The sequence below is a fragment of the Listeria grandensis FSL F6-0971 genome (assembly GCF_000525835.1).
Lineage (GTDB): Bacteria > Bacillota > Bacilli > Lactobacillales > Listeriaceae > Listeria_A > Listeria_A grandensis.
In genome coordinates, this window is sequence record NZ_AODD01000002.1 from 346,030 (window position 1) to 461,372 (window position 115,343).

100 protein-coding genes and 9 pseudogenes (1 of these 109 running past the window's edge) are annotated in these 115,343 nt (G+C 41.6%); 102 read left to right on the forward strand and 7 right to left on the reverse strand.

All coding sequences use genetic code 11. From position 1 onward, the window contains the following. Window positions 1–114: 114 nt before the first annotated feature. The 56 genes and pseudogenes from PGRAN_RS02330 (at window position 115) to PGRAN_RS02605 (ending at window position 48,160) form a co-directional block, all read left to right on the forward strand. Window positions 115–651: a hypothetical protein gene (locus tag PGRAN_RS02330; protein WP_036064753.1), complete on the forward strand. Its 537-nt coding sequence runs from the start codon at window positions 115–117 to the stop codon at window positions 649–651. A gap of 106 nt (window positions 652–757) precedes the next feature. Continuing rightward, window positions 758–1,588 (forward strand): hypothetical protein, encoded by an 831-nt coding sequence (locus PGRAN_RS02335; RefSeq protein ID WP_051998390.1) that lies wholly within the window; start codon window positions 758–760, stop codon window positions 1,586–1,588. A gap of 63 nt (window positions 1,589–1,651) precedes the next feature. Next, window positions 1,652–3,115, forward strand: a complete 1,464-nt coding sequence (locus PGRAN_RS02340; protein ID WP_036064754.1) for a polysaccharide deacetylase family protein — start codon at window positions 1,652–1,654, stop codon at window positions 3,113–3,115. A gap of 169 nt (window positions 3,116–3,284) precedes the next feature. Beyond that, the gene (locus tag PGRAN_RS02345; RefSeq protein ID WP_036065242.1) at window positions 3,285–3,548 is read left to right on the forward strand and encodes a DUF6275 family protein; all 264 of its coding nucleotides are present in this window, start codon (window positions 3,285–3,287) and stop codon (window positions 3,546–3,548) included. Window positions 3,549–4,063: 515 nt separating this feature from the next. After that, window positions 4,064–4,348: a hypothetical protein gene (locus tag PGRAN_RS02360; RefSeq protein WP_036064760.1), complete on the forward strand. Its 285-nt coding sequence runs from the start codon at window positions 4,064–4,066 to the stop codon at window positions 4,346–4,348. Between the two features lie 42 nt (window positions 4,349–4,390). Further along, window positions 4,391–5,182, forward strand: a complete 792-nt coding sequence (terS, locus tag PGRAN_RS02365) for a phage terminase small subunit (RefSeq protein WP_036064761.1) — start codon at window positions 4,391–4,393, stop codon at window positions 5,180–5,182. Then, window positions 5,157–6,626, forward strand: a complete 1,470-nt coding sequence (terL, locus tag PGRAN_RS02370; protein WP_420911961.1) for a phage terminase large subunit — start codon at window positions 5,157–5,159, stop codon at window positions 6,624–6,626. The genes terS and terL overlap by 26 nt, the downstream gene beginning before the upstream one ends. Before the next feature lie 19 nt (window positions 6,627–6,645). Further along, on the forward strand, window positions 6,646–8,823 hold the full coding sequence (locus tag PGRAN_RS16130) for an anti-CBASS protein Acb1 family protein (RefSeq protein ID WP_077914557.1): 2,178 nt from the start codon (window positions 6,646–6,648) through the stop codon (window positions 8,821–8,823). A gap of 61 nt (window positions 8,824–8,884) precedes the next feature. After that, window positions 8,885–9,997 carry a DUF2213 domain-containing protein gene (locus tag PGRAN_RS02385; RefSeq protein WP_036064763.1) on the forward strand — a complete coding sequence of 371 codons (1,113 nt, stop codon included), beginning with the start codon at window positions 8,885–8,887 and terminating at the stop codon, window positions 9,995–9,997. A 1-nt stretch (window position 9,998) separates the two neighbouring features. Next, window positions 9,999–10,448: a structural cement protein Gp24 gene (locus PGRAN_RS02390; RefSeq protein ID WP_036064764.1), complete on the forward strand. Its 450-nt coding sequence runs from the start codon at window positions 9,999–10,001 to the stop codon at window positions 10,446–10,448. A gap of 27 nt (window positions 10,449–10,475) precedes the next feature. After that, window positions 10,476–11,381, forward strand: coding sequence for a DUF2184 domain-containing protein (locus PGRAN_RS02395; protein ID WP_036064765.1), 906 nt, complete (start codon window positions 10,476–10,478; stop codon window positions 11,379–11,381). Window positions 11,382–11,409: 28 nt separating this feature from the next. After that, complete coding sequence (locus tag PGRAN_RS02400; RefSeq protein WP_036064766.1) at window positions 11,410–11,787, forward strand: hypothetical protein; 378 nt, start codon at window positions 11,410–11,412, stop codon at window positions 11,785–11,787. Window positions 11,788–11,800: 13 nt separating this feature from the next. Further along, entirely contained in the window at window positions 11,801–12,145 is a 345-nt protein-coding gene (locus PGRAN_RS02405) for a DUF4054 domain-containing protein (protein ID WP_036064767.1), read from the forward strand. Continuing rightward, window positions 12,145–12,738 carry a hypothetical protein gene (locus tag PGRAN_RS02410; RefSeq protein WP_036064768.1) on the forward strand — a complete coding sequence of 198 codons (594 nt, stop codon included), beginning with the start codon at window positions 12,145–12,147 and terminating at the stop codon, window positions 12,736–12,738. Before PGRAN_RS02405 ends, PGRAN_RS02410 begins: the two co-directional genes overlap by 1 nt. After that, a complete protein-coding gene (locus PGRAN_RS02415; protein ID WP_036064770.1) occupies window positions 12,739–13,119 on the forward strand; it encodes a hypothetical protein in 381 nt (126 codons plus the stop codon). It begins immediately after the preceding gene. Continuing rightward, the gene (locus tag PGRAN_RS02420) at window positions 13,109–13,591 is read left to right on the forward strand and encodes a phage neck terminator protein (protein ID WP_036064772.1); all 483 of its coding nucleotides are present in this window, start codon (window positions 13,109–13,111) and stop codon (window positions 13,589–13,591) included. Before PGRAN_RS02415 ends, PGRAN_RS02420 begins: the two co-directional genes overlap by 11 nt. 2 nt (window positions 13,592–13,593) lie before the next feature. Next, entirely contained in the window at window positions 13,594–14,592 is a 999-nt protein-coding gene (locus PGRAN_RS02425) for a DUF3383 family protein (protein WP_036064773.1), read from the forward strand. A gap of 14 nt (window positions 14,593–14,606) precedes the next feature. After that, window positions 14,607–15,008, forward strand: a complete 402-nt coding sequence (locus tag PGRAN_RS02430; protein ID WP_036064775.1) for a phage structural protein — start codon at window positions 14,607–14,609, stop codon at window positions 15,006–15,008. Between the two features lie 48 nt (window positions 15,009–15,056). Next, window positions 15,057–15,422, forward strand: coding sequence for a hypothetical protein (locus PGRAN_RS02435; protein ID WP_036064776.1), 366 nt, complete (start codon window positions 15,057–15,059; stop codon window positions 15,420–15,422). Then, complete coding sequence (locus PGRAN_RS16510; protein WP_036064779.1) at window positions 15,403–15,594, forward strand: hypothetical protein; 192 nt, start codon at window positions 15,403–15,405, stop codon at window positions 15,592–15,594. The genes PGRAN_RS02435 and PGRAN_RS16510 overlap by 20 nt, the downstream gene beginning before the upstream one ends. A gap of 1 nt (window position 15,595) precedes the next feature. Further along, a complete protein-coding gene (locus tag PGRAN_RS02445; protein ID WP_036064780.1) occupies window positions 15,596–20,185 on the forward strand; it encodes a tape measure protein in 4,590 nt (1,529 codons plus the stop codon). A 1-nt stretch (window position 20,186) separates the two neighbouring features. Then, window positions 20,187–20,756, forward strand: coding sequence for a phage baseplate protein (locus PGRAN_RS02450; protein WP_036064781.1), 570 nt, complete (start codon window positions 20,187–20,189; stop codon window positions 20,754–20,756). Further along, a complete protein-coding gene (locus tag PGRAN_RS02455; RefSeq protein WP_036064782.1) occupies window positions 20,757–21,122 on the forward strand; it encodes a phage baseplate plug family protein in 366 nt (121 codons plus the stop codon). After that, window positions 21,115–21,546, forward strand: coding sequence for a hypothetical protein (locus PGRAN_RS16515; protein ID WP_149023953.1), 432 nt, complete (start codon window positions 21,115–21,117; stop codon window positions 21,544–21,546). The genes PGRAN_RS02455 and PGRAN_RS16515 overlap by 8 nt, the downstream gene beginning before the upstream one ends. Continuing rightward, entirely contained in the window at window positions 21,506–22,081 is a 576-nt protein-coding gene (locus PGRAN_RS16520; RefSeq protein WP_149023954.1) for a hypothetical protein, read from the forward strand. Before PGRAN_RS16515 ends, PGRAN_RS16520 begins: the two co-directional genes overlap by 41 nt. Beyond that, entirely contained in the window at window positions 22,082–22,426 is a 345-nt protein-coding gene (locus PGRAN_RS02465) for a hypothetical protein (RefSeq protein WP_036064783.1), read from the forward strand. Next, the gene (locus PGRAN_RS02470; RefSeq protein ID WP_036064785.1) at window positions 22,426–22,776 is read left to right on the forward strand and encodes a DUF2634 domain-containing protein; all 351 of its coding nucleotides are present in this window, start codon (window positions 22,426–22,428) and stop codon (window positions 22,774–22,776) included. The genes PGRAN_RS02465 and PGRAN_RS02470 overlap by 1 nt, the downstream gene beginning before the upstream one ends. After that, window positions 22,769–23,950, forward strand: a complete 1,182-nt coding sequence (locus tag PGRAN_RS02475; RefSeq protein WP_036064786.1) for a baseplate J/gp47 family protein — start codon at window positions 22,769–22,771, stop codon at window positions 23,948–23,950. Before PGRAN_RS02470 ends, PGRAN_RS02475 begins: the two co-directional genes overlap by 8 nt. Then, complete coding sequence (locus PGRAN_RS02480; RefSeq protein ID WP_051998392.1) at window positions 23,940–24,572, forward strand: hypothetical protein; 633 nt, start codon at window positions 23,940–23,942, stop codon at window positions 24,570–24,572. Before PGRAN_RS02475 ends, PGRAN_RS02480 begins: the two co-directional genes overlap by 11 nt. 17 nt (window positions 24,573–24,589) lie before the next feature. After that, window positions 24,590–26,572 carry a hypothetical protein gene (locus tag PGRAN_RS02485; RefSeq protein WP_036064788.1) on the forward strand — a complete coding sequence of 661 codons (1,983 nt, stop codon included), beginning with the start codon at window positions 24,590–24,592 and terminating at the stop codon, window positions 26,570–26,572. A 14-nt stretch (window positions 26,573–26,586) separates the two neighbouring features. Then, entirely contained in the window at window positions 26,587–27,030 is a 444-nt protein-coding gene (locus PGRAN_RS02490) for a hypothetical protein (RefSeq protein ID WP_036064790.1), read from the forward strand. Beyond that, complete coding sequence (locus tag PGRAN_RS02495) at window positions 27,009–27,398, forward strand: hypothetical protein (protein WP_036064792.1); 390 nt, start codon at window positions 27,009–27,011, stop codon at window positions 27,396–27,398. The genes PGRAN_RS02490 and PGRAN_RS02495 overlap by 22 nt, the downstream gene beginning before the upstream one ends. Before the next feature lie 14 nt (window positions 27,399–27,412). Beyond that, window positions 27,413–27,688, forward strand: a complete 276-nt coding sequence (locus PGRAN_RS02500; RefSeq protein WP_036064794.1) for a phage holin — start codon at window positions 27,413–27,415, stop codon at window positions 27,686–27,688. Then, window positions 27,685–28,635, forward strand: a complete 951-nt coding sequence (locus tag PGRAN_RS17450; RefSeq protein ID WP_051998393.1) for a peptidoglycan recognition protein family protein — start codon at window positions 27,685–27,687, stop codon at window positions 28,633–28,635. The genes PGRAN_RS02500 and PGRAN_RS17450 overlap by 4 nt, the downstream gene beginning before the upstream one ends. Before the next feature lie 22 nt (window positions 28,636–28,657). Then, on the forward strand, window positions 28,658–28,852 hold the full coding sequence (locus PGRAN_RS02510) for a LysM peptidoglycan-binding domain-containing protein (RefSeq protein WP_036064796.1): 195 nt from the start codon (window positions 28,658–28,660) through the stop codon (window positions 28,850–28,852). Between the two features lie 26 nt (window positions 28,853–28,878). Then, window positions 28,879–29,391 carry an SH3 domain-containing protein gene (locus PGRAN_RS02515; protein WP_036064798.1) on the forward strand — a complete coding sequence of 171 codons (513 nt, stop codon included), beginning with the start codon at window positions 28,879–28,881 and terminating at the stop codon, window positions 29,389–29,391. A 125-nt stretch (window positions 29,392–29,516) separates the two neighbouring features. Beyond that, window positions 29,517–29,954 carry a cyclic nucleotide-binding domain-containing protein gene (locus PGRAN_RS02520; RefSeq protein ID WP_036064800.1) on the forward strand — a complete coding sequence of 146 codons (438 nt, stop codon included), beginning with the start codon at window positions 29,517–29,519 and terminating at the stop codon, window positions 29,952–29,954. 764 nt (window positions 29,955–30,718) lie between these two features. Continuing rightward, the gene (locus tag PGRAN_RS02525) at window positions 30,719–31,669 is read left to right on the forward strand and encodes a hypothetical protein (protein ID WP_036064802.1); all 951 of its coding nucleotides are present in this window, start codon (window positions 30,719–30,721) and stop codon (window positions 31,667–31,669) included. Between the two features lie 118 nt (window positions 31,670–31,787). Beyond that, complete coding sequence (tig, locus tag PGRAN_RS02530; protein WP_036064804.1) at window positions 31,788–33,089, forward strand: trigger factor; 1,302 nt, start codon at window positions 31,788–31,790, stop codon at window positions 33,087–33,089. 250 nt (window positions 33,090–33,339) lie between these two features. After that, on the forward strand, window positions 33,340–34,599 hold the full coding sequence (gene clpX / locus PGRAN_RS02535; protein ID WP_036064807.1) for an ATP-dependent protease ATP-binding subunit ClpX: 1,260 nt from the start codon (window positions 33,340–33,342) through the stop codon (window positions 34,597–34,599). 204 nt (window positions 34,600–34,803) lie between these two features. Further along, entirely contained in the window at window positions 34,804–35,403 is a 600-nt protein-coding gene (gene lepB, locus PGRAN_RS02540; RefSeq protein WP_051998394.1) for a signal peptidase I, read from the forward strand. A gap of 147 nt (window positions 35,404–35,550) precedes the next feature. After that, window positions 35,551–36,090, forward strand: coding sequence for a type I signal peptidase SipZ (gene sipZ / locus PGRAN_RS02545; protein ID WP_036064808.1), 540 nt, complete (start codon window positions 35,551–35,553; stop codon window positions 36,088–36,090). A 12-nt stretch (window positions 36,091–36,102) separates the two neighbouring features. Continuing rightward, window positions 36,103–36,996, forward strand: a complete 894-nt coding sequence (gene ylqF / locus PGRAN_RS02550; RefSeq protein ID WP_036064809.1) for a ribosome biogenesis GTPase YlqF — start codon at window positions 36,103–36,105, stop codon at window positions 36,994–36,996. Then, window positions 36,971–37,750, forward strand: coding sequence for a ribonuclease HII (locus tag PGRAN_RS02555; protein WP_036064810.1), 780 nt, complete (start codon window positions 36,971–36,973; stop codon window positions 37,748–37,750). The genes ylqF and PGRAN_RS02555 overlap by 26 nt, the downstream gene beginning before the upstream one ends. 148 nt (window positions 37,751–37,898) lie before the next feature. Continuing rightward, complete coding sequence (dprA, locus tag PGRAN_RS02560; RefSeq protein ID WP_036064811.1) at window positions 37,899–38,759, forward strand: DNA-processing protein DprA; 861 nt, start codon at window positions 37,899–37,901, stop codon at window positions 38,757–38,759. A 279-nt stretch (window positions 38,760–39,038) separates the two neighbouring features. Next, window positions 39,039–40,346 (forward strand): annotated as a pseudogene (gene topA / locus PGRAN_RS17455) (type I DNA topoisomerase); the annotation flags it as partial. Beyond that, window positions 40,294–40,620 (forward strand): annotated as a pseudogene (locus PGRAN_RS17460) (DNA topoisomerase); the annotation flags it as partial. The pseudogenes topA and PGRAN_RS17460, both read left to right, overlap by 53 nt. A gap of 3 nt (window positions 40,621–40,623) precedes the next feature. Beyond that, window positions 40,624–41,118, forward strand: a complete 495-nt coding sequence (locus tag PGRAN_RS17465; protein WP_277619701.1) for a DNA topoisomerase family protein — start codon at window positions 40,624–40,626, stop codon at window positions 41,116–41,118. Between the two features lie 88 nt (window positions 41,119–41,206). Continuing rightward, complete coding sequence (gene trmFO / locus PGRAN_RS02570) at window positions 41,207–42,511, forward strand: FADH(2)-oxidizing methylenetetrahydrofolate--tRNA-(uracil(54)-C(5))-methyltransferase TrmFO (RefSeq protein ID WP_036064813.1); 1,305 nt, start codon at window positions 41,207–41,209, stop codon at window positions 42,509–42,511. Window positions 42,512–42,765: 254 nt separating this feature from the next. After that, complete coding sequence (xerC, locus tag PGRAN_RS02575) at window positions 42,766–43,671, forward strand: tyrosine recombinase XerC (RefSeq protein WP_077914558.1); 906 nt, start codon at window positions 42,766–42,768, stop codon at window positions 43,669–43,671. A 27-nt stretch (window positions 43,672–43,698) separates the two neighbouring features. Next, the gene (hslV, locus tag PGRAN_RS02580) at window positions 43,699–44,226 is read left to right on the forward strand and encodes an HslVU peptidase proteolytic subunit (RefSeq protein ID WP_149023955.1); all 528 of its coding nucleotides are present in this window, start codon (window positions 43,699–43,701) and stop codon (window positions 44,224–44,226) included. Further along, window positions 44,220–45,643 (forward strand): annotated as a pseudogene (gene hslU / locus PGRAN_RS02585) (ATP-dependent protease ATPase subunit HslU). The gene hslV and the pseudogene hslU overlap by 7 nt, the downstream one beginning before the upstream one ends. A gap of 20 nt (window positions 45,644–45,663) precedes the next feature. Beyond that, window positions 45,664–46,455: a GTP-sensing pleiotropic transcriptional regulator CodY gene (codY, locus tag PGRAN_RS02590; RefSeq protein WP_036064817.1), complete on the forward strand. Its 792-nt coding sequence runs from the start codon at window positions 45,664–45,666 to the stop codon at window positions 46,453–46,455. Window positions 46,456–46,537: 82 nt separating this feature from the next. Beyond that, window positions 46,538–46,960 (forward strand): acyl-CoA thioesterase, encoded by a 423-nt coding sequence (locus PGRAN_RS02595; RefSeq protein ID WP_036064819.1) that lies wholly within the window; start codon window positions 46,538–46,540, stop codon window positions 46,958–46,960. Window positions 46,961–46,979: 19 nt separating this feature from the next. After that, window positions 46,980–47,300, forward strand: coding sequence for a hypothetical protein (locus tag PGRAN_RS02600; RefSeq protein WP_036064820.1), 321 nt, complete (start codon window positions 46,980–46,982; stop codon window positions 47,298–47,300). Further along, on the forward strand, window positions 47,294–48,160 hold the full coding sequence (locus tag PGRAN_RS02605; RefSeq protein WP_036064822.1) for an aldose 1-epimerase family protein: 867 nt from the start codon (window positions 47,294–47,296) through the stop codon (window positions 48,158–48,160). The genes PGRAN_RS02600 and PGRAN_RS02605 overlap by 7 nt, the downstream gene beginning before the upstream one ends. 58 nt (window positions 48,161–48,218) lie before the next feature. Here the strand turns inward: PGRAN_RS02605 and plsY are convergent, their stop codons facing one another. Then, window positions 48,219–48,812, reverse strand: coding sequence for a glycerol-3-phosphate 1-O-acyltransferase PlsY (gene plsY / locus PGRAN_RS02610; RefSeq protein ID WP_036064824.1), 594 nt, complete (start codon window positions 48,810–48,812; stop codon window positions 48,219–48,221). 193 nt (window positions 48,813–49,005) lie between these two features. Between plsY and PGRAN_RS02615 the strand changes: the two genes are divergently transcribed. The 7 genes from PGRAN_RS02615 (at window position 49,006) to PGRAN_RS17470 (ending at window position 56,469) form a co-directional block, all read left to right on the forward strand. After that, complete coding sequence (locus tag PGRAN_RS02615; RefSeq protein ID WP_036064826.1) at window positions 49,006–50,298, forward strand: purine/pyrimidine permease; 1,293 nt, start codon at window positions 49,006–49,008, stop codon at window positions 50,296–50,298. Window positions 50,299–50,366: 68 nt separating this feature from the next. Beyond that, entirely contained in the window at window positions 50,367–50,786 is a 420-nt protein-coding gene (locus tag PGRAN_RS02620) for a CoA-binding protein (protein ID WP_036064827.1), read from the forward strand. A 253-nt stretch (window positions 50,787–51,039) separates the two neighbouring features. After that, window positions 51,040–53,007, forward strand: coding sequence for a DNA topoisomerase IV subunit B (gene parE / locus PGRAN_RS02625; protein WP_036064829.1), 1,968 nt, complete (start codon window positions 51,040–51,042; stop codon window positions 53,005–53,007). After that, window positions 53,004–55,454 (forward strand): DNA topoisomerase IV subunit A, encoded by a 2,451-nt coding sequence (parC, locus tag PGRAN_RS02630; RefSeq protein ID WP_036064831.1) that lies wholly within the window; start codon window positions 53,004–53,006, stop codon window positions 55,452–55,454. Before parE ends, parC begins: the two co-directional genes overlap by 4 nt. 71 nt (window positions 55,455–55,525) lie before the next feature. Next, window positions 55,526–55,993, forward strand: coding sequence for an S-ribosylhomocysteine lyase (locus tag PGRAN_RS02635; RefSeq protein ID WP_036064833.1), 468 nt, complete (start codon window positions 55,526–55,528; stop codon window positions 55,991–55,993). Between the two features lie 147 nt (window positions 55,994–56,140). Next, window positions 56,141–56,326 carry a hypothetical protein gene (locus PGRAN_RS02640; protein WP_149023957.1) on the forward strand — a complete coding sequence of 62 codons (186 nt, stop codon included), beginning with the start codon at window positions 56,141–56,143 and terminating at the stop codon, window positions 56,324–56,326. 20 nt (window positions 56,327–56,346) lie between these two features. Next, window positions 56,347–56,469, forward strand: coding sequence for a hypothetical protein (locus PGRAN_RS17470; RefSeq protein WP_277619696.1), 123 nt, complete (start codon window positions 56,347–56,349; stop codon window positions 56,467–56,469). Window positions 56,470–56,521: 52 nt separating this feature from the next. Here the strand turns inward: PGRAN_RS17470 and PGRAN_RS02645 are convergent, their stop codons facing one another. Beyond that, entirely contained in the window at window positions 56,522–58,375 is a 1,854-nt protein-coding gene (locus PGRAN_RS02645; RefSeq protein ID WP_036064837.1) for an acyltransferase family protein, read from the reverse strand. 286 nt (window positions 58,376–58,661) lie between these two features. On the opposite strand from PGRAN_RS02645, the gene PGRAN_RS02650 reads away from it, so the two are divergent. From PGRAN_RS02650 to glnA, 8 genes are all read left to right on the forward strand, one after another. Further along, the gene (locus PGRAN_RS02650) at window positions 58,662–59,390 is read left to right on the forward strand and encodes a glycerophosphodiester phosphodiesterase (protein WP_036064839.1); all 729 of its coding nucleotides are present in this window, start codon (window positions 58,662–58,664) and stop codon (window positions 59,388–59,390) included. A gap of 203 nt (window positions 59,391–59,593) precedes the next feature. Next, complete coding sequence (locus tag PGRAN_RS02655; protein ID WP_036064841.1) at window positions 59,594–61,264, forward strand: glycerol-3-phosphate dehydrogenase/oxidase; 1,671 nt, start codon at window positions 59,594–59,596, stop codon at window positions 61,262–61,264. Between the two features lie 85 nt (window positions 61,265–61,349). Next, window positions 61,350–62,267 (forward strand): tRNA (adenosine(37)-N6)-dimethylallyltransferase MiaA, encoded by a 918-nt coding sequence (gene miaA, locus PGRAN_RS02660; RefSeq protein WP_036065259.1) that lies wholly within the window; start codon window positions 61,350–61,352, stop codon window positions 62,265–62,267. Between the two features lie 142 nt (window positions 62,268–62,409). After that, a complete protein-coding gene (hfq, locus tag PGRAN_RS02665; protein WP_036064844.1) occupies window positions 62,410–62,643 on the forward strand; it encodes an RNA chaperone Hfq in 234 nt (77 codons plus the stop codon). A 152-nt stretch (window positions 62,644–62,795) separates the two neighbouring features. After that, the gene (gene hflX / locus PGRAN_RS02670) at window positions 62,796–64,007 is read left to right on the forward strand and encodes a GTPase HflX (RefSeq protein ID WP_036064846.1); all 1,212 of its coding nucleotides are present in this window, start codon (window positions 62,796–62,798) and stop codon (window positions 64,005–64,007) included. 1 nt (window position 64,008) lies between these two features. Then, a complete protein-coding gene (locus PGRAN_RS02675) occupies window positions 64,009–65,295 on the forward strand; it encodes a methionine gamma-lyase family protein (protein ID WP_036064848.1) in 1,287 nt (428 codons plus the stop codon). A gap of 195 nt (window positions 65,296–65,490) precedes the next feature. Beyond that, window positions 65,491–65,859 (forward strand): MerR family transcriptional regulator, encoded by a 369-nt coding sequence (locus tag PGRAN_RS02680; protein WP_036064849.1) that lies wholly within the window; start codon window positions 65,491–65,493, stop codon window positions 65,857–65,859. A gap of 58 nt (window positions 65,860–65,917) precedes the next feature. Then, on the forward strand, window positions 65,918–67,255 hold the full coding sequence (glnA, locus tag PGRAN_RS02685) for a type I glutamate--ammonia ligase (RefSeq protein ID WP_036064850.1): 1,338 nt from the start codon (window positions 65,918–65,920) through the stop codon (window positions 67,253–67,255). Window positions 67,256–67,313: 58 nt separating this feature from the next. Here glnA and lexA read toward each other — a convergent pair whose 3' ends face one another. Continuing rightward, the gene (lexA, locus tag PGRAN_RS02690; RefSeq protein ID WP_036065261.1) at window positions 67,314–67,928 is read right to left on the reverse strand and encodes a transcriptional repressor LexA; all 615 of its coding nucleotides are present in this window, start codon (window positions 67,926–67,928) and stop codon (window positions 67,314–67,316) included. Window positions 67,929–68,090: 162 nt separating this feature from the next. Between lexA and yneA the strand changes: the two genes are divergently transcribed. The 15 genes and pseudogenes from yneA to PGRAN_RS02750 all read left to right on the forward strand — a co-directional run bounded on the left by yneA (window position 68,091) and on the right by PGRAN_RS02750 (window position 81,821). Further along, window positions 68,091–68,420 (forward strand): cell division suppressor protein YneA, encoded by a 330-nt coding sequence (gene yneA, locus PGRAN_RS02695; RefSeq protein ID WP_036064851.1) that lies wholly within the window; start codon window positions 68,091–68,093, stop codon window positions 68,418–68,420. Between the two features lie 76 nt (window positions 68,421–68,496). Beyond that, window positions 68,497–68,952, forward strand: a complete 456-nt coding sequence (mscL, locus tag PGRAN_RS02700; RefSeq protein ID WP_036064854.1) for a large conductance mechanosensitive channel protein MscL — start codon at window positions 68,497–68,499, stop codon at window positions 68,950–68,952. Between the two features lie 30 nt (window positions 68,953–68,982). After that, window positions 68,983–69,216 carry a DUF896 domain-containing protein gene (locus tag PGRAN_RS02705; RefSeq protein WP_036064856.1) on the forward strand — a complete coding sequence of 78 codons (234 nt, stop codon included), beginning with the start codon at window positions 68,983–68,985 and terminating at the stop codon, window positions 69,214–69,216. A gap of 163 nt (window positions 69,217–69,379) precedes the next feature. Beyond that, window positions 69,380–71,374 (forward strand): transketolase, encoded by a 1,995-nt coding sequence (tkt, locus tag PGRAN_RS02710; RefSeq protein WP_036064858.1) that lies wholly within the window; start codon window positions 69,380–69,382, stop codon window positions 71,372–71,374. Between the two features lie 238 nt (window positions 71,375–71,612). Beyond that, a pseudogene (locus PGRAN_RS16135) lies at window positions 71,613–71,846 on the forward strand (YneF family protein); the annotation flags it as partial. 396 nt (window positions 71,847–72,242) lie between these two features. Beyond that, entirely contained in the window at window positions 72,243–72,650 is a 408-nt protein-coding gene (locus tag PGRAN_RS16525) for a site-specific integrase (protein ID WP_149023958.1), read from the forward strand. Window positions 72,651–72,704: 54 nt separating this feature from the next. After that, window positions 72,705–72,935, forward strand: a complete 231-nt coding sequence (locus tag PGRAN_RS17680; protein ID WP_420911963.1) for a tyrosine-type recombinase/integrase — start codon at window positions 72,705–72,707, stop codon at window positions 72,933–72,935. A 579-nt stretch (window positions 72,936–73,514) separates the two neighbouring features. After that, a pseudogene (locus PGRAN_RS16530) lies at window positions 73,515–73,730 on the forward strand (N-acetylmuramoyl-L-alanine amidase); the annotation flags it as partial. A gap of 178 nt (window positions 73,731–73,908) precedes the next feature. Beyond that, complete coding sequence (locus tag PGRAN_RS02725; RefSeq protein ID WP_036064860.1) at window positions 73,909–74,631, forward strand: hypothetical protein; 723 nt, start codon at window positions 73,909–73,911, stop codon at window positions 74,629–74,631. Window positions 74,632–75,163: 532 nt separating this feature from the next. Next, window positions 75,164–75,256: pseudogene (locus PGRAN_RS16535) on the forward strand (YneF family protein); the annotation flags it as partial. A gap of 316 nt (window positions 75,257–75,572) precedes the next feature. Beyond that, window positions 75,573–76,754, forward strand: a complete 1,182-nt coding sequence (locus PGRAN_RS02730) for an amidohydrolase (protein WP_036064861.1) — start codon at window positions 75,573–75,575, stop codon at window positions 76,752–76,754. 339 nt (window positions 76,755–77,093) lie between these two features. Continuing rightward, window positions 77,094–78,860 carry an ABC transporter ATP-binding protein gene (locus tag PGRAN_RS02735; RefSeq protein WP_036064864.1) on the forward strand — a complete coding sequence of 589 codons (1,767 nt, stop codon included), beginning with the start codon at window positions 77,094–77,096 and terminating at the stop codon, window positions 78,858–78,860. Further along, entirely contained in the window at window positions 78,847–80,646 is a 1,800-nt protein-coding gene (locus tag PGRAN_RS02740; protein WP_036064866.1) for an ABC transporter ATP-binding protein, read from the forward strand. The genes PGRAN_RS02735 and PGRAN_RS02740 overlap by 14 nt, the downstream gene beginning before the upstream one ends. Before the next feature lie 77 nt (window positions 80,647–80,723). Beyond that, window positions 80,724–81,199: pseudogene (locus PGRAN_RS02745) on the forward strand (CcdC family protein). Window positions 81,200–81,317: 118 nt separating this feature from the next. Next, complete coding sequence (locus PGRAN_RS02750) at window positions 81,318–81,821, forward strand: hypothetical protein (protein ID WP_036064870.1); 504 nt, start codon at window positions 81,318–81,320, stop codon at window positions 81,819–81,821. A 110-nt stretch (window positions 81,822–81,931) separates the two neighbouring features. Here the strand turns inward: PGRAN_RS02750 and PGRAN_RS02755 are convergent, their stop codons facing one another. Then, window positions 81,932–82,540: a lysophospholipid acyltransferase family protein gene (locus PGRAN_RS02755; RefSeq protein WP_036064871.1), complete on the reverse strand. Its 609-nt coding sequence runs from the start codon at window positions 82,538–82,540 to the stop codon at window positions 81,932–81,934. Window positions 82,541–82,698: 158 nt separating this feature from the next. Here PGRAN_RS02755 and PGRAN_RS02760 point away from each other — a divergent pair, with 158 nt between their 5' ends. The 9 genes and pseudogenes from PGRAN_RS02760 to PGRAN_RS02800 all read left to right on the forward strand — a co-directional run bounded on the left by PGRAN_RS02760 (window position 82,699) and on the right by PGRAN_RS02800 (window position 96,382). Further along, window positions 82,699–83,826: an exonuclease SbcCD subunit D gene (locus PGRAN_RS02760; RefSeq protein WP_036064872.1), complete on the forward strand. Its 1,128-nt coding sequence runs from the start codon at window positions 82,699–82,701 to the stop codon at window positions 83,824–83,826. Further along, window positions 83,823–86,894 carry an AAA family ATPase gene (locus PGRAN_RS02765; RefSeq protein WP_036064874.1) on the forward strand — a complete coding sequence of 1,024 codons (3,072 nt, stop codon included), beginning with the start codon at window positions 83,823–83,825 and terminating at the stop codon, window positions 86,892–86,894. Before PGRAN_RS02760 ends, PGRAN_RS02765 begins: the two co-directional genes overlap by 4 nt. A 134-nt stretch (window positions 86,895–87,028) precedes the next feature. Then, a complete protein-coding gene (locus tag PGRAN_RS02770; protein ID WP_036064876.1) occupies window positions 87,029–87,598 on the forward strand; it encodes a GNAT family N-acetyltransferase in 570 nt (189 codons plus the stop codon). Window positions 87,599–87,628: 30 nt separating this feature from the next. Further along, window positions 87,629–90,799 (forward strand): DEAD/DEAH box helicase, encoded by a 3,171-nt coding sequence (locus PGRAN_RS02775; protein ID WP_036065266.1) that lies wholly within the window; start codon window positions 87,629–87,631, stop codon window positions 90,797–90,799. 18 nt (window positions 90,800–90,817) lie between these two features. Further along, complete coding sequence (locus PGRAN_RS02780) at window positions 90,818–91,240, forward strand: general stress protein (protein WP_036064878.1); 423 nt, start codon at window positions 90,818–90,820, stop codon at window positions 91,238–91,240. A gap of 65 nt (window positions 91,241–91,305) precedes the next feature. After that, a complete protein-coding gene (locus PGRAN_RS02785) occupies window positions 91,306–91,884 on the forward strand; it encodes a lytic transglycosylase domain-containing protein (protein ID WP_241433263.1) in 579 nt (192 codons plus the stop codon). Window positions 91,885–92,057: 173 nt separating this feature from the next. Next, window positions 92,058–94,766, forward strand: a pseudogene (gene acnA / locus PGRAN_RS02790) (aconitate hydratase AcnA). A gap of 90 nt (window positions 94,767–94,856) precedes the next feature. Beyond that, the gene (locus tag PGRAN_RS02795) at window positions 94,857–95,792 is read left to right on the forward strand and encodes an aldo/keto reductase (RefSeq protein WP_036064882.1); all 936 of its coding nucleotides are present in this window, start codon (window positions 94,857–94,859) and stop codon (window positions 95,790–95,792) included. A 17-nt stretch (window positions 95,793–95,809) separates the two neighbouring features. Beyond that, complete coding sequence (locus tag PGRAN_RS02800) at window positions 95,810–96,382, forward strand: DNA-3-methyladenine glycosylase I (RefSeq protein WP_036064884.1); 573 nt, start codon at window positions 95,810–95,812, stop codon at window positions 96,380–96,382. A 247-nt stretch (window positions 96,383–96,629) separates the two neighbouring features. Here PGRAN_RS02800 and PGRAN_RS02805 read toward each other — a convergent pair whose 3' ends face one another. Then, a complete protein-coding gene (locus tag PGRAN_RS02805; protein ID WP_036064886.1) occupies window positions 96,630–97,043 on the reverse strand; it encodes a VOC family protein in 414 nt (137 codons plus the stop codon). A gap of 541 nt (window positions 97,044–97,584) precedes the next feature. Further along, window positions 97,585–100,185 carry a bifunctional acetaldehyde-CoA/alcohol dehydrogenase gene (gene adhE / locus PGRAN_RS02810; RefSeq protein WP_036064888.1) on the reverse strand — a complete coding sequence of 867 codons (2,601 nt, stop codon included), beginning with the start codon at window positions 100,183–100,185 and terminating at the stop codon, window positions 97,585–97,587. Between the two features lie 1,036 nt (window positions 100,186–101,221). Here adhE and PGRAN_RS15480 point away from each other — a divergent pair. The 7 genes and pseudogenes from PGRAN_RS15480 (at window position 101,222) to tsf (ending at window position 114,335) form a co-directional block, all read left to right on the forward strand. Further along, window positions 101,222–105,658, forward strand: coding sequence for an RICIN domain-containing protein (locus PGRAN_RS15480; RefSeq protein ID WP_077914562.1), 4,437 nt, complete (start codon window positions 101,222–101,224; stop codon window positions 105,656–105,658). A gap of 839 nt (window positions 105,659–106,497) precedes the next feature. Continuing rightward, a complete protein-coding gene (locus tag PGRAN_RS02825; protein ID WP_036064892.1) occupies window positions 106,498–106,851 on the forward strand; it encodes a pectate lyase-like adhesive domain-containing protein in 354 nt (117 codons plus the stop codon). Window positions 106,852–107,326: 475 nt separating this feature from the next. Beyond that, complete coding sequence (locus tag PGRAN_RS15485) at window positions 107,327–109,561, forward strand: immunoglobulin-like domain-containing protein (protein WP_149023959.1); 2,235 nt, start codon at window positions 107,327–107,329, stop codon at window positions 109,559–109,561. Between the two features lie 816 nt (window positions 109,562–110,377). Next, window positions 110,378–111,697, forward strand: coding sequence for an immunoglobulin-like domain-containing protein (locus PGRAN_RS02835; protein ID WP_159101105.1), 1,320 nt, complete (start codon window positions 110,378–110,380; stop codon window positions 111,695–111,697). A 241-nt stretch (window positions 111,698–111,938) separates the two neighbouring features. Next, window positions 111,939–112,202 (forward strand): annotated as a pseudogene (locus PGRAN_RS17685) (Tn3 family transposase); the annotation flags it as partial. A 379-nt stretch (window positions 112,203–112,581) separates the two neighbouring features. Further along, window positions 112,582–113,367: a 30S ribosomal protein S2 gene (gene rpsB / locus PGRAN_RS02840; RefSeq protein WP_036064896.1), complete on the forward strand. Its 786-nt coding sequence runs from the start codon at window positions 112,582–112,584 to the stop codon at window positions 113,365–113,367. An 83-nt stretch (window positions 113,368–113,450) separates the two neighbouring features. Then, a complete protein-coding gene (tsf, locus tag PGRAN_RS02845; RefSeq protein ID WP_036064898.1) occupies window positions 113,451–114,335 on the forward strand; it encodes a translation elongation factor Ts in 885 nt (294 codons plus the stop codon). Between the two features lie 175 nt (window positions 114,336–114,510). Here the strand turns inward: tsf and PGRAN_RS02850 are convergent, their stop codons facing one another. Continuing rightward, window positions 114,511–115,343 carry the 3' portion of a glycerophosphoryl diester phosphodiesterase membrane domain-containing protein gene (locus PGRAN_RS02850; RefSeq protein ID WP_149023961.1) on the reverse strand. It continues 829 nt past the right edge of the window, so only the last 833 of its 1,662 coding nucleotides appear in the window; its start codon lies off the right edge, out of view; its stop codon occupies window positions 114,511–114,513.

Genomic DNA, 115,343 nt, shown 5'->3' on the forward strand with positions numbered 1-115,343 from the left:
TTTCACTATTTCTGAAATACTTTCTCCTTTTACACCTACTTGCTCTTGCAGGTAGGTGGTTTTATTTGGTATAGTGAAAATGGTTTCAAATAAAAATAGAAAGAGGATGAAGCAATGAATAAATGGAGAAATGCCCTGTATAGTTCTTTGGATGAGTTAAGGGGTTCGGAAGTATCAAGCGAGGTTGATGGGATTCTTTTGGTATTAGGCATTGAATTAGGTATCAAAGTGAGTTTGACACAAAAGCTAGACAGTCCTATCTTGAGAATTCAAGAGAGGATAGATTATTTAGTTACTGAGAAGATTGTTTATGAAGAATTTATAGTTAGATCGGTGTTTAGTCGTATTGATGAATTGCTAACTGAACATCAGAAAAACAGGTTTAATGTTCTGCTTAACTGGGAAAGAGCTTTGGATTCTGAAATATTGTCAGATGAGGCAGAGGCGAAGATAAAACAAATTAAATCAAAAGTCTATGAATTAGAAATTATTAAATTGATGGATACTTGGTCGATGATAAAATGTAAATATTATTCACAAATGAAACAAGAGGAGTATAAGTTTGAATTTACTACAAGCCAGCTCGGAAAACTAGGCGCGCTTCCAGATGAAGCTAAAGACAAAACATTTGCAAGCTTGTCTGATGAGTAGAATGTTCTCATAAACCGGAATGAGGTTTATTATTTCGTATACAGTTGGAGCTACAGTCTTTCAAAATTAATGATATTCTAAAGGAGCTTGGGAGGCGGAAACTATTATGCCTAAAGAAAAAACTGAAGAAGTTGCAGGTGTCTTAGTAGACTCATTTGTTGAAGCATCTGCTCAATATGCAGGAGACACAGCAAAAGAACTAACAAAGGATATTGTAGGAGAAGGTATAGCTGAAATCGCAATGGAATTGGGCATTGATACTGCGGCTTCGGTAATACCTGGTATTGGCGGTGCAATTACTAGCTATAGATACAATCAGAAGCTGAGAAAATTAGGAGCATTACTTGTAGCTTTATCCCATCGATCAGATGAAATAGAGTCTAGTATGAAGCTACTTAGCGAAGAAAACAAGGAAAAATTAGATTCGATTATGGAACTCATGGTAGAAAAAAGTATGAGCACAATGCAAGAGGAAAAAATCAATTATATGGTTAATGGCTTTGTTGAGATTGCAAAACACGAAGAAATTTCTTTTGATATTGCTTATTTATACTATGATACTTTGGATCGATTAACTTTATTAGACATAGGAGTACTTAATTTCTACGCTAGTTTAGGCATCGATCAAAAAACGTATAAAGATGTTTTAGAAGAGTTTAGTATAGATTACTCGCAGTATACTGCTGTCAGAGAAAATCTAAATAGGATGGGGCTTGTTCAAACCGCGCTTGAAATAAATGAGTTAGATGACTTGAAAAATATTGTTAGCACAGTAGACGCAATGCAAGATTCGTTAGAAAGCGTTACTACAGCACTTTCAAATCCTAAAAAGAAATTTAAAAATTATAAGAAAAGTAGATTGAAATTAAAAAGTAAAGACAATATGAAAATAACTAAATTTGGTAAAGAACTAATGAGTTTTTTCATAAGCGAATAAATTTATCTAGAGCACTACTAATATTGAGAGCCATTCGGCTCTTTTTTTATTGGAGGAATGAAGATGACAATCAACGATATAAACGTAGAAATGAAGTACCCGCCGTTATTACCGCGTCCCGATTCAATCAAACTCGGGAATTTAAGCAGCGCAACAAAAATCGACCTCGGATCAGAGCTGAAAATTGAATACTCAATAGAACCTAAGATGGCCGCGCAGGCTGTCTTATTTTTTTCGGATAGTTCCATCATGGATATAAGCGAGAGTGGAGTTATAACAGCAAAGGCGGCGGGAACGGCAAGTATTAAAGTTCAAGCCGCGGCTCGTGCCAGTGTATTCGTTGAGGTGAGCATCGATGTAGTAGTTCCTGCAGTAAATCCAATAACAGCTCTAGCCGATCCATTTATCAGTACAGCAGAATGGCTATTACAGACGGCAACAGCAAATACATCCCGAGCGGTTGATCTCGTCAATACCAACAATACGCAGAGCACGAAAATAACAGGGACTGACGGCAATTTCGTCACAATACGTAATAAAGTAGCCCACATTGATTTAAGCGCTCAAACAGGCGCTAAACTATCTTTCTACGTGCATGATTTGACGAAGGTTAGCCGGATATCATTTTATTTTGCAAATGACGTTACAATCACAGCAACAGCGATGAAGGTGTTCCAAGCAACTGATCTAAAGCAAGGCTGGAACAAAATTGCATTTTCACTAGATAGCATGACGAAAGCAGGAACATTTAGCTTCAGCAAAGAGATTCTAGGTATGCAGGTAAGGATGGACCCTGTAGCTGGCCAGACTGCTGCAGTGTCATTCGATGCGCTGGAAACAGTAAGTGCTGTGCGAGGGAATGCAATCTTTACGATGGATGACAACTGGACAGATCAGTACACGAAAGCTTATCCGATTTTGAAAGACCAAGGATTACGCGGGAACATCGCAGTAATTAAAAATAAAGTAGACGCAGCCGGCTATATGACTAAAGCGAATCTTAGTGAAGTCTATGAGAATCGCTGGGACTTACTGAATCACACTAGCACGCATCCCGAATTAAATCTCATCACAAAAGCGGAACAGAAAACAGAATTGGACGGTTGCCGCGATTATCTCAATATTAACGGATTTAACCGTGCGTCAGATTGCGTAGTTTACCCGAAAGGCGGATATAATGCGGATTTATTAGCAGTACAGGCGGAGGCGAATTATCGCTGGGGTAGATCGTTGATAAACGGTATCGATGTAGATGCACCAAACAGCAATTACCTGGTAAAAACAATTAACCTGGTACCTGTTATCACATTAGCGCAGGCGAAAGCGGCTGTGGATGAAGCGTACAAAGTTGGTGGTACAGTAGTTTTCTTGATTCACAAGTTAGTTCCGGAGGCAGAAATCGCAACAGATACGATGTTCTACAGTATAGAGCGATACGAAGCACTGGCCGCGTATGTGGCTGAGAAGATTGCAGAGAAGAAAATAAACAATGTAACGGTCAGTGAATGGATAGAAATGAGTAAGTAAAGGAGCATGATTCATGTTTAAAAAAGATGTATCACCAAAACCGGTAACGAAAAACATGTTTCCAAAGCCACCTGGATACGGATGCGACCATCACTTGTCACCTGAACAAACCATAAGAGTGTACGAAAGGTTAATGCGTAAATATGAAAAAAACGAGGAGGAAGTAAAAATGGATAATCAAGACTTTATTGATAAATGTAAGGACCTTGTGGTTGGATACGCAAATGAGCGACTGGATAAGACTGATGGCGAGAAGATTAGCGAGGATGACGTGTTTGTGGTGTGGAGTTGTAAGACGTTACAAAACAGTAAAGCGCTACTAAGCACGACGCTATCGGATGGCATGTATTACGAGTTAACGTTGAATGGGGATAAAGGCGAGATTTATCTGGATGCCTATAAAAAGTGGGAGAACATTAAGTATGATGTGTAATCATGAGACTGCGGACAGGAAGGCGATTCTGGAATTCGGAGAGTCTACAGTAGTTTTGCATGGATGGATGTTCGTGCCAACACCGCAGCCATTCAGTGCATCCAGGTCAATCATGTATCCAGTCCTAAGAGGATATACAATTGCTGAGATAACATATCTAAATGGACCGTTTGAAGGCCGAGAAGAATCTGTTAGATGCTCCGAAGTGCTATGTGATGCTGATGGAGCGTTTGAAGTTCGTAGAGGCAGAGAGGTAATAATGAAACGTATAGAAGGAGTGAACCAGCTATGATGCTTGAGTTAGGAACGATTGCTGTTAATGTGAAACCTCATATAGAATTTCTATCCCCTGATGCCAGTAGATGCTTGACCTGCGGGGGAATAGGCGTTGTTAAACATTATGTTGGTTATGCAGTAGCAAATGGAACGTCATTCGCTGAGCCCAAATTAACTGCTTGCCCAGTCTGTAATGGCAGACGCTGAAAAATAAAAATATCTAAATTGGAGGAATTAAAATGAAATATCGTAAGAAACCGGTGGAAATTGAAGCGTTTGTCTGGACAGGAAATTTTGAGCAAAAAGAAGACCCTGTTTGGATAGTTCAGGCCATTGATAGTGGCACTGTAGTTATCCCACATTACGAGGATTCAGCCGCCAAATACGGATTTTTAGCAATGGAAATCAAAACTCTAGAGGGTGTTATGATTGCAAAACAAGGGGACTACGTTATCCAAGGAGTACAGGGTGAAATATACCCTTGCAAACCAGACATATTTGAGGCGACATACGAAAAGGTTTAACAACTGAAAACAAACTCTAACACATGAGGGGGTGGAACAATTATGGCGCAGAAACGGAACCCGCTACGCGACGAAGCAAAGCAAATGTGGCTAGAATCAGGTGGACTATTGAAGCTGGCGGAAATCGCGGCCAAATTGGAGAAGCCGCCTAGCACGATACGCAAATGGAAATCCCAGGACAAATGGGACAAGGATATCAATGAGAGCGCTCCGAATGACAAAGGGAGCGCTCCTTTACGTTCTAAAGCTATGCTAGGCAACAAGAACGCTACGGGGAACAAGGGTGGCAAGGGAGCGCCGAAAGGGAACGACTATGCGAAAGGGAACGCAGGAGGTGGAGCGCCACCTTCGAATGAGAACGCTTTGAAAACAGGCGAGTTCCGAACAATTGTGTGGGAACAACTCTCCGATGCTCAAAAAGAGCTGTTTGACTCCATTCCTGATGATCCTATCAAACAGATTACGGCTACAATTAAAGAATATGAAGTAAGAAAGCACGGAATAATCATCCTGCTCAATCAGGCTCGGGAGGATCTTGCCGAAATTGAAGAACAAGAGGAAGCGGCGCATCAAGTAGATAAAATTTTAAGCATAGAGGACGCGCTCACACGTGTAACTAATCATCTTGTGAAGGCAATCAAGCAAAAGAGTGATTTAGAGCTAGCCAGCGCACGAAAGAAGTTGGTGCAGACGCAAACGGACGTTAACAAAGAGAAGCTTTACCGCCCTTCTACCGTTGAAGACGAGAAGGTAGAGAACAAAGCGCCTCCTGATATGACTCAGTTGAGCATAGAGGAGTTGAGGAACCTTGCAAAGCTCACAAAACTTAGTTAAAACCGAAGAAGAGCTGTATATCGAGATGATTAACGAAGAAGCCAACAAGGAGCTAGCACGGCGTTCCTACCGCGATTATGTCGAATATGCGCATTTCGGGATGTACAAGCATTTCCCACATACGGATCTCATTTGTGAGCATTTACAGCCCATTGCGGACGGTGAACAGAAATTCATTATTATTGAAATGCCTCCTCGGCACGGTAAATCTATGACGACGACCGAAACATTCCCATCGTATTATGTGATGAAGAACCCTACAAAGCGTGTTATTACAGTATCTTACGCGGACACGCTAGCCCGTAAATTCGGGCGGAAGAACCGTGATAAGGTGCGTTTAGTCGGTCAAAAGCTGTTCAATGTGAATATATCGCCGCTAGTTTCAAAAGCAAATGATTGGGAGCTTGAGAACTCTGGCGGAGGCATGATAAGTGTTGGTATCACTGGTGGTGCGACTGGTCACGGCGCCGATTTACTAGTTATCGATGATCCATTCAAGAATAGAGAAGAAGCCGAGTCGCTACTCATGCGTGATAAGGTGTTTGAGGAGTGGGAAAGCACATTCCTTACTCGTTTGCACGGCGGAGGTAGCATCGTAATCATCATGACAAGGTGGCACGAGGACGACCTTATCGGACGACTGCTCAAGAAAAGCAATTTCAAGTGGGAGCGGCTTAGATTACCGGCTATCGCAGAGGATGAGAACGACCTGCTACAGCGTGAGGTTGGCGAGCCTCTTTGCCCTGGGCTTGGTTATGATAAAAAGTGGGCGGACGATAAGAAAATACAGGTTGGATCGCGTACATGGGCTTCTTTGTACCAGCAACGACCATCGCCTGCAGATGGTAATATATTTAAACGACACTGGATCAGATATTATGTGCCAGACGAAGAATTTAGACGTAAATATGATTTGGGCGACGAGGTGAAAGTATTGCCTCGTCTATTTGATGTGAGCGCGCAATCGTGGGACTGCGCATTTAAGGATACCAAAAAATCCGACTTTGTGGCAGGTCACGTGTGGAGTGTAAAAGGCGCTAACTTTTTCATGCGTGACCGCGATCATGACAGGATGGACATTATACGTACCATGCAAGGTATTCGAAATATGACGACTAAATGGCCTAACGCGACTGCTAAATATGTTGAGGACAAGGCAAACGGTCCAGCAGTAATACAAATGCTGAAAGACCAAATAAGCGGTCTTATACCTATAGAGCCAAACGGCGGTAAAGAAGCGCGTGCGAATGCTGTTGCTCCTCTATTTGAAGCGGGTAATGTATTTCTCCCACATCCACTCTATAAACCATGGTCGGAAGACGTAGTGGAGGAGCTGGTCTCATTCCCTAATGGGCAACACGACGATGATGTGGATGCTGCAACCCAAGTACTCAACAAGTTGCGAGGACATACAACATCGCTAAAAGACAGGTACAACTATTAAATACCAAGGTGGTGAGTTAATGAGTATCACAGAAGATTTACAACAGCTACGGCAAGATGCCAAGGAGAACCGCAATGATTTCATGCTTGGGAATGGGAAGGGTGACCCCAAAGACAACCTCACAAGACAAAGGCCTGGTGCAGCTAAAATACTAACGTTTAACGACTGCAAGAATCTGTACGCTTCTAACGGTATTGTTAAAAACATTATTGACATTATACCTGAAGACATGACAAGGGCAGGTTGGACCCTGAAAACAGAGAATAAAGAGGTGAAAAAAGCGATTGAATCTAAATGGCGGCAGCTGAAAACTAAGGATAAGTTTCGGAAGTTGTTTGCTGATGACAGGTTATACGGGGACGGTTATATCTCGGTTGGCGCAATTAGTAACAGCGTAGACAATGGTGCAAATCTAACACAGGCTATCGACATGGAGAAACTTAAGAAAGTACCTTATCTAAATGCTTTTTCCGCACAAAAAGTTAGCCGTTTTTACACCAATGAAGATATGTTTAGTGCTAATTATGGTGAGGTCGAGCAATTTGAGATTAGCAGACGATCTCGCATTGGCAGTCAGATCATGTCTGTAGGCGGTATGAGTGATACAACCCAAGAAATAGTCCACCAGTCAAGAATCTTGCATCAACAATCGCTTAGATTTGAGGATGAGCCAGATGGCAGGTCTGTACTAGAGGGATTGTATGACATTATCATCGTTATGGATACATCACTATGGAGCGTTGGTCAAATCCTGTATGATTATGCATTCAAGGTGTTCAAATCACCCAAAGTAGACAATATGACGAAGAAAGATAAAGCTGAAATTGGGATGCTGATGGACTTTAAGTTCAGGACGGAAGCACTGGCACTGATTGGCGGGGATGAGGAGTTGAAAAAAGAATCTACTCCAACAACTGGCATGAAAGATTTACTGGATTACGGTTGGGATTACCTCTCTGGTGTTGTGCGAATGCCAAAAAGTGTTTTACGAGGCCAAGAAGCTGGAACGCTGACAGGTGCGCAATATGACGTCATGAACTATTACGCACGTGTGAGTTCGATGCAAGAAAACCAGTTAAGGCCTCACTTGGAATACTTGACTAGGTTGTTGATGTGCTGTGATGACGATGCTGGACCTAAAATTGATCCCGATACTTTCGAATGGGCAATAGAGTTCAATCCTTTGTGGTCCGTTGATTCAAAAACAGATGCCGAAATACGGAAATTGACTGCAGATGCGGACAAGATTTATATCGATAGTGGCGTTGTTGATCCAGAAGAAGTCTATGATACGCGTTTTGGGCGCTTTGGTGTGGAGAATACGAGCAAATTCAACGCGGACAGCTTAGAGGAAATAGACGAGATAGCTAAAAAGGTATTAGAAGCCTATAACGCTAATAGGCTGGTAGCCATGGCTAAACGAATGCCAATAACGCGATATCCGCACAATGTAGAGAGAGCTTATGCTAAAAATATGCTGAGGCTCACACAGCAGATCGCTGACATTGTTTTGTATGAATTTGATAGCAATATAGCCCCTGAAATTAATTCTCGAAATATACGCTTTGACGGCTATATAGTTGACAGTATCTTTCAAAAAAGTTTAGACAGAATAAAAGCACTCACATTAGGTATTTTTACAGCTAAAGAGAAGTATTCTATCGCCAGTAAGTTCGTTAGAGCGAGTAATAGCACAGCTAAGACCCAATTTGTGAATCAAATGGAGGTTGCCGGTGTTGACCCGACAAAAACAGAGCCCTGGTTAAATGATTACATGGATGAGGCAATTGCTGAAAATGTAAGTTATATCGGCAGTATCGGGGATGAATACAACGCCAAAACAGAGCAAATTATACTACGAGGAGCAAAAGAAGGGCGTTCAAGTCAAGAAATACGAGATGAATTAGTAGACCAGATAGGAATGACGGAAAATAAGGCTAAGTTTATTGCGAGAGATCAGACAGGTTCGCTTTTTGGGGGCCTGACAACGATGCGACATAAAAAAGCAGGAATACCAGGATTTATGTGGTCTGATTCAGGCGATAGCAGGGTTAGGCCGAAACACGTTGAGTATAACGGTCAGTATTTCTCTTACGATGACCCAAATGCTCCGATTCCTGGTAAGGATTATGCCTGCAGGTGTGTAGCTATTCCTGAATTTGATCCATCTAAAATACCTGAATATATAGCGGCTTAGAAGGTGTTAACAATCTGTTAATGCCTTTTTATTATGCCCTGAAAGGTGGTGAGAACATGAAATGAGAGTACAACGGTATGATCGATCGTATATTACTGATTCGAATTTGACGGAGACGGCTGAGGGGTATCTCACTGTGCGAGCTCCAGTAACAAAACCGGGCGTTTTTCCATACATGCGTGGAGATGGTGGAGTGTCTATGGAAGTAAAGCTACCTGACGAGTTATTTTCAGAGGGCGTATTACAATCTATGAATGCTAAACCAGTCACAGACAATCACCCAACTGAATTAGTCACCGCTGCTAATTACAGTAAGTATTCAAAAGGCATGACACATACAGATTCAGCAGTTAGTGACAATAAACTGTTTGTATCATTTACGATTACTGATTCTGATACGATTCAAAAGGTGAAGAACGGTAAACGCGAGCTTTCGCTAGGCTTTTCAGCTGACATTAAAGACGAAAGTGGCACATATGACGGAATTAAGTACGATTCCGTACAGAGGAATATGAAGATTAACCACCTCGCAATCGTTGATAAGGGGCGTGTTGGTTCAGAAGCGGCAATCAGAGGAGATTCAGCGGCCTTTATGGTTGATGCAGCTGATATTAATAAACAAGGAGGCAACAATAACATGGCTAAATTAGTTCTAGACAGTAAAGAGTATGAGGTGGATTCGGTTGTTAAATCGCGCATCGATACATTAGAAGCGCAGTTATCGGCCGAAAAAGTGAAATCTGGCTCCATTGACACAATTACAGGTGAACGTGATGGTTTCAAAACAAAGTTGGAGACTGCAGAGTCTGAACTTGCAACATTGAAAGATAGCGCCCTTACACTTGATAAAGTCGAAGAAATCGCGGAAGCACGCGTGGCAATGATTAATACAGCGCAAAACTTCTTAGGTGATTCTTTTGATTTCAAAGGTAAGACTGAACAGGCGATTAAGGAGGCTGTTATCCAGACGGCTGATAGTACCTTTAAAGCAGATGGAAAATCAGAGGACTATGTTAATGCCTATTATGATGCTATGACGGCAAATCATAAAGGCTTTACAGCTGATGCAGGTTTTGGAAAGCCAAGTGATAAGGCGGCTGCGGCAAAAGAAAAGGAAGAAATCGATGCTAAGAAGCAAGGTCGGTTGAATATGAGAAAGAAAGGAGAGCAATAATATGACGATTCCAGTAGGACAAGAGTATATGGACCCGAATATTGGTATTGGGAAGTTAGCAAATTACCAAAACACACAGGCGGATAGCGCGGTTGTAGAGGGAACAATTCCATTTGGTTCAGCTGTACAGTTTTCTGATGGTGTAGCTAAGGTCTTGAGTGATAAGGATTTTTATGGCGTTGCGCTAGCCAAGGAGTATGTCCAAGAGCTGTATGGAGATAAAATCGGTAACTATGAAGAAAAAGAAATGGTGGCTGTCGTTCGTCGGGGTGTTATTTGCGTGCATGTTGAGGAAGATGTTGTCGATGGGGAGAAAGCGGCTGCTAATAAAGCTACAGGAACCTTTTTACCAGCTACATCCCCCGTAGGTACAAAAACCGAGCCAATCGGTCGTTTCAAAACCACTGCACAGGCAGGCGGGCTAGCACATTTAGAGATTAATTTGCCTTAATTGGCGAAAAATGAGGAGGAAAAATAAATGCCAGCATCACAAGTAACAGCGAGACTACAAGCTCGCGATTTAGAAGTTATTGATAAAACTCTATTCGAACCGCGCGAAGAGGAACTCACAGCGCGTACTATTTTTGACATGAAAACTGACATTGATCCTGGGGCGGAGACATATGGTTATGATGTTGCCACTCGATCGGGGGCAGCTAAGATCATTGCAAACGGTGCAAATGATCTACCATTGGTTGACACAGACGTGAAACGCTATTTTGCGCAAATTTACACGATTGCCTTAGGTTTCCGATACAGTTTGCAAGATTTGCGTCAATCACAAATGACAGGTAAGCCGGTAGATGCCACTAAAGCAGCTGCAGTCCGTCGCGGTATAGCAGAGAAAGAAAATTCTTTAGCTTGGAAAGGTGATCCTAGATATGAAATTCAAGGGGTAGCGACAGCCACTGGGATTCAAATCGAAGCTGTAGGAACAAATGCAGCAGGTACATCTACTAAATGGGTGGATAAAGCGAGCGATGAAATCGTTGAGGAATTACGTAAATTACGTACACGGATTACTGTGTTACCTGGTTATGGCGATGCCTCACTAATTCTAGCATTGCCACCAATCCAATTTGAAGAGTTGAACAGACGTTACAGTGACTATGATGCTAGAACTATTATGCAAGTTGTTGCTAGCAATGGATGGTTCTCTAAAATCAAGCGTGTAGCTGATTTGAAAGGCATTGGTCTTTCGAAATCCGACTCTCTTATCATTTGTCACTCGGAACCAGAGACGGTGCAATTGCTGTTACCAATGGATATCACACGACAACAAGAAGAATATCAATATCCAAACTGGAAAGTACCGTGTGAAGAACGTTTTGGCGGCGCTGTTGTTCGTGCTCCACACGCTATTCTACGCGCTGACGGAATCTAATAAAATGATTTTGGGAGGGGTTAAAAAGATGATTATTCATAACAAAGGTAAGTACACATATAACATTGGCGCAAGGATTATTCCAGGCGCAAACAATCTGGAGGGTTCGGATATTGATGCCTATAAAGCGGCGGTAAAATTACCGTTAAATGCCGCTTTGGTGAAGGCAGGAACGATTGTGCAAGAAGCTGAGGATATTACACAAATGAATGTTGAAAAAGCTGGCGATCTTATCAATGACACTTGGGATTTGCAAGTATTAGATCAGTTTAAGGAAAAGGAAGAGTCTAGTAGGAGTCCACGCTCTACCGTAATTAAGGCACTGGAAAAACAAGTAGAATCGATAGTCAACCCGCCTGATGAGGACAGATTAGAGAATAATGGTGATGGGAACCCGCCTGAATAGGAGGTTTTTTATTTTGACTAAAACGACTGTTGATAAGTTAAAATACACAGCAAAGGAAGTAAGCAATCTGTCCAAAGAGGCATTAGAAATGCACATTGACGATGCCTATCTTGAAGTACAAGAAGCTAATTTTCCAGAAAAACACGAAGAACGAGCTAATCGCTATCTGGCTGCGCATCTTGCCACATTAGGGGATAAGAATGTTAAATCCGAAGCTGTTGGTTCGTTGAAACGTGAGTACTCTGGGAAAAATGTATCTTTCCAAAATCTAAAAGGTACAGCATATGGGCAGGAGTATTTGCGCTTGTTAGAGGAATTTGCAGGTGGTGGCAACGGAATAGGGTTGTGGGTGATTTAATGCGAGTGACTAACGATAAAACAGTAATGAAAAGTGTAATCCAGACGTTAGACGAACTAAACGATTACTCATTACAAATTGGGATATTTGGCGAAGACAACTCATTTATTCAGATGATAGCAGGTGTGCAAGAATTCGGTCTAACAATCAAGCCTAAGGGCAAGTATTTAACCTTACCTACGGAAGCGGCGGGCGGGCGCAAAGCTCGTGAAATACCTGGTCTGTTTAAGCCACGGAACAAAAATATACTTGCTGTTGCTGGCAAAAACGGCAAGCTGACAGTTATGTTTTATCTCAAAGAAGAGGTAAAGATTCCTGAACGGTCTTTTTTGCGTTCAACTTTTGAGGAGAACAATCAGAAATGGATTGATTTCTTCGATAGGAAAATGGACGAGATTATTGTCGGAGAATGCACAGCACAGCAAGTATATAACCAGTTAGGCGCGATGATTGTGGCTGATATTCAAATGAAAATCAGGGATACACAGTCACCAGCTAACTCGGGGTATACGGCTAAGCGTAAAGGCGCTAATAACCCGCTTGTTGATACAGGTAGGCTACGTCAGAGCGTTACATGGAAGGTGGTCCGCTAAATGGAAAAGATGGATTTCTTATCACTATTGGACACGTTTGGCGTACCACTTAAAGTGTATCCCAAACAGGAGGCTGGCGGTGAATACAACAATATGGGTGTATGGATCAAAAAAGAGGCGGACGAAGTAACAGCTTTAGAAGTCTCAGAGCCATTTATCCCGTCATCGTTGCAAACTAAGCTACCTGTTCAAGGTAACTATCGCGGTGGCGGACGAATTGAAGAATTTGAAATGGTTTGGTTCTCGTCGCAAGTTGTTCCGATGAAATCGATAGTTGTTCATAACGGTATATCGTATTCAGTCGAGGACAGCATCCCTTACACAGACTACAGTAATGTAACACAGTACGGATGTAAGGCGGTGAGCGCTTTTGTCAAGTAACACAGGGTATGATTACTCCGATTTGGTGACTGCGCTTGTAGAAGCCGTTTCAAGTTTGAGCAACGGAAAACCTCTCATCGAATCAAATTCGAATGGAGAGCAACCAGATTACCCGTTTTGCACATATTCGATAATTAACCCGTTTATCGGAATTACGTTCGATGTCGTGCAGAATGAGACGTTTGAGGCGGTAATTTCACTGACTTGGCATGATGATTCAGCAATTAACGTGCTAAATCTAGCAAATAGAACAAATAAATGGTTCCGTTCCTTCATAGGGCGGGATTTTTTGTTTCAAAAAAACATCATTGTTGTTGATGTGAAGATGGACGGTCAACGTGACGATCTTATCAGTGTTGAGTACGAACGCAAAGCGGGGTTAGATATCCGGCTGCGGCTTAACGACTCATTTATTGATGAAGTGGAGAGCATTGACGAGTTCAGTATTAGCAACGAAAACGAGGAGGAATAACGATGGCAGTAGCAGTAACAGATGTTGTAGTAAACATCGATATCGAACGGCCAGCCGCAAAAGTTGGTCTTGGGCGTCCGTTAATTTTAACAAAAGATGTTGCGGTCGATGCAAAATATGGCGAGTTTACATCGCTTGAAGCATTAGCGAAAACATATCCGAACACTACGAAGGTGTATGAGAAGGCCAAGGCAATCTTTTTACAGAAGAACGCGCCTGACATGGTTGCAGTAGCGCCTTTTAGCACTAGTGTTGCGAACGCGTTAGAGGATGTTTTCTCAAAGAGCTGGCATTTCGCTATCTTGGCTGATTATGTAGCAGCTGATGCGCTAGCAATTTCAAACTTGATTGAAGAAAAAGCGTTCAAGTTTGCAGTGATTCAAGTACCTACATTCGCTGGAGCATCGCAGCTTAAAACGAATTCACGCACAATTGTTGTTGTTCATGACAAGGTTGGCGAGCATTTAGATGCTGCATGGATTGGCGACGTTGCAAGCGCAACAGTAGGCTCCGCCACATGGAAATTCCGTTCCAATCTAGTTGGTATCACAGCGTCTGAACTCACTTCTGCACAAGTAGACGAGATACATGCGCAAGGTGCAGTTGCATACATCATAAAAGCAGGTGTTTCGCAAACATCTGAGGGTAAAACGGCAAACGGCGAGTTTATTGATGCATTGCACGGCGACGATTGGGTCAAGTCTACAATCGAAACCCGCTTGCAAAAAGCACTTACGGATGCAGATAAAGTTACTTTTGATTCTCGTGGTATTGCGCTACTGCAAAGCGAACTTACGTCGGTATTGGACGAGGCATTCCTAAACGGGATTGTCGATAGCGACGATGAAACTGGGCAGGCGAACTATTCAGTTACAGCAATGCAGCGTAGCGAATTAAAAGCAGAGGACATTTTAGCACGGAAATACAAAGGACTTAGATTCCGATACAAGCGTTCTGGAGCAATTCATAGCGCTACCGTATCCGGAACTATTGTCGTGTAAGGGAGGTAACGTAAATGCCAGAAGGAATGGAAACTTACGATGCCGCAAAGGTATCGATTATCGTAGATGGATTAAATTATTTTGGTTTCAGTGACGGAGACATGGTTAATTGCTCTAAAGACTCTAATAATGCTGAATTCAAATCTGATGCGCAGGGAAACGCTTCAGCGGCTGTTAATAATGACAGCCTAGGAACAATCAAAATTGATTTAGCGCAGACCTCGCCTTGTTACAAACATATCGTAGGTCTAGCTAATTCAAAAAAGACTTTTCCGATTCGTATTGTGGATGGTAATCATGTCATTGGTGGTTTGCGTGCAATAGTTGAGAAGTTACCAGATGCAGGTTATGGAAAAGGCGTAGGAACTCGCTCTGCAACTATTAAGGTCATGGACTATAGCGATAAATTTAATTAAAAAATACCATTAGGCGGCTGAATGTCGCCTATTTAGGAGGAAATGGACATGGCAGAAGAAAAGAAAAACACGGCAACAAAGAAAGATATCGAGGCGGTACAAGCAAAACAAAGTATTCCAGAGGCAGAAAAAAACCCTATGGGTAAATTCGGAGTAAAAGAAACCTTCGAAGGTCCGGATGGCACAGAATACACCTTCCAATTCCCTGGAACAAGAGCGGCGCAAGACATTATAGATCAATCGAAAAATGGCTATGGTGTGGTTGTTGAGTCAGCATACAACGAGGCACTATGGAAGTCGGTTATTGTGTCGCCGCAGGGGATTAATTGGGATTATTGGGATGAAATGCCTAATAGAGGTTATCGCGACGTAATGAACGCCGCAGACAACTTTCTTGGGCGCTGGATTAACTAATCCTAATCCGAGAGTGGTAGAGCGGGAGGTCAATCAAAACTTTGATATTTGGCTTCCTGTTATCGCTGGAATTGCGACGAAAGAAGAAGTTGAAATGGCTACGGCGCATCAGCTAGCAACGTGGTGTGAGGTAGCGAAAATAAAAATAGAAACAATGGGAAGGGGTGTCTGATATGGGCGGTGCATTGAGAAAAGCGACGATTGAGATTGATTGGAAAATCAATAATAAGTCTTTAGGTGAAGCGAATAAGGAAACTGACGGCTTAGTTCAACGCGCAGGCAAGGCTGAACAAGGCTTTGCAAAAACGAAGCAGTCCATAAACGGCACTACCTCCTCATTAAAAAATCACAATTCGACCGTGAAGCAAGCGACTGATAACGTAGTACAGTTCCAAGGCAAAGCACAAACTGCTTTCAACGGAACAGCACGCGCGGCGCAAACCACGGGGTCGAATGTGGTACATATGAGCGACGCAGTCGGTAAGTCGCAACGAAGTGTAACGCAAATGGGCAAAAGCTCACAGCAGGCGTTGAATGGCACGAAAAATAACGTTGTAGATCTGCGTAGTAAGTTTGGAGAGTTAGGGTCTGGCATTAATTCCATGGCAGATAAAGCATCATCGGGGATTGAGAAAGGCATCAGTAAGCCTCTTGGCGCCGTCAAAGGATTACTGCTAGGTATTGGCGCATCCGCAGGTTTAGCGGGATTAGGCGGCATGGTGAACGCGGGTATCGGGCGATTGAGCGCGATTGAAGATGCTAAACTGTCACTCGACGTGATGATGGGAGATTCAGGAAAAGCGCAGAAGTTCATGGATGAAGTACTAGCATTCGCGAAAACTACACCTTACGCGTTTCAGGACTTAGCGACAAACTCAAAAAACTTACTAGCATACGGTATGGATCCATCGAAAGTTGTTCCAACGATGAAGGCTATCGGGGATCTGGCCGCGGCATCAGGTAAGGGTTCGGAAGGTATAAACACCCTCTCTAACTCGTTTGGTAAAATGCAGGTAATGGGCAAGGTCAGCATGGAACAATTGAACACCGTGACAGAAGCAGGCGTGCCAGCGCTGAAAATCCTAGCAAATGCTAATAAAATGTCGGTAAAAGACATGCAAAAAGCGATATCTGACGGGAAAGTAGAGTCAACAAAGGCTATTGCACAGATGGTTGAGGGCATCCAGAAGGGTTCGAAAGGTATCGCAGGTGAAACTGTAGCGCTTGGTGGTGTAATGCAAAAGCTAAAAGGAACTTGGAAGGGCTCCTTAGATTCTATGAAATCGGCTGTTACATCAACCATGGCGACATTGTTTACACCTGTTAAACCACACTTGCAGGCTGGAATGGTTTGGTTTGCAACTCAGTTTAAGAAATTGCCTGACATGATGACAACTGTAAGTGAGATGTTCGAACCAGCGGTGGAACCGATAAAAGATTCGTTAAATTCTACTAAAGTTTTTATTACAGATACTTTTATCCCCACGGCAAAAGATTTAGGGGCCGCTCTGGGACCTGGTATCGTGGCTGGCGGAGTGGCTTCGTTAAAAGCCTTCGGCTGGACCTTAGAACATGTGGTTACACCGCCTTTGAAGACGGTACAAGGATTCATCGAAAAGCATCCTGAGGGAATGAAGACGACTGCTAAGTTTGCTGGGATAGGACTGGCGGCGTTACTTGGGTTTAAAGTTGTTTCTGGTGTCTTTTCTAAAACTAAAGGGGCTGTTGATAGTTTAATAAATTCTATTAAGAAAATAGGGCCAGCGACAACATCGGCAGCTATTCAATCTAGTGCATCTATGCAAGGGATGGAAGTTGCGGCAAATAGAACGCGGTTAGCTGATAATATACTACCTGCCGGGACAAGCAGAGTAGCCCCTAAAATTGCTAAAACACCTCTATGGAGGAAGCTAACAGTTGGTACAAGTAAGGCTCAAATAGCAGCAGTTCAAGGCACACGCGCGGGAAACAACTTGAGTTTATTGTCGAAAGCTAAAATGGGCATGAAATCGACAGGAAGCCTCGGCAAATTAGCTGGCGGAGCGGGTGTCGTTGGTGTTGGATTGAGTGCAATCGATCTGCTTAGTATGAACAAAAAGAATGCTGGGGAGAAAATTGGTAAGTTTGGTGGGTCAGCTGGAATGGGAATGGCTGGAGCTGCGATTGGAACAGCGATCGCGCCAGGCATTGGAACTGCAATAGGAGGCATGATAGGAGCGTTTGCGGGGAGCAAGTTTGGTGCCGAATTTGGGAAATATGTTCAAAAGAATTGGGGGAACATCAAATCTGGCTTAAAATCCGCAATGGAGAGCGTGTCCGATTTTGGTAAGGAGCATCAAGTTTTAGGTGCTCCGATCCGCTATGTTGAAAAGCATGTCGAAGAATATAAAAAAGGCATTAAACAAGTTAAAAAGCTATGGGCAAGCGGCAAAGAAATGTACAAAGAAGCTACTGCTGCGCTAATCTCTGATAAAATGAATGTTGGTGGAAATGGTGTAAGTAAGGCTACAGAAAAGCAGGTTAACTCATATGTAGATACGGACAACAAAATGGCTAGTGAATATCAGTATAAGATGTTTACAGGTAAGGCTACGACAGCTAAAGAAAACGCAGCGACTAACAAGGCTTACGGTTCACAAGCATCTAAAATCGTTTCTGCTTATGATAAAAAAGAGCAAAAATCCGCTAAGAATATTGATTTCTTCCAGCAGTCTGGCGTCATGAGTAATTCAGACGCTAAGAGCGCAAAAAACCGTACGAAAGAATTCTACAACATTGGCAAAGCAGACGCGAAAAAGAACGCTGCTGAATTGAAACGTATTAATAATCAGATGTATAAAGAGCAAGAATCTGCAACGCAAACGTACGAGAAGCGTATAAATGCAATCAGAGCTAAGGCGAAAAAAGAGGGGCGTGTCCTCACATCGAAGGAAAATGCCGAAATTACACGGCTCGAAAATTCAAGTAACGCACACCGTAAGAGTATCTATACCAGATATGAAGGACAAATCAGCTCGATTCAGAAAAAACAACAACGTGAGGCAGTCACATCGATGTCTAAATCTGCGAAGGAGCAGAAGCTTATTTTAGGCAAGCTACAAGATGATTCAGGCAAGATTTCAGCTAAACAAGCTGCCGATGTTGTGAAAAACTCTAAAAAGGCAAAAGACGGTGCAGTTAAAGAGGCTAACTCTAAATACACCTCAGTAATCAAGAAAGCCGAAGAAGAGTACTATGTAAATGGATCAATTTCGAAACAACAATATGAAAAAATTGTCGGAAATGCTAAAAAAACACGGGATGAAGCAGTTCAGAAAGCAACTGATATGCACAATGGTGTTGTGGATCAAGCGAAGAAACAGGCAGCAGGACATGCATCGCAAGTAGATTGGGAAAAAGGGCAAGTTTTAGGAATTTGGGATAACATAAAAATTGGCTTGTCTAAAGCTGTAAACTGGGTAACAAGCGGAGTAAATTCAGTTCTTAAATTCTTTAAAATCAAAGAAATACCACCGTGGAATCCATCTGGTTCAGGCGGAGGAGGTTCATCTTCTAGTTCTGGATCATCATCAAAATTCTCAGGTGGCGGTAAGCAATCAGGTAGCTTGGCGATGAATTACACTGGTTCAAACAGTGCCAGTGGTCAGATTATGGCTGGTGAAGAAGGTTTCGAGATTGCTTACGACAAAGCAAGTGCGAAAGCTCATATCTTAGGTGCCAATGGACCAGAAATCAGACACGTAAACCCTGGCACGAAAATTCTTAATCATGCTGATTCTAAAAAGATAATGGCGGGAGGATTAGGCGCTGGGAAGGTATTACCTGGTTTCGATAAAGGGACTACTCCATTAGCAGACTTTGCAACTGATGTACTAGGTAAAGCAAAGAATATAGGTGGCAAAATCATTGACAGTGCTTCTGATAAGTGGGATTGGGTAGCTCACCCAGTGAAGAAAGTAAAAGGATTGCTAGATAAATATAATCCTTTCAGTGGTGGAGATGGCGTAGAAGGTATAGGAAGCGGCATCTTTAAGTACTTCGGTAAAGGTGTTACCAATTATGCTAAAGAAAAACTAGCAGATGCAGGTTTCGGTGGTGCTGGTCCTGCTGGTCCCGCGGGAGCGAATGCTCAAGCATGGGCTCCTATCATTCAACAAGCGGCGGCTGCAATGCGTGTAAACTTAGGCGGCGGAGAATTAGGCGGTATCATCGCTCAAATTCACAGAGAGTCAGGTGGTAATCAGAGTATTGTTCAGTCATCCGCAGTTGTTGATGTTAACACGCTGAGCGGAAATCCAGCTCGCGGATTATTGCAATATATCCCGCAAACCTTTGGTGCCTATGCAGTAAAGGGACATGGCAATATAAATAGTGGATACGATCAATTACTCGCATTCTTCAATAACTCCACATGGCAACGAGATTTGCCGTATGGTAAGAGAGGCTGGGGGCCGAGAGGTAAACGTAGATTTGCCAAAGGTGGACGTCCTAACGTCGCTGAAACAGTGCTCGTTGGCGAAGAAGGACCAGAATTATTCGAAACCGATTCACCAGGAACGATTCACACAGCGCGTAAGACACAAGAATTACTGAACAACCGCAAAGGTGGCGGTGAGACTCACTACCACTTTGAACCTACTATCAACATCACGGTTCAAGGATCAAACACAGACGCAAAAGGCATTGCAAGTGAAGTAAAAGGCGCATTGTACGAGATGTTCCAGCAATGGCTAGAACAAATTGAACCAGGGGAGGTGTACTAAGATGGCAAAGCTAGCAGGTATCTATATTGTTAATGAAACAGAGACCTTCACGCCTTCCGTCGAGGTCACCCAGCACCCTGTTGAGCAAGGCGTGGCTATTACGGATCATGTGCAGAAAAATAATCGCACAATTAGCGTAACAGGTATGTTGCTTGCGAACGATTCAGCGGCGGCCGAACGCAGTTACAACACGCTACTGGCCAAAATGGAATCCGGCGCATTCGTGACCTATGTAGGGCGGACGTATGCAGCTAACTATCTAATAACATCGATGCCGAAAGACTATAGCGCAGTGAAAAATGGGTTTGGTATAAGTATAGAGCTACAACAAGTGAGAATTGCAAAAAGCCCGTGGGTGCGCAAAAAAACAACTGTTCAAGTCAAGGCTAAAAAGTCCACGGCAAAACCTAAAACATCGACCGCGAAGAAGTTTCATAAAATCAAAAAGGGCGAATGTTACTGGATTCTAGCTCGTAAATACGGGACAAATCTTAGCACATTAATGGGATGGAAAGAAAATAAATGGCCTGCGCGGAGAATTCCGATTGGCGTAATGGTGAGGGTGAAATAAATGGCTATACGTGAGTATTTACCGGTTGATATCGACGACATTCCAGAACGATTTGATGTGGATATTGAGGACGAGACATTTATTTTTCAGGTCAATTACAACATGAGTCAGAAATACTACACAATCGATCTGTACAGCTCGGATGAGGACCCGATTATGTTAGGGGAAAAACTTGTGCTAAATGAATCGCTTTGGGAAGGTATTTATGACGAGCGACTTCCTGCCCCTACCTTGATTCCGATGGATGAGTCAGGTCTGGCCAAAGCAATCACACCTGATAATTTCATGAAAACAGTCTTTATTTTCTTTGATAATATCGTGCAAGATTTAGAGCCAACGTTGGGAGAAGGTGATTCGGATGGCTAACGAGTTATTCGGGCGTTACGCAGATGTTTATATCAGCGGGGCGGTTTATGCGGCCCATTTTAACATGGCGAATCTACATATCGAATTTGAAGTGGAATTCGATGACGATTCTAAGCCGAATATAAGCTCTGTGAGCATTTATAATCTTTCCCAAACATCTAGGTCAAGAATTGTAAAAGGAGCCAACATCGCTATCACAGCAGGCTACAGAAAGGACGGCACGGGCGTTATACTCCAAGGAAAAATAACAAACGTCACGAACAACAAAGATGGCGTGGATCGCATTACGAAAATCAGCGTCAAAGAGGGACAAGATTACAGTCATATCAAGATTGACACATCAACTGCAGACGCTGCAGAAAAGTACCAGGTAAAAAAAACGCGTGAAGCTCAAGAAGCCGATTGTCACGTACACGAAAACTAAGACCGGCAAGAAGAAAAAGAAAACTATTTCGTACCGCACAGTAACCGAAACGAAGTACAAAAAGCGTGCGATGAAAAAAAGTTTCGGCAAAAATACGCGATCATCAACGATAATTCGATGGTGTGCTAGAACGCTCGGGATGAAGATAACGACGCTCTCCCTTCCTACGGACAAGATTTACAAAAAAGGTTATACCATCACGGGGAGTATCGAGGCAAAGATGGAAGAGGTCGTTAAAAATTGCGGTGCTGTTATGTATTATCGGCGCGGGAATATGGTTATCCGAAGTATTAAGGTCGGTAATGATGAGCGGTTTACATTGAGCGCAGCGACCGGCTTGCTAGATAGTCCGGAGCAATCGGAAGATGATGACGGCAAGAAAATATACACCGTGCGATCGTTGCTACAATATCGGATTGCAACAGCAAGTATTATCAGTATCAGCTCGAAAACGGTAAACGGCACATTCCGAGTGAAAAGTGGCAAGCATATCTGCAACGGCAGTGATTTTATTACGGAACTGGTGGTGTTCTAAATGGCGAACGATACGAAGTTTTGGGACACTTTTTCCCGTTCAATCATTATGAAAATTCATACATTGGCACCTGCGAGAGTACTAGAATTAAACAGTGACAAGACAGAGGCACAGGTACAGCCGCTCTTTTTGACAAAAGATAATGACGGCAATATGCTAAGGCAACCTAGTGTTCCAGCCGTTGTTTTAAAACACTGCAGAGACGATATAAAAGTAGATGATGTGGTTTTTATCATAGCAGCGGAACGGTCGCTGGATAACTTTGAGGGAACAAATGAGTTTATTGATCCTGACGATGTTCGAACTCATGCGTTGCAAGATTCAGTGATAGTAGGTGTGTACTGATGAAAGATTTATTAATCAAAAACGGCGATCTCGTGTTCACGGGTACGGATTTTAGGCTAGTAAAGGGGTCGGAACAGTTGAGGCAAAATGTCGAATCAATTTTGAAAACATCAGAAGGCGAGTATGTCCTTGACGAGGATTTAGGGTTGAATCGCGAGAACATCCTAGGTAAAGGTTTCGACGAAGAACTAGCTCGTACCGATATCGTAGAGGCAATCGGGCAAGAACAGCGAATAGAAGAAGTATCGCAAATCGACTTTGAAAAGAACGGTCGCGAGCTAAAAATAAACCTAAAAATGATTGAGATGGACGAGGAAGAACTTGAGTTGGAGGTGGATTTGGATGCTTGATGAAACGGGGTATAAACGCCCAACTTACAGCGAGATATTGGAGCAAGAAGAAGCAATGGCGCGTGAATTGTTTGGTGAGGATGCAGATGTTTCTTCAACTGCAGCACTGGGAAAGCTGATTCAAATCAACGCTTGGAAGCTGTCAGAGCTGCACGAATTGGTGGAACGCGTCTATTACAGCGGTTTTCTTCGCTTCTCTGAAGGTGTGCAGTTGGAAGCCCACGGCAACAACCGCGGGATTTATAGGAACCCTTCGTCGGAGTCATACGCAATCATTGAAGCGACAGGGCAACCGGGATTTGTTCTTGAGACGGAAACAGAGCTGACAACTGAAAACGATGTGCATTTCATGCTTATTGAGGATTTGCGGATCGATGCAACTGGAATTGGGTATGCCGACGCCGTCTCGATTGATAAAGGAGCAGATCAGAATGTCGCGGCCAATGTCATTAATCAACTAATAGAGCCATTTGACGAAATAACTTCTGTTACGAATTTAGTCGCCTCATCAGGCGGAGCCGATGCGGAAACGGATAAAGCATACCGAGACAGAATACGACTCAATAACGAAGGTAAATCTACAGCGATTCGTGATGCCGTAATAGCCGCAATTAGGAACGTAAACGGCGTACAGTCTGCATCGGTAATCATTAATAACACAATGCAAACAGATGGCGATGGTAATCCTCCTAAATCAATTCACCCCTACGTGCTGGGCGGGAACCGCGAGGATATTGCGCGAGCGCTACACGAAAATATTCCAGCGACAGCACAGACAGTTGGAACGATTTCAGAAGTCGTCAAAGACCTGGCGAACATCCCGCATACGTACCGCTTTGATTACGCTGTTCAAGTGCAGATATTTGTTAAGGTTGAGGCGACAATTACACCTGAATTTGAGGTCGATGGCGAGGCTGTGATTCAAGATAGAATTGTAGGAGATATCGGCGGAGTTAACCGCGAAAATGTAGTCGTAATAAGCAATCAGATGGGCGATGAAGTAGACGTTTCGACACTCTATCATGCCATCGGTGATATAGCTGGCATCAAGAAGTCTAGAATCACGATAGGCACATCAAAAGATAACCTATCAAGCGCGACCGTCACTATATCGCCAAAATCAGTTGCCCAAACTGCAATTGCTAACATTGAGGTGATTACAATTGACAACTGATAACTATTCGAAGATGTTGCCAGATATGTACGACAAGGCGCCTGAAAGCAATATTTCTAAGTTGCTACAGATTTATGCAGACGACATAGAAACTTTGCGAGCAATAGCGGAAAAGGTCGAAGCCTACCGTGATATAGACCAGGCCGTCGGTAAAACACTAGATTATGCAGGCAATAACATTAATCAACAACGCGGTAAGACCTCGGACGAGATTTACCGTGTACTGATTAAAGCGAAAGAAACGCGGATTCGTTGTTCCGGCACAATAGATGACATTATCGAATCACTTGCAAGAGCGCTAGACTGCTCGTACGATCAAATTCAAATCTACTCAGATATCGACGAAGGAGGGACGGAACCAGAGGCGCTAATCTTAAAAGGGCTACCTCTTGAGTCATTGAATAAAGTAGCTATGTCGGCCACACAATTTACACAATTAGTTCAAAAAGTAGTACCTTCCGAGGTGAGAGTATCGTCAGTTATCCTAGACGGTACTTTTTCTTTTGCGTCTGGAAGTTTAGTAGAGACGAGTCCTCAGGGATTTGCTAATACAGCAGGAACAACAGGTGGGACATTGGGCGGCGTATTTACACCAGAAAATGATTATATCCTACCAATTTAGAAAGAGGTGATACCAAAATGGCTACAGAAAAGACCTTTAATCAAGGTTTACCCGAGTGGCAAAAAGCAGGGTCTAAACCACCCAGCACAATAATTACAGGTGGATGGGCAGCAAATCAGAAACCGCCTGCGGATTACTTTAACTGGTTTTTCAATACTACTTACATGGCGTTGAAAGAACTTCAAGAAGTCGCGGATAAAGAGTTTATTAAGCGCGACGGAACAGTATCTATGACAAGTGCATTGAAAGTGAAATTAGCAAGTAATTCTGGGAGTGTTCTGATAATAAATGAAGGAAGTGTTTCACACGGCTTTTCTACAGCAATAACAGCGGCCGGTTATATCGTGATGGCCCCAATGGGTTCAGATGGAACTCCTGATTGGACGAAACAACTTCGGCTAAATAGATTAGGTGCTTTAGATGTTCAAGATTTGACCATTAAAGGCGAGCCAATCGCACTAGCAAAGGATTATTTACCTTTAATTGGAGGGGAAATGCTAGGTGCGATTGCCAGCGCAGCAGCGACACCAATTCAGGCGCGGCTTCCAAACAACATTTACACCTGGAATCGAGGGAAACAGGCGGATGGCACAGTAATCAAAGTTGAATCACGTTTAGCTGGGACCTCGCCATATACTCAGTCATTAGAAATTACAGTAGGTTCGGGTGTTGGCGCGGTATCGGCAGATGGTAATTTCACTATAGACGCGGTAGGAGCTAACGATGCAATAGTGAAAGGTACAGTTCAATTCGGGCATACACTGCGCTATAGTGTCAACGGTGTAAACATTACGACTGGCGTATCTGTTGCGCAATATTGGTACAGGGTTACACGTAACGACGATGGCAGTAAGAATTATCTACAATTCGGTGCGCCGCTTGATTTTTCAGGAATAGGCGGGACGATAGGTGCTGGTATTAATTTTGTTCAAGCATATCTACGCTTCAACGGTCGTGATATCGCAATTAAAGATGAAGTTCTACTCCTAACAGGTGGTGAGTTAACTGGAACAGTGCATACTCGCGCTTCAATTGCCTACACTGGTAAGGTGGGAGATATTAAGCATTACATTAATCCGCAACCAGTCGGAACTGTGATAAGGTTTGAACTGTTTATTGACGGGGTCTGGAGTAAATCGCTAGACATTACCGTAGGTGATACAACAATAACAGGGACGTCCGATTTCTTCTTAAATCCTATGACAAATACAGCATCATACATTACAGGAATTGGTCCACTTGAGGCCACAAAAACGAAGGCTACAGTCATATCAACAGGTGCAAATACAATTTCAGGAGCTGCATTACCTACATTTTGGTGGCTACGAATTTTACGAAATTTTTACGACACATGCATACAAGCTGGGAAGAATCTGATATTTTCCGCATACGGTAACGCGCAACTTGATAGTGTAGAGGTGAAAACTAAATCACTCACTCAAAATGGAAAGAAGGTTGCTCTAACAGACGATGTCAACAATTCGATTGCAACTGTTCAAACAAGTCTGTATAACCATATAGACGACACAGTATCGCATATCACTTCAAGCGAGCGAATTGATTGGAACTCAAAAGAAACTAAAGAAGGCGCTCAATCAAAGGCTAATTTGGCAGAAACAAATAGTAAGGCATTCACAACAAGTGAAATAGCGAAATTAAAAGAACCATCGGCATGGACCAAAGCGGCATTTAGGTCAGGGTCAGGGTTTACGCATTTTGCTGGTGCCGATGTGCATACAACTATTTCTGCCGACGGAAAAGTGCTTTATGGACGAGGTACAGGAGCCATCAGCAATCCGACAACGGCGCAAATAGAGGCATTTACTTTGCCATCTTCATATGTAATAGACTTTTCGGGATCTGCTCCTGTTACGCTCCAAAATAGTAGCGGAACCGCTCGAATATTGATTGATGCTGCTACAAAAAAAGTGTTAGTCAATATTAGCGATACAAATGCAACTGGTGTGATGTTCAGCTTTGCTATACCAATTAAACTTTAGGAGGTGTAAAGATTATGAAAGCTTTATTAAGCAGGCTGTCAAGGCAACTAAAAGAGCTTAACTACAAAGAGATACTTTCGATTATGTTTCTCTTGTATGCCTCGCTTTTCAATATAATTACAGGATTTTTCTTAATGGTATCGGGGGACACGATCGCAGAACGAAGTGATACCTATCGATTAATGCAAAATTTGATGAACATGGACACCTGGGGGCTATTCTTCATAGTAAGCGGGATATTGTTGTTTATTGCTGATTTTCAAGAAACGAAAGCCAAATTCATAAATATGATAATTGGCGGAACCATTGGGGCGATGGTTCTTTTTTTGTACGCTTCGGCAAGTTTTGAAGTGTCATTATCTCTAATGTTGCCATCAAGATATGCGATGGCAGGCTGTTTTAATCTATTTATTGCACTACTGGGAGGCTTGGAATTATGGAAAATAAAAGCGAGGTGAGTCAAGACTTTGTAACTAGGTTGGATTTACTTGAGCATGGTGACAAGCTTAAAAGTGAATTCACCAAAGATTTGAAGGAAGTAAAAGAAGAAGTTTTAGATTTGAAAACGATGGTACTCCCTCTGGCCGTTTCTGCGGAACAAACAGCTAAAAATACTGAAAAGATGTCAGAAACTCTAGAGAGGTTTGCTAGCAATACAACTGTGCACCTGCATAAACACGATCTAGACATTAGTAAAATGCAAGGCAACGTAGAAGTAGGACGCGAAAGAAAGCAAGGAAATACGTCAATAATAGTTGCGATAATAACCATCACGGGTGGTGTTATCGGCACTATTATTGGATTAGCACCATTATTTTGGAATTGAGAGGAGCTAGAACTATGAAAAAATTCAACATAAAAAATGTAAGTGTAGCTACGTGGGTAAGAACGGCATTATTGGCGGTGGCGTTGATAAATCAACTGTTATCAATACTGGGGATTAATGCTTTACCATTCAGTGATGCAATGGTAGAACAATTTGTAACATTTATGTTTACAGCTGTGACGGCAATTATCGCGTTCTGGAAAAATCAGAGTTTCACGAAAGCAGCACAGAACGCTGATGTGCAAATGAAAATGGTAAAAACAAAAAAGAAACAAGGTGATTACAGATGAGCGTTATTACAAATGACTATATCCGAGTGAATCAGCATTCAAGACCAGGTTCAAAATTGACGGTAGTCAATAAAATAATTATGCACTACACTGCGAACAATGGTGGTACAGCGCGCAATCATTGGGGTTATTTTAATAATCTAACTGATCGCTACGCATCTGCTCATATTTTTGTAGATGACATCGAGGCCTTATGTATCATTCCACAAAACGAGGTGGCGTACCAGGCAAATGATATCCAAAAATACGTCAATGGCTCACCTTATCGTGGAGTAACGGCTTTACTAAGTAATGCCAATTTTAAAGCTATCGGCATTGAAATGTGTCTAGATAAGAAAGGAAATATAACTGCTGCTACATTCAATAGAACTGTTGATGTAGCAGCAGAACTGTGCAAAATACACAAATTAAAAGCAGCCGATATCGTTCGACATTATGATGTCACAGGGAAAATTTGTCCTGCGCCTTGGGTTAACAATAGCGCTGAATTTACTCGCTTTAAAAATGCAGTGGCACTTAAATTAAGCGGAAATCCCAAAAAAGGAAAACAATGGCTATACGCAAAACGTAATTTGTATATTTTGAAAGGCGCGGGCGATTGGACAAGCGCACTGGCCTTCACATTACCGCAACATTCCGCTGTGCAAGTTGATTGGGACAATCTGAAAAACGGTTGGTTTGAAATCAACTATCAAGGTAAAAAAGGCTACTATTCGGCATCTGTAGCAAATTATTTTGATGAAAAGAATCCGAACGTAACTTATATTTGCCAAGATGACCTATTGTTCCGCGCTGATCCGAAATGGGGAGGTCCTCCATCATTCCGTCGTAAAAAAGGCGAAACGATTAATGCAGTAGAGAAGCTGTCAAACGGCTGGCTGAAATGCACGCTTGGCACGCAATATGGCTATTTACCAGATAGCACAACATATCTAAAGAAAAAATAATAATTAGAACGGAGAATGCAAAATGGCAGAGAAAGCGAAGAAAAAAGAAGATGAACAGGTAGTAGCAGCAACAGAAATCAAGCATATTGCTAAGGCAGGGGAGAAATTAAGCAAGATTGCGACGGATAATAACGTCACAATCGGTCACTTAATCGCTCTAAATGAACTGTCAACAATGGTTCTTGAAGAGGGCCAAGTAGTATACATCCAAAAATAAAAAAATTGAAAAGGGAGTTTTAAAAAATGAAAAAGATTATTGTAGCTATTCTGGTTGGAGTTTTAGCATTTGCGGCACCTGTTGCAACGCAGGCGACTGTGATGAAAGAAGTCGTAACCCAGAAGCAGAATGTCTATAGCCAGCAAAATGGGCGTGGCGTGATTGTTGGCTATCTGTATCGTGGATCGGTCATTAAATACGACAGTGTCAGCAAACGGACAATTTACCGAAATATTAATGGATATTTAAATACTGGTTATTACCTGGCTCCAGCTAAAATCAATACCTGGTGTGCTGCTGTTGTGACCTCTGGTGCGTTAAATCTACGTTCACAACCCAATAGTACAGCTAAAATCATTACAACGCTTGGAGGTAACGAGGTAATCAGAGTAAATACCGGAGCCATGAAAAACGGTTGGTACCCAGTTGCATATAATCGCGCTGGTTACTGGAATTGGGAAGGTTATGTTAATTCCAAATATGTTATTCGTGTCGACGGATTTAGTTTTGATTCATTAGCCCAGTTTTCAACTTTATAAACACAAAAAAGCCCCCGAATTAATTTTCGGGGGCTTTTTATTTTGGGTATTGTGGCGTTTTTAAATTTAAGTGAAGGGTATTTGTATATAGAAGAATCAATAAAACAAATACAGAGGTGAAAAATATGTATTCAGGAGAATCTTTTCCAAATTTCAAAAAAAGAATAGATACACTAAAGCTTTTGAAGGCTGACGTAGATTTCGGGGAATTTTGTTATGAAAAACGAATTAAAAAGGGCGAGGTATTGACGCAGAAAATAATAGGTGATAACCTTTTTGCAATAGAGTCTGGTGTAGTGAAATTTGGCTATATGAAGGAACAAGAAGTTGTTTTTCAGCATTTTTTAGAGCCGATGGAATTCGTAATACTTCCGGAGTACTCAGAAGAACTACCAGCAGAATGTCATTATCAAGCTGTAACCGATATTGTTGGTTGGGAAATTGATTTTCTATTCTTTCAGCGTGCTCTAACTAAAGAAGACCCCCATAATTTAATATTAATGCAGCATTTTTTTGGTATACGCGTAGAAAGCTTTTCAGAGCGTCTATCCGTGCTAATTTAGATGCTACCCAACGTGTTTATTTCTGCTTGTATAGCCTAACGAGCAGCGGTTTCCATCCTTCTCCTAATTATATCGAATTACCGACGTTCACCAGCTATGACGTACTTGCTGACATGGCTAATGTCTCCAAAAGTTTGGTGTCTCTCGTTTGCAAGGCTTTGAGAGAAGACGGAATGTTGGTTTCGAGCCAAAAACCCTGGGCTATTATCGATGTAAAGAAATTTGTGATGTTGCTGGAGCAAGAGGAGATTCCAATAAACGCTGCAAAATAAAGAGTGTAAATTTGAGCCCCTATAGAAACCTATTTGGGTTGGAAAGGGGCTTTTTTATTTTGTCTATTTTTGATATAATACGTTTGTTCTCATCCCGTAAGCGACAGCTAACAATGAGACAATAAAAAACACTCATCGTGTGCTGATGAGTGTTTTTTTCTGTATTTTTGATAAATACAGTTCTGGTTATTCTAATTTAGAAAAAGGGATGGTGAGGTTAACCGCTGAAAAAGCAGCGATTTTAGCTGAAATTCTCCATTGCAAGCAAGAAGACTTTTTTAAATAAAACCCCGTCAAAACGTGACGATTCGTCACGTTTTTTGTGTGTTAAAGAAAATGATATCGCCTAAAAAGGTATTTTAGTGAAAAAAGAATATCAACTAGGCGCGAAATCGTGTAAAATAAAGGAGAATAGCGAGAAACGCTACCCATCCAACAAATATATGGAGAGTTATAAAAAAATGGGATCTATTCTGTGAGGAGTTTTGAATTATGAAAGAGTCAGAAATTATTTTTCCTACAATTGTAGAGATGTTTTTAAAAGAAGGAACAGTTGTACTTGGTGACGACGAGGCGCAAGCCGTACAGAAATTTCTTGAGCAAGCTTACAGCGGTCAGCCTTGCAATGAACAAATAGTGTATGCCTTGATTAAATTCTACAATGCCCAGCAGGAGTTTGGCAATGCTAAAGAAGTTGGTCAGGCCTTTTTGATGATGGATGGGTATAACAAAGCGATACTGGGTGAGCTCTCAGCAACGTTTTTATCGCTCAACGAAATGGATACGTATTTTAGTCTAGTAAAACAACACTTGGAGAAAGAATCTCAGCTGGATGATCTGGAAATCAATGATGTGGCCGAGAGCAATGTCATTCTGTTTCCTAAAAAAATTAAGCCAAGACGGAATATCGCGAATTTTTTAGAGTGGGGGACGCCGGAGCAATTAGAATTTTTGCAACAAGCTCGTTTTCATGATATTGAGCCATATTTTGAACCGTTTGCCGTGTTTTTGAAGGATGCGACAACCTCTCCGTTTGTGAAGTCGATGATTTTTGAGCTTTTGCAAGAAAAGAAGGTGAATGTAGTATTTCTCGTGAAGAAATTAGGGTTGGAAGAAAGCTTTAACCCGAGTAAAGTGCCGCTTTTAAGTCGCAACACGTTTATGGAGGAATTAATGGAGAAGTTAACGAAGCGTTGGGAGCATACGAATCCAAGCCTTTTGGAGCAAGTACTAGTTATTGTTCAACAGCATTTATTTATTATGTATCCTTTTCAGTTCCCATCGACAGATACAGACCTCTGGAGCGAAGCTTATAGCCAGTGGTTGCTACAACTGTATGGTGAGAGTCAGCAAGATGACGCGGCAATAAATCAGGAGGAGTTAATAGAAGCGACACGATTTATTGAGAGGATGGAACAAGCACAGCAAAATTATCTGTTGTAACTAGAGGATTGTAGTTTTCAAGTAGATAAGTTTTATGTTATTATATATGAGTGTGACTGAAATAAGGATTGAGTAATCAAGACTATTAACCAGTAAATAGATGTATGGAGGGAATACCATGTCAGTGAAATGGGAAAAAAAAGAAGGTAATGTTGGTACATTAACTTTCGAAATCAATCAAGATCAAATTAAAACAGGAATGGACAAAGCGTTCCAAAAAGTTCGTAAAAATTTAAACGTACCAGGTTTCCGTAAAGGGAAAGTGCCACGTCAAATTTTTAACCAACGTTTTGGAGAAGAGGCTTTGTACCAAGATGCTTTGGATATCTTGTTACCAGAAGTTTATGCAGCTGCAATTGAAGAATCTGGAATTGATCCAGTGGACAACCCACAAATTAATGTAGAGTCTATGGAAAAAGATGCAGTTTGGGTACTAACAGCAGAAGTGACTGTGAAACCTGAAGTGAAATTAGGCGACTATAAAGGTGTGGAAGTAGAAGCGCGTGATTCGAAATTAACAGACGAAGAAGTGGATGCTGAGCTTAAGAGCATGCAAGAACGTCAAGCAGAATTAGTTGTTCGTGAAGATGCTCCAGCTGAGGATGGCGATACAGTTATCCTTGATTTTGAAGGATTTAAAGACGGTGTTGCTTTTGAAGGCGGTCAAGCAGACAATCATTCATTAGAACTTGGATCAGGTTCATTTATCCCAGGTTTTGAAGAACAAGTGGTTGGCTTGAAAGCTGGCGACGAAAAAGATATCGAATTAACATTCCCAGAAGAATATCATGCGGAAGATCTTGCAGGACAAGCAGTTGTCTTCAAAATCAAAGTGCATGAAGTAAAAGCAAAAGAGGTTCCAGAACTTGATGATGAGCTTGCAAAAGACATCGACGAAGAAGTGGAAAACCTTGCTGAATTGAAAGAAAAAGTAACAAAACGTTTACAAGAAGCGAAAGAAGATAGCGTTGTGCAAGCGAAGCAAAATGATGCGATTGCTAAAGCGGTAGAAAATGCAGAAGTGGAAATTCCACATGCGATGGTGCACCACGAAGCAGACCACATGATGAACCATTTTGCGCAAGATTTACAAGCACAAGGGTTAACTCCTGAGCTATACTATCAATTCACTGGTCAAACAGAAGAAGCGATGCATGCACAAATGGAAACAGACGCTGAAAAACGCGTAAAAACAAACCTAGTTCTTGAAGCAATTGCTGAAGCTGAAGGTATTACACCAACAGAAGCAGATATTGAAGAAGAAGTAAAAACGCTTGCTGAGAAATACAGCATGGAAGTAGACGCAGTTCGTGCAGCATTAGGCGATATGAACGAATTGAAATCCGACCTTAAAATCCGTAAAGCGATCGATCTTTTAGTGGAAAACGCTAAAGAAGTCGAAGTAGAATCAGCGGAGTAATTTTAGGAAGAAAGCAATTCATTAGTATGTTTGAGGAGGAGGCATGAGTTTATGACTTGTGTGTCCTCCCTTTTTGTTGCTTTTTTTACGAAGCGACTTTAATTGAGTTAGGGTCTCAATATGCATTGGAGCAAAGTGTCAATGTTTCTTAATAGCATTTCTCACAAACTAGTGATATGATAAACAGACATAAGCTTGTTTTATAAGGCATAACGCTTATGAAAACACTTAATTAGAAGGGGTGAAAACCTTGTTCAAATTTAATGACGAAAAAGGATCTTTGAAATGTTCCTTTTGTGGTAAAACACAAGACCAAGTACGCAAACTAGTTGCAGGACCTGGCGTGTATATTTGCGACGAGTGTATCGAATTATGTAACGAAATTATTGAAGAAGAACTGAATGTGTCTGAATTTGTAGATTTTGGTGATGTGCCGAAACCTCATGAAATTCGCCGCATTTTAAGTGATTATGTGATCGGTCAAGACCGCGCGAAAAAAGCGTTGGCAGTTGCCGTTTATAATCACTATAAGCGTATTAACTCCAATGAGAAAGCAGACGATGCGGTGGAGCTTTCCAAGAGTAATATCTGCTTAATCGGACCGACTGGTAGTGGTAAAACATTGCTAGCACAGACGCTTGCAAGGTTGCTTAATGTTCCGTTTGCAATTGCAGATGCAACAAGTTTAACCGAAGCTGGATATGTCGGCGAAGATGTAGAAAATATTCTTCTAAAACTAATCCAAGCAGCTGATTTTGATGTGGAACGTGCCGAAAAAGGTATTATTTACATTGATGAAATTGATAAAGTTGCACGTAAATCAGAAAATCCGTCTATTACACGTGATGTATCTGGTGAAGGTGTGCAACAAGCCTTGCTGAAAATCTTAGAAGGAACGGTTGCAAGTGTTCCTCCACAAGGTGGACGTAAGCACCCACATCAAGAGTTCATCCAAATCGATACTGGAAATATATTGTTTATCGTTGGTGGAGCTTTTGATGGCGTAGAACAAATCGTCAAAAATCGTCTAGGCGAGAAAGTGATTGGTTTTGGAACAGAGAATGAACAATTAAAAGAAAACGAAACATATCTTTCTAAAGTTGTTCCCGAAGATCTACTGAAATTCGGTCTAATTCCAGAATTTATCGGTCGTTTACCGGTCATTGCAACACTTGAGCAGTTAGATGAAGAGACATTAATCTCGATTTTGACAGAACCAAAAAATGCACTTGTGAAACAATATCAAAAAATGTTAGAACTGGATGATGTGGAGCTTGAGTTTACACCAGAGGCTCTATCTGAGATTTCCAAAGAAGCGATTGCTCGTAAAACAGGGGCACGTGGACTTCGCTCAATTATTGAGCATATTATGCTGGAAGTTATGTTTGAAATTCCTTCCCGTGATGATATTAAGAAATGCATCATTACAAAAGAAGCTGTTACGGGCGATGCACAGCCACAATTACAACTGGAAGATGGCTCTGTCATCCCGATTAAAACATCAGCTTGATGGAATAAGAAAACGCTAAGTCCAGATTTAGGATTTAGCGTTTTTCTTTTTGGGAATCGGGTAAACAGTAATTAGGATATGGACTATTTATTAGAAATGGATTAGAATTACTACGGCGCAGTATATTTTGCTGTTTTTTGTAAAGCTATTCGTGCTATACTTTAATTTGTGTTTCGTAGTAATTGTAGAGAGGAACTTGAGAATATGGATAGTGAGACTAATGAGACTAAAAAAACTGGTCGTGGTAAAGGTAAGGCGATATGGGGATGGGTGCAAGTAATTCTTGTTGCTGTAATACTTTCCATGGCACTTCGCTATTTTGTGATTTCACCAGTTACAGTATTTGGGGATTCTATGTACCCGACGCTTCATGACGGAGAGCACTTATTTATTAATAAAGTAACAGGTCCTGATCGTTTTGATATTATTGTATTCCCAGCACCGGACGAGAAAGATACTGAGTATATCAAACGCGTGATCGGTTTGCCAGGCGATACGGTTGAGTATAAACAAGATCAATTGTATATCAATGGGAAAAAATACGATGAACCATACTTAGATGAGGAAAAGAAAGATTTAACGAATGGTTATTTAACGACATTAAACGATGGCGCACAAGGTAATCCTAATTTCTCCTTGGCTACGATTCCCGCTTGCGGAGGGGCAACAAAGGTTCCTGAGGGCAAGTTATTCGTTTTAGGGGACAATCGTCCAATAAGTAAAGATAGTCGCTATATCGGCTTTATCGACGAAGATAAAGTACTTGGTAAAGTGATCTCATTCGGAAAATCTTTGCAGAAGTAAATAAAGACCGCGAAAACTTGTTTTTTAAAAGAGAGTTTGTACATCATGTACAAGCTTTTTTTTTTGCGATTAGTGTATACTTAGAACTAGAAAAAATAAAAACAAAAGGGTGATACGTCTAACAAGAGATCTAGGGGAGATGGCATTTTGAACGAAAAGAATTTGAAATTATTATGGAGCTGGACATGGGCAATTGTGCTTGGACTTCTTTTAACGGTACTGATTCGTTTTTACTTTTTCGTGCCTGTGATGGTGGATGGTTCCTCAATGATGCCAACGCTACACGACGGAGACCGGGTGATTATTAATCGATTTGGAAATGTCGATCGCTTCGATGTGATCATTTTTAAAGATGAAGGTAGAGAGTACGTGAAGCGCGTCATTGGTGTTCCAGGAGACAAGATCGCTTACAAAAATGATGTCCTATATATCAATGGGAAAAAACAAGCAGAGCCTTATCTAGATGAGTATAAAAAGCAATTAGACAATAGTTTATTAACGGATGATTTTAGTACAGAGGACATGATTCCAGGTGGTGTGGTGCCTAAAGGAACGGTTTTTGTGTTAGGAGATAATCGCCGTGCAAGCAAGGATAGTCGCATTATGGGTCCTATTCCTGAGTCGAAAATACTTGGGACGACACCGATTTGTTACTGGCCTTTAGAGCATGCTAAGTTTATTCAATAAAAGGAGTTTATTATGACAATACAATGGTTTCCGGGTCATATGGCGAAGGCCCGTCGCGAAGTAACAGAGAAATTGAAGCTGGTAGACGTGATTTTTGAACTGGTGGATGCAAGAATTCCATATTCGTCGTCTAACCCAATGTTGGAAGAAATTATTCACCAGAAAAGGCGAGTAATTATACTCAATAAAGCCGATACAGCAGATGAAAAAGTAACGCAAGAATGGATTGATCATTTTGCGGAACGAGGTCTGCCAGCGGTTGCAGTAAATGCACAAGAAGGTAAAGGAATGCATAAAATTGAACGAGCAGCGGAAGCTTTGATGGCAGAAAAATTTGAGCGTCAGCGTAGTCGGGGCATGAAGCCAAGAGCTATTCGGGCCATGATCTTAGGTATTCCTAATGTTGGGAAATCTACTTTGATTAATAGGCTTGTGAAGAAAAATATTGCAAAAACGGGGAATAAACCAGGTGTAACGAAAGCGCAACAATGGATCAAAGTGGGGAAAACGTTGGAATTGCTTGATACTCCCGGCATTTTATGGCCTAAATTTGAAGATCAACGCGTTGGTTATAAATTAGCGCTTACTGGGGCGATAAAGGACGATCTTTTGCATATGGAAGAGGTTGCAGGCTTTGGTTTGCGTTTTTTAGAAGCACATTATCCAGAAAAGCTACATCACTGGTTGCAAATCGAGGTTTTGCCGGAAGAGACGACAGAAGTACTGGCGATGATTGCGGAGCGCCGAGGTATTTTTGACCGCTATCGTGATCCTGATTATTCACGGGCAGCAGAACTACTAGTACGTGAGATGCGTCAAGAAAAAATGGGACGCGTTTCTTTCGATTTTCCAAGCGATTTATTAGTGGAGGATGATGCAGATGGCGGAGAAAATAGCAGTCATTAAAGAACGATTGGCATCTGTCATTTCTGAGAACGATCCGTTTTTTCAAGCGTGTCTTTTAGATGAGCGAAAAGGTGTCGCGAACTTGATTACTTCTTTCAGGCGGACGCAAGCGAAACAAAAGGCGCTTTACGAACAATTGGAGATAATGAAATACTATGAAACAGAGGCGCGCGCTCGTGGTTTCGAACGAATAGCAGGCATTGATGAGGTGGGGCGCGGTCCGCTTGCTGGGCCCGTCGTTGCGGCTGCGGTTATATTGCCAGAAGATTTTGATGTGGTCGGTGTCAATGATTCCAAACAGCTGAATGAGGCAAAACGGGATCAATTATTTGATGCGATTATGGAAAATGCTATTGCTGTAGGAATAGGTATTAAATCCCATGAAGTAATTGATAAAGTTAATATTTATGAAGCCACGAAGTTAGCGATGGCAGAAGCTATCGACGCGCTTCCCGTTACGCCCGATTTTTGTTTGATTGATGCGATGCCGTTAAAATACTGTGAACATGAATTGTCCTTAATAAAAGGCGATAGTAAGAGTGTTTCTATAGCCGCGGCTTCGATTATTGCGAAAGTGACACGAGATAGAATGATGGTCAGTTTTGATATCGAATTTCCAGGGTATGGCTTTTCAAAAAATATGGGATATGGTACAAAAATTCATTTGGAGGGACTTCAAAAACAAGGTATTTGTCCAATTCATCGATTGAGTTTCGCGCCGGTGAAAAATATTTTTTTAGCTAATAAAAGCTAGTTCAAAAAGCAGAGAGAGCATGCAAAATTATCTTTTGAAAAGAAAGAGATGATTTTGCATGTTCGATTCTGTTTTTTTGCTATTTTTGACACAATTTACAAAATGGAGGTAGGCAGATAAAATGAGGTAAACGTGAAGGAGCAAATAAATGAAAAATTGGTTATTGCACATGAAATACTGTCCGTCCCTATCTGTGAAACAGCTAAGTAAGCTATGGCGTGAAATTCCAAAAGATCGTTTGAGAAGCTTGGCACCAAACGAGATAGCGGTATTTTTAGAGATGCCTGAGGAAAAGAGTGAACGATTTAAACAAGAGTTTTATCATTTTAACTTGGTAAGTACCATGAATGAGTTAGATAATCGTGAAATCCAGTTAGTATCTATTGAAGATGACTATTATCCGCAATTATTGCGTGAATTATATGATCCCCCTTTGTTACTATTTGCTAGAGGTGATCTAGAATTATTGGCGTGGGAAAAACTAGCTATTGTCGGGACTAGGAAAATGACAGAGTATGGCAAGCAGATACTACATCATTTGGTGGAGCCTCTATGTAAGGAATCCTTAGTCATTGTGAGTGGCTTGGCGACGGGAATTGATGCACAGGCTCACCGTGAAGCTCTCGAAGTAGGTGGCAAGACAATGGCGGTTATTGGTAGTGGTTTTTTCAATTTTTATCCGCGTGAAAATATGGAGCTTTTTGAAGTGATAATGAAGAGTGGTCTTGTTTTAAGTGAATATGCTCCCCATATGACGGCGCGGAAATGGCATTTTCCAGAGCGGAATCGAATTATTAGTGGTCTTTGTTTGGGTACGCTCATCATTCAAGCGGAGAAGAGAAGTGGTTCTTTGATCACGGCGGATGCAGCTCTTAATCAGAATCGGGAAGTGTTTGCGGTTCCAGGAGGGATTTTTGGGCTTAGCTCAGCAGGTACTAATAAATTAATTCAGGAAGGAGCAAAATTAGTGATGGACGCACAAGATATAATGGAAGAATTGCGTCAATAAGGATAAAATTCTACATTTTAAGTGATTAGACTTGCATTTCTCGCGTATTTGATATAAGTTGGCTAAAGAATCATCATTATTCCAAACATACAAAAGAACGAGCGGAATAAAAATGAATTGACAAATAGCACAACTAAGGATAACATTTACTACTGATTACAAATTATTTTTGTGATTAGAGTTGGAGACTATTTAAAATCGGAAGCTGATTGTCAGAAAATCTAGTATGACGCGCTCCGCTGTCTTAAATGCGTATCCCAAATTAGGGAGGAATTAACAATGGCTGATTATTTAGTAATAGTAGAGTCACCTGCAAAAGCTAAGACAATTGAGAAATACCTTGGTAAGAAGTATAAAGTAAAAGCCTCGATGGGACATCTTCGAGATTTACCAAAGAGTCAAATGGGTGTAGATACAGAAAACAATTTTGAACCCCGCTATATCACTATTCGTGGGAAAGGTCCCATTTTAAAAGAGCTAAAACAAGCTGCTAAAAAAGCTAAAAAAGTATATCTCGCAGCCGATCCAGATCGTGAGGGTGAAGCAATTGCTTGGCACCTTGCGACCAGTTTAGGATTAGATCAAACAGACGATTTACGTGTCGTTTTTAATGAAATTACAAAAGAAGCAGTGAAAGAATCATTCAAACATCCACGTAAGATTGATATGGACTTAGTAGATGCACAACAGGCTCGTCGTATCTTAGATCGATTAGTGGGATATAATATCAGTCCTATTCTATGGAAGAAAGTAAAAAAAGGGTTGAGTGCTGGACGCGTTCAATCAGTAGCACTGAAGCTCGTTATTGATCGGGAAAATGAAATCAAAGCCTTCATACCTGAAGAATATTGGACAATTGACGGCAATTTCAAAAAAGGCAAAAAAGAATTCCAAGCCAATTTTTACGGCATGAATGGCAAGAAGAAAAAATTATCAACGGTTGATGATGTGAAAGAAGTTATGTCAACGATCAAGGGCAAGCAATTTGAAGTTATAGATGTTGTTAAAAAGGAACGTTTACGCAATCCTGCAGCACCTTTTACAACTTCATCACTGCAACAAGAAGCTGCTCGTAAATTGAATTTCCGGACGCGTAAAACGATGATGTTAGCGCAACAATTGTATGAAGGAATTGCACTTGGACGCCAAGGGACGGTAGGTCTAATTACTTACATGCGTACAGACTCCACACGTATTTCGGATACAGCGATTCAAGAAGCTTCGGCTTTTATTACAGAGAATTACGGCAAGGAATTTGGGCGGACGCAAAAAAGAAATGACAAGAAAGCAAAAGGTTCACAAGATGCCCATGAAGCGATTCGTCCGACTAGTGCTATGCGCTCTCCACAAGAAGTAAAAGAATATCTTGGTCGCGACCAGTTACGATTGTATCGCCTGATCTGGGAACGTTTTATAGCAAGTCAAATGGCACCAGCAGTTTTGGATACAATGCGCGTAGACTTAGATAATAATGGCGTGATGTTCCGAGCAAATGGTTCTAAAATTAAGTTTGCTGGATTTATGAAAGTATACGTTGAAAGTAACGACGATAATAAAAGAAGAAAAAGAAAACATTTTACCGGATCTAAAAAAAGGCGACAAAGTAGAGTCACAATCGCTAGAACAGCGCCAACATTTCACGCAACCACCACCACGTTATACGGAGGCGAGATTAGTAAAAACGCTAGAAGAAATCGGTATTGGTCGCCCATCTACGTATTCTCCTACATTAGATACTATCCAGCGACGCAACTATGTTTCTTTAGATAATAAACGCTTTGTACCTACGGAGCTAGGTGAGATTGTTCATGAGTTAATTCGAGATTATTTCCCTGAAATATTAGATGTCCAGTTCACGGCAAACATGGAAGCAGAGCTCGATGAAGTAGAACATGGTGAAATACAATGGGTAAAGGTTATTGACCAATTCTACAAAGGGTTCGAGAAAAATGTAGAACGGGCAGATAAAGAAATGGAAAAAATTGAAATCAAAGATGAGCCCGCAGGAATAGATTGTGACCTGTGCGGCGCGCCAATGGTTTTTAAAATGGGTAAATACGGTAAGTTCTTAGCTTGCAGTCGTTTTCCTGATTGTCGAAACACAAAGCCGATCGTAAAAGAAATTGGTGTGACGTGCCCGAAATGTAACGAAGGGCAAGTTATTGAACGCAAGAGTAAGAAAAAACGGATATTTTATGGTTGTGATCGTTATCCAGCATGTGATTATGTATCTTGGGATAAACCGATCGCGCGTCCTTGTCCGAAATGTAATGAAAAAGCACTTGTAGAGAAGAAGCTCAAAAAAGGTGTGCAAATTCAATGTACACATTGTGACTATAAAGAACAGCCACAGCAATGATGCACGCATATCAAATTTAATAAAATAGCTAGGAACAATGGCAACGGCGATTATCGTGTGTTGCTATTGTTCTGAATTGGAGGATAAAATGGAGAAAAAAGTAAATGTAATCGGAGCTGGGCTTGCAGGTAGTGAGGCAGCTTGGCAACTCGCAAAACGTGGAATTAAAGTGGATTTATATGAAATGCGCCCAGTGAAGCAAACACCGGCGCATCATACAGATAAATTTGCAGAGTTAGTATGCAGTAATTCATTGCGCGCTAATACGATGACAAATGCGGTTGGCGTAATCAAGGAAGAGATGCGTTTGCTCGACTCTATCATCATCGAAGCAGCAGATAAAGCTTCTGTTCCGGCAGGTGGAGCATTAGCGGTCGATCGCCATGAATTTTCTGGATATGTCACCGAGAAAGTAAAAGGGCATCCGAATGTGACGGTACATCACGAAGAAATCACAGAAATTCCGGAAGGGCCAACTATTATTGCGACAGGTCCTTTGACGAGTGAAGCACTTGCTGAGAAGATTAAGGCGCTAACAGGAGAAGAGTACTTGTACTTCTATGATGCGGCGGCTCCAATTATTGAACAAGATAGTATCGATATGGATAAAGTTTATTTGAAATCAAGATATGATAAAGGAGAAGCGGCTTACTTAAATTGTCCCATGACAGAAGAAGAATTTAACGCTTTCTACGAGGCTTTAGTAACAGCTGAAACTGCTGAATTAAAAGAATTTGAAAAAGAAATTTTCTTTGAAGGTTGTATGCCTATAGAAGTTATGGCTAAGCGTGGTATCAAAACAATGTTATTTGGTCCAATGAAGCCAGTAGGCCTTGAGGATCCTAAGACAGGCAAGCGCCCATACGCGGTTTTACAATTACGCCAAGATGATGCAGCTGGAACGCTGTACAATATGGTTGGCTTCCAGACACATTTAAAATGGGGCGATCAAAAGCGAGTTTTCCAAATGATTCCTGGTCTAGAAAACGCTGAAATTGTTCGTTTCGGTGTGATGCATCGGAACACATTCATTAACTCACCGAAAGTATTGCTACCAACATACCAGCTAAAGGCTCGACCAGATCTGTTTTTTGCTGGACAAATGACAGGTGTTGAGGGGTATGTGGAGTCTGCAGCAAGTGGTTTAGCGGCTGGGATCAATGCTGCACGTCTAGTTCTTGGTGAAGATTTGCTTGTGTTCCCACCAGAAACAGCGATCGGTAGTATGGCATATTATATTACAAACACTAACACGAAAACATTCCAACCGATGAATGTGAATTTTGGGCTATTCCCAGATTTACCATCGAAAATTCGTAATAAGCAAGAACGAAATGAGCAACATGCTAACCGAGCTATTGCAGCTGTAAAAGAAGTTATTCCTACCATTTAGGACTCAACGTGGTACGGCTTTATCAAATAAATAATAAAGCCGTATTGTCTTGTTTTTATTTTAGAGGGAAAATATTACTGATATAATATAAACAAATTGGAAAAATGGAGATTTTTAGAAATCGCATGAGAGTGCCTTTCATCCTTTAATTTACACTTTATCGGTTCAATTCGAAAGGTTGCGAAAAATGTATAAAATTATTGCAACATCACACCATGTGTGTTACGATGGACTTGTTTGAGAGGTGTGTGCATATGATGGCTGGACGAAATTGGGAACAAGAGTTTAGCAATTACCTAAGCATTGAGCGCAATTATTCAGAACATACTAATATTAATTATCTCCATGATATTCGGGAGTTTCATTCGTTCATGTTGGAGGAAGCGATTCATGCCTTTGCGGATGTGAGTTATATGGATGTTAGGCTATATCTTACGCATTTACGCAAACAGGAATTTGCCCGCACAACAGTAGCACGGAAAATTTCAAGTTTGCGCAGTTTTTATGCCTTTCTACTGAGAGAAAAAGTTATAAATGAGAACCCATTTGCTTTTATATCGCATTCTAAGAAGCAGTTGCGTTTGCCGAAATTTTTCTACTCACAGGAGATGGAAGCATTATTCGATGTTGTATATGCGAATAATGATCCGCTTACTTTACGAGATCGGGCCTTGCTAGAGCTGTTATATGCTACTGGTATCCGAGTGAGTGAATGCGCAGGAATTCTATTGTCTGATATTGATCAAACCTATCAAGCAATTTTAATAAAGGGAAAAGGGAACAAGGAAAGATATGTTCCGTTTGGTGTTTTTGCGTTGGACGCTGTGAATGATTATACAAATGGCGGACGAGATCTGCTAATGGAGCACCACCAAAAGACGCATCAGAGTTTGCTTATTAATCATTATGGTGATCCACTGACAGCAAGAGGAATTCGCTATTGTTTGAATAAGGTGATTGAGAAAGCTTCGCTGACTCGGAAAATTCATCCCCATATGTTGCGACACACGTTTGCTACAGACTTGTTAAATAACGGCGCTGATATGCGAACTGTTCAAGAACTATTGGGACATGCGAGCCTTTCCTCAACACAAATATACACGCATGTGACAAAAGAACATTTGAAAGAAACGTATATGAAACATCATCCAAGAGCTTAATTTTTGAGAATGGAGGCGTATCAAAAAATGACTACGATATTTGCAATCCGTCATAATGGACAGTCTGCGATGGCTGGAGATGGGCAAGTAACATTAGGAAATTCTGTCGTGATGAAACATACTGCTAAGAAAGTGAGACGTCTTTTTCATGATAAAGTAGTCGCCGGCTTTGCAGGTTCGGTTGCGGATGCTTTTACGCTTTTTGAGAAGTTTGAGGGAAAGCTAAATGAGTATAATGGTAACCTGGAGCGCGCGGCGGTAGAACTAGCGAAGCAGTGGCGTAGCGACAATGTTTTACGCAAACTTGAGGCGATGCTAATTGTTATGAATGACGAAAAATTATTATTAGTATCTGGAACAGGTGAGGTCATTGAGCCTGACGATGGCATTCTAGCAATCGGTTCTGGAGGGAATTATGCGCTCGCCGCAGGACGTGCGATGGTTCGCTTCGATGGTGATCGATTGGAAGCCAAGGAGATTGCTCGGAATGCGCTGGATATTGCTTCGGAAATTTGTGTTTTCACGAATGATAATATTATTGTAGAACAATTGTAGAGGAGGGACTCGATTTGTCAAATGTCAATTTAACACCTCGCCAAATCGTAGAGAAACTGGATCAATATATCATTGGGCAAACAGGTGCTAAAAAATCGGTAGCTGTAGCCTCCGAAATCGTTATCGCCGTTCGTTGATGGCGGATGAAATACGTGATGAGGTCATTCCTAAAAACATTTTGATGATTGGCCCAACTGGTGTCGGAAAAACAGAGATTGCGCGCCGTATTGCTAAAATTGTTCGGGCGCCATTTTCTAAAGTGGAAGCGACAAAATTTACAGAAGTTGGTTATGTTGGCCGAGATGTTGAATCGATGGTTCGCGACCTTGTCGAGGTTTCTGTTCGTCTTGTGAAGGATGAAAAAATGCAACTTGTTCGCGTGAAAGCAGAGGAAAATGCGGAAAAACGCTTAGTAAAACTGCTTGCTCCTAATAAGAAAAAGCAGAAACAATCCTCGCAAAATCCACTAGAAATGCTATTCGGCGGTGGTGGAAATCAGCAACAGGAAGAAGAAGTGGAGCCAGAAGATGACACTGTACGCTCAAAACGTAACCAAATCGAGTGGCAGTTAAAAAATGGTGATCTGGACAATGACTACGTTACGGTCGAAGTGAAAGAGCAACAAAGTCCAATGGCAGATATGTTTCGTGGCACTGGGATGGATCAAATGGGCAGTATGCAAGATGCTTTTTCAGGCCTTTTTCCGTCCAAAATGAAGAAGCGAAAAGTAACAGTCAAAGAAGCGCGCAAAATTCTTTTTGAAGATGAAGCATCGAAGTTGATTGATCAAGACGAAGTCGCGTCAGAAGCAATATTGCGCGCGGAACAAATGGGTATCATTTTTATTGATGAGATTGATAAGATTGCCAGTGGTGGACAAGGCGGGGGAAATGCGCAAGTATCGCGTGAAGGTGTACAACGAGATATCTTGCCGATTGTGGAAGGCTCACAAATCGCGACGAAATATGGTACGGTGAACACAGAATATATTCTGTTCATTGCGGCGGGGGCATTTCATATGTCTAAGCCATCGGATCTTATTCCAGAATTACAAGGGCGTTTTCCAATCAGGATTGAGCTAGATAAATTATCCCAAGAAGATTTCGTTAAAATTTTAACGGAGCCAGATAATGCGCTGATTAAACAATATAAAGCGCTACTTAAGACAGAAGATATTGAACTTATTTTTACGAAGGAAGCTGTAGAGCGATTGGCTGAAATCGCCTTTCATGTCAACCAAGAAACGGACAATATCGGTGCCAGAAGATTGCATACAATTTTGGAGAAATTATTAGAAGACTTGCTTTTTGAAGCGCCAGAGATTACACTAGAAGCTGTCACGGTAACAGAAAGTTATGTGAACGACAAATTAGCCACGATTATGATGGATAAAGATTTAACGCAATTCATTTTATAAAAATTTTAGGAGGACTAATAATGAACTTATTAGCAAAAACAAGAAAAATTAATGCCATGTTACAAAATGCAGCAGGTAAAACGGTTAACTTTAAAGAAATGGCGGATACATTAGCGGATGTTATCGAAGCAAACACATATGTCGTGAGTCGTAAAGGGAAACTTTTAGGTTATTCTGAAGTTTTACCAATCGAAAATGCACGTATGAAACAAATGTTAGTAGAACGTCAATTCCCAGAAGAGTATACGAACAGTCTTTTCAATGTAAATGAAACGTCTTCTAACTTGGAGGTTTCTAGCCAATACACAGCTTTCCCAATTGAAAATAGCGATCTCTTTGTCAAAGGTTTAACGACGATTGTTCCTATTGTTGGTGGTGGGGAACGTCTTGGTACATTGATTCTTTCTCGTCTAGAAAATGATTTCACAGATGACGATTTGTTGCTTGCCGAGTATGGCGGAACAGTTGTTGGGATGGAAATTTTACATGAGAAAGCAGAGGAAATTGAAGAGGAAGCGCGTAGTCGTGCTGTTGTTCAAATGGCTATCAGCTCACTTTCATATAGTGAACTTGAAGCGATTGAGCATATTTTCGATGAGCTAAATGGTAAAGAAGGCTTGCTTGTTGCTTCTAAAATTGCTGACCGTGTAGGTATTACTCGTTCAGTTATTGTGAATGCCTTGCGTAAACTTGAAAGTGCTGGCGTTATCGACTCACGTTCCCTAGGAATGAAAGGTACATTTATCCGTGTCTTAAATGACAAGTTCCTGGTAGAATTAGAAAAATTTAAAAAACCATTGATTCGAAACTAGTTTTAGAGACTTCCGCGATTTTTCTGATTGTGGAAGTTTTTTTGTCGTGGTAGAATGGTAGGTGCTAAGGAGGGGAAAATGGATGAAGTATCATGAGTCAAGGATTGTTGTCCGATATGCAGAAACGGATCAGATGGGAATTGTTTATCATGCTAATTATTTAGTGTGGATGGAGATTGGCCGTACGGAGTTTCTAGAGAGCATCGGTTTGCGCTATTTTGATATGGAGCAGGAAGGTTATATTTCACCGGTTCTGGATGTGCATTTGTCATATAAGCAGGCGATGAAGTACGGACAAACGGCTATAGTAAAAACGTGGATTAAGTCTTATGACGGGTTTCGGATTGTTTATGGCTATGAGATTAGGCAGGTTGGTAGCGAGCAAATACATATTTCTGGTGAGACAGAGCATATCGCAGTTCGCAAAGACGACTTTAGGCCAGTGAGTACAAGACGGACATTCCCTTTATGGCATGAGGCTTATTTAAAAGCAATGACATCATAATGGTAGGTAGGTGAGGACGATGGCTTTTGGAGTGAAGCGTGCGGAGCTTGAAGCATGGAAAAAAAGAGCGGATAGCGGTGAAGTAGCTTTTTTAACACATTACTGGTTAGATGATCGCTTTCCTGATTCCAAAACAGTAACAAAGGCGGCTTGTGCGGATATCGAAAAGCTTGCAGCATGGGGAGCGACGTATGGTTTCAAGCCCGAGTGGATTGATAAGCGCCACGACGGCTATCCTCACTATGATTTGTTTGGAGAAATACAACGAACCGTATTAAAAAAAGAAGGCGAATGGGATCAGCTAGAGCGATTTCATTTGAATGGTGATGACGAATGTTAAAATTAGAAAATGATGCATTACTTGTAGAACTAAAAGAAGATGGAGCGGAATTAACCCGTATTTTCGATAAAAATTCGGAAAAAGAATTTTTGTGGCACGCAGATGGTGCGTTTTGGGGCAGACACTCACCGGTGCTTTTTCCGACGGTGGGACGTTTAGTTGAGGATACGTATTTGGTGGATGGAAAACCGTTCCATTTGGGGCAACATGGCTTTGCGCGGGATCGTATATTCCGAGTGACGGATCAAAGTGAGCAGTCGATAACTTTACGACTAGAAGCAGATGGGGAATCACTGCTGATCTATCCGTTCCGTTTTGCGTTGGAAATCTCCTACCGATTAGAAGGTGGAACTATTCATGTGGGGTATCACGTCGTAAATTTGGATGATAAAACGATCTATTTCTCGATAGGTGCACACCCCGCGTTTAACGTGCCATTTGTTGAGGGAGAAGTGTTTGAGGACTATTACTTGGAATTTGGTGCCACCGAGCAACTCGATACTTTAGCGTTGTCAGGACCTTATTTATCAGGTGAGAAAAAGAAAATAGCGGATGCAAAAAAATTAGCGCTGAACTATGATTTATTTGCGAATGATGCTTTGATTTTCGAAGGATTAACGAAAAATGAAATCACTATTCGTTCGCGAAAAAATAGGCATTTTGTAAAAGTAGCGTTTCCAAATTTCAAATATGTAGGTATTTGGACGCCGAAACCAGGGACTCCGTTTTTATGTATTGAACCATGGTTTGGTATTGCAGATACGCAAGGCACATCGGTTGAATTACAAGACAAGAAAGCGATGGAAGAATTGGCTGTAGGTAACGATTTCTCGAGTGAATACACGATTACAATTGGGTGAAAGTAAAAACCTCAAAAACTGGATTTTATTCTAGCTTTTGAGGTTTTTACTCATTATTTTACATCCATGTTATCTTCGGCTCTTCTCCTTTTTTGATCCGCTTAATATTCGGGATATGGCGATAAATAATGAATGCAGCAATCGCGGCTATAATACCAACCAAAATCCAATCCATTAAGAATAGCGAGATAACGAGTGCACTTGCAGCTGCTATCATAGAACTAAGAGAGACGTACTTGCTTAATTTTAGTGAAAGAGCAAAAATCAGGATCGCAGCCACGAATAGCCATGGTGCATAGGCTAAAATGACGCCGGCCGACGTGGCCACAGCTTTGCCTCCTTTGAATTTCGCGAAGATTGGGAAACTATGCCCGATAATTGCAAAAACACCCGTGAGTAGCCAGAAATGATGGTTAATATCTAATTGAAAGAAGAATGGCAATAATGTTGCAGCCGTTCCTTTTAAAATGTCCATCACGGTTACGACGATGCCAGGTTTGATGCCGAGCACGCGAAACGAATTGGTAGCACCTAGGTTACCGCTACCAAATTCACGAATGTCTTTCTTATAGAAAATTTTTCCTATCCACAAACCGGAGGGGATGGAACCAAGAATATAAGCGATAAAGCAAAGTAAGATTATCATTTCCATGTGTTTAGAAACTCCTTTTATTTCGAACTACCTAACTCCCGCCATTATAGCATAAAAAGGTGATATAGAATATAGATGCTACTTATTTATTTCGTGGACTTTTAGCCAAATTTGGCGTAGAATATGAAATTGGATAAGCGTGATATTCGGTTAGAATAATCAGAAAATAATACAAATGAAAAGAGGTTTTGGAATGAAGTTAGGAATTGCAGCGCTACAGTGGATGATTTTTATGATCGCTGCTGCGATTGTAGCGCCGATCGCGATTGCAGATTTATACCAATTAAGCGCAGTGGAAACGGCTGGATTTATGCAGCGAACGATTTTTGTACTGGGTGTTGCTGGGTTGCTACAAGGCTTACTGGGGCACCGCTTACCAATACATGAAGGACCGGCCGGGTTATGGTGGAGTGTATTCACAATTTATGCAGGATTTATTGGCGTTTTATACACATCTAATATTGCGGCATTACAAGCATTATCTGGCGGATTGCTCGTGAGCGGTGTTTTCTTTATTATCCTTGCAGCAAGCGGTTTTATCGGTGTTTTGGCGAAGTTATTTACGCCGACGGTTACTTTTGTTTACTTAATGCTACTCGTCCTCCAGCTAAGTGGCTCCTTTATCAAAGGAATGTTTGGCATTTCAGCAGATCATCCGACAATGGATCCGTGGATGGCTTTATTAAGCGCTATTGTCATCATTGCTACATTTACGTTCGGACGGTCGAAGGCGATGTGGGTGCGCCAATATTCGGTGATCTTTAGTTTGATACTTGGATGGGGGTTATTTTTGGTTGCTGGGAAGGCACCTAGTGTCAGTTCCGCACATACTTGGTTTGATGTACCGAAATTATTTGCGTTTGGTGCGCCGACTTTTGATTCTGGTGTCATTACAACCGCGATATTTATTACCTTGCTGTTGATTACGAATCTAGTGGCTTCGGTACGATTGATGGAAGGTATTGTTGCAAAAGACGAGCCGAGTGATCCAAAACGGTATCGGCGTGGAGGCCTTATATCGGGTGTTAATCAATTATTTGGTGGTGGATTTTCGGCGATAGGTTCAGTACCTATTTCAGGGGCTGCTGGATTTGTCACACAAACTGGTCAGAAGTCCATTAAACCTTTTTTAATTGGTTGCGTTCTTGTTATTGGGATAACGCTATTTCCACCAATTATGAATGTAATGAGCGCGTTGCCTGCACCAGTTGGCTATGCGGTGACATTTGTTATTTTTACGAACATGGTTATTATGGCTTTGAAAGAGTTGAAAAAAATTACAGTTGGAGAGGAAAACGCCTACCTTGTCATCGGAATATCTTTGATGGTCGGTGTTGGTGTTATGTTCTTGTCTCCATCAGCGACGCAGGGTTTGCCTGCAGCGGTTATAGCGGTACTAAATAATGGGCTCATTGTAGGCAGTATTTTTGCGATTATTTTAGAGCAGTTTTTCTTATTTCGAGAAAAAGAACCTAAGCGAGGATGATCGGTAGTCGATTTGCTTGCTATTTTGCTGCCCGTTCCGCTATGATAGACGTATAGGAGGGGATTTAGATGACAATTTTGAATCCTGAAAGGTCGGAAATTCACCAGATTTTGAAACAAGCAAAACGGATTGCGGTCGTGGGGCTTAGCGATAATCCTGAGCGTACATCGTATCAAATATCCGAGCGAATGCAACAAGAAGGTTACACGATTATTCCTGTGAATCCAAAGGTAGACGAAGTACTGGGCGAGAAGGCTGTAGCCAAACTAGCTGATATTGAAGGGCATATCGACATTGTTGATATTTTTCGGAAATCAGAATTTTTGCCAGCACTTGCTAAAGAATTTGATGTGATAGATGCAGATGTCTTCTGGGCACAGTCGGGTATTGTCAATGATGAAGCCTATAATTTTCTAAAAGAAAGAGGTCATACGGTCATCATGGATCGTTGTATTATGGTTGAGTATTTGCTTTCTGGTAAAGGATAATGTTAGACTAAGGTAAATAGTTCGTAACGAAAGCCTCTTCAAAAGGGGCTTTTGACTTGCCAAAAAACATATATGTATGGAAAACCTGCTCGCGTTAGAAAACCGCTATGTAACCAAAAGAGAAATTGGGGCTTTATTATTTGGTGAGTTAATGCTATTCTGTTAAAGTAGTTGCTACCAACATATGTTTGGACAGCAGGTAGAAATGGGTAAACGAACAAGATGTATACGCAAGAATGGAAGGAGAAAAAAGATGAGTCGCTCAAAAAATGAATATAATGATGATTCCATTCAAGTATTGGAAGGACTTGAGGCGGTACGCAAACGCCCAGCGATGTATATCGGTTCGACAGATACACGAGGATTACATCATTTAGTATATGAGATCGTGGATAATTCCGTCGATGAGGCATTGGCAGGATATGGCCATAAAATTAAAGTTGTGTTGCATAAAGATGAAAGTGTCAGTGTTTCGGATGAAGGTCGTGGTATGCCAGTTGGGATGCATAAAACTGGGAAACCGACTGTGGAGGTTATTTTAACAGTACTTCATGCTGGTGGTAAATTTGGTCAAGGTGGTTATAAAACAAGTGGTGGTTTGCACGGTGTTGGTTCCTCCGTTGTTAATGCTTTATCGGAATCGCTAAAGGTGACGATTCATCGTGATGGCTTCACGTATGAAATGGATTTCGCGGATGGTGGTAAACCAGTTGGAACATTGCGCAAGCTTGGTAAAACTAACAAAAGAGGTACGATCATTCGTTTTAAACCTGATAAAACGATTTTTTCCATGACTTCGTATAATTATGAAACGTTATCGGAAAGGTTACGTGAATCAGCGTTTCTTTTGAAAGGCATGGAGATCGAGCTGATCGATGAGCGAATCGGGATGGAAGAGAAATTTCATTTTGAGGATGGCGTGAAGAACTTTGTTGAATACATTAACGAAGGCAAAGATGTGCTGCATCCTGTCGTTTCTTTTGAAGGAGAAAGCAATACGATTGAGATTGCAATGGCATTCCAGTTTAATGATGGTTACGCAGAAAACATTTTGAGCTTTGTTAATAATGTGCGGACAAAGGGTGCTGGTGCGCATGAAGCTGGCATGAAGGCGGCGATGACACGCGTGTTTAATGAGTACGCCCGTCGTGTTGGTATGTTGAAAGAAAAAGAGAAGAACTTGGAGGGTAGCGATATCCGGGAAGGGCTTTCAGCGGTGCTGTCTATCCGAATTCCAGAGAATTTGCTGCAATTTGAGGGGCAAACGAAGGAAAAGCTAGGTACGCAAGAAGCTAGACCTGCTGTGGATGCCGTTGTTGCTGAGCATTTGGGCTATTTTCTAGCGGAAAACCCAGAAGTGAGCGCGTTGCTGGTGAAGAAGGCTGTGAAGGCGCGTGAAGCACGTGAGGCTGCTCGTAAGGCGCGTGAAGAAACGCGAAATGGTAAGAAGCGCAAACGTTCAGAAACATCGCTTTCTGGTAAATTAACGCCGGCGCAATCGCGTAACCCGCAGAAAAATGAACTGTATCTTGTCGAAGGAGACTCGGCGGGTGGTTCAGCCAAACAGGGCCGTGATCGCCGTTTCCAAGCTATTTTGCCACTTCGAGGTAAAGTTATTAATACGGAGAAGGCGAAGCTCGCAGATATCATGAAAAACGAAGAGATTAGTACGATCATTCATACAGTTGGTGCCGGCGTAGGTGCGGAGTTTGAAGTCGAGGACTGTAACTATGATAAAGTCGTTATTATGACCGATGCGGATACGGATGGCGCGCATATTCAAGTGTTGCTCTTGACGTTCTTTTATCGCTATATGCGTCCGCTTGTTGAGGCGGGCAAGGTTTACATCGCATTACCACCGCTTTACAAGGTGAGTAAGGGTGTTGGTAAAAAAGAAGTGATGGCGTATGCATGGACGGATGAGGAACTTGATTCTGCCATTAAAAAAATCGGAAAAGGCTACATTATCCAACGTTACAAAGGGCTTGGTGAAATGAATGCTGACCAATTGTGGGATACGACGATGAATCCTGAGTCACGAACGCTAATCCGTGTACGCATTGATGATATCGCTCGCGCTGAGCGTCGTGTGGCAACATTGATGGGCGATAAAGTAGAGCCAAGACGTAACTGGATTGAGAAAAACGTCGAATTCTCGTTAGAAGAAGACCAAAGCATTCTAGAAAATGAGAACATGATTATTGAGGAGGCGGGCGAGTGAGTACTCCAGATGAAAAGATTCAAGATTTAGCCTTGGAAGAAGTTTTAGGAGACCGATTTGGTCGTTATAGTAAATATATTATTCAAGAGCGGGCGTTACCTGATGCACGTGATGGCTTAAAACCGGTGCAGCGACGGATTTTGTTCGCGATGCACGTGGAAGGTAACACTGCTGAAAAAGGGTTCCGTAAATCTGCGAAAACAGTTGGTAATGTTATTGGTAATTACCATCCACATGGTGATTCGTCAGTGTACGAAGCGATGGTTCGGATGAGTCAAGATTGGAAAGTTCGTAACACACTGATTGAAATGCACGGGAATAATGGTAGTGTCGACGGTGATCCGCCTGCAGCGATGCGTTATACGGAAGCACGAACATCTAAAATTTCCTCCGAGTTGTTGCGAGATTTGGATAAAGAAACGGTTGATTTTGTTTCCAACTTTGACGACACAACGAGCGAGCCTACGGTGTTACCGAGCCGTTTTCCGAATTTGCTTGTAAATGGTTCGACAGGGATTTCTGCAGGTTATGCGACGGATATTCCACCGCACAATTTGACCGAAGTTATTGAAGGCGTCATTAAGCGTTTGGACAAGCCAGATTGTACAACGCTAGATATTATGAAACTGATTAAAGGCCCTGATTTTCCAACTGGTGGCATTATTCAAGGCATAGACGGGATTCAAAAAGCTTACGAGACTGGAAAAGGGCGCGTTGTTGTGCGTTCGAAGACGGTTATTGAAGATATGCGTGGCGGTCGTCAACAGATCGTGATTACGGAAATTCCGTACGAGATCAATAAAGCGACACTTGTCAAACGGATGGATGACCTGCGCATCGATAAGAAAATTGAAGGTATCTCTGAGGTTCGCGACGAGACTGATAGAACGGGTTTGCGAATCGTTATTGAGCTCAAAAAAGATGCGAATGCAGACGGCGTCTTGAACTACCTTTTCAAAAATACCGATCTGCAAATTTCCTATAATTTTAATATGGTCGCGATCTTTAACAAAAGACCGCAGCTGATGGGTGTTATTTCGATGATTGATGCGTATATTGCTCACCAAAAAGAGATTATTACGAAGCGTTCCGAGTATGATATTCGTCGTGCGAAGGCGCGCCAACACATTATTGATGGTCTGATGAAGGCTTTATCGATTTTAGATGAGGTCATCCGCATTATTCGTGGTTCTAAAGATAAACGCGATGCAAAATTAAACTTACAAACGACCTATGATTTCAGTGAAAAACAAGCAGAAGCGATCGTTTCGTTACAATTATATCGCTTAACAAATACGGATATTACACAATTACAACAAGAAGCTGACGAACTTGCGACGCAGATTTCAGCATTAGAAGCAATTTTAGGCGATGAAAATAACTTGATTGCATGCCTCAAGAGCGAACTAAATGAAATCAAAAAAACCTACAAAACACCACGCTTAACGGTGATTGAAAATGAAATTTCAGAGATAAAAATTGATACCGAAGTTCTGGTTGCAAGTGAAGACGTCGTCGTTTCTGTGACGAAAGAAGGCTATGTGAAGCGTACGGGGATGCGTTCTTATTCAGCATCTAACGGAGAAGATTTATCGATGAAAGAAACAGATCATGCCATCTTTATCCAGACGATGAATACAATGGATTCTCTGCTACTTTTCACAAGTAAAGGGAACTATATTTATCGCCCGGTGCATGAATTACCGGATATCAAATGGAAGAACTTAGGGGAACATGTGAGCCATCTTGTGTCGGATACGTCGGCAGAAGAAGAAGTAGTTGCTGCGATTCCGATGAAAACCTTTAGCGAGACAGATTATTTCTTGTTTGTAACAAAGAATGGCATGATTAAGGCGTCTGCTGTTCTCAACTACAAGCCACAGCGCTACTCTAAAACATTGATGGCGATCAACTTAAAAGGAGACGATAGTCTAATCTCAGTAGAGACCGTGATCGGAAATGAAGAAGTTTTCCTTGCTAGTCATAACGGTTATGGGTTGCGTTATTCTATTAGTGAAGTACCGCTTTCTGGTGCTAGAACTGCTGGTGTAAAAGCGATGAATCTTAAAGCGGGAGATTATATTGCGGGTGCGAAAGTCATTGTGCCGAGCGAAACACGCGATCTTGTTTTGGTGACGCAACGAGGCTCGGCAAAACGAATGAAACTGTCTGAATTTGAAACGATATCCAGAGCTAAGCGCGGGTTGCTCATGCTTCGAGAGCTTAAAAGCAGCCCACATCGCTTTATTAGTCTCGATTTAGCGAGTAGTAAAGATATTATTCATATTGCCACAAATAAAGAGGTGGTTGTAGATATGGATGTCTCTAATTTACGCGTGACAGATCGTTATTCGAATGGCTCTTTCATTATGGACGAACAACTAGAAGGCGTACCGGTAGAAACATGGTTATCGCTGGCAACTATTACAGAAAATACGGTAGAATAAACGTGAAATGTATTCCTAGGGTGTGCTATCCTAGGAATATTCTTATAAAATTGAGAAAGGGATGAAATGTAATGTCTGAAAAAATGAATGTTGAGAGCTTCAATCTAGATCATACGAAAGTAAAGGCACCATATGTGCGTCTTGCTGGTCAAAAAATGGGAGAACATGGCGATGAAATTTATAAATACGATATTCGCTTTATGCAACCTAATAAAGAACATATGGATATGCCTGCACTTCATTCATTGGAGCATTTGATGGCAGAGTTATCGCGTAACCACTCGGATAAAATTGTAGATATTAGTCCAATGGGGTGCCAAACAGGCTTCTATTTATCGATTATTAATCATAAAGATTATGAGGATGTGCTCTCTATTCTAGAAAAAACGTTAATTGATGTATTAAATGCTACAGAAGTTCCGGCTTGTAATGAAGTGCAATGTGGCTGGGCAGCTAGTCATAGTTTATCTGGTGCCCAGGAGCTAGCTAAAAATTTCTTAGATAAAAAACAAGAATGGACACAAGTCTTTGGAGAATAGCCTGTAAAAATATTTACACTCAAGCGAGAATGTGTTAAATTGAATATATATACACAATGATGAAGATCACTGTCATAGTGGTCTTTTTTTAATTCTTGTTTGAAAGCGGAAACACCTTGATTGTACAATAATTATTTGGAAAGGTGAATGATGATGAAGCAATTTTCAATTATGCATCAAAATGAAATGGATCTGAAATTGAGCAAGTTTAATGATGCTGCCAATAGGTTACAAGGATTACCGAAAAGAGAGCCCACTTCTATAGTGGAAGCGAGAAAGGCAGCCAAATATATTGTTATCGAACCAATGGAAAAAGGCATCGGGAAACGTTAATCAGGCCTAAAAGTATTGCGGTGAGTATTGCCTTTGATCGCGTGTTGATGCTTTATTTATTTTATCAGGAGCAGGATGCGTTATTCCAATCGAATGAAATCCAGAATTTATTTAATGAGCAAGAACGGCTAGTCTTTTTATGATGCAAAAAAAATTCGCACTGCCATCTATCTAAAGATTACAATGCGAATTATTTTAATGTGCCATCTTGCTGGTGAGTAAGTTGACATAGGCTGCGACGCCTTTCTTTGTTAGATGGACACCATCTTGACCAAAATATTCTGGGTGATTCACAGCGAGGCTATACCAGTCGACATAGGTGACATTGTCATACTCTGCATCGATTTTTTTGATGGATTCGTTGACCTCAGATTCCCATTGACGTGGCACGCGTGTATTTACGAGGTAAATGCTGGCCTGGTCAAACATTTGAACAAGTTCTTCCATTTTTTTGAGAGCAAAAGGACCATTAGTACCAAGTTCGAGAATCACTGCGCTACCTTTAGAATTATATTTACCGTATTGGGTAGCTGTATTGAGAGCATCCGTCATCTGGCGTCCGACTAAACCATCAATCGCGATATTAGGCACAGCTTTTTCTAAAACAGGTTGTATATCAATCATGATGGAATCCCCAATAGCGACTGATTGTGCATACTTGATCTGATCAGGTGCTACCGGTTTTTTCGACTCACTTTTCTTAGGTGTTGTTGCCGGCTTTTTCGCTGGATCAGAAGGTGCTGCTTCTTTTTTCGGAGGGACTACAGACGTTTTTGGTTTTGCGACGGTTTTTACATGTGTTTTTTGCGTGCCTTCCGCGTTTGTTTTAACTGGAATCAAGTTGCTCATTCCGAGTGCGAAAAATCCTAACAGAAGAACGAGGCTCCCGATAAAAGCCCATTTACCGATTGGATATCCACGCCAGTGTAGCAGTTCTTGTAGGCGGAATGATTTAATGTAGGGAATAAACCCTTTTTTGCGAATTGGCGTCTCCACATAGCGATAGGAAAGTTCCGCGATAATCAATGTTGCCGCGACCTGCAGGGCAGCTCGTCCTAAGCTAGGTGTCCCGACTTCCGTAATCGGTGTTGTCAATGTGATGATGGGGTAATGCCACAGGTAAATCCCGTAAGACCTTACGCCGATCCAGCGCAGTGGTTTGAAGCTAAATAGTTTACTTAAGTACGAGGCTGGGTGGGCGATCGTTGCAATCATAACGATGGCATTAATCGCAATTAAAAACATGCCTCCGCGATATAAAAAGGAATCGTACTCATTAACAGTAGCGACACAGAATACAAAGATGGCGACGCTTATCGTTCCTGCCAAGTTAACGGTGATTTTGCCGGCCATTGGAATGTTAGGTGATAGTCGTGTAAACGGCCAAACAAAAGCTAGCGCCCCGCCGAGTAATAGGCCAAAAGCACGCGTATCTGTACCGTAATAAACACGGCTAGGATCACCATCAGGAGAGTACAAAATAGCCATGACAATCGCAGAAATGATGGCTGCAATCACAATGATGCGCAAAATAATTGCAGGCTTTTTGATAAATTTCAGGGCACCAAATAAAAATAGTGGCCAAATGATATAAAATTGTTCTTCGATGGCCAGTGACCATAAATTTTTCAGTGGAGAGGCCATTCCAAATGAATCGAAATAAGAAACGTTATGAAAGATAAACCACCAATTGCTCATATATAGGAAGGAGGCTGTTGCATCTCCTCTTAAAGTGGCAAGCAGTGGGCGATTGAAGATAACGGCAAAAACGACCACCACGACAATCATTAAATACACAGCTGGAATCAGTCGTCTGAAACGTCCTATCCAAAACTTTTTCAAATCAATGCGTTCATTTTTTTCCCATTCGGAAAGTAAAATATTTGTAATTAAATAGCCTGACAAAACGAAAAAGATGTCGACTCCCAAGAAACCACCGGAAGCCCATCCGAAACTGAGATGATAGGCGATGACAGCGATAACTGCCAATGCTCGAAGCCCGTCTATGCTAGGTACGTATTTTCTTTTATGTCGAGCGGATCTCTCCATGCGATCTCTCCTAACTGCAAATCTATATGGAAAGAATGTTTCCCATTTCAATTGCTAATGTGAAGTAGTAGGAATAATGAAACTGTTATTAAATCCCCCCGGATGCGTTTAACGTCAAGACGAACACGCTATTCATTGGTTATTCTCTACTAATCTATAATACCACATGTTGCCTAGACTGTAATACGATAGAGGAGCAAATAACAGGAATTTATTAAATTTGAGACAATTGTCTTATTTATGTATAATAAAAAGGGTAGTAATGTGCATAAATGAGGTGAGGAATTTGACGGAAATATTTGCCCATCGAGGGAGTAAAGGCACACACCCAGAAAATACGATACCTGCTTTTTTAGCGGCGGTAAAAGCTGGAGCAGATGGGATTGAACTAGATGTTCAGCTGAGTAAAGATGGCATTCCCGTTGTAATCCATGACGAAAAAGTCAATCGGACGACGAACGGTTCGGGATTGGTAAAGGATTTTACATTGCGCGAGCTTTGTAAATTGGATGCTCACCAAGGCTATAGAAAACGTTTGCGAGCATTGTTCAAAAAAACGACGATTCCAACATTGGAGGAAGTCTTGGATGTTTTAGGTAAATATCCACTAATCTTAAACATCGAACTAAAAACAGATGCGTATGATTATGACGGCATTGAAGAAAAAGTATTAGAACTGTGTCAAAAGAAGGCGGGGCGGCTGACCTTTTTATTTTGTTCTTTTAATCTGGAGACGCTGGCACGTTTGCGCGCACTTGATAAGCACATCAAGCTTTCTGCAATTACAAAACTAGATGTGGAAGACGCTTTAGCGCAACGAGATATACTAAAGCTGGATAGTATTAATCCGCCATTCAAAATTCGGAACATAGACGCGCTTAAAAATGTTCCGACAAGATGCTGGACTGCAAATAAACCGGGGCAAATCGAAGCGCTCTTTGATGAAGGGGTTCAGGGATTTATGACAGATTTTCCGGCAAAAGCGGTGGAAATCCGAAAGCGACGAAACAAATAGCTTTACTTTTGACGAGAGGCTGTACTATAATTGGAGACAAGTTAATACTAATTATTGTCTGAGATACGGAGAGACTACAAATGGCGAGCGCAATCGCTTACTTTGTAGTCTCTCTTTTTTTGTGTATCGGTTTAAAGCCAACAAAAAGTGGAAAACAGATGGTGATAGATAGGCTGTATTTAATTCTAGAGGGGGAAAAAAGAATGGTACAATTATTTTCGGCTTTTGATAGAGAAACGATTCAAACAAAGATGACGGAGGAAACATTTGACCTCGTTATTGTAGGTGGTGGTATTACCGGTGCAGGGATTGCTCTTGACGCGGTTTCACGTGGTATGAGCGTGGCGCTAATTGAAATGCAAGATTTTGCGGCGGGAACTTCTAGTAGGTCAACCAAACTGGTGCACGGTGGTTTGCGTTATTTGCAACAATTTGAGATTAAAGAGGTAGCGGATCTTGGGAAAGAGCGCGCGATTGTCTATGAAAATGGTCCGCATGTGACAACGCCAGAATGGATGATGCTACCGTTTCATAAAGGTGGTAATATGGGTAAAGTCAGCGCTTCGTTCGGAATTCGTCTTTACGATTATTTAGCAGGTGTGAAAAAAGAGGAACGTCGTAAAATCTTATCGGCAAAAGAAACATTGGCGAAAAATCCATTTGTGAAAAAAGAAGGCTTGAAAGGATCGGGTTACTATGTCGAGTACCGGACAGATGATGCACGCTTAACGATTGAAGTTATGAAAAAAGCGGTGGAATTAGGTGCTAAAGTAATCAATTATACGAAAGCAGAAAACTTTTTATATGATACAAAGAAGCAGGTTGTAGGTGTCGTGGCACGTGATCGGATTACAGGGAAAGTTTTTGATATCAAGGGACATCGGGTTGTCAATGCAGCGGGTCCTTGGGTGGATCGGGTGCGTAAGATGGATTATGCGACGAACAATAAGCATCTTCGTTTGACGAAGGGGATACACTTGGTCATCGATAAAAAGAAATTCCCAATGGAGCAGGCGGTTTATTTTGACACACCAGACGGTCGAATGGTTTTTGCGATTCCGCGTGAAAAGAAGGTTTATGTGGGTACAACGGATACGGTGTATGACGAAATGGTGATTAATCCGAAAGCGAATGAAGAGGATCATAAATATGTGATTAAGGCGATCAACTATATGTTTCCAGATGTGCATATTAGCGAAAATGACATTGAATCGAGCTGGGCAGGGGTTCGTCCACTGATCTATGAAGAAGGCAAAGATCCATCTGAAATTTCGCGGAAGGATGAAGTCTGGTTTTCGGAAAGTGGCTTAATTACGATGGCTGGAGGAAAACTAACTGGGTATCGCAAAATGGCTGAAAAACTACTAGATGAAGTCACAAAAGCGCTGTCCAAAGAAACTGGTAAGAAATTCAAAGCTGTACAAACACATCATTTACCAATTTCGGGTGGGGATGTAGGCGGTTCCGATAATATTGATGCTTTCATCGAGAAAAAAGCGAAAGAAGGAAACAATCGCTTTGGTTGGACATTGGCGGAAGGTCGTGAACTTGCCAAACGTTACGGCTCTAATATTGATCACGTCTTTACCTACGCGCAAGAGCACAAAGAGAACGGGACATCTGCTTTGCCGAACAGTTTGTATGCGCAGCTACATTATGCGATTTATCAGGAAGCTGTCATTCATCCGATTGATTTCTTGCTTCGTCGTACGGGCTATCTTTTGTTTGATATGCCATACTTGTTGGAGTGGAAAGAAGAAGTTATCAAAGACATGGATAATTTATTTCAATGGGATGCAGCAACTAAAGAACAATTGGTTGCGGAATTGCAAACGCAGATTGATGATGCGCGCGAGCCAGCGGATTGGCATTGATCGATTTCTAACAATAGTATAATAAAACCTCCCTTTACAAATCTTCATTTTATGATACATTGGAGATATGGAAGGGGAGGTTTTTTTGAGCAAAATTCCCGTTATTGTAATTGTTGGCCCGACTGCGGTTGGGAAGACGGCGTTAAGTATCGAATTGGCGCAAAAATTTGATGGAGAGATTATCAGTGGTGACTCCATGCAGGTGTATCGTGGGCTTGATATTGGCACTGCAAAAATAACGCCCGAAGAGATGGCTGGTATCCCGCATTATTTGATTGATATTAGGGAGCCGAGCGAAACCTATGATGTTTCGGAGTTCAAACGGGAAACGCATCAATTGATTCGAGATATTTGGAAACGAGGAAAAATCCCTTTTTTGGTTGGTGGAACAGGGCTTTATGTGCAGTCTGTGCTTTATGATTATACGTTTTCCGAGGTGAAAAGCGATCCTGTTTTTCGTGAAGAACTGGCGAAAAAGCCGAGTGAAACGTTACTTTCTATGCTTCGTGAGGTTGATCCTGAAAGTGCGAATAGCTTGCATGCCAATAACCCGAGGCGTATTATCAGGGCACTCGAAGTTTACCATCTATCTGGCAAGAAGTTTTCGGAGTTGCAGAATCAAGAGGCGCAATCGAGCGAGTTTGACCCGCTTTTGATTGGATTGAATCGTGAGCGTTCTGAGCTTTATGCGCGGATTAATTTGCGTGTAGAGTTGATGCTTGCGCAGGGATTACTTGAGGAAGCACGCAGATTTTATGATACAGGTGTTCGTGATGTGCCGGCTGCCCGAGGCATTGGTTATAAAGAACTGTTTACATATTTTGATGGGAATATGGCACTTGCTGATGCGACAGAGCTGTTACAGCGGAACTCCAGGCGTTTTGCGAAGCGACAGTTGACTTGGTTTCGAAATCGCTTAGATGTGCATTGGTTTGATACTGGAGAATCAGGAATAAACAGTGTAATAGCAATGGAAATAAAGCAGTTTTTGAAAAGGGAATAGGGTGTTTTAATCGGGGCTAAACAGGGTATTTGAAACTAGCAGAGAAAAAAGAATCTTTTTTTAGGGAGTGCAATTTGTAGTTCTTGTGCATTTCGTTTAAAATGAAGATAACTTAAAAGATAGAGAATAGGAGCGATTCGATATGAAACAAGGTGGGCAAGGGTTACAGGATCATTATTTAAATCAATTGAGGAAAGAGAAAATTTTGGCAACAGTGTTTTTAACAAATGGATTCCAGTTACGCGGTCGGGTTATTAGCTTTGATAACTTTACGGTGTTACTAGACGTCGATGGCAAGCAACAGCTCGTTTTTAAGCATGCTATTTCGACGTTCTCACCACAAAAAAATGTAGCTTTGAAATCGGACGATGAATAGGCTGATTGAATTTAAAAAATGAAGGATAAAGTCGAATGTGATGCGCTAGTACTACAAAGCGTGTGCGTTCGGCTTTTATAATGGTTTTCGTCTTTCTTTGTAGGGCTATTTATGCTACGATGAAAGGAAGATACGATGGGAGTGCGGAAACAATGGTGGAACGAGTGATATTGGTAGGCTGTGAGTTGCCTAAAGTGACAGAAGAACATTTTTATTATTCGATGCTAGAATTGGGGAACTTGGCGAAAACGGCGCAAGCAGAAGTCGTCGGAGAAGTGACGCAGAAACGGGAACGTGTACATCCAGCTACTTTTGTAGGGTCGGGGAAAATAGAGGAGATTGCAGCATTTGTCGCTGAAATGGATGTCGATGTGGTGTTGTTTAATAGTGAATTGAGCGCAACACAGGTACGGAATATTGCGAAGATCGTTGACGCACGTATTCTTGATCGGACGCAATTGATTTTAGATATTTTTGCGATGCGGGCGAAAACACGGGAAGGCAAATTGCAAGTTGCCTTGGCGCAATATCAATATTTATTGCCTAGGCTGAGCGGTCAAGGGATTTCTTTGTCGCGTCTTGGTGGTGGAATTGGAACGCGTGGCCCTGGGGAGACAAAGTTGGAGATGGATCGTCGTCATATCCGGCAGAAGATGGTGGATATTAAGAAGCAGCTCGATGTTGTAGTGAAGCATCGTGAGCGTATGACTTCGCGTCGTAACGACCAGGCCATTTTTCGGTTTGGGCTCATCGGCTATACGAATGCGGGGAAATCGACGCTATTTAATAGATTAAGTGATGCGAAGACCCTTGAGGAAGATCAGCTATTTGCTACACTTGATCCAACAACCCGAAAAATGCCCTTTTCAGAAGGATATACGGCGCTTTTAACAGACACAGTTGGTTTTATTCAAGATTTGCCAACAACGGTTGTTGCGGCTTTTCGTTCCACGCTGGAGGAAACGGCGAATGTGGATGTTCTTTTGCATGTGGTGGATTGCTCTAATCCTGATTACGTACAACACGAGCGAACAGTTTTGACGCTGTTAGAAGAGCTAGAGATGCAGCATATTCCGATTTTAACAGTGTACAATAAAAAGGACTGCCAATTGCCGTATTTTATTCCGACACAGCCAAATTATGTAGAAGTAAGTGCGTTGGAAGAGTCGTCTCAGTATTTTTTGAAGGAAAAAATGTTATGGGAAATTAAGCAGCTTTGGCAACCGTATGTAGCCAGTATTCCAGCAAGTGACGGCAGGATGTTACATAAATATAAACATGATACGGTAGTGATCGAGGAAGAATTTGATGAAGCAACAGAATGTTACCGATTAAAAGGCTATCAAGCACGAAAGGAAAACTAAAATGACATCATTTTTTAAACAAATACCGGAAGAAATACGCCAATTGGCTGACGAGGTAGAAGCGAAGTTGCACGTATTTCAGAAAGACAGTGAGCTAATTGCGGAAGAAAATCAATGGAAAGTAATGCAAGCTTTTCAGAAAAATCGGGTAAGTGACTTTCATTTCACGCCATCGACGGGTTATGGCTATGATGATGACGGTCGTGATACACTAGAGCGGGTTTATGCAGACGTTTTCAAGGCGGAAGCGGCACTTGTGCGTCCACAGATTATTTCGGGTACGCACGCTATTTCGACGGCTTTATTTGGCGTCCTTCGCCCAGGGGATGATCTGTTATACATGACGGGTGCGCCGTATGATACGCTAGAAGAGATTGTTGGCATTCGTGGTTCGGGGAAAGGTTCGTTAAAGGAATATCAGATTGGCTATGATATGGTACCGTTACTAGCCGATGGTTCTGTAGATTTTGAGTTGGTTCGAACGAAGGTAAAGTCGACTACGAAAATGATTGGCATTCAACGTTCTCGAGGTTATGCAGACCGCCCTTCTTTTACCATTGCGAAAATGAAAGAGATGATTGCGTTTGTTCGTGAGTTGAAGTCTGATGTGATTGTTTTTGTGGATAATTGTTACGGTGAATTTGTCGAAGTGATGGAGCCTATTGAGGTAGGTGCTGATTTGATTGCAGGTTCTTTAATTAAAAACCCAGGCGGTGGTTTAGCGAAAACAGGCGGATATATTGCTGGTCGAGCAGATTTGGTGGAATTGTGCGCTTACCGACTTACAACACCTGGAATTGGTGCGGAGGCGGGTGCTTCTTTATACAGTTTACTTGAGATGTACCAAGGTTTTTTCTTAGCACCTCATGTTGTTTCGCAAGCGATTAAGGGAGCGCGTTTTACAGCGGGAATTTTAGGTGCATTTCAGATTCAAACGGATCCATCTTGGGATGCTCCGCGCACGGATTTAATTCAAAGTGTGTCCTTTCATAGTCGTGAAAAAATGGTTGCTTTTGCTCAGGCCATTCAGGCTGCTTCACCAATTAATGCACATGTTGTCCCAGAAGGTGCCTATATGCCTGGATATGAAAATGACGTTATCATGGCAGCAGGAACTTTTATACAAGGAGCAAGTTTAGAACTAACCGCAGACGGACCAATTAGGGAACCTTATCAGTTGTATGTGCAAGGAGGCCTTACATATGAGCATGTGAAGCTTGCTGTACTAGTAGCAACGAGTCGTTTAGTAGAGCAAAATCTATTAACGATCACGCAAGTAACAGAGTAACATGAAGATGTAAAAAAATTTGAAAAACAGTAAATTTATTTTTTGCTGTTTTTTTATTTTAACTCTAAATGATTGGTACAACAGTGTTTTTATTTATGTTAGATTATCTGACATCGATTTGACAAAAGATTTAACATACATTATAATGCAACTAACATATGAAAAATACGTGGTTTTCCGAAGGGGGAAAAAGTCGTGAGTGAAAAAGAAATTAGAAGATCGATGCCTCTTTTTCCGATAGGTCCTGTCATGAAGCTTACAGATCTTACCGCACGTCAAATACGTTATTATGAGGATCAAGGATTAATTCATCCAGCAAGAAATCAAGGGAATCATCGTTTGTACTCGCTTCAGGACATCGATATACTGCTTGAGATTAAAGACTACTTAAATGATGGTCTGAATATTGCAGGAATTAAGAAAATGTACCAAATGCAGCAAGAGGAACAAAAGTTACCGCTCACCGATGAGGATGTACGTAAGATTTTACGAAAAGAAATGCAACAAGCAGGCCGTTTTGTGAAACAAGATGCTTCTGGGAAACAGCAATTACCGAGATTTTGACACACGATATTTACTTTTAAAAAGTTTATATAATATCAATTATTGGGAGGATTTAATTATGACGACATCGTATACTAAAGAAGACATTTTTCGCTTCGCAGACGAACAAAATGTGAAATTCATCCGCTTGCAATTCACGGATATCCTAGGAATTATTAAAAACGTGGAAATTCCGGTGAGCCAACTAGGTAAAGCATTGGATAATAAGATGATGTTTGATGGTTCCTCTATTGAAGGTTTTGTCCGTATTGAAGAATCGGATATGTACTTATTCCCAGACCTTGCGACGTGGGTAGTATTCCCATGGACAGCGGAGAAAGGGAAAGTAGCAAGACTTATTTGTGATATTTATAATCCAGACGGAACGATTTTTGCGGGAGATCCTCGTGCTAACTTAAAACGTGTATTAGCCGAAATGCATGACTTAGGATTTACAGATTTTAACTTAGGACCAGAGCCCGAATTTTTCTTATTCAAGTTGGATGAGAAAGGGAAACCAACGCTAGAATTGAATGATAATGCCGGTTATTTCGACTTGGCGCCAACTGATTTAGGCGAAAATTGTCGTCGTGACATCGTGTTAGAGCTAGAAGAAATGGGCTTTGAAATTGAAGCGAGTCATCATGAAGTTGCACCTGGTCAACACGAAATTGATTTCAAATATGAGGATGCGGTCACTGCTTGTGATAATATCCAAACATTCAAATTAGTCGTAAAAACAATTGCTCGTAAACATGGTTTGCATGCAACGTTTATGCCGAAACCATTATTTGGTGTCAACGGCTCCGGAATGCATTTCAATATGTCCTTGTTCAATGAATCTGGCAATGCTTTCTTTGATGAAAACGGAGAAGAGCAACTAAGCGAAACAGCTTACCAATTCTTGGCGGGTATGTTGAAGCATGCACAAGGCTATACAGCTGTAACTAATCCAACGGTCAATTCGTTTAAGCGTCTAGTGCCAGGTTATGAGGCGCCTTGTTACATTGCATGGTCAGGGAAAAATCGTAGCCCTCTTGTTCGTGTTCCAAGTTCACGTGGTTTAAGTACTCGCTTGGAGCTTCGTAGTGTCGATCCAGCAGCGAATCCGTACTTAGCAATGGCTGTATTATTACGTGCTGGCTTAGATGGTATTAAGAATAAATTGACACCGCCAAAACCAGTAGATCGTAATATTTATGGCATGAATGAAGAAGAGCGTCACGCGCATGGAATTTATGATCTTCCAGAAAGTTTGGCACTTGCATTGAAAGAACTTGTTAACGATGAGGTTATTGTGGATGGCTTAGGCGAACACATTTTAGAGCACTTTGTAGAGGCGAAAATCATTGAATGTGACATGTTTAGAACAGCGGTCCATCAATGGGAACGCGATCAATATATGGAAATATATTAATAGAAAGCACAAAAAGAGCTTGTCCCACCATGGTGGGACAAGCTCTTTTGACTTGGCCTTAACGAATGTCGCGGTATAAACCGATCACTTTTCCGAGTATAGATACGTTTCTAAGCAGTAAAGGTTTCATGGAGTCATTCTCAGGTTGTAATCGGAAATGGCTAGATTCTCTGAAAAATCGCTTGCACGTTGCTTCATTATCATCCGTCATAGCAACAACAATTTCGCCGTTATTAGCAGAATTTTGCTGTCTTACGATAACTTTGTCACCATTTAGAATTCCAGCATTAATCATACTTTCACCATCGATTTCTAACATGAAAATCTCTGTTTCACCGTTAGCCATATACTCAGGTAGTGGAAAATATTCATCGATATTTTCAACAGCAGTAATAGGTATTCCTGCTGTTACTTTACCAATTATAGGAACGTTAATAACATGTGGGGTCGCTATGTCGTCTTCCAATGACAAAATTTCAATAGCTCTAGGCTTTGTAGGATCTCTCCTTATCAGACCTTTCCCTTCAAGTCGTGCTAAATGTCCATGAACGGTCGAACTAGAAGCTAAACCAACTGCCTCACCGATTTCACGTACGGAAGGTGGGTAGCCTTTGTCTTTTACTTCTGACTTGATAAAGTCATAGATATCTTGTTGCCGTTTTGATAATTTCATTTGTTTCACCCCGTTCACTCTTTCGTTACTTCTTTTATTACTCCCAGTATATCAAAGTTTTTTTGGATATGCAAACAATTGTTCGTTTTTTTATTGACATAACAGAACGAGTGTTCTATAATGAATAAAAAGCGAACATATATTCTTTTGGAGGGATAAACGATGACTTTAAAAACAATTTGGGATCGGTATTATATTGCTATTATTTTTATTATGACATGTTTTGTTTTAGGCGCTGTGTTATTGATAGTGACTGTGAATCAGGCGGAATCTGACTATAACGAGGTGAGTGTTGCTAGTGGGGATTCGATTTGGGGACTAGCAGATGAGTATGCTGGTAAGTATAAGATGAGTAAGCAAGAATTTGTCGCGTGGGTGGAGAAAGAGAACCAAATCATCGATGGAAAGTTAACAGCGGGCGAAATGGTTACAATTCCTGTAAAAAGGATGAATTCAGACATAGATAGCTCCATCCAATTAGCAGATAAGTAGTTAGTGCACAATACTTTAAAAAACCTGCCTTTTCATGTAAAATAAGCGGTGACAATGATAGAAAAGAGGTTTTTGGATGTTTAAAGAGTTTAAAGCATTTATTTCGAAAGGAAATGCTTTAGGTATGGCGATTGGTATTGTCATCGGAGCTGCGTTTACAAGTATTGTAAACTCGCTTGTGAATGATATTATTATGCCCCCGCTAGGTTTGTTGATAGGGAATGTGGATTTTACAAATCTGTTTATTAGTTTGAACGGGGCACACTATGATACATTAAAAGCAGCACAAGCGGCTGGAGCTCCTACCATTAATTACGGGATGTTTATTAATAACGTTATTAGTTTCCTAATTATTGCTTTTTCTGTATTTTTGATTATTAAATTGGTTTCGAAGTACATACCTCTGGAGCCGAAGAAGCCAGCGACGAAAGAATGCCCTTATTGTTTATCGGCTATTCCAGAACAAGCAACAAAATGTCCGCAATGTACTTCTGATTTATCTATAAAAGAAGAGCCAGAAGTTTCTGTATAAGATGGAAGTCAAGGCGCAAGGAGGAGAATTATGCTAGAAAAGAAAAAAATAGACCGGATTAATGAATTGTCTCGCAAAAAGAAGGCGGGAATACTTACGGTGGAAGAGAAGTTAGAACAAGATGCATTACGACAAGAATATATTAAATCTTTTCGGAATCAAGTGCGCGATACAATCGAGCACACTACTTTTATTGATCCAAATGGTGATGACGTAACACCAGAAAAGATAAAGCGAAAAAGAGAAGAGCGGAACAAGCTATAATTTAGAGAGGTTAGGCACAAAGCTTAGCCTTTTTTAGTAAAACAAACGCACATTATCGATCATTTTAATGCAATTCCGAACATTTCAATCTTTTTTAGTTGTGAAATATGCAAGAAAGGCTTATTATGAGTAGTAGTGACTAAAACAAGAGAGGATGTTTCATTTGTTTGATAAAACTGATCAGTTAGCAATTAATACGATTCGAACATTATCGATCGACGCAATTCAGAAAGCCAATTCTGGGCACCCAGGTTTACCTATGGGGGCTGCTCCTATGGCATATGCCCTTTGGTCTAAAGTATTGAAAGCAAATCCGGCGAATTCACACTGGTTTAACCGTGACCGTTTTGTACTTTCAGCGGGGCATGGTTCCATGTTACTTTATAGCCTATTACATTTGAGTGGTTATAAATTAGGATTGGATGATTTGAAGCAATTTCGTCAGTGGGACAGCAAAACACCAGGTCATCCAGAAGTGCATCATACTGATGGTGTGGATGCAACAACAGGACCGCTTGGCCAAGGGATTGCGATGGCAGTCGGTATGGCGATGGCGGAAAGACATTTAGAAGCAATGTATAATAAAGATGGTTTCCCGGTTGTAGATCACTATACATATGCATTATGTGGTGATGGAGATTTAATGGAGGGTGTTGCCTCAGAGGCGGCGTCACTTGCTGGACATCAACAACTTGGCCGTTTAGTACTTTTATATGATTCTAATGATATTTCGTTAGATGGAGATTTAGATAAGTCATTTTCTGAAAGTGTGAAACAGCGCTTTGAGTCTTATGGTTGGGAGCATTTGCTTGTTAAAGATGGTAATGATACAACAGAAATTTTGGCGGCTATTGAGAAAGCCAAACAAAATACATCGCAACCAACGATGATTGAAGTGAAAACAGTGATTGGATTTGGAGCTCCGAATGAAGGTACAAGTAAGGTTCATGGTGCCCCACTAGGCGCAGACGGTGCTAAGGCAGCTAAGGCTGTTTATGGCTGGAATTATGCGGAGGATTTCCACGTGCCAAGCGAAGTATATGATCGCTTTAAAGAAACGATTGCTACGCGTGGTGCGCAAGAAGAGGAAGCTTGGAATACGATGTTTGCCTCTTATAAGGAGAAATATCCAGAGCTTGCAACACAGTTAGAGCTTAGTTTGCGTGGGGAGCTTCCAGAAGGTTGGGATAAAGATCTTCCTGTATATGGTGAGGATAAATCGCTTGCTAGTCGTGCTTCAAGTGGCGAAGTAATTAATGCTCTGGCTGCGAAATTACCACAATTATTCGGTGGATCTGCTGATTTAGCTGGTTCGAATAATACGAATATCGCGACAGATGGCGAATTTACAAAGGCAACACCAGCTGAACGTAATATTTGGTTCGGTGTTCGTGAATTTGCGATGGGGGCAGCCTTAAACGGGATGGCACTTCATTCTGGACTTAAAGTATACGGCGGGACTTTCTTCGTATTCTCTGATTATCTTCGTGCAGCCATTCGTTTATCTGCTATTCAGAACTTGCCAGTAAATTACGTGTTGACGCATGATAGTATTGCGGTTGGGGAAGATGGTCCAACACACGAACCTGTGGAACAGGTGGCATCTCTTCGTGCAATGCCTGGTCTTACTTTACTTCGTCCAGCAGATGGCAATGAAGTAGTAGCGGCTTGGAAGATTGCGATCAGTTCAAATGATCGTCCTACAGCGTTAGTATTGACGCGTCAAAACCTACCAACATTACCGAATTCTGCCAAGCTTGCAGAAGCAGGTGTTGCTAAAGGTGCTTACGTGCTATCATCAGCTAAAAAAGAAGTTGCAGATGTGCTTCTTTTGGCGACTGGTTCAGAGGTTAATTTGGCTGTACAAGCACAAGCAGAACTTGCGAAGGATGGCATTGATGCATCTGTTGTGAGTATGCCGTCATTTGATTTGTTTGAACAACAATCGGACGCTTACAAAGAGAGCGTGTTACCCAATGCGGTACGTAAACGCGTATCCATCGAAATGGGATCAACACTTGGCTGGGGACGTTATATTGGCCTAGATGGTAAAGCAATCGGTATCGATAGATTTGGCGCTTCGGCACCAGGCGATACGATTATTAAAAATTATGGTTTTACGGTTGAAAATGTTGTAAATACGGTGAAATCTTTATAATGAGTTGGAGAAGCGTAAGGTGATCTGTTTCGACGAGATCATTTTGCGCTTTTTTTATGATAATCTGTGGGATTAGGATTGTACAAACACTGCGTTAATGGTATAATGAGGCAGTTGTGATTTTTTAATGATAGCGAACTTTTATTGCTATAGAATATCGAAAAACTATTGTTTTGGCCTGATAAATCAAGTACAATAAGAGGGATATATTGTTTCGAGGAGGAGAAAGAGAATTATGTTGTGGTATATACTTATCGGCGTACTTTGCTTGCTTGCAGGTTTAGCGCTAGGATTCTTTATCGCAAGACGTTACATGATGACGTATTTGAAAAAGAACCCGCCAATTAATGAACAAATGTTGCAAATGATGATGGCCCAAATGGGAATGAAACCATCGCAAAAGAAAATTAATCAAATGATGAATGCAATGGGTAAACAGCAGGAAAAAGAAGCGAAAACGAAGAAGAAAAAAATAAATGGTATAATAGACGCACAGCGTCGGTTTAACGATATTCGCCTACGTGGTGGAGGGCGCCAAACCCTAGCCGTTTATTCTTTTTGATAAACTTTTCCCCGCGTTTGCGTTTTGATTCATTTTCAACATTACAACACGTTCTATTATTGCGCGATATTAGCGTAGTATAGGGGCGTGTTTTTATGTTGATTAAAGACTGTATAGACGACTTTTTATTAAACTGTGAATCGAGGATTTATTGGAAAAAACGATTAGTAATCGACGCCAAGAGCTCGGTAAGTTTGAAGGTTACATGCGCGTTGCGGAGGTAAGCAGGCTTACAGGACACGATCTAAAAGCCTCATACAGCAACGCATGTTAAAGCCAGCGTCAGTAAGGGCGTATTACTTCGCTGTGCAAACGTTTTTAAATTTCTGTGTAGCAGAGCGCCATTTAGCATCCAACCCGCTTGTAGAGGTACCTACGCCTAAGAAGCGCGTCAAGCAAGTGCAAGCCTTTTCCGACAAGCAAGTAAAGCACATGTTAGGGCTATACAGTATTCAAGGCTCGTTCAGAGGCGCGCACAAAGACGTTGCTGGCGTTGTTAGCCGACACAGGCATTCGGGGGCAAACGAGTTGTTGGAAATCAAGCTGAGCGATATCAGAGGTAGCCAGTTGCATATTCGGTTTGGCAAAGGATGGCGCGAACGTTACGTATTTCTGTCGCCTGTCATGCAACGATGGTTGACACAGTATCTACGTAGCCGCGAGCGCTACTTTACAGCACAATACTGTGCGCGAAACCCGACTATGTGTTTGTGACGTCCACGGAGGGCGCTAAGCTATCTTATAGCGGGCTGTACCAGATCATAGATCATAACATTCGTCGCGAGCAAAAAGGCTGGCATTGAAGGTATACGTTGTTCTGCGCATACGTTTCGCCACTACTATGCGATTCAGTCGCTGAAAAACGGCATGGACTTATTTACGTTAAGCAAACTGCTCGGTCACAGCGACTTAGCTACGACGCAAATCTACCTCGGCAGCATGGGTTATGACGCCATAGAAGTACAAGCAAAACAGCACAGCCCGCTCATGGGACGCTAGGTAATGGGTAATAGCTCTAGATCTAAGACTGATTTTTGTGGGACGCAAGTACGATTTTTCACCCGAAACATTATAATTTTCTTCCCTAACTGGCTATATAATAGAGGGAGGGCGCTTAGTAGGCGTCGAGTTGTGAAACAGTTCGCCGTACTACCTTAACGTTAGGCGTCCCGTTGTGTGTGGCGTGTTAGAATAGCGCCCTTATACATTATTAGTTGACGCTTAAGATAGGCTCAGACGATGGAGTGAAACGACATCGGATGAACGAGCCGTTAGGCGAGTATAGTAATACGTTATTAATCGTTATATATGACGCTTATAAAGGCAGAGTCTACCCTTTGACGGGTGTACTGAGTAGGGGCGCTATTATAATAAGAAGAAGGGCGGCGTACATTACCCTGCATAATCAACCTCAAGAAACAAGACTCAAGCTTTGCCGCACGCCAAAAGTTGGCAACGCAACATGGCATCGCAAACTACACCGGCACAGCCGCGCAAAACACGGCGTTGCTGAACAAGCTGAAAACAGGCGCCACAGCAACGAAACCTACAACGCCAGCCAACCCGTTTGCAGGCAAGAAACTGGCGTCGAAGGTTAACGGACTACGCTTCTATAACAAGCCGTCATGGGCAGATAAGGACGTAGTAGGCACTGTCAATAAAGGCGTAGGCTTCCCGATTGTGTTGGCGAAGGTCAATGTCGCAGGTAGTCCGCAGTACAAGGTGCAAAACTCTAAGGGCGCCACTTTTTACATAACAGCAAGCGACAAGTACGTCGAATTGAAAGCGAAATAAGCACGACAAAGCCCACGTTCTTAATCGAGCGTGGGCACTTTTGTTATATATATAAACGGAAAATGTGCTTTTTTATACGTCTAAGTACAAAATCGCTACGTTCAGGACAAAAATGGTCACACACTCTTTTTTTATGTTATGATAAATGGGAAATAAAAAAAGAGAGGAAGATACAAAAATGAAGAAAATAGCTTACAGTTTTTTTGTTGTACTAAGTGCACTAGTCTTAACATTTGGATTTGTGCCCCAAGTTAACGCGACTGAGGAAGCACCGGGAACCAATTTACCTACATCAACCGAGATTACTTACGATGTGAATAAATTTTTGACAGAGGAAGAAGTTAGTCAAAGATTCATCGATATTGCATCTAAATACGAGCTTGAAGAACCATTTTCAAAAGAAGATGCTGAGTTTGTAGTTCGTTACTCTAATACTGCTGTAGATGCTTTGCCACCAAGCAATTCGATGATGGCATCTCGGAGTATTCATTTATACAAAGGTACTCAAAATAGAAGCTTCAACAAAAGTAAAACGGCTCAAGGGGCAAAAGTAACGTTCAGTGGTAAATTGACAAACCACCTTAATGCTATTAATTGGACGGGTCAATGGTACAAAGGTGTTACAACTGCAAAAATCAATTCTGGAAGTGCTAAAGTTACAAAAGTGAAAACAGTCGTTCAGGTAAGTACTTATGGGTTACTCGGTGCTGGTGGGACTTATGTAGGGCTAGTAAACAATTCAACTATTTCTAGTGAATCTGCCAAAAAAGGTGGCGGAGTAACCGTAAATTACTTAGATAAAACTAAAAAATACAACGCGGTATTACCGGTATACAGTAACGTCAATGCATACGTAACTGTGTCTACAAAAACAGGTTCGTATAACCTGTACGCTTTTTAAGATAGGAGGCTTAACCTAACAATGGTTTTAATTTTTAGCGCAGTTGTAATTATACTACTCATAGTAGGATTAGTAATGCTACTAAAGAAACTTTTTTCGAGGAAAAAATAATTAAAGTAAAAGCTCCGTCAATACAATGAATGTATGACGGAGCTTTTACTTATTGACTTCATATACGTCATGACGTCTAATAACGTAGAAGGCATTAAAAAACGCTCTTGTTATCGCAACAAGAGCGTTGGTATGGCGGGTGATAGACGATGGCAAAAGACGCACAACGTCGTGCAGCCGATAAATGGGACGCCAAGCATCCCGATAATTTAAAACACCGACGCGCTAAGTCGGCGACAAAAAAGCTTCATACTTAAGCGCGCAAGTGAGGACGAGTTACAGCATATAGTATGATGTTCCAATAAGTGAAGGTTTTACGTAAACCGATGCTAAATAATTGAATTACGTTAACATATCCCGCAATATTTCGAGCGTGTATAGATGGCGAAACCCATTGGGCACCAAAGCTTTAGGTCGTTTGGGAATGAAACCATCACAAAAGAAAATCAATCAAATGATGAATGCAATGGGTAAACAGCAGGAAAAAGAAGCGAAAACGAAGAAGAAAAAATAAATGGTATAAGGTGTTTTTTTATGCCTAAGTGGACGGATTTTTTAAGAAATGTTTATTAGGTATATGAAACACAAATGGGACTGTTTTTTATTTTTTGATACTTAATTGTGGTTCATTTTAAATGGTATAGGCTCTTCTAAATGACATTTTTCAGATGTTATTTAGGGGGGCTTTTATTTTGTATAGAAATTTGTTAGTGCGTATATATTTGCAGAATATTTTGGGATTATGAGCTTTTTGGGGAGACAAATTGGCCGGTAGTGGTAAAATGGGTAATATATAGTTGGAAGCGGATTTCTGAATTGGAGGAGAGCTCATGAATGAGAAAATAAAGCTTGAGGTGAAGTGTAACGAGGAGAGGATGATTGCTTTTCGGAGAGATTTGCATCGTTATCCGGAGTTGTCGTGGCAGGAGATTAGGACAACAAACCGTGTTGTGATGGAGCTCGAACGCTTGGGAATATCGTATCGCCGAATGGAGCCGACGGGAATTGTGGCGGAACTTGTCGGTGCCAAACCTGGAAAAATGGTGGCTTTGCGGGCGGATATGGATGCTTTACCGGTAGTGGAACTTAGTGACACTTTGTCTTACAAGTCGCAAAATGATGGGAAAATGCACGCTTGTGGGCATGACGCGCATACGGCAATGTTGCTTTGTGCGGCGGAAGCACTGGTCGCGGTTCAGGACGAATTGGCGGGGACTGTGCGTTTTATTTTTCAACCGGCAGAAGAGATTACGGAAGGTGCGGAGGCAATGATTCAGCAGGGGGCAATGGAAGGTGTTGATAATGTATTTGGGATCCATATTTGGTCGCAGATGCCAACGAATACGATTTCATGTCATGCTGGAGCGGTTTTTGCATCGGCGGATGTGGTAGAAATTAAGTTTACAGGGCGCGGTGGGCATGGAGCAATGCCGGATGCTTGTATTGATGCTACTGTTGTTGCGTCGGCTTTTGTGATGGGGGTACAGGCGATTGTGTCACGGGAAACAGATCCGCTTGAGCCTGCTGTTTTTACGGTTGGTCGGATGGAGGCGGGGACGCGCTATAATGTCATCGCGGAGCATGCGGTTTTAGAAGGGACAGTTCGGTCGTTTCATCCGCAGGTTCGTGAAAAAATGGAGCACGCGATTAGCCGCTTTGCGAAACAGACTGCAGCTACGTATGGTGCTACTGCTGAGGTGAATTATCGTTATGGGACACACGCGGTGATCAACGAAGAGGTGAGTGCGACATTAGCGCAACGTGTCGCTGTATCGAGCTTCGGGGATGGGGTGCTTTATTCGGATCGACCGACAACTGCTGGTGAGGATTTTAGTTATTATTTACAGGAGGCGCCTGGTTGTTTTGCGCTTGTTGGGTCTGGAAATGCAGAAAAAGATACGGAATGGGCGCATCATCATGGTCGCTTCAATATCGATGAAGATGCGATGGTACGTGGAGCAGAACTCTATGCGCAGTATGCGTATACTTATTTGATGGAGAATCCCGAGTAAGGGGTTCTTTGTCTGTGAAAATAAAAAAATATAAATTTACTTGAATCTTTTAAAGAAATCGGTTACACTAGTTTCTGTAAACAAATTCGTGAAGGAGGTAAGGGCGATGAAAAAGATAATTGGATTAGATATGTTCACCATTATTGTAAGGAAGGACCTGATTTCTGCGTCCGTAATATCGAGAAAGAGGTACAAGCTTATTTGAGGGCTCGTATGTATTCTTTTGTGGTTTAAATTCGATATATTTCCAAACAGTAATGGACAAGGTACGATGTGTCCGTTATTTTTTATGGTCAAAAACAGGAAGAAAATGGTTGTTCGGGAAGTGGGGATTAACAAATGAAGATTTATAAGGAGTTGGGGTGGTTTTTTAAAGAGCAGAAGCGGTCGTATATAATTGGGATTTCTTTGCTGTTTATGATTACGCTACTTCAACTGGTGCCGCCGAAAATTTTAGGGATGACGGTGGACGCGGTTACGAAAGACACATTGACAAAAAATCAGTTGTGGGTGTGGATGGGAATTTTGCTTGGTGCTGCTATTGTGGCGTATATTGGACGCTATTTTTGGCGGATGATGATATTTGGATCGGATAATAAGTTGCAACGGAAATTGCGGCTACGCTTATTTGAACATCTGTCTAAAATGTCGCCGTTCTTTTTTCAGCGTTACAGAACCGGTGATTTAATGGCGCATGCGACGAATGATATTTCGGCGATTCAGCAAGTGGCCGGATTTGGTGTTTTGACGTTATGTGATTCGATTTTAACGGGGAGTACGGTTATTGCAACGATGGCGATTACGATTGATTGGCGGCTGACATTGATTGCGCTTTTGCCGATGCCGCTTATGGTTTGGGGGAGTTCTGTGCTGGGACGGAAGTTGCATGATCGCTTTCATAGTGCTCAGGCGGAATTTTCGAAGTTGAACGATAAGACGCAGGAAAGTTTATCTGGGATTAAGGTGACAAAAACATTTGGCCAAGAGAATGAAGATATTGCAGATTTCAAACGGCAAACGGAGGAGGTCGTGGGGGTCAACGTCAAGGTAGCGAAGCTTGATGCCATGTTTGATCCAATGATTTCAATTATTGTCGGGGTTTCCTTTGTCTTATCGCTTGGGTTTGGTTCGAAGTTTGTGATGGAAGGATCGCTTACAATTGGACAGGTGATCGCTTTTACGAACTATTTATTCTTGCTGATTTGGCCGATGTTAGCGTTTGGATTTTTATTTAATGTGATTCAGCGCGGGAATGCTTCGTATGATCGTTTGAACACGTTATTGAATGAGCCAGAAGATGTGCAAGATTTGTCTGGTGCAATTCATGAGCTTCCTCATGGCGACATTGCTTTTGAGGTAGACGCTTTTACGTATCCGGATGAGAAGTCGCCTGTTTTAAAGGATATTGTTTTTACCTTAAAAGCTGGAGGAACGCTTGGTATTGTTGGGCGAACGGGTTCTGGGAAGACAACGCTTCTGAAATTGTTGATGCGGGAGTATGATGATTACGAGGGAACGATTAAGTTCCACGGGGAAAAAATCCAACGATACACGGTGCGTGGTTTGCGTGAGGCGATCGGTTATGTGCCACAGGATCAGTTTTTATTTTCGACGACGGTTCGGGAGAATATTCGGTTTGGAAATCCACAAATTTCGCAAGAGGATGTGGAGCAAATTGCGGAGATGGTCTCGGTGCATGAGGATATTACGGAGTTCACGGATGGCTATGATACGGTAGTCGGAGAACGTGGGGTATCTCTTTCGGGTGGTCAGAAACAGCGGCTTGCGATTGCTCGGGCGCTTATCATGAATCCGGAGCTACTTATTTTAGATGACGCATTATCGGCGGTAGATGCAAAAACGGAAGAGAAAATTTTGCATAATTTAAAAGAAAATCGGGCGGATAAAACGACAATTATTAGTGCGCACCGGTTGAGCTCGGTGGAACACGCGGATCTAGTGATTGTGATTGATAAGGGAATGATTGCCGAGCGCGGAACGCATGCGGAGTTGATGGCGCTTGATGGCTGGTATGCCGAAATGTTCCATAATCAGCAGTTAGAAGAGTTCATCGAGTCGGGAGGTGATACGAATGGAGCCGAATAATGAAGAGATGTTAACGATGAGCGGGACAGAGCATCGCGCCGTTTTAAAACGTTTGTTTAGCTACACGAAATATCATGTGCCGGCGCTAGTTTTGACGGTATTTCTTGTTCTGCTTGTGACACTTGCGGATGTCTTTCTGCCGATTTTGATCAAAATATTTTTGGATGATTATTTGACACCGCTACATTTTGCGTATGGGCCAATTCTTTTGTTGGCCTCGGGATATATTGGTTTGACGCTTGGTCGATCGGTTGTTTGGTACTTTCAACTTGTATTATTCCAAAAAATTGCACTGCGCATTGTGCAGCAAATACGGATTGATATTTTTAGTAAACTCCAAACGATGGGAATGCGCTATTTTGATAAAACGCCCGCGGGGAGCCTTGTTTCACGGGTGACAAATGATACGGAAGCGATTAAGGACATGTTTATTAATGTGCTTGGAACTGCGATTCAGAGTTTATTTATGTTGATCGGTATTTATGTAGCGATGTTCGTGATGGATGCGCAACTTGCAACGTATAGCTTGCTTATTTTCCCGCTTACGTTGCTGATTATTATCGTCTATCGGAAGTATAGCTCGAAATTCTACCGGGCGCGCCGTGAAAAATTGAGCCAATTAAATGCCAAAATTGCGGAATCGATTTCTGGTATGTCAATCGTACAGCAGTTTAACCAAGAGAAGCGATTAATCGGCGAGTTTGAGGAAATCAATAAGGATTACTATGATGTTGGCATGAAAAACATTAAGTTTAACGCCCTTTTGCTCGGTCCGGCGATTGATTTGATCTATTCGTTAGCGATTGTATTGATTCTTAGTTTCTTCGGGGTTCAATCTTTTTCAGGTGCTGTTGCGATTGGTACAATCTACGCGTTTGTTAGCTACTTTGATCGATTTTTAGAAGCGATTTACAATATCATGGAACGCTTGGCGATGTATCAAGAGGCAATTACGGCGGCTTCGCGTGTTTTCCGAATTATGGATGGCACGGATTTAGCGCCGGAACAAGAGGTAGAGGAGAACCTTGCAATCGATAAAGCGAAAATTGAATTTAAAAATGTGACGTTTTCATATGATGGCAAAAAGGATGTGCTAAAAGATATTTCTTTTACGGCAGAGTCTGGGCAAACCGTTGCGCTTGTTGGTCATACTGGTAGTGGGAAGAGTTCGATTATCAATCTGATGATGCGTTTTTATGAGTTTGAACAGGGTGAAATTCTGATCGATGGGAAATCGATTAAGCGGTATCCGATGGAGGAACTGCGCGCCAAAACAGGGCTTGTTTTACAGGATAGTTTCATGTTTTATGGCACGATCAAGGATAATATTAGATTGCATAATAAGCTGATTACGGATAAAGCCATTTTGGAAGCGGCGGAATTTGTGCAGGCGGATCGATTTATTAATACGCTCGCGGATAAGTATGATCATAGGGTGATTGAACGTGGGGCTTCGTTTTCAAGTGGGCAGCGTCAGTTGATATCTTTTGCCCGGACGGTAGTCACAAATCCGCAAATCCTTGTTTTAGACGAGGCGACGGCGAATATTGATACGGAAACGGAGACCTTGATTCAAACAGGTCTGCGTAACATGCGCCAGGGTAGGACAACGATTGCGATTGCGCATCGGCTTTCGACCATTAAAGATGCCGACCTGATTTTAGTGCTGAGTAAAGGAAGCATTATCGAGCGAGGAACGCATGAGGAATTGCTGGAACATGGCGGTGTGTACCACTCGATGTATCAATTACAGAACAGCGGTATGGATTTGGAAGATATTGGTTAAACGGACAAAAAGGTTGTTTTTCTGCTAAAAAAGTTTATAATGAGGCAAGTAAATAGTGCCGATTAGGAGGAAAAAACGTGTCATTTATTTTATCAATTATCATCACACTTGTTTTTGGCGTCGGGGTTATCTTGATTCGAATGAAAGCATCGAAGGAGCCGGCAACTGTGAAAAAGATCATTATTCCGCCAATTATGATGAGCACAGGAGCGCTTATGTTCGTGATTCCCTATTTTCGTGTATCGCCAGCCGGCATTTTAGAGGCAGTTTTGATGGGGTTCGTTTTTTCGCTTATTTTAATTTGGACGACGCGTTTTGAAATTAAGCATAAGTATGTCTTTATTAAACGAACGAAATCTTTTCCTGTCATCCTGCTAAGTTTGCTGTTAATCCGGCTTGGCATCAAATATTGGATCAGCGGCTCTGTCGATGTCGGCGAGCTGTCTGGCATGTTCTGGATTTTGGCATTTGCATGATTGTCCCGTGGCGTATTGCAATGTATTTCCAATATAAAAATGTCGCCGGAAAGCTTGAGCAAACCGAAGAAATATAACCCGGAAAAATGGGGAGCATGTATCTCCTGAAAACGGTTGAATTATTCTTGTAACATCGCTATAATGAGTAAGGTTGCGTGAAAAAGGCAGCATGTATAAAAAGAGGAGGTTTTTCATTTGAAAAAATGGTTAGTAGCTTTATTTTCACTCGCGCTTATTTTTAGCTTAGCGGCTTGTGGAGATAGTGCAAAAGATGAGAAAGCAACAGAGAAAAAGGACGTTAGTGCAGATGCAATGAGCTTCTACATGGATTTAGTAGCAAAAATTAATGACAACGACGCGGATTATGATGCTTATCAAGCGGCGATTGGTAGTGACACACCGCCAACAGGAGCGGAGTTAACAAAGCTTGCAACGGTAGCAAGTACTTCTGCGGATAAGGTGTCGACTGTTTTAGCAGATGTAAAAGTACCTAATCTAGGCGCATCAACAAGTGCCTTTAAAGCAGCGGTAAAAGAATTAAGTGATGCTTATGCAGATGAAGCGGCAGGTTTAAAAGCTTCTCCAATTGATACAAAATCAGCAGATGAGGCGATGCAAAAAGCTTCGGATGCACTTGGTAAAGTATTGAAAGATGTCGGTTTAGCACCGTCGAATATTATGAACGACACAGCCGCTTAATACGAAGTGATCAAGAACGTTGTACTCGGAAATTGGGTGCAACGTTTTTCTATTTATCAAAAAACCTTGATATTCCTCTTCATAACTAGAGGGAGATCAAGGCTTTTTGTTTATTTTAGTTTGGTTGCGTCTATTTCGGATTGTAATCGCTCAAATGTGCTTAATACTTCCGTTGATTTTACTTCTAGTAATTCTTTTTGATCGAGGCCTTTGTCGTTGAAATGAATCGGATCGCCGAAGCGGATGGTGATTTTTTTACGTTTGAGAAGTTCACCGAATGATTTCGGACCGTCGTATACGGCTGGTAAAATCGGGACTTTTCCTTTTAGTGCTACGGTAACGGCGCCTCGTTTTAAGTGCAGTCCCGTTGATTTTCTTGTCCCACTTGGAAAAATACCGACGACTTTACCATCTTTTAAAAGGCGGATTGGTAATTTGATCGCGCTTGGACCGGGATTTTCACGGTTGACTGGAAAGGCATTTAGATGGCGCATTAACCAGTTGAGGAATTTTGTTTTGAATAGTTCTTGTTTAGCCATGTAGTTGATTTGAAGTGGTTTGATCGCAAAGCCTAAATAGAGGATCTCCATCCACGATGTGTGTGTTGAAACAACAACGAACGGTGCTTCTGGAATTTTTTCTTTATTTTGTACTTCGAAACGTCCGCCAAGGATAGTCAGGATGACGTGGACGAAATTTCGCGCAAAAGTGTAGAACAAGTTGGTTCACTCCCATAATTCTTTTTTAGTCTTGGTTTTAGTATACTGAAAAGTTTGGAAAACGTCTAGTGCTTATGTGGTGTTCTTATTTCTCTTGAAAATATAGTATACTGAAGGTAACGGTTTTTTTACATAAAAATTTGAAATGGGGCGTTGGGATGAAATTTTTACATACGGCAGATTGGCATTTGGGTAAAATTGTGAACGGGGTTTCTATGCTTGCGGAGCAGCGCTATATTTTAGAGCAGGTGGCACAGATTGCGGAGGAAGAGCAAGTCGACGGTATCGTGATTGCTGGGGATTTGTATGATCGGTCGGTGCCGCCAGCGGATGCGGTGACGCTTTTGAATGACGTGTTGATGAGGCTGAATGTGACACTTGGAAAACCGATTTTTGCGATTAGTGGGAATCATGATAGTGCGCAACGGGTAAATTTTGGCTCGGCTTGGTATGAAAAGAGTGGCTTACATATTCAAGGCGAGCTTGGTGGAGTGTGGACACCTATCGAGTGGGAAGGAGCGCAAGTTTGGCTTGTCCCGTATCATGAGCCGGCATTGGTACGTGCCGTTTTTGAGGATAAGTCGGTGCATTCGTTTGAGGATGCGATGCAAGCGATAACCGCCAAAATTCGAACGGTTTGGAATCCAGATAAGCCGCAAATTTTGGTTGGGCATGCGTTTGTGGCGGGTGGCATTCCGAGTGATTCGGAGCGACAGTTAGCGATTGGAAATGTGGATCGGGTGTCGACGAATTGTTTTGACGGTTTTGATTATGTGGCACTGGGGCATTTACATCATCCACATGCGATTCATCATCCGAGTATTTTTTATGGGGGTTCGCCACTTAAATATTCATTTTCGGAGAGTAAAGACAAGAAGAGTGTGCGCATAGTAACGCTGAAAGGTAAGGTGTTGCAGGAGGTTCGGGAACGCTTTTTAGAGCCGTTGCATGATTTGCGGATTATCGAAGGATATTTGGAAGATTTGATAACGACCGTTGAGCCTGGAAATGAGGACTTTTTGCAAATTAATTTGTTAGATGAGGGTGCGCTGATTGATCCAATGGGGCAGTTGCGGACGTTTTATCCGAATGTGCTGCATTTAGAGCGAGTACAGGAGAAATTGGCAGAAGGATCGTTTGAGCGATTTGAAGATGTGATTAAAAAAGATGATTTAGAGCTGTTTGCGCAGTTTTTTGAGCATGTTAGCGGGAAAGAAATGTCGGAGCAGCAAGTAGAAATTATGCGCGAGACGATGGATAGTGTGAAGGGTGGCGTGGAAATATGAGACCTTTACGACTTTCGATGCAGGCTTTTGGAGCGTATGCAAGTAAGGAGACGATTGATTTTACGGAGCTCGGTGCAGAGCGGATTTTTGTGATTTCTGGGAAGACGGGTTCTGGGAAGTCGACGATTTTTGATGCGATTAGTTTTGCGATTTTTGGACGGGCAAATACGAATGATCGGGAAGGGTTTTCGCTACGTAGTCATTTTGCGAAAGCGGAGGATTTGACGGAAGTAACACTCGAATTTTTACTGCGGGATGTGAGGTATTTGGTTCGCCGTGTGCCGCAACAGGACGTTCCAAAACAACGCGGGGAAGGCTTCACAACAGTCACTGCGAAGGCGGAGCTTTATGAGTTGGACGGGGAGCAGGAAAAATTGCTTGCGACTTCAGTTCGTGATGTTGGTGCGAAGATGGAGGAGATTATTCAGCTGAATGTGGATCAGTTTCGGCAAATTTTGATGATCCCTCAAGGCGAGTTTCGCGAATTACTCGTTGCGGAAAGTAAGGAGAAGGAAGCGATTTTGCAGCGATTGGCACATACGCATTTTTATCAGTTGATTGAAAATCAGTTGTGGGATCGGCAAAAAGAACTGGAACAGCGCGTGCGGTTATTACGTGAAAAAGTAGCGGGGATTACGCTAGGCGCTTTTGATGAGGAGGCGCTTGTTGGGAAGACAACGGGGGATTTGGAAATGATGTTTTCCGAGCGGATTAAAGCAGAGCGAGAAACCGGTGCAGCGATGCAGATACAAGTCGATCTGGCGAAGCAAAAAGCAGAAATCGCGGCTAAAAATGTGACGCTAGCAGAGGGAAGGCTAGCAGAATGGGCTGAATTAGCTCAGTTACGCGCAGAAAAAGAGACGTTGACGGAGCAATTTTCGCAGTGTGATCAAGAGAAGCGCGTAGTGGATTTGGCGCGTAAGGCGGGAGCGATTATCGATCAGGATGCGTTATGTTTGCGATTGAAGCAACAACTAGATGAGGCGAAACAAGAACAGCAGCGTGCGTTGGAAGCGTTGCAGGAAAGCGAAGAAAGGCTTACGCAGGCGGTTTTGGAAATGGGGCAAATCAAAGAAGTGGAACCATCGTATGTTGCTTGGATCAAGGAAAAAGAACAGCTCCAAGCAATGGAAGTGAAGGTGACACGAGCATTAGGGCTGCAACAGGATATGGCACGTGACCGTGAGCAAAAACAAGCTTTGGAGGAGAAATTGGGTCTTTTACAAGCGCAAGAAAAGGATTGCCTGGCTAGCTCAGAATATTTGGTGGAACAAGTGCGTTTAGTGCATGAGACACGCGTGAGACATGCGGAAGTAAAGCAGGAACATGGCGAATGGAAGCAACAAGAAGCCGTGTTGTTGTCGGAGATAGATAGTTGGGAACAAAAAGCGGTATTACAAGCAGAATTGGTTCAGCTGGAGATTGATTCTAGGATTGTAGAAAAAGCATCTCGGGAAGCTGAAATGCGATCAGCTGAATTAGATGCAAAGTGGCAGAAGGAGCAGGCGGCGATGTTGGCTGCGACCTTGGTTGATGGGGAGGCATGCCCAGTATGTGGGGCGCTGGAACATCCGAAAATTGCGACGCAATCAGCAATCGTGACGAAGCAAGAGGTAGACGCGGCGCGCGAGATGAAAATCGCAAAGGCGGATGCGCTAAAAAAAATCGCGATGCAGGTAGAACAGAAACGTTGGCAAATCGAACAGATTCCCATTTCGACGGAGGAATCGTTGGCAGGACTAAAGGCGAAGCAACTCGAATATTCTAGGGGTTTGACTGAAAAAGAGCAAGAACGTCTGAAAATGGAAGCTTTTTTTGAGGAAACTAGAGATATCGAAGACCAGATAGCGCGTAATAAGCAACAGCAGACAGAGTTGGCCGTGTTAAAAGGGAAGCAACAAGAGGCGTTAGAAGTGATACGTAAAGCAGTCGACACGGCGGCAACAACGTATACCTTACTATTAGAAGATGTACCAGAGGCGTTTCAGGATACGGCACATTTCTATAAACAGCAAGAGAAACTAACGGCGCAAATTGCTGATTTTGAGGCAAGGAAAAAGAGTGTGGAGGCAGAACATAATAGCGCTAAGGAGCAACAATACAAGGCAGTTTCGACAAAAGAAGTGACAGAAAAAGCAGCGGAAAAATCCGAAATGGCTTTAGCCACACAGCGAACGATTTTTAAAGAGATTATGGTGGCAAATGGTTTTGCGGACTATCCAACGTATCGCCAAGCCATTTTAACAGCAGAAATTCTGGAGGAGAAAGAACGATGGATTAGGGATTTTGAGCAACAATACCATTTTGTATCGGAGCGTTTGAAAGCGATGGAGGCGCGACTTGTAGAGTCGAAAAAACCGGATATTCAAGGCTTACAGCAATTAGATCGTGAGGCGAAGCAGGAATATCACGAAAAAGCGGAACAGTGGATGGCGCAAAAAGAGACGATTCGCAAGATTACGGCATTATCGGAGCAGTTTTTAGCGTACCTTGGTGAAACGAGTGAGGCGGAGAAGGCGTATGCGGATGTTGGGTATCTTGCAGATATGGCGCGTGGGAAAAATGAGCGACGTCTGACATTTGAACGCTTTGTGTTAGCGACTTTCTTGGATACGATTTTGCTTCGGGCGAATGGAAGATTGAAAAAAATGACGAATGGTAGGTTTCAACTGATCCGCAAAAAGGAAAAGTCAAAGGGAAACGTGCAAAGTGGGTTGGAGCTTGAGGTTTATGATGAATATACTGGCTTGGAACGGCATGTGAAGACGTTATCTGGCGGGGAAAGCTTCAAAACATCACTCGCCTTGGCTTTGGCGCTTGCAGAAGTGGTGCAGGAAATGTCAGGCGGAATCTCGCTTGAGACGATGTTTATCGATGAGGGATTCGGTACGCTTGATCCGGAATCTCTGGAAATGGCAGTGGAATGTTTGCTAGAGACGCAGGAGTCGGGACGGCTTGTAGGAATTATCTCGCATGTTCCGGAGCTAAAAGAGCGGATTTCGACGCGCCTAGAAGTAACGGCTACAAATCATGGTAGCACGACGAAATTTTTCACGCAGGAGCAATAAGCATTTAGGATGGAGGTGCGGACTTTGTGTGAATTTGGCTTCCTAGTTTGTAACATCATCGTTTTTTCGATATAATGAAGTATTGGATAAAAAAAGGGAACATTATTCCTGATGAAATGAATGGAGGAATTGTGATGATACGACAAGCGAAGGCGGAAGATGCGGAACATGTCGCACCACTTATTTATATAATTTTAGAGGATATGGAATTGCCGTTTTTGAATGGTGTTAGTAAGGAAATGATGTTAGAAATGATTGAGGCGAGCTTTTTACGGCCGGATTACCGGTTTAGTAAGGAGAATGTGATGGTGAAGGAAATAGATGGAAATGTTGCAGGGATTCTTGTAAGTTACCATGGGGATCATGCGGAACATCTGGACGACGATTGGGAAGGCATTCAAGATATGTTTGGGATCGTTAATAAAATCCCGCTCTTTACGGAGCAGGAGACGTGGATGGGTGAATATTATTTGGACTCACTCGTTGTAGATTCTGCTTATCGGGGACAAGGTATTGGACAAGAATTATTGCATGCTTTTAAAGAATTGGCGGTTGCTAAAAATTGCGAAATTATTGCGCTCAACGTGGAAAAGGCAAATGAAGGAGCGTTGAATCTCTATAAAAAATTAGGTTTCGAGTCGGAGTACGATTTGGTTTTATCTGGTCATGATTATTATCATATGACCCAAAATGTCAGGAGTTGAGCGAATTTGTTAACAGATCCAAAAAACACAATGATTCCTGTTTCAATTAAGAAAAAAGGGCGCGAGTTACTAGAAGATGGTGCCATTACTGTTTTTGAGGAGGCCACTTCTTATGCCAACATGTTTCGCTCTGTGGTGGTGGATGATCGGGTTTCTTATGAAGTAAAGCATGTGGCGAATGGGAATTATCAATGCGACTGTATTTATTATCAAGAAAACAGCATCTGCTCGCATATTTATGCGATTGAGCTCGAACATGAGGCGCGCCAAACAAAAATCGAAAAAGCGAACTTCAAGCAACGAATTTTGGCGCAGGAAGCAACGACGCTACTCTCCTTGTTTCAGGAAAATATGGATCGGCAGTTTGATACGTTTGATACGACGGCTAAGACGCCGCTTCGGGTCGAATATATTTTGCGAATGCAGGAAAATCGCGATAAAAACACGTTGACGCTTGATTTGAAAGTGGGGCAAGATCGGACGTATGTGGTAAAAAACATTGGCGATTTTTTGCAGGCGATCAAGCAACATACGAGCTATTTTTTCACGAAGAATTTCAGTTTCGATCCGTTTGAGCATTATTTCGGCGAGCGTGATCTGGTGATTTTTGCTGAGTTGGCAAAGATTAACGAGATTGCCAAAATGTATGATACGGACAGTTTTTATTGGAATAAATCGTATGCAGAAGAGAAAGTATTAATTATTCCGCCAAGTTTAGCGGAGTCGATTTTAGCTGATTTGATGGGGCAAAATACGATTTGTATTCATGAGGATATTAAATATAGCGGCTTGGCTTTTAAAAAGGGTACCTTGCCATTTTCTTTTGTGTTCCGCAAAAATGAGGATGGTGACATGTATCAGCTCGTGATGGAGGAATTGCAGCAGGCGAGTTATTTGGAGAGTTATCAGTTGTTGTTTTTGAACGGGGTATTTTATCGGCCGAGTGATGCGATTTGGGATCAATTGACGCCGCTTATCCACTTTCATAGTGTGACGGAAAATGAGGTTGTCCAGTTCGAGGAGTCGCAACTCAGTGAAGTGATGTCCTATGTGTTGCCATCGCTACAAAAAAGTGGACACGTCCAAATTGATCCATCGATTGAAGACCGGGTTATTCAGCAACCGCTTGTGTCAAAGATGTGGATCTCGCAAAAAGACAGCGAACATGTATTAAAACTGGAATATCATTATGGAACGCAGGTTTTTGATCCTTTTGCACTCACAGAAAGTGTGGATCCAGATGGGCGAATTATGATTCGTGATATGGAAACAGAGGCTAAAATTATGCGTAAAATCGAGGCTGCACCAGTTCATTTTTCGGAGACGCAAATGGTTGTGAATTCGGATGAAGCGAGTCTTTACGAGTTTTATTATCGGGTCGTGCCAAGCTTGTCAGCGGATGTCGCGATTTATTTGGAAGATGGCTTAGAAGAGATGGTGGAGGAGCACGTGAAGCCAACGACAACAATCGATGTGTCGCAGGACAATGATTATTTATCGGTTGCTTTTGATTTCCAAGGAATTGAAGAGGATGAGATTCAAGAAGTACTGCAGTCGTTGCGGGAAAAACGGAAGTACCATCGTTTGAATAATGGCCGTTTCTTGTCGCTTGAAGACGAGAGTTATCAGCAAATGGAAGCGATTTTTGATATTTTAGACGTCCGTAAAAAAGAAGTGGACAAGCAAATGGCAGTGCCGCTTTATCGTGGCATGCAGATTTATGAGGCGATGGGAAGTGCGCAAAATGAGCACAACAAGTTTAGTCGAACATTCCGCGATTTGCTACAGGAAATTGTGAATCAAGAAGACGTTTCATATCCGTTACCAGAGAACTTGAACGCGGAACTTCGTGAGTATCAGGTGACTGGTTTTGAATGGATGAAATCGCTTGGGAAGTATCATTTAGGTGGCGTGTTGGCCGATGATATGGGACTCGGTAAAACCTTGCAGGCGATCACGTATATTACGTCATGTTTGGAAGGAAATGTCGATATGAAGCCGGTCTTAATTGTGACGCCGGCATCGCTTTTATATAACTGGGCAAGCGAGTTTGAGAAGTTCGCGCCAGATATTCCAGTGACGGTGATTCATGGCACATCGCAAATGCGCTTGGAGCTTATTCAACAAATCGAACCGAATAGCGTATACTTGATTTCGTATCCGTCGCTCCGTCAAGATGAGCAAGAGTTTTTGACGACGCGTTTCCAAACGATTATTTTGGACGAGGCACAGGCGATTAAAAACTACCACACGAAAGCATCGCAAGCAGTTCGCTCGCTGAAAACAACGAATATTTTCGCGCTCAGTGGGACGCCTCTTGAAAATAGTATCGATGAGTTGTGGACGATGTTCCAGACGATTATGCCGGGCTTTTTCCCATCGTTGCGCAAATTCAAAGAACTGCCACATGATCGAGTGGCGCAAATGATTCGACCGTTCTTAATGCGCCGTCTCAAACGCGACGTTGTAAAAGAGTTGCCGGATAAAATCGAAACGAATCTTTATTCTGAGTTAACCGAGCCACAAAAAACGATTTATTTGGCTTATCTAGAAAAAATTCAGCAAGAGCTTGCGTCAAATGATAGTAATGATCAGGAAGATCGCATCAAATTGTTGGCTGGTCTAACAAGATTGCGCCAAATTTGTTGTGATCCTGCCCTTTTTGTTGAGAATTATGAGGGTGGTTCTGGTAAACTAGTACAATTGTTTGATACAATACAGACAGCACGAGAAAGTGGCAAGCGGATCTTGATTTTCTCGCAGTTTACGTCCATGTTGCAGATTATGAGAGCGCAAGCGGAAGAAGCAGGCTATCGCTATTTTTATATGGATGGTAGCACGCCTTCGAAAAGTCGAATGGACCTTGTAAATGCGTTTAATGCTGGGGATGCTGATCTATTCTTTATTTCCCTAAAAGCTGGCGGAACTGGTTTGAATTTGACTGGTGCAGATACCGTTATTTTATATGATTTATGGTGGAATCCAGCGGTGGAAGAGCAAGCGGCGAGTCGTGCGCACAGAATTGGCCAGAAGAACGTGGTGCAGGTTATTCGGATGATAACAAAAGGCACGATTGAAGAGAAAATCTATAATTTACAGAAGAAAAAACAGGCGTTGATGGATGCATTAATCCAGCCTGGCGAGCAAATGTTGCATCGTTTAACAACAGATGAGATAAAAGAAATATTGACATTGAATTAGAGAAGGGACGCGACTGTTATGGAAAATTGGGAAGTGTTTGTGGTCGGAAATGATGATGAAGCGGTAGCAAAAATTACAGAATTAGAAGTTCGTGGTTATAAAAAGGAGAACATTTCGATTCTCGCTAAATCGGATCAAGAGGACGAAATAGATGAAATCATTGAATCAACGAATGTGGAGCGAGAACGGCCGGTAAACGAAAAGGCTTTTGGTGTTATTTCTGGGATTTTACAATCGCTCAGTGGCGCCATCATGATCCCGCAAGTATACAATCCAAAGTATGGTGCGCTTTACGCGGCAGGTCCTTTTGCCAAATGGTTTTCAAATACGAGTGATAAATCGGTGAAACGCTTGCTTGCTGATTTTGATTTAGATGATGCGCAAATTGATTCGTTTGTTCGCGCGCTACACAGCGGTGAAATCTTGATTTTGGCAAGATAATGGTAGCGAAGAAAAAGCCCACAAAGGCGCAACTACGCAAAAACAAGCAAAGACGCAGCCTATTTTTGGCGATTTTATCCTTGTTCGTATTAGGTTTGGCGCTCGTCGTTTTGATGCAGTTTCGGGCGGGCGAAAAACCTAAACCATACACGCAGGATATTCCGGAGCAGTTTGTCCAGGTTTATCAGGCGGCGGCAAAAGAATATGGGATTGACTGGTTTTTACTAGCCGCGGTACATCGCGTGGAGACCAAATTCTCGACGGTCGAGCCAATGATTTCAGGTGTTGGTGCGATTGGCCCGATGCAATTTATGCCTTGTACGTTTGTTGGATGGGGCGCAGAAGGTTGCCCAGCGACGGGTGGCGTTGGTTATTTTTCTGATGATGACATGGTAGATCCGGCCGTGATTAAGGCGTACGGTGGTTACGGAGTGGATGCAAACCGTGATGGAAAGGCTGATCCGTGGAATTTAGAAGATGCAGTGTACTCTACGGCCAATTTTTTAGCAGACAACGGAGCCAAAGAAGGTAAAGAGAAACAGGCGATTTTTAAATATAATCATAGTGATATTTACGTGAAGGATATTTTATTCTATCGCGATCAGTTCAAGAAGGCCTGGAGCAAGGATCTAGCAGGGAAATAAGAAAGAGTCGGGCAGCTTCGTTCGGCTTTTTTTGGTGTGGCACTGGCAATAATTTTTACTTATCAAAAAGCATCGAATTATCTTAGTTTACTTATCACGCTTTTTTTCGTACAATAGAGGAGTAGAAGAGGGTAGCAAGAGCGAATGGTAAACACAAGTGGGAGGAAAAAATAATGACAAAATGGAATGAGCAAGCAAAGCAGTCGTTTCAAATTGGCGACGACACGTATCATTATTATCAATTAAAAACACTCGAGGCGGATGGTCAAACATCCATTAAAAAAACTGCCTTACTCGATCCGCGTATTATTAGAATCAGTATTGCGTCAAGCGGACGGACGCATCATCACAGATAAGCATATTGAGGATTTGGCACACTGGAATGCGAACAGTAAGAACGACGGGGAAGTTCCATTCAAACCAGCACGTGTTATTCTGCAAGATTTCACTGGAGTCCCTGCGGTTGTAGACTTGGCATCACTGCGTAAAGCGATGGCAGATCTGGGCGGTAACCCGGAAGATATCAACCCAGAGATTCCGGTAGATCTCGTTGTCGATCACTCGGTACAAGTGGATAGTTATGCGAATCCAGAAGCGCTTGAAATCAACATGAAATTAGAGTTTGAGCGCAACATGGAGCGGTATCAATTTTTAAATTGGGCGCAGAAATCGTTTGATAACTATCGTGCGGTGCCACCTGCAACAGGCATTGTGCATCAAGTAAACTTGGAGTACTTGGCGAGTGTCGTGATTGCCAATCAAGTAGCGGAGAATGAGTACACGGCGTTCCCAGATAGTTTGGTCGGTACGGACTCACATACGACGATGATCAACGGAATTGGCGTACTGGGCTGGGGTGTTGGTGGAATTGAGGCGGAGGCTGGAATGCTTGGCCAACCATCTTATTTTCCAATCCCAGAAGTCATCGGTGTCAAGCTGATCAACGCGTTACCAAATGGCGCAACAGCAACCGATTTAGCTTTAAAAGTAACACAAGTATTGCGCGAAAAGAAAGTAGTCGGCAAATTCGTCGAGTTCTTTGGTCATGGTGTGGCGTCATTGCCGCTTGCTGACCGTGCAACGATTGCGAATATGGCGCCAGAATACGGTGCAACGTGTGGCTTTTTCCCTGTGGATGAGGAGTCGCTCACCTATTTACGTTTGACCGGTCGTGAAGAGAAGCAAATTGCGCTTGTGAAGGAATATTTACAACAAAATGAGCTGTTTTTCACACCTGAAAATGAAGAGCCGAACTATACGTCGGTGGTGGAACTTGATTTAAGTACGATCGAACCGAATCTCGCAGGTCCAAAACGTCCGCAAGACTTGATTCCATTGTCTAAAATGAAGGAAAGCTTCCAAGCATCCATTAGTGCGCCAAATGGCAACCAAGGTTTCGGGTTATCGAAAAAAGATCTGCACAAGGAAGCAAAAATAACGTTCGGAAACGGCGACCAATCAACGATGAAAACAGGTTCCGTGGCAATTGCGGCTATCACAAGTTGTACGAATACATCAAATCCATATGTGATGCTAAGCGCCGGACTTGTAGCGAAAAAGGCTGTGGAACTAGGCCTAGAAGTACCAAAATTTGTGAAGACATCGCTTGCACCAGGCTCGAAGGTGGTTACGGGTTATTTAGAAGATGCTGGTCTATTTCCGTTTCTTGAGAAGTTGGGCTTTGACCTTGTTGGTTACGGCTGTACAACGTGTATCGGTAACTCTGGCCCATTGAAAGACGAAATTGAACAGGTAATTGTGGATAATGATCTCCTTGTTTCTGCTGTGCTCAGTGGAAACCGTAATTTTGAAGGACGGATTCATGCTTTGGTGAAAGCCAACTTCCTAGCTTCGCCACCACTTGTCGTAGCGTACGCGCTTGCTGGGACAACAAATATCGATATGTTAACAGAACCAATTGGGAAAGGTCTACACGGTGAGGATGTCTTCTTAAGTGATATTTGGCCGGCACAAGAAGAAGTGAAGGCACTCGTGGAAGCAACCGTAACGCCTGAACTATTCCGCGAAGAATACAAGCATGTCTTCAGTCAAAATGAAGAGTGGAACGCGATTGCGACTTCGGAACAAGCACTTTACGACTGGGATGCTGACTCGACGTATATTGCAAATCCGCCGTTTTTCGAGAATTTATCGCCAGAGGCTGGCACAGTGGAACCGCTAAATGGTCTTCGTGTGATCGGGAAATTTGGCGATTCGGTTACGACCGACCATATTTCTCCAGCAGGGGCAATCGGAAAAGATACGCCAGCTGGGAAGTATCTTCAAGCGCATGGTGTAGCGATTCGTGATTTCAACTCGTATGGCTCGCGTCGTGGGCATCATGATGTGATGATGCGTGGCACATTTGCCAATATCCGAATTCGTAATCAAGTAGCACCAGGAACGGAGGGCGGTTATACGACTTACTGGCCAACCGAAGAAATCATGCCGATGTATGATGCGTCTATGAAATATCAAGAAGCCGGCACAGGGCTTGTTGTGTTAACCGGAGATGATTACGGTATGGGATCTTCTCGTGACTGGGCTGCGAAAGGTACAAATCTACTCGGTATTAAAACCGTTATCGCCAAAAGTTACGAACGGATTCACCGCTCAAACCTTGCGATGATGGGCGTATTACCATTACAATTCAAAGCTGGTGAAAGCGCTGATTCATTAGGCTTACTGGTCGCGAAACGATTAGTGTAGCCATTGATGAAACGGTTTCCCCACAAGATTTCGTGACGGTAACAGCAATTGCCGAAGATGGTACAAAGAAAACATTTGAAGCCCTTGTTCGCTTTGATTCTGACGTGGAGATTGATTACTACCGTCACGGCGGTATTTTACCAATGGTTTTACGCGGAAAATTAAAGAAATAAAGAAAATGAAAAAACATCGAAACAGAACGTGCGTTCGATGTTTTTTTATGCTATCATATGCTATAGCGATAATTTAAGGAGGTTTTTCAGATGGGGAAACAAGTAGAGATCGGTAAGACTGGGCTTCTGGTAACGCCGATTGGTTTTGGAGCAAATACAATCGGCGCACATAATCTATTTCAAAATATTGATGAAGAGGTGAGCCGTGAGACAGTTCGTGTAGCTTTAGCAGAAGGCGTCGATTTTTTTGATAGTGCTTTCATGTATGGATTGGGTCGTTCAGAAGCGCTTATTGGTGAGGTTTTGGCAGAGACTGGGCGCCGACAAGAGGTCATTTTGGCAACGAAAGCCGCACACATTGTGACAGATGCCGGTGTGACATTAGATAATTCTCCGGGTTTTTTGAAGAAGTCTGTAGATAGCGCATTGGATCGTTTGCAAACGGATTACATTGATTTATTCTACATTCATTTTCCAGATGGCGTAACTCCTCCTGATGAAGCAGTTGGAGCCTTGCAGGAACTTAAAGAGGCCGGTAAAATTCGTGCGATTGGTGTATCTAATTTTAGTATGGAAGCACTGAAAATAGCGAATAAAGATGGTTATGTCGATGTAGTCCAAGATAAGTATTCTTTAATTTATCCGGAACTCGAGGCAGATATGATTCCTTATTGTACTGAGAACGGTATCTCTTTCATACCATATACACCGCTTGCAAGTGGCCTACTAACAGGGAAATTCACAGCACAGAATCCGCCGCAAGATTTCCGGAAAGATCGCCCGCATTTCCAAGGACAAGCGTATCTAGATACCATTGCAAAAGTGGATAGTCTTCAAGGTTTAGCAGATCAATACGGCGTCTCTATTGCGAATATCGTCTTGGCGGCAACACTTGGCATTCCTGGTGTAGATGTCGTGATTCCAGGAGCGAAGAGCCCCGAACAAGTGCGTGCAAATATGAAGACATTGAATGCTACATTAACGAAAGCGGAGATAACCGATGTTCGAGCTTTATTTAAAGCCTGAAGAAAGAAGGGAAAAGTATGGGACAACAAGAACGATGTGGTTGGGCAATGAACGAGACGGTAGAGCAAGTTTATCATGATAACGAATGGGGAGTGCCAAGCCGTAACGAACAATATCTATTCGAAATGTTGAATTTGGAAGGCGCACAGGCCGGATTATCATGGCGTTTAATTTTGAATAAACGAGCTGCATATAAAGAAGCTTTTCATCAATTTAACCCAGATAAATGCGCTGCAATGACCGATGAGGAGCTCGAAAACATACGTGAAACTGCAGAAATTGTGAAAAATAAACTAAAAATCGGTGGAGTACGCAAAAATGCCATTGCTTTTTTGAAAGTGCAGGCCGAGTTTGGCTCTTTTGCGAACTATATTTGGGGATACTCAGATGGGGAGCCCATTATCAACCATTGGACAGACATGTCGCAAATGCCAGCTCAAACGGAATTGTCCGAGCGAATCAGCAAAGATCTTAAAAAACGCGGTTTTATTTTTGTTGGGCCGGTTATTATTTATTCTTATTTGCAAGCGATTGGGATGATTGATGATCATGTTGTGACCTGTCCGTATCATACCGAAAATCGTGATTAGCTTTGTTTGGATTGTCTAAGTTCCCATGATAAAGCGTGAATATACTTTAGGGAAGAAGGCTGAAATGATGGAGTTTACAGGAAATGCGATTTTAATAACAGGTGGCGCGGACCTTCGTACTTTCAGCGTACCATTGTCCAGACTCAAATAATGAAGCACGAGGAGCACTGACGCTCTTGGGGAATATGGAATAGTAAATAGGCGAGGAGCCAAGTCAACTAAATATGACCATGCTTCTCGCCCTATTTTATGCTTTTTGCCAATTGAGTTGCCATTCAATACCGAGTTTATCCGTGACTTTTGCATAAACCCCGCCCCAAGGCATTTCTTGAAGTTCGATCCCCACTTGTCCGCCATCTCTTAAAATGTCATACGTAGACTTAAGTGAAGCCTCATCTGCAAACATGAATGCGATGGAGAGCATATTTCCAGGAACTAATGATTCGTCAACATAGGAATCAGAGAAATAAAGTATTTCGACACCATCTTTTTCAAGGCGAGCATGTACAATTCGGTTTCCAAGGGCTTCATCCCCACGAGAATCACCCATTTCATTATAGGTTTGAACCATTGTTGGCGTGGCTCCAAAAGCATTTCCGTAAAAATCCAGAGCCTCTTTTGCATTTCCGTTAAATTGTAAGTAAGGTATTGTTATTGGCATAGTATGTCCTCCTAAACTAGTTTATCACGCTAGGTGATAGAGCAAGTATAAGCGATTTCCCTTGATAAATCCAACGAAAAACAAAATTTCTTAGCAAATTATCAAGTTACAATAATTATATTATGTAAACTAATGAGTTGACAGTATGGAAAATGATCAAAATAGTTATTTAATCATTTTTCCAGAAAGGTTTTATCACTTTGTGATGCGTTTGTATATTTCCACTTTAATATGTTGGGTATACTCTTCGGATGTATGAGAGTATACCTCTTATACAATTTAAGAAATGTAAAGAAGACTATTCAGCAAGAAAGAAGAGCTCAAATGAGACACTATCAAATACAGATGAGATACGTTGCGCTCTGAAAATGCACAACCTGAGGTAAAGCTTTAATTTAAATCCGGACAGTACTAATTTGCAGCGGGGTACATCGAAAAAATCAAGTATGCCAAGAAAATGCCGGTAGTATGAAAATTTCATCTTAACATGAATAAAAGAGGACGACCAAAAATCGGCTGCCCTCTTTTGCATTACTATTTATTAAACACCTTTATAAGCATTCATATAAACTTCCTTCAACTCAGAAACGAGCGGTTGAACTGGGTTAGCAGTCGTACATTGATCCATAAACGCACGATCAGCAAGTGTATCAACCACTGCGTCAAATGCTTTCTTATCAATGTTTTGACCTTTCAAGCTCATGTCGATTCCGCAATCTTTACCAAGGCTGATAATCGCATCAACTAGTGATTTCACCCCTTCTTCTGTTGTAGAAGCTGGAAGTCCGAGCACGCGAGCGATTTGTGCGTAATCTTGGTCTGCACGATAAGACTCGTATCTTGGGAACAACGCATGTTTTCTAGGTTTTGTTGCATTGTAACGTATAACGTGTGGCATAAGGATAGCATTGGCACGGCCATGAGGAATGTGGAATTCAGGTCCGATTTTGTGTGCTAAACTATGGTTAATTCCTAGGAAAGCATTGGCAAAAGCCATACCAGCCATAGCGGAAGCGTTATGCATTTTTTCGCGAGCATCTTCGTCTGCGTCAAGAACGGAAGCACGTAATGATTCGAATACCATTTCGATAGCACGTAGAGATAATCCACGTGTATAATCGCTCGCCATAACAGATACGTAAGACTCAATCGCATGTGTTAATACGTCCATACCTGTATCAGCAGTGATGTGAGCTGGAACAGTCATAACGTATTGTGCATCGACAATTGCTACGTCCGGAGTCAACTCGTAATCTGCAAGTGGGTATTTAATGTTATTTTCTTTATCTGTAATTACCGCAAAAGGAGTAACCTCAGATCCTGTACCAGATGTAGTAGGGATGGCGACGAATTGCGCTTTTTCACCAAGTTTAGGATATTTGAACGTACGTTTGCGAATATCTAAGAATTTTTGTTTCAAGCCGAAGAATGAAGCTTCTGGGTGTTCATAGAATAACCACATTCCTTTGGCAGCATCCATTGCGGAACCACCACCAAGTGCGATAATGCAATCTGGTTTGAAGTCTTTCATTAATTCTGCACCTTTGTAAACGGTAACGTCAGATGGATCTGGTTCTACGTCTGCGAATACTTGATAAGAAACGTCATTACCACGTTTTTTCAAGTGTTCGATAACAACGTCAACGTATTTGAATTGAACCATTCCTGGGTCAGTTACGATGAATACGCGTTCGATGTTAGGCATTTTTTGTAGATATTGTGTGGAATATTTTTCAAAGAATACTTTTGGTGGCAGTTTGAACCATTGCATATTATTTCTCCGTTCTGCGATACGTTTCACGTTTAAAAGGTTTGTTGCGCTAACGTTTTGTGATACAGAGTTTTTACCATAAGATCCGCAACCAAGTGTTAGGGAAGGAATGAAGCCATTGTAAAGGTCGCCGATTCCGCCTTGAGCAGATGGGGCGTTTACAATGATACGACATGCTTTCATGCGTAGGCCGAATGCAAGTTGTGCTTCGCGATCTGTAGAATGAATAACTGCTGAATGACCGAGACCACCGTATACGAGCATTTCTTCACAACGATCGAAGGCTTGTGCTTGGTCTTTTGCTTCAATGAAAGCTAGGACGGGGCTTAGTTTTTCATGAGATAGTGGGTAATCATCACCCACACCTTTAATTTCAGCTACTAGCATTTTTGTATCTTCTGGAACCTTGAAACCAGCTGCGTTTGCGATCCAAGCAGGGGATTTACCGACTACATTTGGATTTAACGCGTGTGTTTCAGGATTGATGACATAGCTTTCTAGTTTTTTGAACTCAGCGCCTTTAACGAAGTAGCATTTGTTCGCTTCCATTTCGTCTTTTACGGCTTTTGCCACTTCTTTGTCGACTATTACCGCTTGTTCAGAAGCACAAATCATACCGTGGTCAAACGTTTTAGATAGGATTAAGTCGTTCACTGCGCGTTTGATTTTCGCTGTTTTGTCGATGTAAGCTGGAACGTTACCAGGACCAACGCCAAGTGCAGGTTTACCAGTAGAGTACGCTGATTTAACCATGGCCGCACCACCTGTAGCGAGAACGAGCGCTACATCTTTATGGTTCATCAATTGTTTGGTTGCTTCTAAAGATGGTTTTTCTACCCATTGAATACAATGTTCGGGAGCGCCTGCCGCAACTGCTGCTTCATATACGACACGAGCCGCTTCAGAAGAACATTTTTGAGCGCTTGGATGGAAGGCGAAAATAATTGGGTTACGTGTTTTGATTGCAATGATCGCTTTGAAAAGTGTCGTAGAAGTGGGGTTTGTAACAGGTGTTACCCCAGCAATAACGCCGACTGGTTCTGCGATTTCAACCACGCCGGTTTGCTTATCTTCATGAATAATACCGACTGTTTTGTCTGCTTTGATGTTATTCCAAATATATTCTGTTGCGAAAATGTTCTTAATACATTTATCTTCGTAGATTCCGCGACCTGTTTCTTCAATCGCTAGTTTGGCAAGTGGCATATGTTGGTCAAGACCAGCTAAGGCCATCGCATGCACGATGTTATCTATTTTCTCTTGATCAAAATCGGCGAACGCTTTTAGTGCGCTTTGTCCGTTACTTGCTAATGTATCGATTACTTTTTGAACTTCTACTACTTCATTAATAGCTTTTTCTTTCATTGCCATTTGTGAACCCTCCAATGATATTGGGACATTTAATGTCCTATCGTGACATTAAATGTCCCTATTATTCCAAAAAAATTGCGACGGTCGACTCGCCGTCATCTTTCTGGATTTCTTATTTACAAAGTAAGTGTAACACTTCACAAGATCTTTGTCCATAGTTTATTGTGAATATATTCACTTAGTTTCGTAAATGGTGAAATAGCCCCTCATTAAAAAGAGAGTAGTGATCCAATGGACTTAGGTAAAATGAAGAAGAAAGGAGTGTTCCTATACTAGCTTGTTAGCAATCTAACGGAAATTTAATAGGATGAACTAAGGAAATCTATGCTATTTGTAGCATACTTATCTGGAAATAGCGATATAGCAAAGACAAAAGGGTGTTATATAACGATATATGGTCTTTTTCGCTACCTCGACGTCGGTTGATTTTTAGTGGTAATGGGAATTTATACGGAAAATATTTGGAAGGCTTGCGGTATTTATAACTGCATTTCAAATTCCGACTTTCCCAAATGTGTGGACTTATTTTTTACGTTTTGGTCTGTCAATTCTGTTTTTATTCCTTAAACATAACTATTTCTAACTTTAAATTGTGGTCAAAGGCATTGTTTCGCGTTCTTTCCCCTCATTAGGAAAACCCGCAGGCTTTAATCAGCGGATCTGCATAAGATGGTTCAATCTTATACTAGACATGTGTGTTACTACAATGCTCGGTTGCTGATAGTAATGCAAACTTGGCGAGTCGTTGATTCGTGGTAGTTGTCGTTAATATCCATGATAAGCTACTTTTGCGTATTCTGCATGATTCATTTGGTCAGTATAGAAAGACAAATAATCTTCATCCAAAGTGACTATATTAAGGCCTCCTAATTTTGAAATGGGTCTCTCGTTAATTCTATATTTTTCCTCTAGTCTTGCATCCCCCTGATGGAATCGTTTTACCAGACATTCTGCTCATCTTTTTTACAATAATTTGATTTCACCACAAACTAATGCTACCATTGATGTGCATAAAATAACCAAAGGAAGAGGGGAAATGATGAATAGAAAAAGAAAAATATTTCAATGTTCGGGAACTTTATTATTAATCATGGCAATATTACTCTTTGTCTCGCCTAGTAATACAAATGCAACAATCACACCAGAAGAAGCCGCTTCAGCGTTTGAAGGGATCAACTTAGGGCCAAGGGCGGCCGCTATGAATATAATGATAGCGGAACCAACTTTACAAAGCCCTGAAAAAGTAACAAGAAACCCTGAGAGGATAGCCGGTCCAAAAGTGGAACTAACTTCCGGACTACCTTCATCACAAATGGGTGCTAAAATTCTGAAAGCCTATGATCCACTGCGTACCGATAAACCAGATCAAATGGACCCGAAAATACAGACAGAATTGGAAGTAGCTGGGTTGATAGATGACAGCGGAAATTTTGACTGGAAGGCGTTTGACAAACTTCCAACGATAGATGGAAGTACTTCTACTAAAACATCTCAGAATATTTTACAGAATGACGACAGTACAGTGATTGATGACACTACAATTGAGCCATACAAGTATTCAGCTCAACTGCTACTCAATTACGATGGCATTATGTACCGAGCGTCAGCATTTTCTATAGGTCACTCCGCTTTCATGACCAATGCGCATGCTGTATTTAAAAATAACGAGTTCCCTACTAGTTGCACTGTTATTCCAGCAAGGAACAATGCTTCTAATCCATTCGGAATGAGTGAGGTAAGGAATATCGTGTTAAGTCCGATGTATAATCAAACGGGCATTCTGGGGGAACATGATTGGGCGATAATCGAAACAGCGGATGACCTGTCTGCATCCGTAGGTTACCCCGCTATTTTTCATCCACCAACGGATAATGTTACAGACCTACCCATTGCAATATATGGATATCCAGCTTCTATCGATGGTGTAGAAAATAATCAGATGTTCCAATCAATCGGTAAAATACTAGGAGAAAGTCCGTCCAAATTGCTGTTTAATCACACGGCATTTTCCTCTCCAGGATATAGTGGAAGTCCTATCTATGTTACTAACGGGACTTCCACTCCAGCCTTAGTAGGCATTAATACCGGTACAGCAGCTAATAACCTATTTGCTGGACGCCGGATTGATGCGGAACTAGTAAAAATAATCGAATGGTATCGAGACGGTACTCGAAAAATAAAAGAAGTTTTCAAAGATGAAAATTTAGCAAAATCCGTGGCACAAGCCATGAATCTTACGGTTGATACGGAAGTAACAAGGGAACAGTTAGCAAATTTTCGAGGTAACCAACCAGGTAATCTATTCACTGCAAGCAACCAGAACATAACAGATCTCAACGGAATGGAGTATTTAAGAGGGATAGAAGCATTAGAACTGGATAGAAACAGTATCCTCGAGCTTTACCCTCTGGCTCATTTGAAAGGCCTGACACGTTTAAGTCTAAAAAACAATGCCATCAGAAATCTGGATTGGCTCCAAGCTTTGGATCAGTTAAAGGACCTATCACTGGACGGTAATGATACGCTAGATGAAGAGGCGCTAAATCTCCAGCCACTGAAAAAATTGAAAGCATTAACAACGCTAAGCCTGAATAGTCAAGTCAGTGAAGAGGAATATATGGATATCAGTCCGTTAAAGGATTGTAGCAAGTTAGAATCCTTATTTTTGGATCACAATGAAATCGAAGACCTTAGCCCCCTAAAAGATTTGAAACAATTAAAACAGCTAAGTTTGGATAATAATAACGATATCCATGATATCAGTCCGTTGAAGGATTGTAGCGAGTTAGAATCTTTATTTTTGAATCACAATGAAATCGAAGACCTTAGTCCTCTAAAAGATTTGAAACAATTAAAACAGCTACGTTTAGATGAGAACCATATCCGTGATCTTAGTCCTCTGAAGAACATGATTAATTCGAATAATAACCTAGATTACACGGCGAAAAATCAAGTGGTCAAGTTGCCAAAGGGCATAGTAGGGGTTGCCACTGAAGTTAAGCTACTTGATCGGAATAGTATCACTCCACAAACAACCATAAAAAAAGAAGACGGCATCTATAGAGATAACCAACTAATCTGGTTCAAGCCTGGTAAGTGGGTGATGCCATGGATATCGAGTGATAACCGCTTTTCTGGAAACGTTCACCAAATTGTAGATCTATTAAAGGCATCCGGTGAATTTATTATTAGACCCGATAGTAATCCTGATGACGCTGTAACATTACAAAAAGACGAACTGAAAGGAAATGTGACTACGGATAAATATTACGGTACGAATTTTCAGCGATGGCGTCTGGATTATAACGCAGAGAAAAATGCTTACAGAATATTCAATGTTCAAAATCCTAATTTAGTGATGGCCTGGGATAGTAGTGTGCAGGGCAGCCTGAATGTGATGGTATATCCAGATAAAGACACCGGTGACGATGGTTGGTGGAAAATAGATATAGGGGCAGATAACTCTTGTACACTGACAAATCTAAAAAATAATGATCCCGCGAATAAGAATTATGTGCTGGATTTAGAGGGGAGCAATGTACAGGTATATCCACCAAACAATTCCGTGGCGCAAAAATGGACATTAGAATTCATCAATGAGCACCCCCTCGAAGATGGCGAATATACTTTGAGCACAGGTAGTAATTCCTTTTTTGTCGCTGATGTAAATAAAGTAGAACCCTACGGTAATGTCAATGTATGGAACTATCATGGGGGTGCGAATCAAAAGTGGAAGTTGGTATATCACCCCGAATACAATAATACGTATAGGATACACAGCGTGCAAGATCCCAATTATATATTAGTAAACAATAATCAAGATGTTCAAGTGTATGAAGCGGAACGAACAGGGGATGTTGGTTATTGGAAAATAGACAACAGCTCCGGTAAATATATACTGAGGAATCTTGCGGAACCAAATATGGCCCTTGATTTTCATCGAGGACTCCCAGAAAATGGAGCAGACATCACTGTACAGCCTTCCCACGGAGGGGACGCTCAAAAATGGGAGATACATCCGATTATCAGCAATCCAATTGCAGATGGTTCGTATTCCATAAGAAGCAATCTGGATGAAACGAAAGCGGCAAATAGGGAAGCGACAGACAACGTTGATATCATGAATTATATTGGTTCCGACGATCAGCTTTGGCGTTTCGAATTTGTTGCAGCATTAGCCGCGTACAGAATATATATAGCCAACGACAAATTAAATATGGATAGAGCATCACGCGTGGGGATAGATACTAACAAAGTGATGGCTTGGGATAGTGCACATGCCGACAATGTTATCGTGGAAGACGCTGAAAAAACAGGGATGGAAGGTTATTGGAAAATAGAGAAATACATCGATAGGTACCTCTTGTGGAATCTGAAAGATCCGAGTAAAGCATTGACAGTATATAACGAAGACCCAACGAATGGCACCAATCTTCAGGTATATCATTCCGACAACATACTAAATGCGCAACTTTGGAGTCTGGAACCAGAAAAGATAGTTAGACCAGAGGATCCGAGAAATCTAAGAGCAACGAACGTCACACATAACGAGATTTCGTTGGCATGGGACGCATCGGAGGAAAATTCCAATGTGGCTCACCACATCATTAAACGAGGAGGAGAAGAAGTAGGAAGAAAAGATGGTGAAACATTGACATTTACTCATCTTGAACTGGATCATAGTACAGATTATACCTACACGGTAAGTGCACATGACAAAGCTGGAAATCAGCTTGGATCAAGTGATCGAATCACAGTATCCACGTTAGAATCTCCCGACCTGGAGAGAAAAATCAGTGATTTTTTCCCAGACAAAAATTTAGCAAAAGCAGTCGCACTTAAATTAACTGGTGATTCAAATATTGATGTGCCTATAACAACGGAGGAATTGGAGAATTTAACTGACTTAACCGCTACAAATGCGGATATTTCAAATTTAAAGGGGCTTGAATTCACTGTTAACCTTGAGAAGCTTAATGTTGACAATAACCGCATTGATACAGATGGAATGATGCCAATTACTTCTCTGCGGAAATTAGAATACCTTGATATTAGAGCTAACAGAATTCTTAATCACCAACCACTTGGTGATATGGCAGGAACAGCTCTTTCTGGCCCAGGGGCAATAAAAAGAATTAACGCCCACAACCAAGGGCTTGGTCGTTCATTGGATGCGACTAATGAAGCTGACCGAGAGTTACTAGGTCTCTCATTAAACCTTGATGAAAATGTACTTACAGCTAAAAATATTGTAAGGAGTAAAGACGGGCGTCTAGATTTTCTAATTAATTCATCTGTAGCTCCAGGTGTCTTAATTAATGGGACTGGTTATACTTTTAGCTGGATAGATAGTGTTGCTGGTAAATTTAGAGTCGATGGTATACCTGAAAACATTCACACCTTAACAATTAGATCATCCTCAGGTCAAAAAAAAAATCGCTACAGGTTTTTCAATAACGATAACAAATCTTGATAAAATAGGTCTCAGAGTATCAACGGAATGAAATTTCCCATAGAAGAGGGGTACTGAGCGCGCAGTGGAAATTCGATAACGAACGATTCTCTAAAAGAGCCAAAAACAGTCGTTTTTGGCTCTTTTTTTTTTGGTAATCGGCAGAATCACGATTTTTTTCACAGCATAGTATTAAATTAAAGGCAAGGTACTAAAAAATAAGCGCAGTTGCGAATCTGTTGATGAAAGTCCGCGGCTGTCCCTAATTTTTGAGGTGGCTGGCGAGAAACAATGACGTTGACCATAATTTGAACTTAGAAATAGTTGTATGTATCGTGTTGATGGGCATCGGGTAATATCCCTAAAAATAAGATGTTGCAGTTTATTTTTGAATATTGAATGAACAAAACCATCTAATCTCAAATTTTTCCGTTTTTTTCATTTATGTTCCTTGCATAATATATAGGCAACAGATATCATTTAGTAATGTAACATAAATATTTATGCCTTATCTGTTGAAATCCTACAAACGGAAAATATTAGGTGGCTACTTATACAACTTTTCTCTTTTGTACACAGCGTTGGAATTCGCAGCTCTTATCAACAGAAAACAGGCGATTCTAACGAGAAAAATGAAGTGGAAAAATGGCAGATTGGAAACAACCAGGAAGCATTACATATTCAAGAAGGGATTATCAGAACAACCAGCTGGTAAGGTGCCGGCTGGTAGAAGAGATCGTTTTCATATCATTTGTAATTGATGTTTTGAAGGAATTTATAACAGTGGAGGTGGTGAAAATGTAATCTCAGTAGCTATTTAATTTTTGGGAATTTCATCAACAAAGGAGGCTTAATTGTTTATGGGTAAAAGTTATTTATTGAAAAAAGGAAGCATCTTTAGTTTAGCGATAGCTCTTATTACAAGCCAAGTAATACTATCTGGGCAAACTATAAGCGCAAGTGCAGAAGAGGGGAGAACTAACTATTACGAAGCGAAGGAGCAATTTAAAACCTCTCGCGACAACAAGCAAAGTAACGACATAGCTTTGCTCGAAAATACGGTGGAAGTCAGTACCTGGGAAGAACTCCAAGGCGCTCTAAGTGACCCTGCTGTATCGGACATCAGTTTAGTTAATGATATCACGCTTCAAGGTACTGAAACGGTTGTGGGGACTAAATCAATTACAGGAAATATGTACAGCCTTTTTTTCTAATGGCTACAATCTTACCATGCAGACTGATAGTAATCTCACATTAATAAATATAGACATTAATAATACTTCATCAAGTCTTATTACTAGTATAGATTCTGAGCAATCATTAGGCACTGTCACTATACAAGATGTAACTGCTGAAGGACCACTATTTGATGGTGTTGGCGAAGTTACTTTTGCAGAGTTCTTTATAAGCAATACAGGTATTGGTAGAGTCAATACTATAAATATTCAAGAAGATGCCTTTATGGAAATCCATAATATTGATCATGCTGGTACTACGGAGACAGCCCTTCAAGTAAATCAATTAACGGTATCGGAGAATGCAGAAATATATATTTCTTCACAAGGTGTAGGGATTTATCAAGAGCAAGATAATCAATCACTCATTAATAATGGCTCTATCACCATAAAATCGGGAGATATAGCGATATATGGTAGTGATTCTACTATAACCTTGAACAGTGGAAGTGATATGACTATTACTGGAGGTAATAGGACTAACGGAGCAATTGGTAGTTACACTACAGGAGGGCCGAATATTACTGCAAAATCTGGTTCTTCGTTTGAAATAAGCTCCAATAGTACCTTGAGTACAGTTGGGACTTCTGGGAAACTAAATTTAGAAGAAGGCTCTAATTTTTCGATTACCAATTATAATGCAGCGGGGACACCACTTGGAGTTTCATCCGATAGTACAGTTGTGAGTATTGCATCTTCAGAAGGACTTCAAATGTGGGAACAAGGAGCATCGGATTTTTCGGTCGCTCCAATAACTACTTATAGCGGTCCACTAACCACTAGCTTCACGCTTATCGGTAACAGTGATACACAACAAACAAATCTGATTTCGAACAATGCTTCTTTCCAACAAGATTTTAAATCTAATGAAATAGGTAAAATAATAGGAGGAAACTTTGCACAATTCTCACCTATTGCAAAAACGTTGATGGATGATTTGACAACCATCACTACTAACGTAACGGGGACTGCTGAACCTGAATCTACCGTGACTATTAGAAATGGCTCCACAACAATTGGAACAGGGCTTGCTGACAGTACTGATGGTAGATATGACATTACAATTGTACCTCAACTGAAAGATAGCATTATCTCGGCTACAGCTAGCTCGGGAAACGTGGTATCGAATACTGCTACTGTAATCGTGCAAGTGGCCACAATTGCAGACACTACAATCCATTCCTTGATGACAAATTCCAACAGTGTTACAGGCACTGCTGAGCCTGAATCTACCGTGACTATTCTGAGTGGATCAGCAATTATTGGAACAGGTTCGGCAGATGACCAAGGAAATTACATGATCACGATCCCTACTCAACTAGCAGGAATTACAGTAACTGCTCAAGCAGAACACAATGGTATTTTGTCGAATATAGCTTCCACAGTAGTTATGAAAGCTCCAACAGTGGGAACAATTTCGCCAGTTCCTTATCGTACCAACGATATGTATATTACAGGAGTCTATACAGGAGATGTCGTTCGTGCTAATTTATTAGTCAATAACCATTCTGTTTCGTGGGGTGGTACATTTACGAATGGTAGCTTTACCTACTTTGCAAGAAACGCCAATATTACAGCTCTTGACGAGGTTGTACTCGTAGCATATGATGAGGATCACAACGAGCTTGACCGGCAAGTTGTAGTGATTATAGGCACAGAAGGAACTATTAGTCCAGATGCATTTAGATCTGGGGATAGGGATATCACTGGAACATATACTGGAGATGTGGTACGGGCTCGCCTCAGTGTAAATGGAGATGTCATTTCATGGGGTGGTACATTTGAAGATGGACGTTTCAGATACTATGTACCTGCAGGCACAATAGGAGTTGGGGATAGTGTAGTGATAACTGCTTTTGATGTGAATAATGTAGAATTAGATTGGCAAACGGTATCCATTACAGGCACACAAGGTACCATTACGCCAAATGAATTCCCAGTGGTAAACTCAAATTCTACCATTGCTGGAACGTATACGGGCGACGTGGTTCAGGCTAGATTGACAGTTAATGGGAAATCTGTTTCTCGAGGGGGTGACTTTGAAAATGGAACTTTCAACTACTATGTCCCTGCAGGTGTCATTGAGGTTGGGGATGATGTAGTATTAACTGCCTTTGATGAGGATGGTCGAGAATTAGATAGACAGAAAGTTATGCTGATAGCTATCATTGGAACCATTGATCCAGAAATATTCCAAGTGTTGAATTCAAATTCCACTATTACAGGAACATACACAGGAAGCGTCGCCCGAGCTCGTTTAATTGTAAATGGTGATGTTGTTTCAACAGGCGGAACTTTTGCTGATGGAAACTTCAGCTATTTTGTTCGTGCAGGTACGATTAATTTAGGCGATAATGTCACCCTTACCGCCTACAGCGCAGATGGTCAAGAATTAGACAGTCAAACGGTACAGGTGATTGCCACTCAAGGAACGATAACGCCAGATCCGTTTCATTTGGCACAAGGTAACACCAATATTACAGGATCCTATACAGGTGATGTGACACAAATCCGATTGGTTGTAAACGAACGCACGGTTTCTCATGGTGGAACATTCAACCCGAATGGTACGTTCATGTATTTCGTTCGTGGAGGAGACATTATTCTGGGAGATAAGGTACTCTTAATTGCCTTGGATTCAACTGGTCGAGAATTGGATCGTAAAACAGTGAGTACTCTTAATATGTAGGGAGCGATCACAGCAAGTGACACCGATCGAGCTGGACGGCAAAACAATAACACATCTCAACAGAATTATATAGGTGAGGCTGGAACATAAGAGGGATACCATATATTTACATTTTCACTCTTTGTACTATGTATCATTTGGGCACCACCAATCTATGATCTGCTTACTCGAAGATTTTCGCCGCTTCGAAAGTGATACCGTAAAAAATTATCCACAAAGCTAATGATGTGACATATGCTGGCGAATATGACCTACCCAATAATTTGGAGGACCAGTACCGACTTATTACTCTCTATTTTTGTGAATATTCCGTAGACAAATCACTTCACCTTGCTGTAAATCCCTCTTTTTTTTGAAAAAGATATTGATTCTGAACTACGTGTAGCATATAGTATGGACGGTTATGTAATTTCTTTTACTAAAAAAGTTGCAAAAGGAGGCTTTCCTGAAAAAAATATGTTGTTTTATTCTACTGATTGAATTTCCGTATTATACTACATTAGTTTAACTGCTGCTCAAAGAGAAAAAGCGCTAAACAAAATACCAAACTAGTTTGAAACAACTTGTGTCACAGCATTAGTAAATAAAGAGCAAACCAAATAAATTTTTAGTGAGCAGAAGAATGAGACACATTAGCTACACACTATTCGTGAATCGGTATCTCTTATTAAAACTACATGGAGGAATTTTTGAACAATGAAAAAATTATTTATTGCAACGTTTTGTATTGGTACATCCCTTTTTGCCGTGTTTAATCCTGACCTTTTATCAGAGGAAAAGGTTAGTGCTGCAACAGCTGAACAAGGAAGTATTGGGGTGATCTCTGAAATAGCTTTTGATAGTGGAGCTCGTGGACAAATTTACGTAAGATATACCTCTCAATCTCACAGCTTTTATTTAACACAAGAAATATACAACCCTGCAAAAAACGAATGGGTTAGTGTAGACTCTGCAAAAATAAATAGCGGGATCAGTATGCGTGTATTCCTTGCGACTCCTGTTACTGGTAATTTATCGCGTCCTGGGGATAAATACCGATTTACCCTTTCAACGTTACCTAACGGCGGTGGAACAGTGATAGACTCCAAAGATTACAGCTTGCAAAATTACTACGGCACGATGAAAGCTATCACAATCAACAGTGTAACCTCGGCTTCTACTAATGTAACAGGAACTGCTGAACCGTCCTCTACGGTACAAATTAAAAAAGGCTCTACTGTTATCGGAACAGGAAAGGCGGACTTAAACGGAGATTACAATATCAAAATCCCAGCGCAAGTAGTGGGAACAGCTGTAACAGCACAATCAGCCCTGAATGGCGTTACATCCAATATTGCATCTGTAACGGTTACAGGTTTACAAACAGTGGGAGCTATTAACCCTAATAAATTTATCGTGAGTGATACGAATATTACTGGTACCTATTCCGATGATGTGGTGCGTGCCCGGGCTCTTATCAATGGTGCTTCTGTAAGTGTTGGGGGAAGCTTCGAAAATGGCAGTTTCAAGTTCTTTGTTGGTAACCTAGGTATTAAGACTAATGACGTTGTTGTCCTGCAAGCCTTAGATGCTAACAATGGTGTTTTAGATAATAAGACAGTAACTGTGGCTTCAGCTATTTCACAAGGTGCTATCACGCCAAACGATTATACTGTTGGCGCAACAAATATCACAGGTAGTTATACAGGAACTGTGGCAAGAGCCGAACTATTCGTGCAGGGGACTAGAGTTTCCACTGGTGGTACTTTTGCGAATGGGAATTTCACATACTTTATACCTACTGGTAGGATTAAAGAAGGAGATACCGTGGTATTGATAGCATTTGATGCTTCAGGCAAAGAACTAGGTCGTCAAACAGTACGAACGGTTGCTAATACACAAGGATCAATCAAAGCACATCATTATACAACTGGAAATGTCACGATTACGGGAAATTATACTGGTGACGCAACGAAAGCGCGTTTGACAGTGAATGGAAAGGTCATTTCGTGGGGCGGTACATTCCATAGTGGTACCTTCAGTTACTATGTAGGGGCTACTACAATTGGAGCGAAAGATACGGTGGTTTTAACGGTATTTGATGCAAAGGATAACCAGTTAGATGAGCAAAATCTAACTGTTCTAGCACAACCTTAATAGAACTGTTACTTGATGGAAGCACCTCTTCTTTGGCTGGATGCGAGTACAGGTTGGTGTTACATCACTTCCTCGCATTGCGGATCCGTTAAAGGAGTGACGATGTACTGATTTGTCAGCGATCTGTATGCGTCTCACTTGCGAGATTTAGCGGATGCAAAGCTCTATCGATTAGAACCAGAAAATGAGTTTCTTCTATAAATATAATCAGAAAATGTTTTGCGTGTAAAAGTGAATACTAATTCCCAGCGCAATAATAACGGGAAAGCTAGGATCTTACACTCATCAAAATAAAATGGCGCAGGTAGAGAAGACTACTTTTTGCTAGATTACGTAGCCGTATACAACGCGGCTTAACAAAGGAGTATTAACAAATGCACTCGCTCGGGCTGTATTCTTTGGCACTCAAGAGTAGCTGTAACATGCCAGTGCACTCCATATTATTATTAATGCTATCTGTGTTTGGAATATCGTGTATTTGGAAAAAGCAGTAGGTCAGTTACGGTGAAAAGACGAGCTAGATGTAAACATGAGCAGATTAACTTTCATTTTGATACGAAAGAACAACACTTACTAGTACACTGCGACCCCTGAATAAATAAAAACAGAAGATATTCTCCCTAGCGGGGTGAATATCTTTTGTTTTTAACTATTTTAGCTCTTAACGGGGAAAATCTGCATTTTGATGGCGATAGCCTTTTATAGGGGAAATAAAAGAGAGAATGCTTGTCATAGCCGCGTTTGTGTGCTATTATAGAAAACAGTGTTAAATCACACACGCATGGTGGACAGAACAAAAGGTGCTTGCATGCAAGTCTTTGGCTGGTTGATACATGCGGAGGGCGGAAGAATCCGCAAAAATAAAACCAATAGGAGGGAATAACATGCCTGTTATTTCAATGAAACAATTGTTAGAAGCTGGGGTACATTTCGGTCATCAAACACGCCGTTGGAACCCAAAAATGAAGAAATATATCTTCACAGAAAGAAATGGTATCTACATTATCGATTTACAAAAAACTGTCAAGAAAGTAGACGAAGCTTTCAATTTCATGAAAGAAATCTCTGCTGACGGTGGAACAATCCTTTTTGTAGGAACTAAGAAACAAGCGCAAGATTCCGTTCGTGATGAAGCGATTCGTTCAGGTCAATACTTCGTTAACCATCGTTGGTTAGGTGGAACATTGACAAACTTTGAAACAATCCAAAAACGTATTAAACATCTTAAGAAAATCGAAAAAATGGAAGAAGACGGTACTTTCGAAGTCCTTCCTAAAAAAGAAGTTGTTCTACTTAAGAAAGAACAAGAGAAATTAGAAAGATTCCTAGGCGGTATTAAAGATATGAAAGGTCTTCCTGATGCTTTGTTCATCGTTGACCCTCGTAAAGAACGTATTGCTGTTGCAGAAGCTCGTAAATTACACATCCCGATCATCGGTATTGTAGATACAAACTGTGATCCAGATGAAATTGATTACGTAATCCCTGCAAATGACGATGCTATCCGTGCGGTTAAACTTTTGACTGCTAGAATGGCGGATGCTATCATCGAAGTAAACCAAGGTGAAGAGCAAGAAGTTCCTGTAGAAGAAGTAAAAGCTCCAGTTGCTGAAGAAACTGTTGCAGCAGCTCCGGCTCCTGTTGCGGAAGAACCAACTACAGAAGCATAAAAACGATTTAAAACTAACAAGGTGATAAGTGGCAATCTCTTATCACCTTTTTTCAAAGATTTTTATATTAGGAGGAATTGTAAATGGCTAACGTTACAGCTCAAATGGTAAAAGAACTGCGCGAAAAAACTGGTGCAGGTATGATGGATTGTAAAAAAGCATTAGTAGAAGTAGATGGAGATATGGATCAAGCAATCGACTACCTACGTGAAAAAGGTATCGCGAAAGCTGCTAAAAAATCTGATCGTATCGCTACAGAAGGTATGACAAGTGTTGTCAGCAATGATAAGCATGCTGTAGTACTTGAAATCAATGCAGAAACAGATTTCGTTGCTAAAAATGACCAATTCATTCAATTAGTAAAAGATATTTCCAATCAAATTTTAACGGTTCGTCCAGATAATTTAGACGAAGCATTAAAAACAGAAATGCCAAATGGTCAAAGTTTGCAAGATTACATTAACGAAGCTATCCAAAAAATCGGTGAAAGAATCTCACTTCGTCGCTTTGAAGTAAAAGAAAAAGTTGCCGATCACGCGTTTGGCGAATACATCCACATGGGCGGACGTATTGGTGTGTTAGTTGTTCTTGAAGGAACATCTGATGACGCGATTGCGAAAGACGTTGCGATGCACGTTGCTGCGATCAATCCTAAATACATTTCACGTAATGACGTTTCTCAAGACGAAATTGCGCACGAAAGAAAAATTCTTACAGAACAAGCGCTTAACGAAGGTAAACCAGCTAATATCGTTGAGAAAATGGTGGAAGGTCGCTTAACGAAATACCTTAGCGAAATTAGCCTAGAAGACCAACCGTTTGTTAAAAATCCAGACGTAACTGTAGGCCAATTCGTGAAAGAAAAAGGCGCTACAATCAAATCATTCGTTCGCTTTGAAGTCGGCGAAGGGTTAGAGAAAAAAGAAGATAACTTTGTTGAGGAAGTTATGAACCAAGTGAAGAAATAAGTCATGTTTTGCGTGATTTAGATGGGCCGCTATTCGCGTTGAATAGCGGTTTTTGATTTTTATAAATCTCTAAATACATATAAATAAAAAGTTTTATGGGACAATTGTGGGGCATTTTTCGACTCTACATAAAAAGACGAGATACAATGAGAATCCATCATATCTCGCTTCTATTCTAATTTCCAGTCAACAAATCAATCGCATCCGATAATTTCGTGCTAACTGCTTGATCATTTCGCAAATCATTTTGTACCTTCATAGCTTCTTCTGGGATTTCTGTAATGATCCCGTCGACGTCTGCAAGCATGTATTTACGCGCTGCTTCTGGCGTCGTGATTGTCCACACCAATAAGTCCATATTACGCTCACGGGCCTGTCTCTGCATGCTAGAGCTAAAGGAGAATTCCTCAATAACGATAAAATCTGCATCAATATTAACCAGATTTCCGAAATTAAGCGGGACAATAAAACCGACGCGCATCGCTGGATAGCGTTTCTTAATGGTTTCGACAATATTACGATCCAGTGACTGATAAATATAATTGTTCTCCACGCCATGTTTTTGAACTGTCTTCTCAAAATTTGCAAGGAAATCTTTTGATTCACCGCCGTGTGTCTTAATCTCGATATTCAGATTCACGTTCCATTTTTTCGCATGTTCAATATACGTATCTAATGATGGAATCTTTGAAGTAAAGCCATCTTGACGAATCGTTACTTTTTCAAGTTCGGCCAGGGTCATATCGCGTACGTTGCGGTTTATGCCAGCTAAACGTCTGAGATTGGTATCGTGAAACACGACGAACTGATGATCTTTTGTTTCGAGGATATCCATTTCGACAAAATCAACACCGATTTTCGCTGCACCGTGAAGGGACTCCAGTGAGTTCTCAACGCCTGCACTTTTCAGTCCGCGATGGGCGATTATTTGCGTATTATCGCTGTACGTGACTTCGGTCAAATAAACGCCATTAATCGTTATGAGAGCTACGATTCCAGCGATGATAA

Excerpts from the sequence above, each read along its gene's own strand:
- PGRAN_RS02330 (WP_036064753.1), top strand. The coding sequence starts at position 115 with ATGAATAAATGGAGAAATGCCCTGTATAGTTCTTTGGATGAGTTAAGG.
- PGRAN_RS02335 (WP_051998390.1), top strand. The coding sequence starts at position 758 with ATGCCTAAAGAAAAAACTGAAGAAGTTGCAGGTGTCTTAGTAGACTCA.
- PGRAN_RS02340 (WP_036064754.1), top strand. The coding sequence starts at position 1,652 with ATGACAATCAACGATATAAACGTAGAAATGAAGTACCCGCCGTTATTA.
- PGRAN_RS02345 (WP_036065242.1), top strand. The coding sequence starts at position 3,285 with ATGGATAATCAAGACTTTATTGATAAATGTAAGGACCTTGTGGTTGGA.
- PGRAN_RS02360 (WP_036064760.1), top strand. The coding sequence starts at position 4,064 with ATGAAATATCGTAAGAAACCGGTGGAAATTGAAGCGTTTGTCTGGACA.
- terS (WP_036064761.1), top strand. The coding sequence starts at position 4,391 with ATGGCGCAGAAACGGAACCCGCTACGCGACGAAGCAAAGCAAATGTGG.
- PGRAN_RS16130 (WP_077914557.1), top strand. The coding sequence starts at position 6,646 with ATGAGTATCACAGAAGATTTACAACAGCTACGGCAAGATGCCAAGGAG.
- PGRAN_RS02385 (WP_036064763.1), top strand. The coding sequence starts at position 8,885 with ATGAGAGTACAACGGTATGATCGATCGTATATTACTGATTCGAATTTG.
- PGRAN_RS02390 (WP_036064764.1), top strand. The coding sequence starts at position 9,999 with ATGACGATTCCAGTAGGACAAGAGTATATGGACCCGAATATTGGTATT.
- PGRAN_RS02395 (WP_036064765.1), top strand. The coding sequence starts at position 10,476 with ATGCCAGCATCACAAGTAACAGCGAGACTACAAGCTCGCGATTTAGAA.
- PGRAN_RS02400 (WP_036064766.1), top strand. The coding sequence starts at position 11,410 with ATGATTATTCATAACAAAGGTAAGTACACATATAACATTGGCGCAAGG.
- PGRAN_RS02410 (WP_036064768.1), top strand. The coding sequence starts at position 12,145 with ATGCGAGTGACTAACGATAAAACAGTAATGAAAAGTGTAATCCAGACG.
- PGRAN_RS02415 (WP_036064770.1), top strand. The coding sequence starts at position 12,739 with ATGGAAAAGATGGATTTCTTATCACTATTGGACACGTTTGGCGTACCA.
- PGRAN_RS02425 (WP_036064773.1), top strand. The coding sequence starts at position 13,594 with ATGGCAGTAGCAGTAACAGATGTTGTAGTAAACATCGATATCGAACGG.
- PGRAN_RS02430 (WP_036064775.1), top strand. The coding sequence starts at position 14,607 with ATGCCAGAAGGAATGGAAACTTACGATGCCGCAAAGGTATCGATTATC.
- PGRAN_RS02435 (WP_036064776.1), top strand. The coding sequence starts at position 15,057 with ATGGCAGAAGAAAAGAAAAACACGGCAACAAAGAAAGATATCGAGGCG.
- PGRAN_RS02445 (WP_036064780.1), top strand. The coding sequence starts at position 15,596 with ATGGGCGGTGCATTGAGAAAAGCGACGATTGAGATTGATTGGAAAATC.
- PGRAN_RS02450 (WP_036064781.1), top strand. The coding sequence starts at position 20,187 with ATGGCAAAGCTAGCAGGTATCTATATTGTTAATGAAACAGAGACCTTC.
- PGRAN_RS02455 (WP_036064782.1), top strand. The coding sequence starts at position 20,757 with ATGGCTATACGTGAGTATTTACCGGTTGATATCGACGACATTCCAGAA.
- PGRAN_RS16515 (WP_149023953.1), top strand. The coding sequence starts at position 21,115 with ATGGCTAACGAGTTATTCGGGCGTTACGCAGATGTTTATATCAGCGGG.
- PGRAN_RS02465 (WP_036064783.1), top strand. The coding sequence starts at position 22,082 with ATGGCGAACGATACGAAGTTTTGGGACACTTTTTCCCGTTCAATCATT.
- PGRAN_RS02470 (WP_036064785.1), top strand. The coding sequence starts at position 22,426 with ATGAAAGATTTATTAATCAAAAACGGCGATCTCGTGTTCACGGGTACG.
- PGRAN_RS02475 (WP_036064786.1), top strand. The coding sequence starts at position 22,769 with ATGCTTGATGAAACGGGGTATAAACGCCCAACTTACAGCGAGATATTG.
- PGRAN_RS02485 (WP_036064788.1), top strand. The coding sequence starts at position 24,590 with ATGGCTACAGAAAAGACCTTTAATCAAGGTTTACCCGAGTGGCAAAAA.
- PGRAN_RS02490 (WP_036064790.1), top strand. The coding sequence starts at position 26,587 with ATGAAAGCTTTATTAAGCAGGCTGTCAAGGCAACTAAAAGAGCTTAAC.
- PGRAN_RS02495 (WP_036064792.1), top strand. The coding sequence starts at position 27,009 with ATGGAAAATAAAAGCGAGGTGAGTCAAGACTTTGTAACTAGGTTGGAT.
- PGRAN_RS02500 (WP_036064794.1), top strand. The coding sequence starts at position 27,413 with ATGAAAAAATTCAACATAAAAAATGTAAGTGTAGCTACGTGGGTAAGA.
- PGRAN_RS17450 (WP_051998393.1), top strand. The coding sequence starts at position 27,685 with ATGAGCGTTATTACAAATGACTATATCCGAGTGAATCAGCATTCAAGA.
- PGRAN_RS02510 (WP_036064796.1), top strand. The coding sequence starts at position 28,658 with ATGGCAGAGAAAGCGAAGAAAAAAGAAGATGAACAGGTAGTAGCAGCA.
- PGRAN_RS02515 (WP_036064798.1), top strand. The coding sequence starts at position 28,879 with ATGAAAAAGATTATTGTAGCTATTCTGGTTGGAGTTTTAGCATTTGCG.
- PGRAN_RS02520 (WP_036064800.1), top strand. The coding sequence starts at position 29,517 with ATGTATTCAGGAGAATCTTTTCCAAATTTCAAAAAAAGAATAGATACA.
- PGRAN_RS02525 (WP_036064802.1), top strand. The coding sequence starts at position 30,719 with ATGAAAGAGTCAGAAATTATTTTTCCTACAATTGTAGAGATGTTTTTA.
- tig (WP_036064804.1), top strand. The coding sequence starts at position 31,788 with ATGTCAGTGAAATGGGAAAAAAAAGAAGGTAATGTTGGTACATTAACT.
- lepB (WP_051998394.1), top strand. The coding sequence starts at position 34,804 with ATGGATAGTGAGACTAATGAGACTAAAAAAACTGGTCGTGGTAAAGGT.
- ylqF (WP_036064809.1), top strand. The coding sequence starts at position 36,103 with ATGACAATACAATGGTTTCCGGGTCATATGGCGAAGGCCCGTCGCGAA.
- PGRAN_RS02555 (WP_036064810.1), top strand. The coding sequence starts at position 36,971 with ATGGCGGAGAAAATAGCAGTCATTAAAGAACGATTGGCATCTGTCATT.
- dprA (WP_036064811.1), top strand. The coding sequence starts at position 37,899 with ATGAAAAATTGGTTATTGCACATGAAATACTGTCCGTCCCTATCTGTG.
- PGRAN_RS17465 (WP_277619701.1), top strand. The coding sequence starts at position 40,624 with ATGGAAGCAGAGCTCGATGAAGTAGAACATGGTGAAATACAATGGGTA.
- trmFO (WP_036064813.1), top strand. The coding sequence starts at position 41,207 with ATGGAGAAAAAAGTAAATGTAATCGGAGCTGGGCTTGCAGGTAGTGAG.
- xerC (WP_077914558.1), top strand. The coding sequence starts at position 42,766 with ATGATGGCTGGACGAAATTGGGAACAAGAGTTTAGCAATTACCTAAGC.
- hslV (WP_149023955.1), top strand. The coding sequence starts at position 43,699 with ATGACTACGATATTTGCAATCCGTCATAATGGACAGTCTGCGATGGCT.
- codY (WP_036064817.1), top strand. The coding sequence starts at position 45,664 with ATGAACTTATTAGCAAAAACAAGAAAAATTAATGCCATGTTACAAAAT.
- PGRAN_RS02595 (WP_036064819.1), top strand. The coding sequence starts at position 46,538 with ATGAAGTATCATGAGTCAAGGATTGTTGTCCGATATGCAGAAACGGAT.
- PGRAN_RS02600 (WP_036064820.1), top strand. The coding sequence starts at position 46,980 with ATGGCTTTTGGAGTGAAGCGTGCGGAGCTTGAAGCATGGAAAAAAAGA.
- PGRAN_RS02605 (WP_036064822.1), top strand. The coding sequence starts at position 47,294 with ATGTTAAAATTAGAAAATGATGCATTACTTGTAGAACTAAAAGAAGAT.
- plsY (WP_036064824.1), bottom strand. The coding sequence starts at position 48,812 with ATGGAAATGATAATCTTACTTTGCTTTATCGCTTATATTCTTGGTTCC.
- PGRAN_RS02615 (WP_036064826.1), top strand. The coding sequence starts at position 49,006 with ATGAAGTTAGGAATTGCAGCGCTACAGTGGATGATTTTTATGATCGCT.
- PGRAN_RS02620 (WP_036064827.1), top strand. The coding sequence starts at position 50,367 with ATGACAATTTTGAATCCTGAAAGGTCGGAAATTCACCAGATTTTGAAA.
- parE (WP_036064829.1), top strand. The coding sequence starts at position 51,040 with ATGAGTCGCTCAAAAAATGAATATAATGATGATTCCATTCAAGTATTG.
- PGRAN_RS02635 (WP_036064833.1), top strand. The coding sequence starts at position 55,526 with ATGTCTGAAAAAATGAATGTTGAGAGCTTCAATCTAGATCATACGAAA.
- PGRAN_RS02640 (WP_149023957.1), top strand. The coding sequence starts at position 56,141 with ATGATGATGAAGCAATTTTCAATTATGCATCAAAATGAAATGGATCTG.
- PGRAN_RS02645 (WP_036064837.1), bottom strand. The coding sequence starts at position 58,375 with ATGGAGAGATCCGCTCGACATAAAAGAAAATACGTACCTAGCATAGAC.
- PGRAN_RS02655 (WP_036064841.1), top strand. The coding sequence starts at position 59,594 with ATGGTACAATTATTTTCGGCTTTTGATAGAGAAACGATTCAAACAAAG.
- hfq (WP_036064844.1), top strand. The coding sequence starts at position 62,410 with ATGAAACAAGGTGGGCAAGGGTTACAGGATCATTATTTAAATCAATTG.
- hflX (WP_036064846.1), top strand. The coding sequence starts at position 62,796 with ATGGTGGAACGAGTGATATTGGTAGGCTGTGAGTTGCCTAAAGTGACA.
- PGRAN_RS02675 (WP_036064848.1), top strand. The coding sequence starts at position 64,009 with ATGACATCATTTTTTAAACAAATACCGGAAGAAATACGCCAATTGGCT.
- glnA (WP_036064850.1), top strand. The coding sequence starts at position 65,918 with ATGACGACATCGTATACTAAAGAAGACATTTTTCGCTTCGCAGACGAA.
- lexA (WP_036065261.1), bottom strand. The coding sequence starts at position 67,928 with ATGAAATTATCAAAACGGCAACAAGATATCTATGACTTTATCAAGTCA.
- yneA (WP_036064851.1), top strand. The coding sequence starts at position 68,091 with ATGACTTTAAAAACAATTTGGGATCGGTATTATATTGCTATTATTTTT.
- mscL (WP_036064854.1), top strand. The coding sequence starts at position 68,497 with ATGTTTAAAGAGTTTAAAGCATTTATTTCGAAAGGAAATGCTTTAGGT.
- PGRAN_RS02705 (WP_036064856.1), top strand. The coding sequence starts at position 68,983 with ATGCTAGAAAAGAAAAAAATAGACCGGATTAATGAATTGTCTCGCAAA.
- PGRAN_RS02725 (WP_036064860.1), top strand. The coding sequence starts at position 73,909 with ATGAAGAAAATAGCTTACAGTTTTTTTGTTGTACTAAGTGCACTAGTC.
- PGRAN_RS02730 (WP_036064861.1), top strand. The coding sequence starts at position 75,573 with ATGAATGAGAAAATAAAGCTTGAGGTGAAGTGTAACGAGGAGAGGATG.
- PGRAN_RS02735 (WP_036064864.1), top strand. The coding sequence starts at position 77,094 with ATGAAGATTTATAAGGAGTTGGGGTGGTTTTTTAAAGAGCAGAAGCGG.
- PGRAN_RS02740 (WP_036064866.1), top strand. The coding sequence starts at position 78,847 with ATGGAGCCGAATAATGAAGAGATGTTAACGATGAGCGGGACAGAGCAT.
- PGRAN_RS02760 (WP_036064872.1), top strand. The coding sequence starts at position 82,699 with ATGAAATTTTTACATACGGCAGATTGGCATTTGGGTAAAATTGTGAAC.
- PGRAN_RS02765 (WP_036064874.1), top strand. The coding sequence starts at position 83,823 with ATGAGACCTTTACGACTTTCGATGCAGGCTTTTGGAGCGTATGCAAGT.
- PGRAN_RS02770 (WP_036064876.1), top strand. The coding sequence starts at position 87,029 with ATGATACGACAAGCGAAGGCGGAAGATGCGGAACATGTCGCACCACTT.
- PGRAN_RS02775 (WP_036065266.1), top strand. The coding sequence starts at position 87,629 with ATGATTCCTGTTTCAATTAAGAAAAAAGGGCGCGAGTTACTAGAAGAT.
- PGRAN_RS02780 (WP_036064878.1), top strand. The coding sequence starts at position 90,818 with ATGGAAAATTGGGAAGTGTTTGTGGTCGGAAATGATGATGAAGCGGTA.
- PGRAN_RS02795 (WP_036064882.1), top strand. The coding sequence starts at position 94,857 with ATGGGGAAACAAGTAGAGATCGGTAAGACTGGGCTTCTGGTAACGCCG.
- PGRAN_RS02800 (WP_036064884.1), top strand. The coding sequence starts at position 95,810 with ATGGGACAACAAGAACGATGTGGTTGGGCAATGAACGAGACGGTAGAG.
- PGRAN_RS02805 (WP_036064886.1), bottom strand. The coding sequence starts at position 97,043 with ATGCCAATAACAATACCTTACTTACAATTTAACGGAAATGCAAAAGAG.
- adhE (WP_036064888.1), bottom strand. The coding sequence starts at position 100,185 with ATGGCAATGAAAGAAAAAGCTATTAATGAAGTAGTAGAAGTTCAAAAA.
- PGRAN_RS15480 (WP_077914562.1), top strand. The coding sequence starts at position 101,222 with ATGATGAATAGAAAAAGAAAAATATTTCAATGTTCGGGAACTTTATTA.
- PGRAN_RS02825 (WP_036064892.1), top strand. The coding sequence starts at position 106,498 with ATGGGTAAAAGTTATTTATTGAAAAAAGGAAGCATCTTTAGTTTAGCG.
- PGRAN_RS15485 (WP_149023959.1), top strand. The coding sequence starts at position 107,327 with ATGACTATTACTGGAGGTAATAGGACTAACGGAGCAATTGGTAGTTAC.
- rpsB (WP_036064896.1), top strand. The coding sequence starts at position 112,582 with ATGCCTGTTATTTCAATGAAACAATTGTTAGAAGCTGGGGTACATTTC.
- tsf (WP_036064898.1), top strand. The coding sequence starts at position 113,451 with ATGGCTAACGTTACAGCTCAAATGGTAAAAGAACTGCGCGAAAAAACT.